This is a genomic window from Nonomuraea sp. NPDC004580 (genome assembly GCF_040609855.1).
In the GTDB taxonomy this organism is placed as follows: domain Bacteria; phylum Actinomycetota; class Actinomycetes; order Streptosporangiales; family Streptosporangiaceae; genus Nonomuraea; species Nonomuraea salmonea.
This window is the reverse complement of the sequence record NZ_JBEXLH010000003.1, coordinates 1-113,275: the sequence shown is the minus strand read 5'-3', so window position 1 is coordinate 113,275 and position 113,275 is coordinate 1. Positions and strand designations below refer to the sequence as shown.

The 113,275-nt window shown below is 70.8% G+C and carries 103 protein-coding genes, 3 tRNA genes, 1 rRNA gene and 1 pseudogene (1 of these 108 cut by a window edge); 26 read left to right on the top strand and 82 right to left on the bottom strand.

Features of this window, described 5'->3' with window-relative positions; genetic code table 11:
• Positions 1-2,149, bottom strand: the 5' portion of a protein-coding gene (locus tag ABZW11_RS05780) for a PDZ domain-containing protein (protein ID WP_355413043.1). It extends 1,001 nt beyond the left edge of the window; the window shows 2,149 of its 3,150 coding nt (coding positions 1-2,149); its start codon is at positions 2,147-2,149; its stop codon lies off the left edge, out of view.
• A 288-nt stretch (positions 2,150-2,437) separates the two neighbouring features.
• Between ABZW11_RS05780 and ABZW11_RS05775 the strand changes: the two genes are divergently transcribed.
• Positions 2,438-3,403 (top strand): LLM class F420-dependent oxidoreductase, encoded by a 966-nt coding sequence (locus ABZW11_RS05775; RefSeq protein ID WP_355413041.1) that lies wholly within the window; start codon positions 2,438-2,440, stop codon positions 3,401-3,403.
• Between the two features lie 4 nt (positions 3,404-3,407).
• Here the strand turns inward: ABZW11_RS05775 and leuS are convergent, their stop codons facing one another.
• A complete protein-coding gene (gene leuS / locus ABZW11_RS05770) occupies positions 3,408-5,888 on the bottom strand; it encodes a leucine--tRNA ligase (RefSeq protein WP_355413040.1) in 2,481 nt (826 codons plus the stop codon).
• A gap of 463 nt (positions 5,889-6,351) precedes the next feature.
• Here leuS and ABZW11_RS05765 point away from each other — a divergent pair, with 463 nt between their 5' ends.
• Positions 6,352-8,175, top strand: a complete 1,824-nt coding sequence (locus ABZW11_RS05765) for a hypothetical protein (protein WP_355413038.1) — start codon at positions 6,352-6,354, stop codon at positions 8,173-8,175.
• 9 nt (positions 8,176-8,184) lie between these two features.
• Here the strand turns inward: ABZW11_RS05765 and ABZW11_RS05760 are convergent, their stop codons facing one another.
• From ABZW11_RS05760 to ABZW11_RS05745, 4 genes are all read right to left on the bottom strand, one after another.
• The gene (locus tag ABZW11_RS05760; RefSeq protein ID WP_355413036.1) at positions 8,185-9,426 is read right to left on the bottom strand and encodes a cytochrome P450; all 1,242 of its coding nucleotides are present in this window, start codon (positions 9,424-9,426) and stop codon (positions 8,185-8,187) included.
• A gap of 97 nt (positions 9,427-9,523) precedes the next feature.
• A complete protein-coding gene (locus tag ABZW11_RS05755) occupies positions 9,524-10,363 on the bottom strand; it encodes an alpha/beta hydrolase (protein ID WP_355413034.1) in 840 nt (279 codons plus the stop codon).
• A 53-nt stretch (positions 10,364-10,416) separates the two neighbouring features.
• Entirely contained in the window at positions 10,417-11,670 is a 1,254-nt protein-coding gene (locus tag ABZW11_RS05750) for a cytochrome P450 (RefSeq protein ID WP_355413032.1), read from the bottom strand.
• A 31-nt stretch (positions 11,671-11,701) separates the two neighbouring features.
• Positions 11,702-13,249 carry a GMC family oxidoreductase N-terminal domain-containing protein gene (locus ABZW11_RS05745; RefSeq protein WP_355413030.1) on the bottom strand — a complete coding sequence of 516 codons (1,548 nt, stop codon included), beginning with the start codon at positions 13,247-13,249 and terminating at the stop codon, positions 11,702-11,704.
• Positions 13,250-13,397: 148 nt separating this feature from the next.
• Here ABZW11_RS05745 and ABZW11_RS05740 point away from each other — a divergent pair, with 148 nt between their 5' ends.
• From ABZW11_RS05740 to ABZW11_RS05725, 4 genes are all read left to right on the top strand, one after another.
• Positions 13,398-14,936 carry a long-chain fatty acid--CoA ligase gene (locus tag ABZW11_RS05740; protein ID WP_355413028.1) on the top strand — a complete coding sequence of 513 codons (1,539 nt, stop codon included), beginning with the start codon at positions 13,398-13,400 and terminating at the stop codon, positions 14,934-14,936.
• 221 nt (positions 14,937-15,157) lie between these two features.
• Positions 15,158-15,499 (top strand): hypothetical protein, encoded by a 342-nt coding sequence (locus ABZW11_RS05735; RefSeq protein ID WP_355413026.1) that lies wholly within the window; start codon positions 15,158-15,160, stop codon positions 15,497-15,499.
• Between the two features lie 151 nt (positions 15,500-15,650).
• The gene (locus ABZW11_RS05730; RefSeq protein WP_355413024.1) at positions 15,651-16,931 is read left to right on the top strand and encodes a PHB depolymerase family esterase; all 1,281 of its coding nucleotides are present in this window, start codon (positions 15,651-15,653) and stop codon (positions 16,929-16,931) included.
• Between the two features lie 118 nt (positions 16,932-17,049).
• Positions 17,050-17,214, top strand: coding sequence for a hypothetical protein (locus ABZW11_RS05725; protein ID WP_355413022.1), 165 nt, complete (start codon positions 17,050-17,052; stop codon positions 17,212-17,214).
• A 75-nt stretch (positions 17,215-17,289) separates the two neighbouring features.
• On the opposite strand, the gene ABZW11_RS05720 is transcribed toward ABZW11_RS05725, so the two are convergent.
• The 4 genes from ABZW11_RS05720 to ABZW11_RS05705 all read right to left on the bottom strand — a co-directional run bounded on the left by ABZW11_RS05720 (position 17,290) and on the right by ABZW11_RS05705 (position 22,610).
• A complete protein-coding gene (locus ABZW11_RS05720) occupies positions 17,290-18,549 on the bottom strand; it encodes a cyclopropane-fatty-acyl-phospholipid synthase family protein (protein ID WP_355413020.1) in 1,260 nt (419 codons plus the stop codon).
• A gap of 4 nt (positions 18,550-18,553) precedes the next feature.
• Positions 18,554-19,903: an FAD-binding oxidoreductase gene (locus ABZW11_RS05715; RefSeq protein WP_355413531.1), complete on the bottom strand. Its 1,350-nt coding sequence runs from the start codon at positions 19,901-19,903 to the stop codon at positions 18,554-18,556.
• A 191-nt stretch (positions 19,904-20,094) separates the two neighbouring features.
• Positions 20,095-21,078, bottom strand: a complete 984-nt coding sequence (locus tag ABZW11_RS05710) for an NAD(P)-dependent oxidoreductase (RefSeq protein ID WP_355413018.1) — start codon at positions 21,076-21,078, stop codon at positions 20,095-20,097.
• Positions 21,075-22,610: a serine/threonine-protein kinase gene (locus ABZW11_RS05705; RefSeq protein ID WP_355413016.1), complete on the bottom strand. Its 1,536-nt coding sequence runs from the start codon at positions 22,608-22,610 to the stop codon at positions 21,075-21,077. Before ABZW11_RS05705 ends, ABZW11_RS05710 begins: the two co-directional genes overlap by 4 nt.
• A gap of 188 nt (positions 22,611-22,798) precedes the next feature.
• On the opposite strand from ABZW11_RS05705, the gene ABZW11_RS05700 reads away from it, so the two are divergent.
• Positions 22,799-23,929 (top strand): CaiB/BaiF CoA-transferase family protein, encoded by a 1,131-nt coding sequence (locus ABZW11_RS05700; RefSeq protein ID WP_355413014.1) that lies wholly within the window; start codon positions 22,799-22,801, stop codon positions 23,927-23,929.
• Here the strand turns inward: ABZW11_RS05700 and ABZW11_RS05695 are convergent.
• Positions 23,911-25,146 carry an FAD-dependent monooxygenase gene (locus tag ABZW11_RS05695; RefSeq protein WP_355413012.1) on the bottom strand — a complete coding sequence of 412 codons (1,236 nt, stop codon included), beginning with the start codon at positions 25,144-25,146 and terminating at the stop codon, positions 23,911-23,913. The genes ABZW11_RS05700 and ABZW11_RS05695 overlap by 19 nt on opposite strands.
• A gap of 73 nt (positions 25,147-25,219) precedes the next feature.
• Here ABZW11_RS05695 and ABZW11_RS05690 point away from each other — a divergent pair, with 73 nt between their 5' ends.
• On the top strand, positions 25,220-25,741 hold the full coding sequence (locus tag ABZW11_RS05690) for a helix-turn-helix domain-containing protein (protein WP_355413010.1): 522 nt from the start codon (positions 25,220-25,222) through the stop codon (positions 25,739-25,741).
• Positions 25,742-25,756: 15 nt separating this feature from the next.
• Here ABZW11_RS05690 and ABZW11_RS05685 read toward each other — a convergent pair whose 3' ends face one another.
• Entirely contained in the window at positions 25,757-26,209 is a 453-nt protein-coding gene (locus ABZW11_RS05685; protein WP_355413008.1) for an effector binding domain-containing protein, read from the bottom strand.
• A gap of 96 nt (positions 26,210-26,305) precedes the next feature.
• Between ABZW11_RS05685 and ABZW11_RS05680 the strand changes: the two genes are divergently transcribed.
• Positions 26,306-27,745, top strand: a complete 1,440-nt coding sequence (locus tag ABZW11_RS05680; protein ID WP_355413006.1) for a GuaB1 family IMP dehydrogenase-related protein — start codon at positions 26,306-26,308, stop codon at positions 27,743-27,745.
• 156 nt (positions 27,746-27,901) lie between these two features.
• Here ABZW11_RS05680 and ABZW11_RS05675 read toward each other — a convergent pair whose 3' ends face one another.
• Positions 27,902-28,672, bottom strand: a complete 771-nt coding sequence (locus ABZW11_RS05675) for an SDR family oxidoreductase (protein WP_355413004.1) — start codon at positions 28,670-28,672, stop codon at positions 27,902-27,904.
• A 67-nt stretch (positions 28,673-28,739) separates the two neighbouring features.
• Here ABZW11_RS05675 and ABZW11_RS05670 point away from each other — a divergent pair, with 67 nt between their 5' ends.
• The 3 genes from ABZW11_RS05670 (at position 28,740) to ABZW11_RS05660 (ending at position 31,434) form a co-directional block, all read left to right on the top strand.
• Positions 28,740-29,114, top strand: a complete 375-nt coding sequence (locus ABZW11_RS05670; protein ID WP_345387806.1) for an FKBP-type peptidyl-prolyl cis-trans isomerase — start codon at positions 28,740-28,742, stop codon at positions 29,112-29,114.
• A gap of 169 nt (positions 29,115-29,283) precedes the next feature.
• Entirely contained in the window at positions 29,284-30,807 is a 1,524-nt protein-coding gene (locus ABZW11_RS05665; RefSeq protein ID WP_355413002.1) for an ATP-dependent DNA ligase, read from the top strand.
• Between the two features lie 99 nt (positions 30,808-30,906).
• Positions 30,907-31,434 carry a septal ring lytic transglycosylase RlpA family protein gene (locus tag ABZW11_RS05660; protein ID WP_355413000.1) on the top strand — a complete coding sequence of 176 codons (528 nt, stop codon included), beginning with the start codon at positions 30,907-30,909 and terminating at the stop codon, positions 31,432-31,434.
• Positions 31,435-31,695: 261 nt separating this feature from the next.
• On the opposite strand, the gene ABZW11_RS05655 is transcribed toward ABZW11_RS05660, so the two are convergent.
• Positions 31,696-32,292 (bottom strand): DUF1707 and DUF4870 domain-containing protein, encoded by a 597-nt coding sequence (locus tag ABZW11_RS05655; RefSeq protein ID WP_355412998.1) that lies wholly within the window; start codon positions 32,290-32,292, stop codon positions 31,696-31,698.
• Positions 32,293-32,429: 137 nt separating this feature from the next.
• Here ABZW11_RS05655 and ABZW11_RS05650 point away from each other — a divergent pair, with 137 nt between their 5' ends.
• Complete coding sequence (locus ABZW11_RS05650) at positions 32,430-32,774, top strand: hypothetical protein (protein ID WP_345387812.1); 345 nt, start codon at positions 32,430-32,432, stop codon at positions 32,772-32,774.
• 266 nt (positions 32,775-33,040) lie between these two features.
• Here ABZW11_RS05650 and ABZW11_RS05645 read toward each other — a convergent pair whose 3' ends face one another.
• The 8 genes from ABZW11_RS05645 to ABZW11_RS05610 form a co-directional block, all read right to left on the bottom strand.
• Complete coding sequence (locus tag ABZW11_RS05645) at positions 33,041-34,402, bottom strand: DUF4192 domain-containing protein (RefSeq protein ID WP_355412996.1); 1,362 nt, start codon at positions 34,400-34,402, stop codon at positions 33,041-33,043.
• Positions 34,403-34,899: 497 nt separating this feature from the next.
• On the bottom strand, positions 34,900-35,670 hold the full coding sequence (locus ABZW11_RS05640) for an EI24 domain-containing protein (RefSeq protein WP_355412994.1): 771 nt from the start codon (positions 35,668-35,670) through the stop codon (positions 34,900-34,902).
• 10 nt (positions 35,671-35,680) lie between these two features.
• Positions 35,681-36,262: a nucleoside triphosphate pyrophosphatase gene (locus ABZW11_RS05635; protein WP_355412992.1), complete on the bottom strand. Its 582-nt coding sequence runs from the start codon at positions 36,260-36,262 to the stop codon at positions 35,681-35,683.
• Positions 36,263-36,703: 441 nt separating this feature from the next.
• Positions 36,704-37,303 carry a DUF937 domain-containing protein gene (locus tag ABZW11_RS05630; protein ID WP_355412990.1) on the bottom strand — a complete coding sequence of 200 codons (600 nt, stop codon included), beginning with the start codon at positions 37,301-37,303 and terminating at the stop codon, positions 36,704-36,706.
• Between the two features lie 71 nt (positions 37,304-37,374).
• Positions 37,375-39,363: an ATP-dependent zinc metalloprotease FtsH gene (gene ftsH / locus ABZW11_RS05625; RefSeq protein ID WP_355412988.1), complete on the bottom strand. Its 1,989-nt coding sequence runs from the start codon at positions 39,361-39,363 to the stop codon at positions 37,375-37,377.
• 37 nt (positions 39,364-39,400) lie between these two features.
• A complete protein-coding gene (locus ABZW11_RS05620) occupies positions 39,401-40,171 on the bottom strand; it encodes a hypothetical protein (RefSeq protein WP_355412985.1) in 771 nt (256 codons plus the stop codon).
• A gap of 186 nt (positions 40,172-40,357) precedes the next feature.
• The gene (locus tag ABZW11_RS05615; protein WP_355412983.1) at positions 40,358-41,017 is read right to left on the bottom strand and encodes a peptidyl-tRNA hydrolase; all 660 of its coding nucleotides are present in this window, start codon (positions 41,015-41,017) and stop codon (positions 40,358-40,360) included.
• Complete coding sequence (locus ABZW11_RS05610; protein ID WP_355412981.1) at positions 41,014-42,282, bottom strand: MFS transporter; 1,269 nt, start codon at positions 42,280-42,282, stop codon at positions 41,014-41,016. Before ABZW11_RS05610 ends, ABZW11_RS05615 begins: the two co-directional genes overlap by 4 nt.
• A 71-nt stretch (positions 42,283-42,353) precedes the next feature.
• Between ABZW11_RS05610 and ABZW11_RS05605 the strand changes: the two genes are divergently transcribed.
• Positions 42,354-43,304: a helix-turn-helix domain-containing protein gene (locus ABZW11_RS05605; RefSeq protein WP_355412979.1), complete on the top strand. Its 951-nt coding sequence runs from the start codon at positions 42,354-42,356 to the stop codon at positions 43,302-43,304.
• A gap of 97 nt (positions 43,305-43,401) precedes the next feature.
• Here ABZW11_RS05605 and ABZW11_RS05600 read toward each other — a convergent pair whose 3' ends face one another.
• The 22 genes from ABZW11_RS05600 to ABZW11_RS05495 all read right to left on the bottom strand — a co-directional run bounded on the left by ABZW11_RS05600 (position 43,402) and on the right by ABZW11_RS05495 (position 65,744).
• Positions 43,402-43,584 carry a hypothetical protein gene (locus ABZW11_RS05600; protein ID WP_355412977.1) on the bottom strand — a complete coding sequence of 61 codons (183 nt, stop codon included), beginning with the start codon at positions 43,582-43,584 and terminating at the stop codon, positions 43,402-43,404.
• A 185-nt stretch (positions 43,585-43,769) separates the two neighbouring features.
• A tRNA-Ala gene (locus ABZW11_RS05595) sits at positions 43,770-43,842 on the bottom strand.
• An 89-nt stretch (positions 43,843-43,931) separates the two neighbouring features.
• Entirely contained in the window at positions 43,932-45,413 is a 1,482-nt protein-coding gene (locus tag ABZW11_RS05590; RefSeq protein WP_355412975.1) for a von Willebrand factor type A domain-containing protein, read from the bottom strand.
• Between the two features lie 120 nt (positions 45,414-45,533).
• Entirely contained in the window at positions 45,534-46,079 is a 546-nt protein-coding gene (locus ABZW11_RS05585) for a TIGR03086 family metal-binding protein (protein WP_355412973.1), read from the bottom strand.
• Between the two features lie 5 nt (positions 46,080-46,084).
• Positions 46,085-46,588 carry an isoprenylcysteine carboxylmethyltransferase family protein gene (locus tag ABZW11_RS05580; RefSeq protein WP_355412971.1) on the bottom strand — a complete coding sequence of 168 codons (504 nt, stop codon included), beginning with the start codon at positions 46,586-46,588 and terminating at the stop codon, positions 46,085-46,087.
• Positions 46,585-47,604, bottom strand: a complete 1,020-nt coding sequence (locus ABZW11_RS05575; RefSeq protein ID WP_355412969.1) for a 3-oxoacyl-[acyl-carrier-protein] synthase III C-terminal domain-containing protein — start codon at positions 47,602-47,604, stop codon at positions 46,585-46,587. The genes ABZW11_RS05580 and ABZW11_RS05575 overlap by 4 nt, the downstream gene beginning before the upstream one ends.
• Before the next feature lie 74 nt (positions 47,605-47,678).
• Entirely contained in the window at positions 47,679-48,764 is a 1,086-nt protein-coding gene (locus tag ABZW11_RS05570; RefSeq protein ID WP_355412967.1) for a class I SAM-dependent methyltransferase, read from the bottom strand.
• Between the two features lie 51 nt (positions 48,765-48,815).
• Positions 48,816-49,208 carry a DUF3224 domain-containing protein gene (locus ABZW11_RS05565; RefSeq protein WP_355412964.1) on the bottom strand — a complete coding sequence of 131 codons (393 nt, stop codon included), beginning with the start codon at positions 49,206-49,208 and terminating at the stop codon, positions 48,816-48,818.
• A gap of 36 nt (positions 49,209-49,244) precedes the next feature.
• Positions 49,245-49,541: an LLM class flavin-dependent oxidoreductase gene (locus ABZW11_RS05560; RefSeq protein ID WP_355412962.1), complete on the bottom strand. Its 297-nt coding sequence runs from the start codon at positions 49,539-49,541 to the stop codon at positions 49,245-49,247.
• Between the two features lie 89 nt (positions 49,542-49,630).
• Entirely contained in the window at positions 49,631-50,839 is a 1,209-nt protein-coding gene (locus ABZW11_RS05555; protein WP_355412960.1) for an FAD-binding protein, read from the bottom strand.
• Between the two features lie 92 nt (positions 50,840-50,931).
• Positions 50,932-52,392 carry an L-arabinose isomerase gene (araA, locus tag ABZW11_RS05550; RefSeq protein WP_355412957.1) on the bottom strand — a complete coding sequence of 487 codons (1,461 nt, stop codon included), beginning with the start codon at positions 52,390-52,392 and terminating at the stop codon, positions 50,932-50,934.
• Complete coding sequence (locus ABZW11_RS05545) at positions 52,389-53,060, bottom strand: L-ribulose-5-phosphate 4-epimerase (protein WP_345387859.1); 672 nt, start codon at positions 53,058-53,060, stop codon at positions 52,389-52,391. The genes araA and ABZW11_RS05545 overlap by 4 nt, the downstream gene beginning before the upstream one ends.
• The gene (gene araB / locus ABZW11_RS05540; RefSeq protein ID WP_355412955.1) at positions 53,057-54,694 is read right to left on the bottom strand and encodes a ribulokinase; all 1,638 of its coding nucleotides are present in this window, start codon (positions 54,692-54,694) and stop codon (positions 53,057-53,059) included. Before araB ends, ABZW11_RS05545 begins: the two co-directional genes overlap by 4 nt.
• Positions 54,695-54,731: 37 nt before the next feature.
• Positions 54,732-55,745, bottom strand: a complete 1,014-nt coding sequence (locus ABZW11_RS05535; protein ID WP_355412953.1) for a LacI family DNA-binding transcriptional regulator — start codon at positions 55,743-55,745, stop codon at positions 54,732-54,734.
• Positions 55,746-55,825: 80 nt separating this feature from the next.
• Positions 55,826-57,088 (bottom strand): multiple monosaccharide ABC transporter permease, encoded by a 1,263-nt coding sequence (gene mmsB, locus ABZW11_RS05530; RefSeq protein WP_355412951.1) that lies wholly within the window; start codon positions 57,086-57,088, stop codon positions 55,826-55,828.
• 5 nt (positions 57,089-57,093) lie between these two features.
• A complete protein-coding gene (gene mmsA / locus ABZW11_RS05525; protein WP_355412949.1) occupies positions 57,094-58,623 on the bottom strand; it encodes a multiple monosaccharide ABC transporter ATP-binding protein in 1,530 nt (509 codons plus the stop codon).
• A gap of 60 nt (positions 58,624-58,683) precedes the next feature.
• Positions 58,684-59,793, bottom strand: coding sequence for a multiple monosaccharide ABC transporter substrate-binding protein (gene chvE / locus ABZW11_RS05520; protein WP_355412947.1), 1,110 nt, complete (start codon positions 59,791-59,793; stop codon positions 58,684-58,686).
• A 274-nt stretch (positions 59,794-60,067) separates the two neighbouring features.
• On the bottom strand, positions 60,068-61,054 hold the full coding sequence (gene yjfF, locus ABZW11_RS05515; protein ID WP_355413529.1) for a galactofuranose ABC transporter, permease protein YjfF: 987 nt from the start codon (positions 61,052-61,054) through the stop codon (positions 60,068-60,070).
• 5 nt (positions 61,055-61,059) lie between these two features.
• A complete protein-coding gene (locus ABZW11_RS05510; RefSeq protein ID WP_355412945.1) occupies positions 61,060-62,100 on the bottom strand; it encodes an ABC transporter permease in 1,041 nt (346 codons plus the stop codon).
• Positions 62,097-63,608 (bottom strand): sugar ABC transporter ATP-binding protein, encoded by a 1,512-nt coding sequence (locus ABZW11_RS05505; protein WP_355412943.1) that lies wholly within the window; start codon positions 63,606-63,608, stop codon positions 62,097-62,099. The genes ABZW11_RS05510 and ABZW11_RS05505 overlap by 4 nt, the downstream gene beginning before the upstream one ends.
• Positions 63,609-63,686: 78 nt before the next feature.
• Complete coding sequence (locus tag ABZW11_RS05500) at positions 63,687-64,685, bottom strand: ABC transporter substrate-binding protein (protein WP_355412941.1); 999 nt, start codon at positions 64,683-64,685, stop codon at positions 63,687-63,689.
• A 75-nt stretch (positions 64,686-64,760) separates the two neighbouring features.
• Positions 64,761-65,744 (bottom strand): LacI family DNA-binding transcriptional regulator, encoded by a 984-nt coding sequence (locus ABZW11_RS05495; protein ID WP_355413527.1) that lies wholly within the window; start codon positions 65,742-65,744, stop codon positions 64,761-64,763.
• Positions 65,745-65,973: 229 nt separating this feature from the next.
• Here ABZW11_RS05495 and ABZW11_RS05490 point away from each other — a divergent pair, with 229 nt between their 5' ends.
• Positions 65,974-67,620: a carbohydrate binding domain-containing protein gene (locus tag ABZW11_RS05490; protein ID WP_355412939.1), complete on the top strand. Its 1,647-nt coding sequence runs from the start codon at positions 65,974-65,976 to the stop codon at positions 67,618-67,620.
• On the opposite strand, the gene ABZW11_RS05485 is transcribed toward ABZW11_RS05490, so the two are convergent.
• Positions 67,602-68,348: a metallophosphoesterase gene (locus tag ABZW11_RS05485; protein ID WP_355412937.1), complete on the bottom strand. Its 747-nt coding sequence runs from the start codon at positions 68,346-68,348 to the stop codon at positions 67,602-67,604. The genes ABZW11_RS05490 and ABZW11_RS05485 overlap by 19 nt on opposite strands.
• A 156-nt stretch (positions 68,349-68,504) precedes the next feature.
• Here ABZW11_RS05485 and ABZW11_RS05480 point away from each other — a divergent pair, with 156 nt between their 5' ends.
• A complete protein-coding gene (locus ABZW11_RS05480; protein WP_355413525.1) occupies positions 68,505-68,705 on the top strand; it encodes a DUF4236 domain-containing protein in 201 nt (66 codons plus the stop codon).
• Positions 68,706-68,825: 120 nt separating this feature from the next.
• On the opposite strand, the pseudogene ABZW11_RS05475 reads toward ABZW11_RS05480, so the two are convergent.
• Positions 68,826-69,236: pseudogene (locus ABZW11_RS05475) on the bottom strand (WYL domain-containing protein); the annotation flags it as partial.
• An 85-nt stretch (positions 69,237-69,321) separates the two neighbouring features.
• Positions 69,322-69,394: transfer RNA gene (locus ABZW11_RS05470), tRNA-Ala, on the bottom strand.
• Positions 69,395-69,468: 74 nt separating this feature from the next.
• Between ABZW11_RS05470 and sigJ the strand changes: the two genes are divergently transcribed.
• The gene (gene sigJ / locus ABZW11_RS05465; protein WP_355412935.1) at positions 69,469-70,362 is read left to right on the top strand and encodes an RNA polymerase sigma factor SigJ; all 894 of its coding nucleotides are present in this window, start codon (positions 69,469-69,471) and stop codon (positions 70,360-70,362) included.
• A 13-nt stretch (positions 70,363-70,375) separates the two neighbouring features.
• Here sigJ and ABZW11_RS05460 read toward each other — a convergent pair whose 3' ends face one another.
• From ABZW11_RS05460 to ABZW11_RS05425, 8 genes are all read right to left on the bottom strand, one after another.
• Complete coding sequence (locus ABZW11_RS05460; RefSeq protein ID WP_355412933.1) at positions 70,376-70,909, bottom strand: Clp protease N-terminal domain-containing protein; 534 nt, start codon at positions 70,907-70,909, stop codon at positions 70,376-70,378.
• Positions 70,909-71,127, bottom strand: coding sequence for a helix-turn-helix domain-containing protein (locus ABZW11_RS05455; protein WP_355412931.1), 219 nt, complete (start codon positions 71,125-71,127; stop codon positions 70,909-70,911). The genes ABZW11_RS05460 and ABZW11_RS05455 overlap by 1 nt, the downstream gene beginning before the upstream one ends.
• A gap of 32 nt (positions 71,128-71,159) precedes the next feature.
• Positions 71,160-71,891 carry a metal-dependent hydrolase gene (locus ABZW11_RS05450; protein WP_355412929.1) on the bottom strand — a complete coding sequence of 244 codons (732 nt, stop codon included), beginning with the start codon at positions 71,889-71,891 and terminating at the stop codon, positions 71,160-71,162.
• A 95-nt stretch (positions 71,892-71,986) separates the two neighbouring features.
• Entirely contained in the window at positions 71,987-73,228 is a 1,242-nt protein-coding gene (locus ABZW11_RS05445; RefSeq protein WP_355412927.1) for an MFS transporter, read from the bottom strand.
• Between the two features lie 124 nt (positions 73,229-73,352).
• Complete coding sequence (locus tag ABZW11_RS05440; protein ID WP_355412925.1) at positions 73,353-73,958, bottom strand: SRPBCC family protein; 606 nt, start codon at positions 73,956-73,958, stop codon at positions 73,353-73,355.
• A gap of 31 nt (positions 73,959-73,989) precedes the next feature.
• Positions 73,990-74,367: a hypothetical protein gene (locus tag ABZW11_RS05435; protein WP_355412923.1), complete on the bottom strand. Its 378-nt coding sequence runs from the start codon at positions 74,365-74,367 to the stop codon at positions 73,990-73,992.
• The gene (locus ABZW11_RS05430; protein WP_355412921.1) at positions 74,364-74,726 is read right to left on the bottom strand and encodes a hypothetical protein; all 363 of its coding nucleotides are present in this window, start codon (positions 74,724-74,726) and stop codon (positions 74,364-74,366) included. The genes ABZW11_RS05435 and ABZW11_RS05430 overlap by 4 nt, the downstream gene beginning before the upstream one ends.
• A 109-nt stretch (positions 74,727-74,835) precedes the next feature.
• Positions 74,836-75,543 carry a TetR/AcrR family transcriptional regulator C-terminal domain-containing protein gene (locus ABZW11_RS05425; protein ID WP_355412919.1) on the bottom strand — a complete coding sequence of 236 codons (708 nt, stop codon included), beginning with the start codon at positions 75,541-75,543 and terminating at the stop codon, positions 74,836-74,838.
• A 35-nt stretch (positions 75,544-75,578) separates the two neighbouring features.
• Here ABZW11_RS05425 and ABZW11_RS05420 point away from each other — a divergent pair, with 35 nt between their 5' ends.
• Positions 75,579-76,952, top strand: a complete 1,374-nt coding sequence (locus tag ABZW11_RS05420) for a DHA2 family efflux MFS transporter permease subunit (RefSeq protein WP_355413524.1) — start codon at positions 75,579-75,581, stop codon at positions 76,950-76,952.
• Positions 76,922-77,416 carry a DUF523 domain-containing protein gene (locus ABZW11_RS05415; RefSeq protein WP_355412917.1) on the top strand — a complete coding sequence of 165 codons (495 nt, stop codon included), beginning with the start codon at positions 76,922-76,924 and terminating at the stop codon, positions 77,414-77,416. Before ABZW11_RS05420 ends, ABZW11_RS05415 begins: the two co-directional genes overlap by 31 nt.
• 42 nt (positions 77,417-77,458) lie before the next feature.
• Here ABZW11_RS05415 and ABZW11_RS05410 read toward each other — a convergent pair whose 3' ends face one another.
• Together ABZW11_RS05410 and ABZW11_RS05405 are read right to left on the bottom strand one after the other, a co-directional pair.
• Entirely contained in the window at positions 77,459-77,842 is a 384-nt protein-coding gene (locus ABZW11_RS05410; protein ID WP_355412915.1) for a hypothetical protein, read from the bottom strand.
• Between the two features lie 41 nt (positions 77,843-77,883).
• A complete protein-coding gene (locus ABZW11_RS05405; protein WP_355412913.1) occupies positions 77,884-78,480 on the bottom strand; it encodes a helix-turn-helix domain-containing protein in 597 nt (198 codons plus the stop codon).
• 252 nt (positions 78,481-78,732) lie between these two features.
• Between ABZW11_RS05405 and ABZW11_RS05400 the strand changes: the two genes are divergently transcribed.
• The 4 genes from ABZW11_RS05400 (at position 78,733) to ABZW11_RS05385 (ending at position 83,519) form a co-directional block, all read left to right on the top strand.
• A complete protein-coding gene (locus tag ABZW11_RS05400; protein ID WP_355412911.1) occupies positions 78,733-80,103 on the top strand; it encodes a Dyp-type peroxidase in 1,371 nt (456 codons plus the stop codon).
• A gap of 101 nt (positions 80,104-80,204) precedes the next feature.
• Positions 80,205-80,894 carry a GAP family protein gene (locus ABZW11_RS05395; protein WP_355412909.1) on the top strand — a complete coding sequence of 230 codons (690 nt, stop codon included), beginning with the start codon at positions 80,205-80,207 and terminating at the stop codon, positions 80,892-80,894.
• A 66-nt stretch (positions 80,895-80,960) separates the two neighbouring features.
• The gene (gene nhaA / locus ABZW11_RS05390) at positions 80,961-82,757 is read left to right on the top strand and encodes a Na+/H+ antiporter NhaA (RefSeq protein ID WP_355413522.1); all 1,797 of its coding nucleotides are present in this window, start codon (positions 80,961-80,963) and stop codon (positions 82,755-82,757) included.
• A 42-nt stretch (positions 82,758-82,799) separates the two neighbouring features.
• On the top strand, positions 82,800-83,519 hold the full coding sequence (locus tag ABZW11_RS05385; protein ID WP_355412907.1) for a hypothetical protein: 720 nt from the start codon (positions 82,800-82,802) through the stop codon (positions 83,517-83,519).
• A gap of 39 nt (positions 83,520-83,558) precedes the next feature.
• Here the strand turns inward: ABZW11_RS05385 and ABZW11_RS05380 are convergent, their stop codons facing one another.
• Entirely contained in the window at positions 83,559-84,338 is a 780-nt protein-coding gene (locus ABZW11_RS05380; RefSeq protein ID WP_355412905.1) for an NAD(P)H-binding protein, read from the bottom strand.
• Between the two features lie 79 nt (positions 84,339-84,417).
• Between ABZW11_RS05380 and ABZW11_RS05375 the strand changes: the two genes are divergently transcribed.
• Together ABZW11_RS05375 and ABZW11_RS05370 are read left to right on the top strand one after the other, a co-directional pair.
• Positions 84,418-84,828 carry a hypothetical protein gene (locus ABZW11_RS05375; protein ID WP_355412903.1) on the top strand — a complete coding sequence of 137 codons (411 nt, stop codon included), beginning with the start codon at positions 84,418-84,420 and terminating at the stop codon, positions 84,826-84,828.
• 266 nt (positions 84,829-85,094) lie between these two features.
• The gene (locus tag ABZW11_RS05370; protein WP_355412901.1) at positions 85,095-86,072 is read left to right on the top strand and encodes a YafY family protein; all 978 of its coding nucleotides are present in this window, start codon (positions 85,095-85,097) and stop codon (positions 86,070-86,072) included.
• A gap of 121 nt (positions 86,073-86,193) precedes the next feature.
• Here ABZW11_RS05370 and ABZW11_RS05365 read toward each other — a convergent pair.
• The 4 genes from ABZW11_RS05365 to nadD form a co-directional block, all read right to left on the bottom strand.
• A tRNA-Ala gene (locus ABZW11_RS05365) sits at positions 86,194-86,266 on the bottom strand.
• A 302-nt stretch (positions 86,267-86,568) separates the two neighbouring features.
• Entirely contained in the window at positions 86,569-87,198 is a 630-nt protein-coding gene (locus tag ABZW11_RS05360) for a histidine phosphatase family protein (RefSeq protein WP_355412899.1), read from the bottom strand.
• A 46-nt stretch (positions 87,199-87,244) separates the two neighbouring features.
• Positions 87,245-87,640, bottom strand: a complete 396-nt coding sequence (gene rsfS, locus ABZW11_RS05355) for a ribosome silencing factor (protein WP_355412897.1) — start codon at positions 87,638-87,640, stop codon at positions 87,245-87,247.
• A gap of 102 nt (positions 87,641-87,742) precedes the next feature.
• Complete coding sequence (gene nadD, locus ABZW11_RS05350) at positions 87,743-88,360, bottom strand: nicotinate-nucleotide adenylyltransferase (protein WP_355412895.1); 618 nt, start codon at positions 88,358-88,360, stop codon at positions 87,743-87,745.
• 96 nt (positions 88,361-88,456) lie between these two features.
• Here nadD and ABZW11_RS05345 point away from each other — a divergent pair, with 96 nt between their 5' ends.
• Entirely contained in the window at positions 88,457-89,479 is a 1,023-nt protein-coding gene (locus ABZW11_RS05345) for a M48 family metallopeptidase (protein WP_355412893.1), read from the top strand.
• Between the two features lie 89 nt (positions 89,480-89,568).
• Here the strand turns inward: ABZW11_RS05345 and ABZW11_RS05340 are convergent, their stop codons facing one another.
• The 20 genes from ABZW11_RS05340 to rrf form a co-directional block, all read right to left on the bottom strand.
• Entirely contained in the window at positions 89,569-91,464 is a 1,896-nt protein-coding gene (locus ABZW11_RS05340) for a protein kinase (RefSeq protein ID WP_355412891.1), read from the bottom strand.
• Between the two features lie 82 nt (positions 91,465-91,546).
• Positions 91,547-91,723: a hypothetical protein gene (locus ABZW11_RS05335; protein WP_345387938.1), complete on the bottom strand. Its 177-nt coding sequence runs from the start codon at positions 91,721-91,723 to the stop codon at positions 91,547-91,549.
• Positions 91,724-91,773: 50 nt separating this feature from the next.
• A complete protein-coding gene (locus ABZW11_RS05330) occupies positions 91,774-93,048 on the bottom strand; it encodes a glutamate-5-semialdehyde dehydrogenase (protein WP_355412889.1) in 1,275 nt (424 codons plus the stop codon).
• Between the two features lie 22 nt (positions 93,049-93,070).
• Complete coding sequence (proB, locus tag ABZW11_RS05325) at positions 93,071-94,198, bottom strand: glutamate 5-kinase (protein WP_355413520.1); 1,128 nt, start codon at positions 94,196-94,198, stop codon at positions 93,071-93,073.
• A 155-nt stretch (positions 94,199-94,353) separates the two neighbouring features.
• On the bottom strand, positions 94,354-95,706 hold the full coding sequence (obgE, locus tag ABZW11_RS05320; RefSeq protein ID WP_355412887.1) for a GTPase ObgE: 1,353 nt from the start codon (positions 95,704-95,706) through the stop codon (positions 94,354-94,356).
• 132 nt (positions 95,707-95,838) lie between these two features.
• The gene (rpmA, locus tag ABZW11_RS05315; RefSeq protein WP_012893687.1) at positions 95,839-96,096 is read right to left on the bottom strand and encodes a 50S ribosomal protein L27; all 258 of its coding nucleotides are present in this window, start codon (positions 96,094-96,096) and stop codon (positions 95,839-95,841) included.
• Between the two features lie 14 nt (positions 96,097-96,110).
• Positions 96,111-96,413: a 50S ribosomal protein L21 gene (rplU, locus tag ABZW11_RS05310; protein ID WP_355412885.1), complete on the bottom strand. Its 303-nt coding sequence runs from the start codon at positions 96,411-96,413 to the stop codon at positions 96,111-96,113.
• A gap of 217 nt (positions 96,414-96,630) precedes the next feature.
• Positions 96,631-99,891 (bottom strand): Rne/Rng family ribonuclease, encoded by a 3,261-nt coding sequence (locus ABZW11_RS05305; RefSeq protein WP_355412883.1) that lies wholly within the window; start codon positions 99,889-99,891, stop codon positions 96,631-96,633.
• Between the two features lie 144 nt (positions 99,892-100,035).
• Positions 100,036-100,803: a TIGR03936 family radical SAM-associated protein gene (locus ABZW11_RS05300; RefSeq protein ID WP_355412881.1), complete on the bottom strand. Its 768-nt coding sequence runs from the start codon at positions 100,801-100,803 to the stop codon at positions 100,036-100,038.
• Positions 100,804-100,941: 138 nt separating this feature from the next.
• Complete coding sequence (locus ABZW11_RS05295; RefSeq protein ID WP_355412879.1) at positions 100,942-102,852, bottom strand: TIGR03960 family B12-binding radical SAM protein; 1,911 nt, start codon at positions 102,850-102,852, stop codon at positions 100,942-100,944.
• Between the two features lie 66 nt (positions 102,853-102,918).
• Complete coding sequence (gene rodA / locus ABZW11_RS05290; RefSeq protein ID WP_355412877.1) at positions 102,919-104,037, bottom strand: rod shape-determining protein RodA; 1,119 nt, start codon at positions 104,035-104,037, stop codon at positions 102,919-102,921.
• Positions 104,038-104,116: 79 nt separating this feature from the next.
• Complete coding sequence (mrdA, locus tag ABZW11_RS05285) at positions 104,117-106,162, bottom strand: penicillin-binding protein 2 (protein ID WP_355412875.1); 2,046 nt, start codon at positions 106,160-106,162, stop codon at positions 104,117-104,119.
• A complete protein-coding gene (gene mreD / locus ABZW11_RS05280; RefSeq protein WP_345387952.1) occupies positions 106,159-106,623 on the bottom strand; it encodes a rod shape-determining protein MreD in 465 nt (154 codons plus the stop codon). Before mreD ends, mrdA begins: the two co-directional genes overlap by 4 nt.
• Before the next feature lie 109 nt (positions 106,624-106,732).
• On the bottom strand, positions 106,733-107,611 hold the full coding sequence (gene mreC, locus ABZW11_RS05275; RefSeq protein ID WP_355412873.1) for a rod shape-determining protein MreC: 879 nt from the start codon (positions 107,609-107,611) through the stop codon (positions 106,733-106,735).
• Entirely contained in the window at positions 107,611-108,642 is a 1,032-nt protein-coding gene (locus tag ABZW11_RS05270) for a rod shape-determining protein (RefSeq protein WP_345387961.1), read from the bottom strand. Before ABZW11_RS05270 ends, mreC begins: the two co-directional genes overlap by 1 nt.
• A 332-nt stretch (positions 108,643-108,974) precedes the next feature.
• Positions 108,975-109,406, bottom strand: coding sequence for a nucleoside-diphosphate kinase (gene ndk, locus ABZW11_RS05265; protein ID WP_355412871.1), 432 nt, complete (start codon positions 109,404-109,406; stop codon positions 108,975-108,977).
• A 131-nt stretch (positions 109,407-109,537) separates the two neighbouring features.
• Positions 109,538-111,109 carry a hypothetical protein gene (locus tag ABZW11_RS05260; RefSeq protein ID WP_355412869.1) on the bottom strand — a complete coding sequence of 524 codons (1,572 nt, stop codon included), beginning with the start codon at positions 111,107-111,109 and terminating at the stop codon, positions 109,538-109,540.
• A gap of 11 nt (positions 111,110-111,120) precedes the next feature.
• Positions 111,121-111,459, bottom strand: a complete 339-nt coding sequence (locus ABZW11_RS05255; RefSeq protein ID WP_345387969.1) for a DUF4233 domain-containing protein — start codon at positions 111,457-111,459, stop codon at positions 111,121-111,123.
• Positions 111,456-112,748, bottom strand: coding sequence for a folylpolyglutamate synthase/dihydrofolate synthase family protein (locus ABZW11_RS05250; protein ID WP_355412866.1), 1,293 nt, complete (start codon positions 112,746-112,748; stop codon positions 111,456-111,458). The genes ABZW11_RS05255 and ABZW11_RS05250 overlap by 4 nt, the downstream gene beginning before the upstream one ends.
• Positions 112,749-113,060: 312 nt before the next feature.
• Positions 113,061-113,177: ribosomal RNA gene (gene rrf, locus ABZW11_RS05245) — 5S ribosomal RNA — on the bottom strand.
• Between the last annotated feature and the right edge of the window lie 98 nt (positions 113,178-113,275).

The window sequence follows — 113,275 nt, the reverse complement described above, 5'->3', positions numbered from 1 at the left end:
GGGAGGTGCCCAGCTCGCCCTGCGTCTCCCAGAGCAGGTCGATCAGCTCGGAGTGGCAGCCGATGCGCTCGACGAGCGGCTCGTAGCGGTCGAGCACGCCCTGCCAGTCGACGCCGTTCATGTCGGCCCGCCAGAAGTGGTCGCGCATGAGCCGGCCGGCCTCGCGGAAGCCCTGCCGCCACTCGGCGACGGGGTCGATCCGCACGCTGATCCGGTCGAGGTCGATGGTGACGGGGTCGTCGCCCTCGGTCGCGGCGCGGGTCTGCAGGCCGTTCTTGCCGTGGGTGACGAGCCGGGAGCCGTCGCCGCTGACCTCGAACGAGCGCACCTCCCTGCTCAGCTCGGCCTTGGCGCGCTTCTTGAGGTCGTAGCGTTCGAGCACGACCTCGTGGTTCTGCTCGGAGCCGTCGCCGAGCCGGCCGGTGACCGGGTGGCGCAGCCAGAGCAGCGCGTCCTTGGCGGCGCGCAGATTGCCGTAGCGGGCGGCCGGCACGGGCAGGGGCACCGCGCGGTCGAAGAGGCCGTCGGTGTCCACCTCCGTACGCGGCGGCTCGTCGTCCTTCTTGTCGCCCTTGGCGGGCTTGTCGTCCTCGCCGTTGAAGCCGCGGCCCTGCAGGGAGGGGTCGAACGGGGAGGGCGTGGTGGCCTGAAGGGGCACGATGTACGGCTTGCACCCGTACGGGAAGGACAGGTCGAAGACGTGCGTGTCGTAGACGGGGTCGAAGGTGCGTACGGACAGGAACGCCAGGTGCTTGCCGTCCTTGGTGAAGACGGGGTCGTAGTCGGCGAACCTGGCCGGGGTGACCTCGATGACCGAGGAACCGTCCACGCGGCCCATCTTGATCTGCGTCAGCCGCTCGTCGTGCGGGAACTCCCAGGCCAGCCAGCCGGAGTCGGGCGAGAACGTGAGGCCGGAGACGTCGCCCTGGTCGGTGCGGTCCAGCTCCCTGACGTTCCCGCTCTCCACGTCCACGACGAGCAGCCGCCCGTCGTGGCAGCCGACGGCCACGTGCTTGCCGTCGGGGGCGGCGGCCAGCTCCAGCACGCGGCCGAGCTGCCCGGCCGCCAGCGTGCTGATCTCACCGCCGGGGGTGCCGATCTCCAGGGCGTCCTCGCCGGTGGCGTCGGAGACCCACACGGCTCTGCCGTCGGCGTCGAGCACGCGCGGCAGGCGGACGCGGACGCCGGGCTCGGCGCGCAGCACGCCCGCGGGGCCGTCGCGGTGGGTCACCCAGTGGGCGGTGCCGCGGATCTCGACGGTGCTCGCCCGTCCGGTGGCGTCCGGCGCGTACGAGCCCACCCGCAGCGGCGCCGGCCGCCTGGCCCGTCCAGGGCGCGGCCCACCGAGGCGCACGTCCAGCCGGCGAGGCTCGGCGTCCAGGCTCTCCAGCAGCCACAGGTCACCGGCGTGGGAGTAGATCACCCGGCGGCCGTCGCTGGTGGCGTGACGAGCGTAGAACTTCTCGTGGGAGGTGTGCTTGCGCAGGTCGGAGCCGTCGGGCAGGGCGGAGTGGACGTTGCCGGTGCCGTCGGCGTCGGACAGGAACACCAGGCGGTCCCCCACCCAGCTCACCGACCAGTACTGCGCCGTGCTGTCGGCGAACAGCCGGGCGAACTCGCCGGTCCCCTCGGCGTCCACCCAGATCTTGCCGGCGGTGCCGCCCCGGTAGCGCTTCCACTGCGACGGCTCACGCCAGATCGACGACACGGTGGCGACCCGCGGCCCGTCGACGGCCACCTCGCTGATCCACCCGTACGGCAACCGCGTGGCCTGCCCGCCGTCGAGCGGCACCGCGTACGCCCAGCGCCGCACGCGCGAGCTCTGCCCGGCCTCGCTGACCGCCAGCACGTCACCGTCCGCCGTCCAGCCGCGCACGGTGGTGCCGTTACCGCCCCAGTGGGTCAGCCGCTCTCCCTCCGCCCCGTCGAGCTCGGCGGCGAACACCTCGGCGGCGCCCTCCTTGGTGCTGGTCCACGCGATGCGGCCGCCGTCGGGGGAGAAACGCGGATTGCTCACCGGTACGCGGTCGGCGGTGAAGCGCCAGGCCCGCCCTCCCTCCAGCGGCGCGAGCCAGACGTCGTCGTCGGCGACGAAGGTGACCAGGTCACCGTGTAGGTGCGGGTATCTCAGGTATGCGCCATTTGTCACCCCTGCACACTAATCGGCGACGTCAAGCCAAGCCCAAGAATTCATCCACCGGCGGACGCGACCGGCCATGGAAAACCCCAAGTCCGGGCTGCCGCAGGCCCGCACGGGCAGGGAGGGGCACGGAGCCGAAGGCGTTCGTCCGGCTGCTGTCCCGCTCGGAGATCGCGCTCGGCGCGGCGCTGCTGGGCATCGGGCTGAGCCTGGTGATCGAGGAGCCGTGCGACCGCGACCATCATTGATCTCCGCGCTGGGGCCACTAAGGTGCACAAAGCGGGGTAGCCGGGACACATGGTACAGATCGGCTACACCTTGATGTCCGAGCAGACCCCGGCCCGCGAGCTGGTCGACTACGCCGCCGCGGCCGAACGGACCGGCTTCGACTACGCCGTCATCTCCGACCACTATTTCCCTTGGCTGGAGGAGATGGGGCACTCGCCCTACTGCTGGTCGGTGCTCGGCGCCGCCGCCCAGGTGACCGAGCGGCTGCCGCTCATGACGTACGTCACCTGCCCCATCATGCGCTACCACCCGGCCGTGGTCGCGCAGAAGGCGGCCACGATGGGCGTGCTGAGCAAGGGCCGCTTCACCCTCGGCCTGGGCGCCGGCGAGAACCTCAACGAGCACGTCATCGGCGAGGGCTGGCCGCCCGTGGACACCCGGCACCGCATGTTCGCCGAGGCCGTGCAGATCATCAGAAAGCTGTTCAGCGGCGAGTACATCACCCACCAGGGCGAGTTCTACGACGTGGACTCGGCCAAGCTGTACGACCTGCCGGAGCAACCCGTCCCCATCGGCATCGCCGCGTCCGGCGGCCAGTCGGCCGAGCTCGCCGCCCAGTACGGCGACGTGCTGGTCATCAACGAGCCGATGCCCGAGGTCGTGCAGCAGTTCAACGCGGCCGGCGGGCAGGGCAAGCCGGTCTACGGCCAGCTCGCCATCTCCTACGACACCGACCGCGAGGCCGCGCTCCAGCGGGCCCACGAGCTGTGGCGCTGGAGCGTCAGCGGCTGGAAGGTCATGGCCGAGCTGCCAGGACCGGTGAACTTCGCCGCCGCCGCCGGCACCGTACGCCCCGAGGACGTCGCGAAGAGCGTGCCGTGCGGCGACGACGTGAACGCAGTGGTGGAGAGCGTCAGGAAGTTCGCCGACGCGGGGTTCACCCACGTGGCGCTCGTGCAGATCGGGCACGACCGGCAGCAGCAGTTCTTCGACTGGGCCGAGAAGGAGCTGCTGCCGGCCCTGCGCGAGGTGTGAGCCCCTAGGGGACGATGTTGACCAGCTTGGGCGCCCGGACGATCACCTTGCGCGGCACCCCCTGCAGATAGGGGGTGATCTTGCCGGAGGCCAGGGCCAGCTCGCGCAGCTCGGCCTCGGTGATGTCGGGCGAGACCTCCAGCCGGTCGCGCACCTTGCCCGCCACCTGCACGACGCACGTGACCGACTCCTGCACCAGCAGCGCGGGGTCGGCCACCGGCCACCCGGCGAACGCCACCGACCCGGTGCGGCCCAGCCGCTCCCAGCCCTCTTCCGCGGTGTAGGGGGCGACCAGCGACAGCATGACCGCCAGCGCCTCGGCCGCCTCGCGCACCGCCGGGTCGGCGGCGCCGGGGCCGGAGTCGATGGCCTTGCGGGCGGCCGAGGTCAGCTCCATCATGCGCGCCACCGCGACATTGAAGCGCTGGCCCTCGACGAGCTTGGTGACCTCGTCGATCGTGTGGTGGGTGACCTTGCGCAGCTCGGCGTCACCGCCGTCGAACGCGACGCCGGGCTCGCCGGCGACCTCGGACATCACGCGCAGCGCGCGGGCCAGGAACTTCTGTGAGGCCGCCGGGGAGACGTCGGCCCAGTCGATGTCGTCCTCCGGCGGACCGGCGAAGATCATCGTCAGGCGTACGGCGTCGACGCCGAACTCGTCGATCTGCTGGCCCAGGTCGACGCCGTTGCCCAGCGACTTCGACATGGCCTTGCCGCCGTTGATCACCTGGCCCTGGTTCAGCATGCGCAGGAACGGCTCGGTGAAGTCGACCATGCCCATGTCGTGCAGGACCTTGGTGAAGAAGCGGGAGTACAGCAGGTGCAGCACCGCGTGCTCGATGCCGCCGACGTATTGGTCGATCGGCCCCCACTTGCGCACCTGCTCGGGGTCGAACGGGCCCTCGGTGTAGCCGGGCGAGCAGTAACGCAGGAAGTACCACGACGAGTCGACGAACGTGTCCATCGTGTCGGTGTCGCGCTTGGCCGGGCCCGAGCACTTGGGGCACTCGACGTTGACCCACTCGGTGGCGCTGGCCAGCGGGGAGACGCCCTTGGGCGCCAGTGCCTCGCCGCGCATGTCGGGCAGCGTGACCGGCAGCTGCTCGTCGGGGACGGGCACCTCGCCGCAGTCGGGGCAGTGGATGATCGGGATCGGCGTGCCCCAGAAACGCTGACGCGACAGCAGCCAGTCGCGCAGCCGGTAGTTGACCGCGCCGGCGCCCCTGCCCTCGGACTCCAGGATCTCGATGATCTTCCTGATGCCCTCGGCCTTGGTCAGGCCGTCGAGCGGGCCCGAGTTGACCAGTGTGCCCTCGCCCGGCGTGGCCTCGCCGGTCTCGCCGGGGTCGGCCAGGCCGGTGTGCACGACGACCTTGACCGGCAGGTCGAACTTGCGGGCGAAGTCGAGGTCGCGCTGGTCATGGGCGGGCACCGCCATGATGGCGCCGTGGCCGTAGTCGGACAGCACGTAGTCGGCCGCCCAGATCGGGATGCGCTCGCCGTTGACCGGGTTGATCGCGTAGCGGCCCAGAAAGACGCCGGTCTTCTCCTTGTCGGTGGCCAGGCGCTCGATGTCGCTCAGCCGGGCGACCTCGGCGCGGTAGGCCTCGAACGCCGGGCGCTGCTCGTCGGTGACGATCTCGTCGGCCAGCGCGGCGTCGGGGGCGACCACGAAGAACGTGGCGCCGAACAGGGTGTCAGGACGCGTGGTGTAGACCTGGACCGGCTCGTCGCGGCCCTCGATCTCGAACAAGACGTCGGCGCCCTCGGAGCGGCCGATCCAGTTGCGCTGCATGGTCAGCAGCCGCTCGGGCCAGCCGGTCAGCTGCTCCATGTCGTCCAGCAGGCGCTGGGCGTAGTCAGTGATCTTGAAGTACCACTGCGTCAGCTCGCGCCTGATGACGTCGGCGCCGCAGCGCTCGCACCTGCCGGCCACGACCTGCTCGTTGGCCAGCACGGTCTGGTCGTTGGGGCACCAGTTGACCAGGCCGCCCTTGCGGTAGGCCAGGCCGCGCTCGAAGAAGCGGATGAACAGCCACTGGTTCCAGCGGTAGTAGTCGGGGTCGCTCGTGTGCAGGCGGCGCGACCAGTCGAAGGAGATGCCGTAGCGGCGGAAGGAGTTGGCCTGCGTCTCGATGTTGGCGTAGGTCCACTCCGCCGGGTGGGCGTTGCGCTTGATCGCGGCGTTCTCGGCGGGCAGCCCGAAGGAGTCCCAGCCGATGGGATGCAGGACGTTGTAGCCCTTCTGCATCCAGTAGCGGGCGACGACGTCGCCGATGGCGAACACCTCACCGTGGCCCATGTGGAGGTCGCCCGACGGGTAGGGGAACATGTCGAGCATGTAGCGGCGCTCGCGGGTGTCCGCGAGGTCCTCGCTCGCCCGATAGGTGTCCTGCTCCTCCCATCGCTGCTGCCACTTGGCCTGCAGCGCCTGCGGGTCATACTCACTCACGGCTACTGTCCTTCTGGCTTGATTCGGACCCATAAGAAAACCCCCCGTGCACACAACGAGGGGTGGAGCCGCGACGGCGAGATCTTCAGGGCCGTCGCGGCCCGCTAAGAAGCAGGGTCGCGGAACGCATGTGTCAAGCCTAGCGCACCTCTTCGGCTGAATGCAGGCACTCGAAGCGGGTCCGCGGGCACAATGGATCCTTCAGGTCCGGTGAGACCTGATGGTGATGTATCCGTTGTGACCTCATTCGTCCCAGAAGAATAGCCTTGACGCCGTGGTGTACCCAGCTGAGCCAGATCGACCGGAGGACGACCTGCCGCTGCAGGATCCGCCGACCGATCCGCATGGCTTCGCTCGTTTCGCTGCGGAACCACCTGGGTCTCCTGGAAAATCCCATGAGATCATGCGTGGAACGTCAAATCCGGATATAACGGGACATCCGGACACAACCTCGGGAGGACCGGCGGCAATGGCAACGGAGAACTCCGGACCTCATATGCCCTCCTCCTGGCCCGAACCGCCACGACGCGAGACGCCGCCCGCGCCCCACTCCTGGCCCGAGGCGCCCGCCGCCGACGCTCCCACGTCCTGGCCCGAGCCGCCGCGTCAGGCGCCCGAGCCGTCCTGGCCCGAGCCGCCGCGCAAGGACCCCTCGTGGCCCGAGCCGCCCGGCGCCACCCGCCAGGCCCCCGCCCGCCCCGACGCCGCCGCCTACAACAGCGGCCCGCGCGACGCGGGCTCGTACAACAGCGGCCCGCACGACGCCGGCCGGCACGGCGCCGAGCCGTCGTGGCCGGATCAGTCTCGGCCGGAGCCGGCGCGGCCCGGGCAGCAGCGCGGCGCCGGATGGCCGGAGTCGTCCCCGCAGAACGGGCCCATCTCCTCATGGCCCGAGCCGAACTCGCAGGACGTGCCGATGTCGTGGCCCGACGCGACACCGCCCCCGCAGAGCGCCGCGGGCCCCGGCGCCTGGCCCGAGGTCTCCTCGAAGGGCGCCCCGCCTCCCGGTCAGGCTCCCAACCAGGCGCCCGCCCAGCAGCCGGGCCAGCAACCGGGCCAGCCCGCCGACCCGGTGCCCGCGTGGGCGCTGCCGCCCACCCCGACGCCCGGCGCCTGGTCCAACCTGTCCAACCCCGCCCCTTGGCCGCCCGCCGACCAGCAGGCGAGCACGCCGCCGGCGGAACGCACGGTCATGTACGGCAACCAGAGCACCCCGCGGCAGGACATGCCGCCACCTCCGCAGCAGCAAAGTCCCCCTCACGACCAGCCCCCGATTCAGCCACAGAGCCAGAATCACCCGGCCGACGAGCGTACGGTCACCTACACCCAGCACACCGAGAACCTCCTCAACGAACGCGCGGTCCCTTCCACCTCCATGGATTCCCCACACACCGGCACACCCCCCGCCGAAGACCAGTCCAACCGCCCCGGTTCCCAGCTGAGCCGCGACCCGTCCGACCCGGAGCACCGGTTCGTCACCGCGGGCCAGATCAGCGGCTCGCGCACGCCCCCGCCCGAGCGCCAGCAGGAGCTCTGGAACACCGTCTTCGGCGACAACTACCAGGCCATGGGCGAGCAGGACGACCTCGACGAGGGCTCCGGCAAGCCGGTCTGGGTCTACGCGCTCGGCGGCTCCGTCGCCGTGGCGCTGGTCGCGGCGCTGCTGTGGGCTTTCCTGTGGGGCCCGCTCGCCCCCGACGACGCGGCGAGCGCCGGTGAGGCGGCGGCGACGGCCAGCGAGCCGAAGGAGCCGCCGCCCACCAAGACCGCCACCTCGATCGGCCCGCTGCCGCGCTACCCGGGCAAGGCCTCCCCCGTCACCGGCCGGCTGCCGGTCGCCAACGCCGGCATCTCCGTGCCGCGCCTGGGCGGCGAGTGGCAGCTCGACCAGCGCCCGGCCGTCACCATCAAGGGCACGTACAACTTCATGCACCGCCAGTACGTGCAGGTCGCGCCCGAGCGGTACGCCGTGCTCATGGCGGGCCCGCTGCAGGAGAAGATGGCGTCCTACTACGAGCAGGACAACCTGGAGCCGGTGATCAAGCAGGTCGTGCTGGACGCGCGCAAGCGTTTCTTCCCCACCGGCAACAAGGTCCGCAAGGTCGCCCAGCAGGCCATCAAGGTGGGCGACCAGACCGGGCGGCTGATCGCGTACTCGCTGACCTCCGACACGGAGAAGGCGACGATCGTGACGATGGCCGTGAACACCGGCGCCGACGTGCCGGCCATCGTCTTCATGTCGATCCCGGCGGACAAGAAGCAGCTGCTGCCGGACATCCGTACGGTGATGAACCAGATCAGGCTCACCAACGCCGGCTAGCGGCGCCCGTCAGAACCGGCACTCCATGTGCTTGATGCCGTTGATGAAGCTGGAGTGCAGGCGGTCGGGCTCGCCGCCCTCGATGCCGGGAACCCGGCGCAGCAGCTCGCGGAACATCACCGTGATCTCGCGCCGGGCCAGGTGAGCCCCCAGGCAGAAGTGCGGGCCAGGGCCGCCGAAGCCGACGTGCGGGTTGGGCCGGCGGGTGATGTCGAAGCGCAGCGGGTCGTCGAAGACGGAGGCGTCACGGTTGGCCGACCAGTAGAACAGCACGACCTTGCGGCCCTTCTCGTAGAGGTGGCCGTTCATCTCGACGTCCCTGGTGAGCTTGCGGCGCATGAAGTTCACCGGGGAGGCGAGCCGGACGATCTCCTCGACCGCGCCGGGCGCGCGGCCGTCGACGTCCTCCAGCCACAGGGCGCGCTGGGCGGGGTTGGTGGTGAGCAGGTGCAGGCCGTGGGAGATGGCGTTGCGGGTGGTCTCGTTGCCCGCGACGACCAGCAGGATGAAGAACGAGCCCAGCTCCTGCATGGTGAGCCGCTCGCCGTCGATGTTGGCGTTCACCAGTGACGAGGTGAGGTCGCCGGTCGGGTGCTCGGCGCGGTGGGCGGCGAGGTCCTGGACGAGCTGCTGCAGCTCCATTCCGGCGGTGAGCAGCCGCTCGGCGATCTGGGTGAGGTCGCCGCCGGTGTACTCGGGGTCGAAGCCGCCGAGGATGACGTTGGAGCGGTCGAAGACGTACTGGTAGTCGCGCTCGGGGATGCCCATCATGTCGCAGATGATCTTCAGCGGCAGGCGGGCGGCCACCTCGGTGACGAAGTCGCAGCCGGGGCCCTTGGCCAGCAGGTCGTCCACGATGCCCGTGGCGGCGGTCTCCACGTCGGCCTCGAACTGTTTGATCATCTTGGGGGTGAAGGCGCGCGAGACGATCCTGCGCAGGCGGGCGTGACGGGGGTCGTCCATGTTGATCATCGAGCCGAAGTACTCGGCGAACTCCGCCGGCATGTCGGGGATGTTCGTCGCGCCTCCGTCGCCCGAGCAGAACACCTCGGGGTTGCGGCTGGCCTCCAGGATGTCGGCGTGCTTGACCAGGGCGTAGTAGCCGGGGCCTTGGGGGGCGTAGGAGATCTCCATCTCCTCGAAGAAGGCGGGGCTCTCCATGCGGCGCAGCCGCTCGAACGCCTCCTCACGCTCGCTCATGGGCCGGGCCCAGAAGTCTCGGTCCGACAGGTCGAAGTCCAGGACGCTCATGTGGCAATCATGGGAAAAGCGGCCACTTACGTCAATGGTTCTTACGTACGGCGTACGTACGGCGGCCCGCCCGAAGGCCGCCACGTACGCGCCCGGGTCAGGCGGCGGGGCCGAGCCAGTCCAGGATGAGGCGGTTGACCTCGGCCGGACGTTCGAGGTGCAGGAAGTGCCCCGCGCCGGCCACCTGCTCGGCCCGCGACCCCTCGGGCAGGCGGCTGATCGCGTCCTTGGCGAGGTGGGCGGCCAGGCAGCCGTCCTGGACGCCGTGCAGGTAGAGGACGGGGCCGGTGACCCCGTTGTCGACCTCCGGGTAGCGGCCCGACGGCGGCACGGTGCCGAGCATGGCGCGGTAGTAACCGATGGCGGCCGACAGGTTGGCGGGCTCGCCGATGCTGCGGCGCAGGAAGGCGAGGTCCTCGCTCGCGTCGTAGCCGGGCGACCAGTCGTGCCACAGGTTCTCGAAGAAGCCGGGCGCGGCGGCGGCCGGCTCGGCCAGGGGCGTCTGGAAGAGGAAGATGTAGAACGAGCGCTTGAGCTGCTCGTACTCCAGGAAGGCGGCGCCGAGCGCGCCGGGCGGCGGCACGGCGAGCGTGACGGCGCGGCGGAAGCGGCCGGCGGTGGCGTAGGCGGGGAAGGCGCCCCAGTCGTGGCCGATGACGACGGCGTCGTCACCGCCGCCGAGCTCCTCCTGCAGCGCGCGTACGTCGGCGACCAGCGCGGCGGTCTCGTAGGCGGCGTCGGCGGGGACTTCGGTGGGCGCGTAGCCGCGCATGAAGGGGGCGACCGCGCGGTAGCCGCGTTCGGCCAGCGCGGGCATCAGGTGCCGCCAGGTGTGCGCGGTGTCGGGGAAGCCGTGCAGGCACAGCGCCAGCGGCCCCTCCCCCAGTGTCAGATACGCGAACTCCACACCGTTGGCGTGGATAGTCCTGATCTCCATGACTGCGAAACCTAGCACGCCGCCGCTCGCCCGACCGGGGTTCCCCGTTTCGCTCAGAACGTGTAGCGCAGGTGCTTGACCCCGTTGATGAAGTTGGACAGCAGGAAGTCGGGCTCGCCCACCGCCTTGATCCCGGGCAGGCGGGTGAACAGCTCGCGGAACATCACGGTCATCTCCCTGCGCGCGAGGTGCGCGCCCAGGCAGTAGTGCGGTCCTGGACCGCCGAAGCCGACGTGGGGGTTGGGGTCGCGGGTGATGTCGAAGGCGTCGGGGTCGGCGAACACGGTCTCGTCGCGGTTGGCCGAGGTGTAGAAGAGCAGCACCTTGTCGCCCTTGCGGTAGGGGGTGCCGTTCAGCTCGTGGTCGCGGGTCAGCGTGCGGCGGAACTGGATCACGGGCGTCGCGTACCGGACGATCTCGTCGCACGCGCCTGCGATGCGGCCGTCGAAGTCGGCCAGCAGCAGCTCACGCTGCTCCGGGTGGTCGGTGAAGAGCTTCAGCCCGTACGCGATGGCGTTGCGGGTCGTCTCGCTGCCCGCCACCACGAGCAGGATGAAGAACGAGCCCAGCTCCTGCGAGCTGAGCCGCTCGTCGCCGTTGACCAGCAGGCTGACCAGGTCGCCCGTGGGCCGCCTGCGCCGCTCGTCGCCGAGGCGGGCGGCCAGCCGGTTGAGCGCGTGGCCGGCGCGCAGCAGCTTGGCCAGGCCCCGGGCCACCCTGACCCGGCTGAAGCCCGGGTCGATGCCGGTGTACTCGGGGTCGGCGTTGCCGAGGATGACGTTCGTACGCCGCAGCACCGCGTCGTGGTGGCTCGCGGGGATGCCCATCATGTCGCAGATGACGCGTACCGGAAGGCGGGCCGCCACCTGCGCGACGAAGTCGCCAGGGCCTTCCGCGACGGCCTGGTCCACGATCTCGGCGGCGGCCCGCGCGAGGTCCTCTTCCATCTTGGCCAGCACGCGCGGCGTGAACGCCCGTGAGACGATGCGGCGCAGCCTGGCGTGCCGCGGGTCGTCCATGTTGATCATGGAGCCGAAGTAGACGCTCAGCCAGCGCGGCATGTCGGGGATGCTGTTGGAGCACGGCTCGCTGCTGAAGACGGCCGCCTCGCGGCTGGCCGCGGTCACGTCGGCGTGGCGGACCAGGGCGTAGTAGCCGGGCCCGCCGCCGACGAACGGCACCGCCTGCTCGGGCACGAATACCGGGCGGTCGAGCTCGCGCAGCCGCCGGAACGCCTCCATGCGCTCGGCCTGCGGGCGTGCCCAGAACGGGATCTGTGACAGGTCGAGCTCCGCGGGCAGCGTCATACCGACGAGCCTACGCAAGTGGCCACTTACGTCAAGCCTTGTGCCCCCTGATCAGGTCCGCTGCCTTCTCCCCGATCATGATCGCGGGGGCGTGGGTGTGGCCCCTGTTGAGCGTCGGCATGATCGACACGTCCGCCACCCGCAGGCCCTCCACACCGCGCACGCGCAGCGCCGGGTCCACCACCGAGGCGTCGTCGGCGCCCATCCGGCAGGTGCCGACGGGGTGGTAGAGGGTCTCGCCGCGCTCGCGTACCCACTGGGCCAGCTCCTCGTCGGTCTCCGGCCCCCAGTACGGCGCCATCGGCCCGCCCGCGTACGGCTTCATCGCCGCCGTCGCGAACACCTCCTTGGCCCGCTTCAGCCCCGCGACCAGCCGCCTGACGTCGGGCTCCGCCGACAGGTAGGCGGGGTCGATGACGACGTCGCGCCCGTTCAGCCCGATCCTGCCGCGGCTCTCCGGCTGCAGCAGCACCACGCCGACGGTCAGGCCGTGCCCGGTCGGCGGGGTGAGCCCGTGGTCCTGGAACGGCACCGGCGCGAACACCAGCTCGACGTCCGGCGCCGGCTCCGCCTCCGAGGTCCTGATGAACGCGACCGCCTCGCCCACGTTCGTGGTGAGCATGCCCGAGCGCAGCACGATGTAGCGCAGCAGGTTGGGGATCGACTCGGCCTTGGTCAGCGTCACCGGCTGCAGGCACTCGACGAACACGCCGGTCGAGAGGTGGTCCTGGAGGTTCTTGCCGACCTCGGGCAGCTCGTGCACGACCGGCACCCCGGCGTCGCGCAGCTCGTCGGCCGCGCCGATGCCCGAGCGCATCAGCAGGTAAGGCGACCCGATGGCGCCGGCCGCCAGCACCACCTCCAGCCGGGCCTTGATGTGGGCGCCGCCGCTGTGCTCGACGCCGGTCGCCCGCCTGCCGTCGAACGTCACCCGCGTCACCGTGGCGTCGGTGACGACGTGCAGGTTGGGGCGGTTCGCGGCCGGGCGCAGGTAGGCGTCGGCCGAGCTCCACCGCCTGCCCCTGTTCTGGGTGACGGGGGTCGGGCTGTAGCCCTCGTTGGAGCGGCCGTTCAGCTCGGCGAGCCGGGTCATGCCCAGCTCCTCGCACGCTGCGAGGAACGCCGCCGTCGTCACGTTCGGGCTGCGCAGCTCGGAGATGTAGAGGGGACCTGAGGTGCCGTAGACGCCGCCGCGGTTGCTGCCGACGCGGTGCTCGGCCCGATGGAAGTACGGCAGCACGTCGTCGTACGCCCAGCCGGGGATGCCCCACTGGTCGTAGTCCTGCTGGCAGCCGCGCACCCACATCTGCGCGTTCATCGAGGACGAGCCGCCCAGCACCCGGCCGCGCGGCCAGTAGAGCTCGCGGCCCCACATCTCGCCCTGCTTGGCGGTGGTGAAGTTCCAGTCGTAGCCGGTCCTGAAGAGCTTGGGAAAGCCCGCCGGCATGCGGATCTCCAGCTTGTCGTCCTTGCCCCCCGCCTCGACCAGCGCCACGGACAGCCCCGGGTCCTCCGAGAGCCGGTTGGCCAGCACGCACCCCGCAGAGCCGGCCCCGACGATGACGTAGTCGTACTCCATTGGTCTCCTCCACGGGGCTGAATGATGTGCTCCCTGCTTACTCCACGCCTCGGGAACGCGTCCATATCCACTTGTGACCTGCTCTACCTACCAGCCGGTATGGCGGCCCTGCGAAGATGACCGCGAAGCCGTTCTATAGGGAGGCGTCATGCTCAACCTGTCGATCGTCCTGGAGGACAGCGCCAGGAACACCCCCGACGGCACCGCGATCGTCTTCGGCGACATGCGGCTGCCGTACTCCATGATCGACACAGTGGCCAACCAGGTCGCGAACCTGCTGGTGGCGCGCGGTATCACCAAGGGCGACAAGGTCGCGCTGGCCTGCCCGAACCTGCCGTACTTCCCGTTCGTCTACTTCGGCATCCTGAAGGCCGGCGCGACCGTCGTGCCGCTCAACGTGCTGCTGCAGTCGCGCGAGATCGCCTACCACCTCGACGACAGCGACGCCAAGGCGCTGTTCTGCTTCGAGGGCACGCCGGAACTGCCGCTCGGCGAGCGCGGCAAGGCGGGGTTCGAGGCGTCCGAGGGGTGCGAGCACTTCTTCGTCCTGCCCGCGACCCCGCTCGCCACGGAGTCCCCCTACGGGGAGTCGATCTGGGCCGCGCTCGGCGGGATGGCCTCCGAGTTCGAGACCGTGCAGACCGCCCCCGACGACACGGCGGTGATCCTCTACACCTCCGGCACCACCGGCCAGCCCAAGGGCGCCGAGCTCAGCCACCAGAACATGCTGATGAACGCCATGGTCAGCGACAAGATGTTCCCCGCGCCCGAGGAGGGCAGCGACACCTACCTGGCGGTGCTGCCGCTGTTCCACTCCTTCGGCCAGACGGTGGTGATGAACACCGGCTTCCTGCGCGGCGCGACCGTCGTGCTGATGCCGCGGTTCGAGCCGGGCGAGGCGCTGGCGCTGATGGTGAAGGAGAACGTGACGTTCTTCGCCGGCGTGCCCACGATGTACTGGGGCATGCTGACGAAGGTCCACGCCGAGGGGCTGGAGGTGCCGCGCTCGCTGCGGGTCGCCGTCGCGGGCGGCGCGGCCTCGCCCGTCGAGGTGCTGAACGACTTCGAGCGCACGTTCGGCGTCGGCATCCTCGAGGGGTACGGCCTGTCCGAGACGGCCCCCGTCGCCAGCTTCAACCAGCCGGGCCGGCCCACCAAGCCCGGCACGATCGGCACCCCCATCTGGGGCGTGGAGATGAAGCTGGTCGACGGCGACTGGAAGACGGTCGAGGGCGAGGGTCCGGGCGAGATCGCCATCCGCGGCCACAACATCATGAAGGGCTACTACGGCAGGCCCGAGGCGACGGCCGAGGTGATGCGGGACGGCTGGTTCCGTACGGGCGACATCGCGACCCGCGACGCCGACGGCTACTACTCGATCATCGACCGCGCCAAGGACATGATCATCCGGGGCGGCTTCAACGTCTACCCGCGCGAGCTCGAAGAGGTGCTCGTCACGCACGAGGCCGTCTCGCTGGCCGCCGTCGTCGGCGTCCCGCACGAGTCGCACGGCGAGGAGATCAAGGCGTACGTCATCCGCACGCCGGGCGCCACGATCACCGAGGACGAGCTGATCGCCTGGTGCAAGGAGAACATGGCGGCCTACAAGTACCCCCGCATCGTCGAGTTCCGCGACTCGTTGCCGATGACCGCCACCGGCAAGATCCTCAAGCGCGAACTACGCTGACCGGCTCGGGCGCCGCTCCTCGGGTGCGGCGCCCCCTCCGCGCGGAACCGCCCCCCGAACGCGGCCCCCGACAACCAAACCGGCAAGATCCGGTGCAGCGGCCTGGCCGAGCAGGTGGACGGGTGGGCGATCTCGGGCGCGGAGGGCGTGCGGAAGCCGGACGTCCGGCTGTTCCGTTATCCAGGTGATGCCCGGGCCATGAGGCCGGTAGCTTGCTGGGCATGCGGGAGCGGCCGGAGGACTTCGACGAGGGGCTGTTGCGGCCCGCGCTCAAGGCGTGGGGGATCGAGGCCCCCGCGCTGACCTACGCGCCGGTGGGGTTCGGGGACTTCCACTGGGTGGCGGGTGATCGGTTCGTGACCGTGGCCGACGTGCGGCGGCGGTCGTACGACTCCTTGCGGGCGGCGCTCGACACGGCGGCGGCGCTGCGGGGCGAGGCGGGGCTGGAGTTCGTGGTGGCGCCGTGGCTCGGCGGGCCGTACTCCGAGCCGGCCAGGGACCTGGTCGCCGGGCACGCGCGGACGGTGCGCAGGGCGCTGGAGGAGTTCGCTCACGACGGCTGAACGCCGAAAGTTTCACGCCCGGCCGCGCTCGGCCGGGCTCTCGCGGCAGCTCACGACCTCCTGGTCAGGGCGGGCGCACGAGGCCCATTGCGGTGCCGAAATTTTCTCTGGACACTCGCAATATTTCGGCTGCCGATGCGAGAGGATCTCGATGAAGCTGAAAGCTCGACTGGCCGGAGCCGTGATCGCCGCCCTGGCGCTCGTGGTCGCCGGTCTCATCACCGCGCCCCCGGCCTCCTCGGCGCAACTCACCGAGGTGACCGGGTTCGGGACGAACCCCACCAACCTCCGCATGCACCTGTACGTCCCCGACGGCGTCCCCGCCCGCCCCGCGCTGCTGGTGGCCGTGCACTACTGCACCGGCTCAGGCCCCGCCTTCTACTCGGGCACGGAGTTCGCCCGGCTCGCCGACCAGCACAAGTTCGTCGTCATCTACCCATCGGCGACCAGGAGCGGCTCCTGCTTCGACGTCTCCTCGCCGCAGGCGCTGCGGCACGACGGCGGCAGCGATCCGGTCGGGATCATCTCCATGGTCAGGTACGTCCAGCAGCGCCACAACACCGACCCCGACCGCACGTTCGTCACCGGCGCCTCGTCCGGCGCCATGATGACCAACGTCCTGCTCGGCGACTACCCCGACGTGTTCAAGGCCGGGGCGGCGTTCAGCGGCGTGCCGTTCGCCTGCTTCGCCACCACCGACGGGTCGAGCTGGAACAGCGCCTGCGCCAACGGCCAGATCAGCAGGACTCCGCAGCAGTGGGGCGACCTCGTACGCGCGGCGTACCCCGCCTACAGCGGCCCCCGCCCGCGCATGCAGATCTGGCACGGCACCGAGGACGGCACGCTGCGCTACCCCAACTTCCAGGAGCAGATCAAGCAGTGGACCAACGTGCACGGCCTGAGCCAGACCCCGAGCCTGACCGACCAGCCGCGCTCCGGCTGGACCAGGACCCGCTACGGCGGCACCGGCACGCAGGCCCCCGTCGAGGCGATCAGCCTGCAGGGCGTCGGTCACAGCCTGCCCCAAGGCGGGATGGCGGCCATGGTCATCGACTTCTTCGGCCTGTCGGACGGCGGCCAGGACCCGGACCCGACCACCACGCCCACTCCCCCGCCGCCGGGCGCCTGCCAGGTGACGTACACGATGAACACCTGGAACACCGGCTTCACCGCCGAGGTGAAGATCGCGAACACCAGCCAGTCGCCGGTCTCGTCGTGGACGCTCGGCTTCGCGCTGCCCGCCGGCCAGACGGTCACCTCCGCGTGGAACGCCACGATCACGCCCAACAGCGGCCAGGTGAGCGCGCGCAACGTCTCCTACAACGGGACGATCGCGCCGGGCGGCTCGGCGTCGTTCGGCTTCCAGGGCGCGCACAACGGCGACACCGGCAAACCCCCCGCATTCACCCTGAACGGCGCCGCCTGCTCCTGAGCAACCGGTCGCTTGTCGGTAACGACTTCTCCTTTACCGGGTAACCGCTTGCCCCAGCGCCGAGGGTAGCCATACGGTCACTTTAAGCAGTTGGGGGACGACGAAGGAGAACGAGCACGTGGGCAGGCACGCGAAGCCCCACAATCCGAAGGAGCAGCCGCAGGAGACGCGGGAGGACGTCCAGAACGACCATCCTCCGAGCCGGGGGCGGCACGCGAAGCACACGAAGGACAGGCACCGCTGCACGGCGACGACGGGCGAGCAGGCCGCCGTCTCCTCCTGACGTCACAGGGTCATGACACGGCTCCCGGGCCTTCAAGCTCGGGAGCCGTGTCATGAACGGGATCAGCGCCGGCTGTCAGGGCCAGTCGCGAGAGGGCCGCAGCGGCACGCCGGAGCGGCCGTTCTCGTCGAGCTTGACGCCGAGCACCTGGTGCAGCTGCACCTTGTTGCGCTCGAAGCCCACGATGCAGCCGGCCATGTAGAGGGCCCACACGCGGGCGGTGCCCATGCCGACCTCCTCGACCGCGGCCTCCCAGTTGTCGTCGAGGTTGTCGCACCAGTGGCGCAGCGTCTTGGCGTAGTGCTCGCGCAGGTTCTCCTGGTGGCGGATCTCGAAGCCGAGGTCCTCCATCTGCCTGATGAGCCAGCCCACCGACTCGAGCTCCCCGTCGGGGAAGACGTAGCGGTTGATGAAGCCGCCCTTGTTGAACGTCTTCTCCTTGCCGGTCGGCCGGGTGATGCAGTGGTTGAGCAGGCGGCCGCCGGTCTTGAGCTTGCTGTAGAGGAACTCGAAGTAGCCGGGCACGTTGGCCTTGCCGATGTGCTCGGTCAGGCCGATCGAGCTGACGGCGTCGAAGCCCGACTCCTTGACGTCGCGGTAGTCCATGAAGCGGACCTCGGCGAGGTCCTGCAGCCCGGCGTCGGCGATGGCCTTCTGGGCCCACTCGGCCTGCTGGCGGCTCAGCGTGACGCCGAGCCCCTTGACGCCGTAGTGCTTGGCGGCGTGCATGACCATGCCGCCCCAGCCGCAGCCGACGTCGAGCAGCCGCATGCCGGGCTGGAGCCCGAGCTTGCGCGCCACCAGGTCGAACTTCGCGAACTGGGCCTCTTCGAGCGAGGAGTCCTCGCTGGGGAAGCAGGCGCAGGTGTAGGCCATCGACGGGCCCAGCACCCACTCGTAGAAGCGGTTGGAGACGTCGTAGTGGTGATGGATGGCCTCCGCGTCACGCTGCTTGGCGTGCCGCGATCCGAGCTTGGCCAGGGCACTCTGGCGCATCTCCTGCGGGGGCGGCGGCACCCGCATGAGCAGCGGCTTGACGCCCAGCGACTTGACGGCGGCGATCTTCTCGGACGTCGTCAGGTCGTTGGTCGTGATGTTCCACATGCGGTCCAGCAGCGTGTACATGTCGCCGTGGACGTCGAGGTGTCCCGAGATGTACGCCCGGGCCAGGCCCAGCTCGCCCGGTGCGTGGGCCAGGTGCGCGACCGCGATCGGGGACTTGACCTCGATGGCCAGGTCGGCGCCGTCGGGCCCCGCCTTGCTGCCGTCGTAGGCCATGAACGCGATGTTCGCATCGGAGCCGACGATCTTCTCAAAGATGGATGCCAGAGCCATCAACTCACCTTCCCCGTACACACTTTTCGTACAGGTCGAGCAGGCGTCCGTTGGGGTCGTATTCCTGCTTGACCGGCCAATAGGCATCGCCGTTGTAGAGCTGCCAAAACTGCTCACGCACGTAGAACGAGGTCGAGTAGAGCGACTTGTGGCCGTCGAGATCGTGTACGGAATGCTCGATGAGCCGGTTGTAGTAACCGTCGAACTGGCCGCGCGGCAGCGGCACCATTCCCCAGAATCCGAAGTTGACGTAGAGCTTGCCCGGCTCGAGCGGGTAGAGCGGCCACCGTGTCTCTGCGCGCAGCGGGCACATCCACACCGGAGTCATGCCCACCTTCTCGTGGAAGAACTCCAGGAATTCGGCCCCGCGCTCGACGGGCGTCTCGACGTCCTGGATGACCGATTCGCTCACGGGCTGGCCGCGCCACCGGTCGACGCGGGCGGTCAGGCCGTATTTCCGGTCGAGCGCGACCAGGCGGCGGTAGACGTCGGAGCGCATCCAGCGGCGCGGCATGAGCGAGCGCACCACCGGCTGCTGCACGCCGAACGCGCGCGAGCACCAGAACCAGTCGGTGTCCCAGCGCCACAGGTAGTCGCGGATGGTCAGCCAGTCGCGGCTGCGCTGCTGGATCGACTGGTAGTAGATCCGCATGCCGGTGTAGTCGGAGACGTAGGGGGCGCGCTCGGCGAAGCGGCCGAGCGTGATGTACATCTCGCCGGGGCCGAAGAAGACGCCGTCGACGAAGTCGACGCTTTCGCCCTCGTGCACCATGCTGTCGCAGATCTCCTGCATGGCCAGCATGCACTTGCCCGCGTCGGTGAACTTGACGTGGGTCAGGTGGACGTAGGGCTGGACCTTGCGCAGCTTGATGCGGATGCGCAGCGCGTAGCCGAGCGTGCCGTAGGAGTTGGGGAAGGCGCGGAACAGCTCGTGGTGCTCGTTGTCGTCGCGGGCCACGATGACGCGGCCGTCGCCGGTGAGGATCTCGAGCTCCTCGACCGACTCGTGCGGCAGGCCGTCCCTGAAGCTGGTGGACTCGATGCCGAGCCCGGTCACGGCGCCGCCCAGCGTGATGGTCTTGAGCTGCGGCACGACGTACGGCATGAGCCCGTACGGCAGCGTGGCGTCCACGAGGTGCTCGTAGGTCGTCATGCCCTGCACCTCGGCGGTCATCGTCTCGGGGTCGACGCTGATGACCTCGTCGAGATCGCGAGCCGAGAGCTTGGCCGTCTTGGCGCCGTCGCGGAACCTGAACAGGTTGGACGTGGCCTTGGCCAGCCGGGGCGCGGCGTCACCCGGGATCTCGGCGTAGGACTGCCGGATCTGCTCTACTGCCCGTCGGTGTGTCGACATCGTCGTCGTCACGGCCCCTCCTCCGTCGGTGCCGTGACCGCTCGGCGCCCCTCGGGCACGCATGGCTCGTTCACGTAGCACCCCCTTGAGCTGGTAGAGATCGTCCGTAGCACGTTATCTCCATGCGACCGAACGGAACAGACCGGGGTCGTTAAAGACACGAAAACTGTTTATCGTGCCAGGTCGATCGCCTATTTGGTAGGTGATTGGGCAAACTTCCGGGAGATCACCGGTTCGATGCCGTTCAGCACCCCGTCAACCTCGCGGCCCTCGACGGCGGCGGCGAGGTTGTCGAGGGTGACGGTCAGCAGCCGCCCTGTCGACTCCGCGGTGACGCCGGCGACGTGCGGCGAGAGCAGCACGTTCGGCAGGTCGCGCAGCGGATCGCCGGCCGGCAGCGGCTCCACGTCGAACACGTCGAGCGCGGCGCCCCCGAGCCGGCCCTCGTTCAGCGCGGCCACCAGCGCCTTCTGGTCGACCACGCCGCCCCTCGCGCCGTTGACCAGCAGCGCGCCCTGCTTCATGCGGCCGGGATCGATGAGGCCGCGGGTCTGCGCGGACAGCGCGATGACGACGACCACGACGTCGGAGGTGGACACGAGCGTGTCGAGGTCGGTGAAGCCGGGGTCGGAGCGAGGCGTGCGCGTCCAGTAGGACACCTCGCAGCCGAGCGCGCGGAACATCTCGGCGCAGCCGGAACCGATCGGGCCGTAGCCGACCACGCCGACCCGGCGGCCGCGCAGCTCGTGGGGCTGCAGGCGCTGCTGCGGCCACTCGCCCGCGCGTACGGCGGCGTCGGCCGCGGCCAGCCTGCGCAGCAGCGCCAGCGTGGCGGCCAGGCACCACTCGGCGACCGCCACGGCGCTGACGCCCGGCGTGTTGGCCAGCGGCACCCCGGCCGCCGCCAGCGCGTCGCGGTCATGGCCGTCGACGCCGACCGACGGCTGCTGTACGAACGCCAGCCGGGGCGCGGCCCTGACCGCCTCGGCGTCCATGACGAGCGTGCCCGTCCAGTCACCGAGCACGATCTCCGCCTCGGGCAGCGCCGCGAGCAGCCCCGCGCGGTCGCGCGAGCCGGGCACCCTGACGGTCACCCGGTCGCCGAGCGGCGCCAGCAGGCCGCGGACGAACTCTTCGGGAAGGGGCGGCAGGGCCAGCAGGTTCCAGGGGGTCATGCCCCCACAGTAAAGCTGCCGATCACCTGTCGCATCAGTGCTCTGTTACGCAGCCACTGCTCCTCGGCGACCGTCCAGGACAGCACGTACGCGGCGTCGTCCGTGGCCACGGCCCGGCGGATCTCGTGGTAGCGGGCGCCCGGTCGCACCCAGGGGGCGTCGTTGTCCTGCCCCGCGATCCAGGTGAACTCCCACTCCACGGCCTTGACGCCCTTGTGGTTGACCGTGCGCTGGCCCCGGTTGACCACCGTGCGGGCGTTCTGCCGGAACGTCTCCTGCGAGTCGCGCATGAGCTGGTGGGGGTCGAGCTGCCCGTAAACCGCCTCCACGCCGAGGTGGGCGTTGCGGTCGCGGCGCGTCCACTCCGTGTACGCCTCGCCGAGCGCGCCCCGCCAGCCGGTCGGCCGCAGGATCGCCCAGCCGTCGCGGGACTTCCACACCCGCACCAGCGGCGCCCGCCTGGTCGCGCTGGGCGTCGGGGTCGGCGTCGCGCTCGGCGTCGCCGTGGGCGTGGCCGTCGGGGTGATGGGCTTGGTCGCGGCGGCCGGCTGCGCGGTGGCCCGCGGCGTGCCCTCGGCGGGCGAGGCCGTCCTGAAGTACGCGACCGCGCCGCCCGTCAGCACCAGCACCACCGTGGCCGCGGCGGCGAGCAGGGCCCGGCCTGGACCCTGGCCCTTGCGCTCGGGCGGGTCGAGGTCCGTGGTCGCCGGCTTGGCCGCGATGATGGCGGCGAGCAGCCGGTCGGCCTCCTCGGCGTCCACCCGGTCGTGGGGCTCCTTCTGCAGCAGGCCCTTCAGGATCGGATGCATGATCGGCGGGATGCGGCGGTAGTCGGGCTCCTCGCTGAGCAGCGCGTTGAGCGTGGCCATGGGGTCGCCGCGCTCGAACGGCGAGCGGCCGACCATGCAGGCGTACAGCGTGGCGCCCAGCGACCACAGGTCGGAGGCGGGGCCCGCGTTCTCGGCGCGCACCCGCTCGGGGGCGAGGAAGCTCGGCGAGCCCGTCACCATGCCGGTGCTGGTCAGCGAGACGTCGCCCTCGACGGTCGCGATGCCGAAGTCCATCAGCACCGCGCGGCCGTCGTCGGCCAGCAGGATGTTGCTGGGCTTGACGTCGCGATGCAGGATGCCGGCCTCGTGGGCGGCCCGCAGCGCCGACAGCACCTGCCGGCCCAGATCGGCCGCCTCGCGCACCGGCAGCGCGCCCGTGGTGAGCACGACCTGCTCCACCGACGGGTGGCTGACCAGCTCCATCACGATCCAGGGCCGGCCGCCCTCCTCGACGACGTCGTAGATCGCGACGACGGAGGGATGGTTGAGCTTGGCCGCCGTACGGGCCTCGCGAGCGGTCCGCAGGAGCTGGCGCTCCTTGTCGCCCGGCGACAGGTTGTCGGGCAGCAGCACTTCTTTGATGGCCACCTGCCGGTTGAGCAGTGTGTCGCGGCCTTCCCAGACCACGCCCATCCCGCCGCGGCCCAGTTCGCGCAGCAACTGGTAGCGCCCTGCGATGAGCCGGTTGCTCTCCGAAACCATGTCCAACCCCTGTAGCGGCGCGCGTGCGCCTGCTGCAGACGACCGCCGTACGGCCGCCTGTAGACCACCCGAACAGTGGGCAAGTTTCCCATACCTGCCCGGACTTCGCGGGAAGGTCGGCAAGGCCGCTTGCACGAGATCACCGAATGTTGTTCTACTTGGGCGGGATCCCTACCGAGGAGAGGCCGATGCCCGAGACTAGCCGAGGTCCGCTGTCCGGCGTGCGCGTGCTGGAGCTCGCCGGGCTCGCACCCGGGCCGTTCGCCGGGATGATGCTCGCCGACCATGGCGCTGACGTGCTGCGCGTCGCCCGGGTCGGCGCCGTGCGCGACGCTCCCCGCCGGGACGTCATGGACCGCGGCAAGCACACGATCGGGCTCGACCTCAAGTCGCCCGAGGGTGTGGCCGCGTTCAAGGAACTGGTCGCGAACGCCGACGTGGTGATCGAGGTGTTCCGGCCCGGAGTGGCGGAACGGCTCGGCATCGGGCCCGACGACCTGCACGCCGTCAACGAGCGACTCGTCTACGGCCGGATGACCGGCTGGGGACAGGACGGGCCGCTCGCCCCGACCGCCGGGCACGACATCGACTACATCGCGATCTCCGGCGTGCTGTCGATGCTCGGCCGCGCGGGCGACAAGCCGACCCCGCCGATGAACATCCTCGGCGACTTCGCCGGCGGCGGGCTCATGCTGGCCTACGGCGTGCTGCTGGCCCTGTACGAGCGCGAGCGCACCGGCAGGGGCCGGGTGATCGACGCGGCCATGGTGGACGGCTCCGCCGCCCTGTTCGCGATGTTCTACCAGGCCGTCCAGAGCGGCGGCTGGGGACCGCGCGGCACCAACCTGCTCGACACCGGGGCGCCGCAGTACGACACGTACGAGACCGCCGACGGCCGATACGTCGCCGTGGGAGCCTTGGAGCCGAAGTTCTGGGCCGAGCTGCTGCGCCTCATGGGCCTCGACGGCGACCCCGATCTCCCCGACAGGAACGACCCCGCCCAGTGGCCCGCGCTCCGGGCCCGGCTGGCCGGGGTGTTCCGCACGCGGACGCGCGCCGAGTGGGAGGAGATCTTCGACGGGTCCGACGCCTGCGTCTCGCCTGTGCTGTCCATGTCCGAGGCCGCCACGCATCCGCACAACGTGGCGCGCGGCTCGTTCGTCGAGGTCGGTGGCGTCACCCAGCCCGCGCCCGCCCCGCGCCTGCTGGGCACCCCCGCGCCCGACCTCTCCCCCGCCACCCGGCTGGAGGACCTGTCGGAGTGGGGCCTGTCAGCCGAACAGGCGGCCAAGCTGCGCGATCAAGGGGTGCTCGCCTGACCTTCGGCGGGCGCATACTCCTTGAGCGCGACCGACTCGTGCAGCCGCGCGCCCTTGCCGCCCAGCTTGGCCGCGGCCCTGGTGACGGCTCTGGTGACGGCCCTGGGCAGCAGGTTGATGAGGTTCGCGGCGCGGGCGAGCGTCCACAGGTCGAAGCGGCCGGCCGGGACCAGCCGCTTGGCCGCGCCGACCGCGAACGTGCGGCTCTGGAGCACATAAGGGGCGATCTCGGCCTCGTACGCGGGGTAGGCCCGCGTGTGGTCGCCCCCGTACGCGGCCAGCTCCCCCGCCAGCACGTACGCCCCCACGACGGCCAGGCTGGTGCTGCCCCCGACGGCCGGCCCCGGGCAGTAGCCGGCGTCGCCCACGAGCGTCACCCGCCCGCGTGACCAGGTGCCGAGGCGCAGCTGGGTGATCGAGTCGAAGTAGAAGGCGGGCGCGCGCTCCGCCTCGTCCAGCAGCCGCGGCACCTCCCATCCCGCGCCGGCGAAGCGGGCCCGCAGCAGCTCCTTCTGCCGGGCGACGTCCCGGTGGTGGTAGTCGAGCGGCTCCGGCGTCCTGAACAGGAACACCGCCCGCGCGTCCGGCAGGCGCGCGGCGCCGTACACGGCGGCCATCCTGCCCACCCCCGCGAGGCCCTCCATGCGCCCGTCGAGCCCCAGGTAGTTGGGGATCGAGGCGACGGCCAGGTAGGCGCCGATCCAGCTCGTGCAGCGCTCCTCGGGGCCGAAGACGAGGCGGCGCACGTTGGAGTGCAGGCCGTCGGCGCCGATCACCAGGTCGTACCTGGCCGGCCTGCCGCGCTCGAACGTCACCTCTCCGCTGTCGGAGATCGCGGTGATGGAGTCGCCGAAGACGTACTCGGCGTCGTGGCGGGTGGCGTCGTAGAAGATCTCGCTCAGGTCGTCGCGCATGATCTCGACGTGCCGGTCGGAGAAGGCGCCCATGACACGGCCGACCTCCACGTCGACCGGGCGCCCACCGCCCTCGACGTGCATGGTGAGCCGTTCCGTGCCGGTCTTGGCCGCGACCACCCGCTCCAGCACGCCCATCCGTTCCACGATCTCCATGGCGGGCCTGAACAGGTCGACCGCGTGACCGCCCGCCTTGCGCAGCGCGGGCGCGCGCTCGACGACCGTCACCTCGAAACCATGACGGACCAGCCAGTACGCAAGGACGGGCCCCGCGACGCCGGCCCCCGAGATGAGAACCCTCATGACGCCTCCTTACCTATCGTTAAGTAAGCAGACTAGCATCTGACTTAACGGTTGGTAAGGGTAATCTTGGTTCATGCCCAGTGACACCAAGGCGCGCATCCAGGCGGTGGCCCGCGAACTGTTCGTCGAGCAGGGCGTCCAGAACACCAGCCTGCGCCAGATCTCCGAACGCCTGGGCATCACCAAGCCCGCGCTCTACTACCACTTCTCCTCACGCGACGACCTGGTCCGCAGCATCGTGGCGCCGATGATCGAGGACATGGAGCGGTTCGTCCGCGACCGGGCGCCTGGGCTCGCGCCGCGCGAGCTGCTCGACGCCTACTTCGCGATGGTCTGGCGGCACCGCGACGTGATCGTGATGATGGTCCGCGAGCTGGCCACGCTCGGCCAGCTCGACCTGGGCACGCGCATGTTCGAATGGCGGCGCGAGCTGATCGTCATGCTGATGGGGGCGGACCTCACGCAGGCCCAGCACATCAGGGCGACGGTGGCGCTGGGCGGGCTGTCGGACTGCGCGGTCGAATACGCGCACCTGCCGCTGGAGGAGGTCAAGCCGGCGGCCGTCGAAGCGGCGGCCGCCGTGCTCGGTCTCTGATCGGACGGTCTCTGATCAGACGGCGAGGTACAGGTCCACGCCGTCGGGGTGATGCACCTCCAGATCCGTGGTGAAGGCGCGTGCCGGGGCGCCGCCCGACTCGGTGTGCTTCCACACCTGCTGCCAGGTGTCGATCAGCGCCTGCGGCATCGGGCCGCGTACTTCGAGCTTCATCGCCGGCCCGGCCGGCACGCGCACCGCCACCATGCCCTCCGGCACGCGCGGCACCGTGCGCACGCCCGTGCCGACGATCTGCGTGAAGGCTCCGTGGTGGTCGCTCTCGTAGTCGGTGAGCACCGCGTACAGGTTCTCATCGACGCGGCCGGGCACGTGGGCGAAAGCGCCCGGCGCGCCCGCCCGCTGCCACAGCCCCGGTAGTTTCGCGCGAGCCGGATCCATTTCGTCGGCATTGGTCGTGCGGACGACGAAGCCGACGACGATCAGCTCGGCTCTTTCCGTGACGTTCACAGACCCTCCCTCCCCCAAAAGTGTCCGCGCCGATCATAAGGCCCCTGGAAAGGGGGAAATCCCTAGTTGACCTGTCAGCACATAAGATGGATGAACGTGAGATTTCTCAACGACCTCGAGCCCCGTTACGACCTGACCTATAGCGACGTGTTCATGGTGCCGTCGCGTTCCGCGGTCGGTTCGCGGCTCGCAGTCGACCTCTCGACGAACGACGGCACGGGCACCACCATTCCTGTCGTCGTGGCGAACATGACCGCGGTCGCCGGCCGGCGTATGGCCGAGACCGTGGCACGGCGGGGCGGCATCGTCGTCATCCCGCAGGACATTCCGCTCGACGTCGTCGCCAACGTCGTCGACTGGGTCAAGAAACGCGACCTCGTCCACGACACCCCGCTCACCCTGACCCCGCACGAGACCGTCGGCGAGGCCCTGCAACTGCTGCCCAAGCGCGCCCACAACGCGGTCATCGTGGTCGACTGGGAGAACCGTCCCGTCGGCGTCGTGACCGAGGCCGACTGCCAGGGCGTCGACATGTTCACCCAGCTGTCCCAGGTCATGTCGAGTGAGCTGCTCACGCTGCCCGCCGGGCTCGACCCGCGCACCGCCTTCGAGCGGCTGCACGAGGGCCGTCACCGCCTCGCGCCCATCGTGGACGAGGACGGGCGCCTGGTCGGCATACTCACCCGTACGGGCGCCCTGCGCGCCACCCTCTACCAGCCGGCCGTCGACGCCCAGAACCGGCTGCGCATCGCCGCCGCCGTCGGCGTCAACGGCGACGTGGCCGCCAGGGCCGAAGAGCTCCTCGAAGCGGGCATCGACTGCCTGGTCGTCGACACCGCGCACGGCCACCAGGACAAGATGATCGCCGCCCTGCGCGCCGTCAAAGCGCTCGACCCCGGCGTGCCGGTCGCGGCCGGCAACGTGGTCACCGCCGGCGGCGTGCGCGACCTGGTCGAGGCCGGGGCCGACATCCTCAAGGTCGGCGTCGGGCCCGGCGCCATGTGCACCACCCGGATGATGACCGGCGTCGGACGTCCCCAGTTCTCCGCCGTGCTCGAATGCTCCGCCGAGGCGCGCAGGCTCGGGCGGCACGTCTGGGCCGACGGCGGTGTGCGGCACCCCCGTGACGTGGCACTGGCCCTGGCCGCCGGAGCCTCGAACGTGATGATCGGGTCCTGGTTCGCGGGCACCTACGAGTCGCCCGGCGACACCCATACCGACGCGAACGGGCGCAAGTACAAGGAGAACTTCGGCATGGCCTCCGCGCGTGCCGTCCGGCTGCGGACCGCGGACGACTCGGCGTTCGAGCGGGCCAGGAAGGCGCTGTTCGAGGAGGGGATCTCGACGTCGCGCATGTACCTCGACCCCAAGCGGCCGAGCGTCGAGGACCAGATCGACGCCATCGTGGCCGGGCTGCGGTCGGCCTGCACCTATGCGGGGGCGTCGAACCTGGAGGAGTTCCACGAGCAGGCCGTCGTGGGGATCCAGAGCACGTCGGGCTACGCGGAAGGCATGCCCCTGCACCAAAGCTGGTGACCCTTCGGGGCCGCTGGGCCGCCTGGGCCCGAGCGAGCGCCCTGGCCCAGCCGACCACCGTGCCCAGCCGACCACCTTGACCTGCGCGATCGCCCGTTCTTTCGGGATTTGGGCGATCGCCTGTACTCCCTGTGGGGGCGGCCACCAGCGGTGCCGTCAGGTCGTACGACGCCAGCCGCCGGCGGCGGTGATGCCTCCGTCCACGTGCACCGTCGTCCCCGTCACGAATCTCGCCAGGTCACCGGCCAGGAACACGGCCGCCCCCGCGGCGTCACCCGGCTCGCCCAGGTGGCCGAGCGGCGGGATGCGGGCGGGGTCGTACGGGAGGGGCCGGGCGAGCATGCGGTCGCGCACGCCCGACTCCCCCTCGGTACGCAGCGCGTCGGGGGCGATGGCGTTCACCCTGACGCCCTTGGGGGCGAGTTCGAGCGCCAGCGACTTCGTCAGGCTCTCCAGGGCGGCCTTCATCGCCGCGTACACCGCGAACCCCGGCGCCGCCTGATGCGCCTCGCTGGAGGTCACGTTGATGATCGAGGCGCCCTCCGGCATCAGTGGGAGCATGTGCCTGATGACGCTGGTGACCTGGGTGAAGTTCTCGGCGATGAGGGCCTGCTCGCCCCGGGGAGAGGTGTCGGCGAAGGCGGCGTGGAAGGTGCCGCCGGCGTTGTTGACCAGGATGTCGACGCGGCCCCAGCGTTCGCGTACGGCCTGGGTGAAGACCGCTACGGCGGGCTGGTCGCGTACGTCGAGGGTCATCGACGGCGACCAGCCGTCACAGGCGGGCGGCTTGTCCCGATCGCAGACCGCCACATGAGCCCCGAAAGCCGCTAATGCCTCCGCGATCGCCCGTCCGATCCCCCGCGCCGCCCCCGTGACGACGGCCACGCGGCCGGTGAGCAAGAACGCGTCGGGTGAAAGGGCGGCCATGAACGACGACGATATCCCGACGGCATAGAGTCGTCGGGTCCGTTAACAACCAAACAGGAGCTCATTCGTGGCACTCGAGAAGCCCGAGATCGACTTCCCGGGGGGCAACCCGCCCGCCGACCTCGAGATCGAGGACATCACCGTCGGCGACGGCCCGGAGGCCAAGTCCGGCCAGCAGGTACAGGTCCACTACGTGGGCGTGTCGTTCTCGTCCGGGGAGGAGTTCGACGCGTCGTGGAACCGCGGCCAGCCGTTCGAGTTCCCGCTGGGCGCCGGTCGCGTCATCGGCGGCTGGGACAAGGGCGTCGTGGGCATGAAGGTGGGCGGCCGGCGCAAGCTCGTCATCCCGCCGCACCTCGGCTACGGCACCCGCGGCGCCCCGCCCCGCATCAAGCCGAACGAAACGCTCATCTTCGTCGTCGACCTGCTGGCCGTGAACTAACGGCGGTTTGAGCCGGGGCGCCGACAAAAGGACGCCCCGGCCCCTCCCCGCCCCGGAGGTGGGACGGGGAATCGCCCATCCCGCGCCGTTCGCCCGCTTTACCGACACACTCTGCAGATATGCCGATATCAGGTGGGGAAATGTCGTTCCCGTGAGGCACCATAGGCGTGTGCTTCTGATCGACGTGGTCCGGGTTTCCGAGGCGGTGACGCGCACGTCCGCCCGGCTGGGCAAGATCGGCCATCTGGCGGAGCTGCTGGGCCGGGTGGGCCCGGACGAGGCGGAGATCGCCATCTCCTACCTGTCGGGCGAGCTGCCCCAGCGCCAGGTGGGGGTGGGCTGGCGCACGCTGGAGGACGTCCCGCAGCCCAAGCTGGCCGCCACGGCCACGCTGGCCTCGGTCGACGAGCTGCTGAGCCGCATCAAGGCCGTCTCGGGCCAGGGCTCGCAGGCGGCACGCAAGGCGCTGGTGGCCGAGCTGTTCGCGGGCCTGACGAGCCAGGAGCAGCAGTTCATGCGCCGGCTGCTGTTCGGCGAGCTGCGCCAGGGGGCACTCGACGGCGTCATGATCGAGGCGGTCGCCAAGGCGTCGGGAGCGCCGCCGGCCGACGTACGCCGGGCGCTGACCCTGCGCGGCTCACTGCCGGCCGTAGGGGCGGCGGCGCTGACCGGCGGGGTGGAGGCGCTGCGCGCGTTCCGGCTGGAGGTGGGGCGGGCGGTCGCGCCGATGCTGGCGGGCAGCGCCCAGAACGTCGCCGCCGCGCTCGACAAGGCGGGCGCCCCGGCCGCGCTGGAGTGGAAGCTCGACGGCATACGCGTCCAGGCCCACCGTTCCGGCGAGGAGGTGCGGGTCTTCACCCGTACGCTCGACGACATCACACCCCAGGTGCCCGAGCTGGTCGAGGCGGTGCTGGAGATGCCGTCCGGCGACCTCGTCCTCGACGGCGAGGTCATCGCCCTGCGGCCCGACGGCCGCCCGCACCCGTTCCAGGTGACCGCCGCCCGCGTCTCCACCAAGACGAACGTCGAGCGGCTGCGCGAGCAGACGCCGCTGAGCGCGTTCTTCTTCGACGCCCTGCGCGTCGACGGCGCCGATCTGCTCGACCTGCCCTATTCGCAACGCCAGGAGGCCCTGGCCCGTACGGTCCCGCCCGCCCTGCTCACCCCGCGCCTGGTGACGGGTGACGTGGCGGAGGCGGAGAAGTTCTTCACGGACGTGGTGAAGGCGGGCCACGAGGGCCTGGTGGTCAAGTCACTCACCTCGCCCTATGCGGCCGGCCGGCGCGGGGCGGGCTGGATCAAGGTCAAGCCCCGCCACACGCTCGACCTGGTGGTCCTGGCCGCCGAATGGGGCCACGGCCGCCGCGAGGGCAAGCTCTCCAACCTTCACCTGGGAGCCCGTGACCCGGAGGGCGGGTTCGTGATGCTCGGCAAGACGTTCAAGGGCCTCACGGACGAACTGCTGGCCTGGCAGACCCAACGCTTTCTGGAGCTCGCCGACGGCCCCACCGACACGTGGACCGTCCGCCTGCGCCCTGAGCTGGTCGTGGAGATCGCCTTCGACGGCGTCCAGCGCTCACCCCGCTATCCGGGCGGCATGGCCCTCCGCTTCGCCCGCGTCCTCCGTTACCGCCCGGACAAACGAGTCGAGGACGCCGACACCGTCGACACCGTACGCTCCCTGATGCTCTGACCCACCCACCCACCCTCGCCCGCCGCGAGGACCACGCGTTCACCCGAGGCCACCTCCGCGCGAACCGCTGAGAAGCCACCGGCATCCGCCACCCGGCCGATGCCCGCCACCTCGGCCGGCAGCACCCCCACCCACCGGAACTCCCCGGATCACCCGGGGACGGCAACCTCCGCAAAGCCAACGACCACCCCACGAGCCCAGGCGGAGGGACCATCCTCCACGGACCGGCCCTCCCCTGCCGGCCAGGACAGCTCCACCGGCGACCGATCCTCTTCCGCCGAGCAGCAGTCCAAGAGCCGCCCGGCGAAGTCGAAGCCCACCAAGCCGAAGCTCCGCGTCCTCTCCTCCGGCACCTGCGGCGCCTCCTACTACGGCGAATCCCAGATGACGGCCGGCGGCGAACGCTTCGGCCCCAACGCGCTGACGGCCGCCCACAAGACCCTCCCCCTGGGCAGCCGGGTCCGCGTCACCAACCCGAGGACCGGCGAATCGGTGACGGTCCGCATCAACGACCGCGGCCCGTACATCGGAGGCCGCTGCCTGGACCTGTCCACAGCCGCCTTCGCCGCCATCGGCAACACCGGCGCCGGCGTCATGCGCGTCAGGTACGAGGTCCTCGCCCGCTGACCCGCGCCGCGCCGCGCCGCCACCCGAGCCCACGCACCCCCACCGCTCCTGGAAAGCGCTCGGCACAACCCACCCCAGGGCCATCGACGTCACCACAGGCGCCTGAGCAGCGCATCCAACTGAATGCACCCCCGCCCTCAAAAGGGGGACGCAGGCCCCGCCGCCTCTCAAACCGCGCGAAAATCTCACGCCCCGCCGAGGCGCATGAACCTCGGCGGGTGTAACAATTCGAAAACGACGAGTACGGCCAGTACGGCCCGATCACTTCACCAGACGAAGCGTCAGCGGATAACGGAAATCTCCCTCCGTCAGCGCCGAGATGCCACCGACCACGGAAAGCACGACTGCCGCGACCCAGATGAACGGTACGAGCACGATCCCGACCAAGGTAAGCGGCAGCAATACGGTGGCCCCGACCACGGTGATCTGGAAATTGAGCGCTTCGAGGGCGTGTTTGCGCATGTAGGGCGACGTTTTCGCGCCGGTGAGCAGCAGGAGCAGCGGACCGACGATCGGGAACCCGATGAGCGGCACCAGATGGGCGATCGCGCCGCCGAGGCGTTCGTTGCTCTCGGCCGGCGCCTCCTGGCGCACCGGAGCCGACGGCACGGAAGCGAGCCGAGGCACCGCGTTCGCACCGTAGAGCTCGTTCATGATGGGCACGAGGTCGCCGTGCGTACGCGCGGTCATCGCACGTTCCAAACGGTCGTCGAACTCGAGCTTGTCGAATCGCCCCTCCGCGTAAGCGGCTTTGACGTGCTCGACGACGTGTTCGCGGTCCTGGTTGGTGACGCGCAGATGAGCTGGCGGCACCTGTCCCGGCCCGGGGGTTTTCGGTACCCCAGCCATAATCGCCATACCTCTCCCTCAGAGAATCGAGCTGACACCTCACATACTGCGTCGCCCCGAACCGATCGTGCCATCGGGAGAATCCCGGATACGTCCCCGAGATCTTCCCCGACGCGCGCGGGCTCGAGACGGTATAAAAAGGATCCATGAGATGGCGAGACCGCTACGGCATTCGTCGACTGCGCGGCCGCAAGATCGCGAAGTTCGACCGAGAGGCGACAGACGCCGACATCGAGGCGCTCATCGCCTTTGCCCGTTCGCGGCGAGGCGTCGAGTTCTACGTCGAACCCGAGACTTTCGCCACCGACACGACCGCCGTGGCGGTGGCCGACGACGGCGAGTGGACTCGGCGCAGGGTCGGCTCCCCCGCCGTGATCCACAAGGTCGCCCGCGATCTCGCCTTGCCGGTGTACGACGTGCAGCTGACCGGCTACCCACCGCGCATGCGTGCCTACAACGAACGCCGCAAGCGAGAAGAAGGCTCCCTCTAACCTCCTCTCGTTCGCACGCCGCCCCTGCCACGCGGGCAGCGGCGCAAGGCACGCCATCGCTCCGGAATCGCGTTGCCCACCCGCAACCCCCTATGCGGCAGCGCGAACGCCGGTTGCCGGCCTGAGAATCGCGTTGGCGGCGCGGTAGGCAGGTTGGTGGCATGGGCTCCGGTTGCGTGGTGAAGGGTGGGCCGGCGTTGAGGGTTCTCGCTGTGTCACGCGCACGCAGCCAGGCCGAAGAGGGTGCGGGGCGGCCGGTGGTGGACCTATTCCAGGGTGGGGTGGAGGTCTTCTTCGTCGAGGAGGTTGATCAGGGGGAGGAGCCAGGCGGGGCTGGCGGGGCCCATGGTGGCGTCCAGCTCGTCGGGGGTGGGGAGGCGGCCTCGGAGGATGGACGGGGAGAGCAGGTTCTGGAGGGCGTGCATGAGGAGGTTGGCCATCGAGTAGCCGGGGTCGGTCGTCAGGGCGCGTTCGAGGGCGACCGTGGCCAGGACGCTGTCGCCCGAGCGCCAGGCGGCCATGGCCAGCAGGGACGCGACCGGGGGCACGAAGCGCGGCTCCAGTCGGCGGGTCAGGTCCTTCCAGAGCGCCGCGTGGGATGCGTGCATGAGGGTCCACGCCTCGTCACGGACTCTCATGACCGTCAGTGCCATGCCCAGTTTCGCCGCCTCCGCGTCGTCGAGGCGGCCGCCTTCGATGTGGGTCTCCAGCGCCGAGCGGACTCTGGCCAGGCCGTCGGCGACGAAGTGCCGGGCGAAGGTGTCGAGGTCGGGGGCGGCCATGAGGTCCGCTCTGAAGGCGGCGATCGCCTCGGACGTGGCCCGCCGCATCGCCATTCGTACAGGACCCGTCACGGGGGCGACGGTGCGTTCGAGGGCTTCGCGGTTGGGGAGGGCCACCAGTCCGTGTACGGTCGCCTCGGCCGCTATCGGGCTCGTGGAGAGGTCGTAGGGAGTGCCTTCGGCGGGGCAGCAGGTGGCCACGTTGCAGATGTAGGACCAGTAGCGGCCCTCATGGGCGCGCAGCGCCTCCCCTACCTGGATGCCGGTCGTCAGGGCGAGCGTCCTCGCCTCATCGACCGCCGGGGTGACCAGGTCGCCGGGGCCATAGCCGACGATCACGACATCCGTGATGCCCTCACGGTCGATGAGTGGGGTCATGGCGTCGAGAGTGCCGGGCGGGAAGGGCAGGCCCCACCTGGCCACCATCTTGGCTCGCCCCTCGGCCAGGCCCACGACGACGAGACTGGCGGTGGGGTGAAAGCCGACCAGGTAGGGAACGGCGGCCAGGACGTCGGTGGGGCTGGTGAGGGTCAGGCAGGGCTCGGACGAGAACTCGAAGGGGTCCGATACACCGGACTCCGGCCTGTCGGCGTCCGATGCACTCCACGCAGCAACGTCCGGGACATCGGTACTCCGGGCGCCGTCATGTGAGCCGTCGGCATGGGGGGCGTCGCCCCCCGAGGCGTCGGTACGCGCGGCCGTGGCCTCCGCAGCGCCGGTACGCACCGCAGAGGTCCCCGAGGCGTCGGTACGGACGGTGGAGGCGCCCGAGGCATCGGCCCTCAGGGTGAAGGTTGCTTCGGAGTCGGCCCTGAGCGTGTTGGCGCCTGAGGGAACGGCGTCCACGGTGCCGGAAGCTGACGCGACATGGGGATCTGGGCTCTCCGGGCTTGAGGTCTTGGGGGTTGATGTGCCGGGGACTGAGGCGCGGGGATTTGGCTCGGCGCATTGTGACGTGTCGGTGGTGGGAGCGTCGCTGATGGCGCTTGCGCCGAACGGCGCCTGAGGTGCGATGAGCAAGCGCGCGGAGTCGGGGACGACGGGCTGGCGAGGTGCGGGGACGAACGGTGGGCCGGGGGTGAAGGGAGAACGGGAGGCGGGGCGGGGCGAGCGGTTGATCGTCATGGGTCCATAGGGTGGCGGGCGCGGAGGGCCCCCGGGCGGCCGAACGCGGTTCTGTGGATGACGGGCTCAACGCGGGACTGGCTGTGGACAACCCGCGGGGTAAGGCTCTCAGTTGCGTCAGCGCAGCTCAGGACGAGCAGCAGCCTGGGCGACACCGCTGCTTGATCAAGGGGCGCCGCGTGGCAAGGGCCACGACGCGGGCAGGGCCGCTAGATGGGTCAGGGGGCGGGGCTGGGTGGGTTCGGGGTGGGGGTGGGCGGGGTGGGGGCCAGGCGGGTGCGTACGAGCAGGGCGGCGCCCGCCACCGCCGCCGGCATCGCGATGACCGCCACGAACGGCACCAGGAACAGCAGGAAGACCACCACCCCGAACCCCAGCGCACTGGCCTTGTTGGCCCGAAGCAGCGCGAAGCGGTCCTTACGCGCCATCCCGCGACGTTCCATGGCCAGGGTGGTGAGCTCGACGGTCAGGAAGAAGCCGGAGACGAGCGCCCCCACGACGGGCACCACCGTCTGGCCGACCACCGGCACGAACCCCAGGAAGAACAGCGGGACCGTGAAGAGCAGCACGTAGAAGAGGGTCACCAGGCTGTCGCGGATGGAGCGGGGCAGCGTACGCCACCACGGCTGGTCGTCGTCCGTCTCCAGCGGGTCCACCTCGCCCGACAGCCGCTCGTAGAACGGGTCCCCGATGGCCAGCGTCAGCGCCGTGAACGTGATCACCGCCACCGCCAGCCCTCCGAGGACCAGCGCGACGGCCACCACCGTACGGAACGCCTCGCGCCAGCTCCACGTGTCGGCGAAGGGGGTGAGGAACGCGGCCAGGTCGGAGGCGTTCGTCCCCAGGAAGATCAGGGCGACCACGTAGACCGCGAACGCGATCAGCGCGGGGATGAGCCCGAACAGCCACCACCGGCCGTTCCTGGCGACCCATCCGAGTCCTTGGAAGAAGAAGCCCACCCCGCCGGTGAAGTCACGCAGTGCTCGCATGCCCGGCAGGCTAGCGCCAGAACGACGTGATCGAGTAGCCGAGTTCGGCGAACAGGTCGCGCAGCAGCGGCAGGGAGATGCCGAGCACGTTGCCGTGGTCGCCCTCGATGCTCTCGACGAACCAGCCGCCGCGCCCCTCGATGCTGAACCCCCCGGCCAGGCTGAGCGGCTCGTCGGTGTCGACGTAGGCGGCGACCTCGTCCTCGGACGGCTGCCCGAACCGGATCACCGTGGTGCCGATCTCGGCGGCCTGGCGGCCGGCGGCGACGTCGATGACGCAGTGACCGGTGACGAGCCGGCCGGTGCGGCCGCGCATGAGACGCCAGCGCTCGACGGCCTCCTCGCGGCTGGCCGGCTTGCCGTAAGGGCGGCCGTCGAGCTCGAGGATCGAGTCGCAGCCGATGACCAGCCCCTCTTCGAGCCCGCTCGCCACGGCCTCCGCCTTCGCCTTGGCCAGCACGAGGCTGAGCGCGGCGGGTGAGTAGGCGGAGTAGGAGTCCTCGTCGACGCCGCTGACGATCACTTTCGGGTCGAGGCCCGCGCTGCGCAGGAGTGCCAGGCGGGTGGAGGAGGCTGAGGCGAGAACGATCACCACATCAGGGTACCGGTCACCGAGCAGCCTCCTTGACATCCCCTGCCCTCGATGTCAAGGAGGCACCACCGCGACTACGAGGGACTGGCCTCGTCGACCAGACAGGAACTCCAGGGGCACCACACATGTACCCGGGCAGGAAGGCGCCGCCGGCCTCGTCCAGATGGTCCTCGAGGTATCGGATGGTGGAGTCGCAGACCTCGATCGCGATCTCGAAGAAGCCGATCGTACGGAGATCGAGGTGATAGCTCCACGGGCTGTCGTAGAAGGCGGGGGACTTGCGGATCCGGCCCAGGACGTGGACCCGCGAGGTCTCCTCGTCACTGAGGATGCGGCGGGCGTGGGCGATCTTGTCCGCGTCGCGGAGCCGGATGGTGAAGCGGTGACATCCATGGCCGTCGGTGAAGCAGTTAAGAGACGGTTACCCGGCCGCTGCGCCAGTCACCAGTCGGCGTTGGACGTGCTCCCCGGCGTCACTTCCCGTTCCGTCCGGTACGGCGAGAACGGCCCCGGTTGCCGCGGCACGCTCCCCCCGAGGACGTCCCCCAGCAGCCCGTCGACCACGTCCCCCAGCTCGGCCGGCACGGCCGCCTGCTCCCGGTCGAGGTCGTCGGCGAGGGTGGCGGCGTCCAGGCCGCGCTCGGTGGCCCGGTTCGCGAGCAGGGACATGATCATGGGGGCGATCAGGGGCAACAGCTTCATGATCGCCGAGGAGCCGACCCCGGCGAGCCTGGCGAGGGTGGTAGCGGCCTGCTCGGTGCCCTGGGCGCCGAGCACGTGCCCGAGGATGCTGTGCCCGTCGCGGGTCAGCGAGGCCACGTCGCCGTTGAAGGGGTCGGCGTCCATGTGGTCGTCGAGCGCCCCGCGCAGGGCGTCGGCGCCGTCCGGGTGGGCGGCGTTGCGGGCCAGGCCGCCCACGATCGTCGCGGACACGGCTTCGATGACGTGGCGTGCCGTGAGCTGGTCGGTGCCGAGCATCCCGGCGATCTGCTCCAGCCCTGGGGCTCCGAGTCCGGCGAGAAGCTCGTCATTAAGTGTCACGACGGTCCCCCGATCCACGCGTGTCTCGGGAGACGTTCCCGAGCAGGACTCGAAGCAACGTCCGGAATGTCCTAATTCTTGGGAAAGGACCCGTCCTCTACGGCTGCCGAGCGGTGCACCTCGGCCGGCGGGCGCTGCGTCACGGCGGGCGGCTGGCCCTCGGCGGGCCGCGGCAGCCCGGCCGCGGCGTACGCCCCGGCCTCGTCCAGCGTCTCGTGCTCCAGCAGCGCCGCCACGATGGCGTCGAGCTTGTCGCGGTTGTCGCTGAGCACCTGGACCGCGCGCTCGTAGCACTCGTCCACGATCCGCCGCGCCTCCTCGTCCACCATGGCGAGCGTGACGGGCGAGGCCTGCGGCTGCTGGCCGTCGTTGGGCAGGATGGTCAGCGGACCGACCTTCTCCGACATGCCCCACCGGCCGACCATGCCGCGGGCGATCATGGTGACCTGCTCCAGGTCGTTCTCGGCGCCGGTGGTGATGACGCCGAACACCACCTGCTCGGCCGCCATGCCCCCGAGCGCGCCGGTGATGCGCCCGCGCAGATATTGCTCGTCGTAGGCGTAGCGGTCGGAGTCGGGGGTGGAGAGGGTGACGCCGAGCGCCCGGCCGCGCGGGATGATGGAGATCTTCCTGACCGGGTCGGCCCCGGGCTGGAGCATGCCGAGCAGCGCGTGACCGGCCTCGTGGAAGGCGGTGCGGGTGCGCTCCTCCTCCGGCATGACGATGCTGCGGGCCGCACCGAGCTGCAGCTTCTCCAGCGCGTCGGCGAAGTCGGCCATGGTGACCTTCTCGCGCCCGCGCTTGGCCGCGAGAAGGGCGGCCTCGTTGACCAGGTTGGCGAGGTCGGCGCCGGTCATGCCGGGCGTGGTCTTGGCGATCTGGTCGAGGCTGATCTCGCCGTCGAGCGGCACGCCGCGCGTGTGGACGGCCAGGATCGCGGTGCGGCCGGCCGCGTCGGGCAGGCCCACCTGCACCGTACGGTCGAAGCGCCCGGGACGCAGCAGCGCGGGGTCGAGGATCTCGGGACGGTTGGTGGCCCCGATGACGATCACGCCTTCTGCGCCGGAGAAGCCGTCCATCTCGGTGAGGATCTGGTTGAGCGTCTGCTCGCGCTCGTCGTGACCGCCGATGCCGCCGGCGCCGCCCCTGGCGCGGCCGATGGCGTCGATCTCGTCGATGAACACGATGGACGGCGCCACCTTGCGCGCCTCCTCGAACAGGTCGCGCACCCGTGATGCGCCCACGCCGACGATCATCTCGATGAACTCGGAGGCGCTGGCGGAGAAGTACGGCACCTTGGCCTCACCGGCGACCGCCCTGGCCAGCAGCGTCTTGCCGGTGCCGGGAGGACCGGCGAGCAGCACGCCCTTGGGCAGCTTGGCGCCCAGCCTGCGGTATTTGCCGGGGTCCTTGAGGTAGTCGACGATCTCGACGAGCTCGTTCTCGACCTCGTCGATGCCCGCGACGTCCTCGAATGTGACCCGCACCTGCCCCGCGTCGACGGGCTTGGCCGCCTTCGACTTGCCGAGCCCGCCCAGGCCGCCGCCCATCATGCTCGCCCCGCGCCGCATGATCCAGATCCACAGGCCGGCCAGCAGCAGCACGGGCAGCAGCGACAGCAGCAGGTTGGAGAAGAAGCCGCGGGTGATGGGCTTGGAGGTGATCACGACCTGGCCGGTGGCCAGCTGCTGGTCGAGCTGGTCGGTGTTGGCGAAGGCCGGGATCTCGGTGGCGAAGCGGGTGTAGGAGGAGCCGCCGTCGGGGTTCTTCGCCGGCGATCTCAGGTCGCCCTCGACCGACAGGCCCTGGGCGTAGATGTCCTTGACGTTCTTCGCGTTCACCTGGTTGGTGAACTCGGTGTAGGAGATCGTCTCGACCGAACCGCTGTCGACGAACGACGACACGATGAAGAAGCCCGCGTAGACGACGAGCAGGGTGACGATGAACCGCCACCAGTTGATCTTGGGCCGGCCTCCGGGCGTGCCTGGCAGGCCCTCCGAACGCCAGGGCGGCTTGCCCTTGCCCTTGTCCGGCGCCTGCGGCGGTCCAGAGCGTTCCACGGCGTCACTCCCCAACATCGCCGCTTTCATGATCTTTCTAGCCTAGAACACGCACCCCTGAGGCCACGCGGCCGATGTCACGCCACTGCTTGCGCTGTGAGTCCGGCACTGTGACGAACGCAAGTCCCGGCTTGCTCATTCCCCCGTCCAGCACGACGACGGCCGCGCGGGAGGTGCGCTTGCCGTACGTGACGCGGTAGACGAGCATCCAGCCGCGCTTGACCGGCTGGGAGGCCAGCCAGGTGATGCGGGAGCCCTCGGGGTGGTGGTTGAGCGTCCAGCGGGCGGCCAGCAGCGCCGTGTCGCGCGCGGACTTCTGCCTCATGATCGGCAGCGGGCAGGTGACGAAGATGCCGCGCAGCGCGGTGCCGCGCCGCTTGGGCAGCACCTGCTTGGTGGTGAACGGCGCCGCCCCGTACGCCTTCCACGGCCGGGGCAGCCTGGGCACCGCGAGCCCCGAGCGCCGGTCCTTGACGAAGCGGCGGCCCGGGGAGCGCAGGGCCATGCGCTTGACGGAGCGGGTGAGCTTGGGCACGCGCGGGTCGGCGTACAGGGCCTCCATGGCGGTGTAGCCGGGTGCGAGCGAGCCTTCGGGACGCGGCGTCACCCGTTGCTGCGCCGCCACGGGGGTGGGTGCGGCAGTAGGTGGGGAGGAAGGTGCGGAGCCGGACGAGGGCGGTGCGGCCGGCGGCGCGGTTACCGGCCCCGCCGCGACCTCGCCCGGCTCGGACGGGAGCACCACGGCCAGCGTCGCGGCCGCGGCCACGACGGCGGCGGCCACGGCCAGCCCCCGGTACACCACCCGCATCCGAATATCACCGATGCGGGAGCGTTTGGGGGGAGATGTCGGGATCCCGCGACGCGCGGGCGTAACCACTTGGGACCCCTTGATCTCATCTTCCCCATGGAGCACGACGGGAGCGTACGACATATCCCGGCATGGCGTCCTCGAAGCTACCGAAGTGCAATCTTGGAGCCCCGGAACGGCTCCCCATCAGGGGCGGGCGACCCGTCCGGCGAGCCAGGGCGCGTCCGCCACGAACGTGCACGATCCAGGCTCGATCTCCGTGAACCCCGCGTCGCGCACCACGGGCAGCCCTGCCGCGACCATCGACGAGAAGTCGGAGGAACCGGCCGCCGTGCGGACGGTCACCGCGAGCCCCCGCTCCCGCCAGGCCGCCCGCTCACCGGCGTCGCCGGCCCACCAGGCGAGCTGCGCGGCGTGCCCGGCCTGCGCCATGGCCTTGCCCGCGGACATCTCCAGCGCCGGGTTCTCCCACAGCGTCGGCGGCTCGGCGGGGCCGGGCGCGGCGGTGTCGGTCAGGTCCGTGCCGGAGACCTGGAGCCTGGCCAGGTCGCGCGGCCAGTCGTCGAGAGGCACGGGCGGGTGGAGGCGTACTTCGGCGGTGCGGTGCTCGATCGTACGGCCGGGCAGCGCGACGGCCCTGCGCCACTCGGCGCCCCTGGCCCTGCGCACCACCTTGCGGATCTTCCCGGTGGACTGCCAGGCGTGCAGCTCGGCGGCCCACTCCCCGGGATCGGCCAGCAGGCTCAGCACGGCCATGGCGGCGGCCTCCAGGGCGTCGGTGCGCTCGGGCGGTGTGGTCCGCTCGATGCGGACGACCAGCGGCAGGACGTACAGCTCGGCGTTCATCGCCCTCTAGCATGCCCGATGGCCAGGGACATGCCGGCGGCGAGGAGGCAGAGGGCGCCTGCGGCGTACCAGGCGAGGTCGTAGGCGCCCAGGTGGTCGCGGGTCAGTCCGGCGCCGACGGCGGCGATGGCGGCGCCCACCTGGTGCGAGCCGAACACCCAGCCGAACACGACGGCGCCGTCCGCCCCGTAGACGCGCCGGCACAGGGCGACGGTCGGCGGCACGGTCGCCACCCAGTCCAGGCCGTAGAAGACGATGAAGATGAGCATGCTGGGCTCGGTCGTGGCCGCGAACAGGCCGGGCAGCACCATCAGCGACAGGCCGCGCAGCGCGTAGTAGACGCCGAGCAGCACCTTGGGATCGACCCTGTCGCTGAGCCAGCCGGAGGCGACGGTGCCGACGATGTCGAAGATGCCGATGACGGCGAGCAGGCTCGCGGCGACGGGCTCGGCCATGCCGTGGTCGTGCGCGGCGGGGATGAAGTGGGTGCCGACCAGGCCGTTCGTACTGGCGCCGCAGATCGCGAAGCCGCCGGCGAGGAACCAGAACGGGCGCGTCCGCGCCGCCGCCGCGAGCACGGAGACGGCGCGCACGGCCGCGTTGGCGGTGGCGGGCGGCACGGGACGCGGGGCGGCGGGGTCCGCGCCGAGCGCGGTGGTGCCGACGTCCTCGGGACGGTCGCGCAGCAGCCACCACACGAACGGCACCACGGCCAGCGCCGCCCCCGCCACGGTCAGCGAGGCGAAGCGCCAGCCAGGACCCTCGGCGAGCCACGCGAGCACGGGCAGGAAGACGAGCTGCCCGGTCGCGCCGGCGGCCGTGAGTATGCCGGTGACCAGCCCTCGATGGCGGACGAACCAGCGATCCACGACCGTCGCGGCGAACACCAGCGCCATCGACCCCGTGCCGAGCCCCACCAGCACGCCCCAGAAGAGCAGGAGCTGCCACGTCGCCGTCATGAACACGGTCAGCCCGCTGCCCGCGGCGATCAGCACCAGGGCGGCGGCGACCACGCGGCGCATGCCGAAGCGGTCCATGAGGGCGGCGGCGAACGGGGCCATCAGCCCGTAGAGCACCAGGTTGATCGAGACGGCCAGCGAGATCGTGCCCGCCGACCAGCCGAACTCCTCCTGCAGCGGGGTGATCAGCACACCGGGCGTGGCGCGGAAGCCGGCGGCCCCGAGGATGGCCACGAACGCGACGGCCGCGACGAACCAGGCCCGGTGCAACCGCCGGCCGCTCGCGGGGGTGGTGCTCACAGTCATGCGCACATCCTGAGCGATCCCGGCACATGGCGACGAGTGGCCCGAAAGCCAATATGTGCAAGAATCCGGCCATGCCCCATCGGATCGTCGTCGTCGCGCTCGACCACTTCGCCCCGCTCGACCTCGGCGTGCCCGGCCAGGTCTTCCGCGCGGCCCGCACACCGTCGGGCGAGCGCCTGTACGAGGTGGTCACCTGCTCGGAAGGGCGCAGGCCGGTACGCTGCGAGGCCGGCTACGCCGTCCTGCCCGACCACGACCTCGACGTGCTCGGCACCGCCGACACCGTCGTGGTGCCGGGCATCCACGGCGGCCCGGCGCTGCTCGACGGCACGATCTCCGGCGCGCTCCACAAGGCCCTGCAGGGCCGTCCCCGCGTCATGTCGATCTGCACGGGCGCGTTCGTGATCGCGGCGGCCGGGCTGCTCGACGGCCGTCCCGCCACCACGCACTGGCGCGACGCGCCCCGGTTCGCCCGATTCTTCCCGCAGGTCAAGCTGGACCCCGACGTCCTGTTCGTGGACGACGGCGACGTGCTGACCTCGGCGGGCGTGGCAGCCGGTCTCGACCTGGCGCTGCACGTGATCAGGCGCGACCACGGCAGCGAGGTGGCCAACACCGCGGCCCGGAGGTGCGTGATGCCGCCGTGGCGGGACGGCGGCCAGGCGCAGTACATCGACCGGCCGCTCCCCGACGGTCCCGGCGGCGGCACGGCGGCCACCCGCGACTACATGCTCGCCCACCTCGACGCCCCGCTCGACCTGGCCGCGCTGGCCGGGCACGCCAGGATGAGCGTGCGCACGTTCACCAGGCGCTTCCGCGAGGAGACCGGGCAGAGCCCGGCCAAGTGGCTGACCGGCCAGCGGGTCCGCCACGCCAGGCACCTGCTGGAGACGACCGACCTCGGCGTGGAGGAGGTGGCCAGGCGGGCGGGGTTCGGCACGGCGGTGTCGCTGCGCCAGCACCTGCACGCGGCCGTCGGCGTCGCGCCCCTGGCCTACCGCCGCACCTTCCGCCGTACCTGACCGCCCGCTCACCGCAGGGCCCGCGCGGGCCGCACCATCGCCGGGTCGGGCATGCGGCAGCTCATCGACATCGGCGCCTGGCTGCCCACCCAGAAGCTCAGGCCGCCTCGAGCGACTCGCCGAACCAGGTCTCCAGCGCCTCCTCCAGCGTCCCGTCGGGGACGCCCGCCCACGCCACATAGCCGTCGGGCCGCACGAGCACCGAGTCGGGCCCGTCGCTCGGCCGCACGTCCACTCGGCCGTGGCGGGTGCGCGCCGTGCCCGTCGCGTCGAGGAGCACGGGCCGCGCGGCTCGGGCAGTCCCCCGGCCAGCTCGCGCAGGCAGGAGCACAGCAGCGGCACCAGCGGGACCGGTGGGTCGGCGCGCAGCCACTGCGCGACGCCGGCCTGCAGGGCGGCGGTCACGGTGGCGCGGCATGAAAAAAGGCCGCTCCCGAACCCCGGGAGCGGCCTTGTCGCGAAGTGTGGAGCTATGGGGATTCGAACCCCAGACCTCCTCCATGCCATGGAGGCGCGCTACCAACTGCGCCATAGCCCCGCGTGCCTGTACGAGTGTATCCGACTTTGGGACCCCCTCTGCACGCCTTTTCCGGGGCCCGGGCCGCGAGGCGCGGGCCCCGGGAAGGGTCAGGCGACCGACCTGGCCTTCTCGATGAGCGTGGCCAGCTCGGACACCATCGGATCCTCGGTCGCGGGCGCGAGACGGCCCGCCTGCTCGGCGAGCTCCGGCAGGTCCATGCCGAACGCCTCCTTGTCGCGCAGGTAGACCGCGAACGCCGCCACCAGCACGTCCACCTGCAGCCGCGGCGGCGCGTCCGCCCACAGGCCCTCGGCCAGGTCGCCGGAGCGCAGCGTCCCGCTCGCCTCGGACGCCTCCCTGGTGTCGGGGTCCTGCCAGCGCACGGTGGCCTGGGCGAGCTGGCCGCGGGCGCCGGGCTTGAGCTCGACCGCGTACAGGGCGGTGACGGAGTGGCCCGGGCCGATCTCGCCGCCGTCGCGGGCGTCGTCGCGGAAGTCCTCCGCCGCCAGCTCCCGGTTCTCGTAGCCGATCAGGCGGTGGCGCTCGACGACCGACGGGTTGAAGACGACCTGGGCCTTGGCGTCGCGGGCGCGCAGCTCGATGGTGGCGGGCAGCTGCGTGGTGAACAGCTTGTCGGCCTCCTCCTGGGTGCTGACGTACACGGCCATGCCGTCGCCGTTGTCGGCGAGCTGCTCCATCAGCTCGTCGCCGTACTCGCGGCCCACGCCGACCGTGAGCAGCGTGACCTGCTTGCCCGCGTAGTCCTTGACCTGGTCGAGCAGCGACTGCCAGCGCGTGTCGCCCTGGTTGGCCAGGCCGTCGGAGAGCACGATGACGCGGTTGGTGGCGGCGGGGCGGAACGCCTTGGCCGCCTCCTGGTAGCCGGCGACCAGGCCCGCCTCCAGGTTGGTGCCGCCGCCGATCTCCAGCTCGTCCACGGCGGCGCGCAGCTCGTCCCTGGCGGTCAGCGGCGTCATCGTGGCCAGCACGTCGGCGCCGTCGCTGAACGACACGATGGAGACCTGGTCACCGGGCGCGAGCTGGTCGAGCAGCTTGTGCAAGGCCGCCTTCACCAGGTCGAGCCGGCCGGGCTCGGCCATCGAGCCGGACACGTCCACGACGAACGTGAGGTTCGCGGGCCGGCGCGCGGCGGGGTCGGAGGCGCGGGTCTGCAGGCCCACCCGCATCACGGCCTCGTCGCGGCCGGGCCGCCTGGCACCGTCGACGTGCACGGTGAAGCCGTCGTCCGGCGGTTGCGCGTAGTCCTGCCTGAAGGCGTTGACCCACTCCTCCGGCCGGATCTCGCCGGGCGCCGGCCAGCGGCCCTCCTGGAGGGCGCGGCGGGCGTAGCCGTACGAGGCGGTGTCCACATCGAGGGCGAACGTGGAGATCTGCGCCGTCGTGGTCTCCTCGTCTTCCTCGCCTGCGCTGGGCGCGGGCGAGGCGGAGCGCTGCGATTCCGGTACGGCGGGCTGCCGGGCCGGGGCGGGCCTGTCCGCGCTCGTGGCGTTGCCGCCGCCACCGCCACAGGCCGCCAGACCGAGGAGCGCGATCAGGCCGATGCTCGCCGCCATAGGACGAAATTTCATCTCCAACACCTCCGAGCCGTACGACGAAATGTCGTTCGTCCCGGCCGGGTCGGTGATGCAAGCGAGCACAAACCGCGATCATCACGTGATGCGCTGTGAAGGGTGAGACCGGTGAGGCGCTCACGCCTTCCAGGCGGGGTCCCGTCCAATGAGGCCCAGGAACCGGTCGAGCGCGGGAGCGTCGCCTGGCACCGGCACCTCCGCCCCGAACACGCCACGCTCGCGCCCGAAGGGCGCCTGCCGCGCGGCGAACTCCAGCAGCACCTCCACAGTCGCCTCCGGCGCCTCGAAGTCGCGGCCGGTGGCCCTGGCGAGGTCCCAGCCGTGCGCCACGAGGTCGGTCAGCGCCATGTTGGCCGGCACCGGCTTGGGCAGCCCGCCCAGGGTCTGGCTCACGCCCTCCCAGGTCTCGGGACGCTCCCAGACGGCCAGCATGCGCTCGGCCCGCGCGCGGAAGTCGCCGGTGTACTCCTTCTGCGCCGGGAACCCGCCGCCTGCGCCCACCGACTCGAACAGGGCGGCGACCCACTCCAGGTGGTTGATCAGCTCCCTGACGTCGTAGTCGGAGCAGGGCGTGGGCAGGGCGAGCTCGTCGCCGGACAGGCTCTCCACGAGGTCCGCGGTACGTCCGGCGGCCTCGCGCATCATGATCAGCAGTTCGTTCATGGCGTTCAGCTCGCCAGAGCACGGTTCTCCACGCGGACCCGTACTGCGAGCAGCGCCGCGTTCACCGCCGTGAACGCCACGGCGGTCACCCAGGCGCTGTGCACCAGGGGCAGCGCGATCCCCTCCGCGACCACGGCCACGTAATTGGGGTGGGGAAAGAACCGGTACGGTCCCCGGTCCACGAGCGGCAGCCCGGGCACCACGACGACGCGGGTGTTCCACTGCCGGCCGAGCGTGCGGATGCACCACCAGCGCAGCCCCTGGGCCAGGACGACGACGGCCAGCATGGGCCAGCCGAGCGCGGGCACGAAGGGCCGGTGCGCCAGCCACGCCTCGGCGGGCGCGGCGGCCAGCAGCGCCACGTGGGCGAGCACGATGAACGGGTAGTGCCCCCTGCCGTACTCGACGCCGCCCTGCGCCCGGGCCCAGGCGAGGTTGCGCTTGGCCACGACCAGTTCGGCCAGCCGTTCGAGGACGACCAGCCCGATCAGCACGAGATAGGCGATCACCAGTGCAGCAGCAGCAACTCGGCGGAGAAGCCGGGTCCGAGCGCCATCAGCACGGCGGGCGTGCCTGGACGGCCGCGGGTCTCCTGGAGGACGTGGAGCACGGAGACCGACGAGAGGTTGCCGTTCTCGCGCAGGGACCGCCAGGTGACGTCGAGCGCCTTGGGCTGCAGGCCGAGCGTCTGGACGATCCTGTCGATGACCTTGGGGCCGCCGGGGTGGCAGATCCAGGTGGCGACCTGCTCGGGAGTCAGGCCGTAGTCGGCGAGGAACGCCTTGATGTCGGCCGCGAGCACCTGCTCCACGAATTCGGTCAGGTCGGCGTCCAGGACGATGCGGAAGCCGTGGTCGCCGACGTCCCAGCCCATAAGGTGCTCGGTGTCGGGGTAGAGGCGGCTGCGGGTGGCGACCACCTCGGGCCCCGGCCCGCGCCCCGTCGCGACGACGGCGGCGGCGCCGTCACCGAAGAGGCCGCTCGCGACCAGGTTCGCGATCGAGGTGTCGTCGCGCTGGATGGTCAGTGAGCACAGCTCCACGCAGACCAGCACGGCGACGTGGCCGGGCCAGCCGCGCAGATAGTCGTGCATGCGGGACAGCCCGGACGCGCCCGCCGCGCAGCCGAGCCCGAAGATCGGCACGCGTTTCACGTCGGGACGCAGCCCCATGCGCTGGGCGAGCTTGGCGTCGAGCGACGGTGTGGACACCCCCGTGGTCGAGCAGAACAGCAAGTGATCGACCTTTTCAGGAGGGATGTCGGCCTTGCGCAGCGCGCCGGCGAGTGCCTGCTCGCCGAGGTCGAGCGCGCGCTCGACGTAGGCGTCGTTGGCGCGCGCGAAGGAGTCGAGCTTGGCGTAATCGGCGAGGGGCAGGGCGAGGTTGCGGCCCTCGACGCCGGTGGCCGTGTGGAACCGGCGGAGCAGTTCCTCGTCGCAGTCGGTCAGCCGGGAGAACGCCTCGGTGATCTCCGCTTGCCCGTAGCGATGCTCGGGCAAAACGGTCTGTACTCCCGCAATATGCATATATCTCTCCTGCCGCGGAGAGGCCCCGCCTAACATGCCGCCACGTCCTGCCGGCTGCCAGGTCGGCACGGCCGTCAGCGGGTGAGCCGCCAGAGCGAGGTCACCTCGGCGGCGCGGGCGGCGTGCAGCGGATCGCCGGGGTCGCGGGAGCGGGAGTGGCGGGGCGTCACGTCGAGCCGGCCGGCCACCCGCAGGCCCGCCCGCTCGAACGCCTCCAGCAGCTCCGCCCTGCTGCGCAGCCCCAGATGCTCGGCCAGGTCAGACAGCACGAGCCAGCCCTCCCCCTCGGGCTCCAGGTGCTCGGCCAGCCCGTCGAGGAACCCCTGCAGCATGCGCCCGCCCGGGTCGTAGACGGCGTGGTCGAGCGGCGAGACCGGCTTGGCGGGCAGCCACGGCGGGTTGCAGACGATCAGCGGCGCCCGCCCCGGCGGGAACAGGTCGGTCCGCACCACCTCGACCCGCTCGGACAGCCCCAGCCTGGCGACGTTCTCACCGGCGCAGGCGACGGCCCGCTCGTCGAGGTCGGTGGCCACCACCCGGCGCACCCCGCGCCTGGCCAGCACGGCCGCGAGCACGCCCGTGCCGGTGCCGACGTCGAAGGCCAGCCGGTCGGCGGGCAGCGGCGCCTCGGCCACCAGATCCACGTACTCGCCCCTGATCGGGGAGAAGACGCCGTGGTGCGGGTGGATGCGGGCGTCGAGCGCGGGCACGTGCACGCCCTTGACCCGCCACTCGTGGGCGCCGATCAGGCCGAGCAGCTCGCGCAGCGGGCCCACCGCGGGCGGCGCGTGCGGGCCGTGCACCGCGGCGCACGCCTCGCGTACGTCGGGGGCGCGCCGCAGCGGCACCACGTGGTCGGCGTCGTAGGGGATGAGCAGCATGCCGAGCGTACGGGCGCGCTGCGTCTGGGCCTGCCGGTGACGGTGGAAGCCGCTGCCGGGAGCGGCGGGCTTGCAGCGCCGCCCCATGGCCGTCAGCAGCTGCCGCGCGTTGTGGAAGTCGCCCTGCCACAGCAGCGCGGTGCCCTCACAGGCCAGCTTGTACGCGGTGTCCGCCTTGGTACGGTCGTCGGCGACCACCACCCGGGCGGGCGGCGGCGCACCCAGCACGGATCGCCACGGCGCCGATCGTCGGAGTCCTGCCTCGGTCCATTGGATCATCAGAACTCGACCGTTTCACGGGCGGCACCCGCACGGCCACCGTTTTACCGCTCAGAGGGTGTGGTCGAACGTGTAGGAGTGGGTGCCGTCGGGGGCGATGGAGATGGCGATCTCGCCCCTGAGGCCGCGCAGCTCGCCCGTCGCCGAGTCCGGCACCACCCGGCAGCGCAGCGACTGGGCGCCGGCGTCGCTCACGGCGTCGTGCTGCACCACGAACGAGCCCGGCCGGCCGTGCAGGGCGCCCTCGATGCGTTCCATCGCCACGTACGAGCGCGACTCCTCGACCGGCGTGCCGGTCACCAGCATGGTGACGACGCTGGTGCCGGTCAGGTCGCCGTGCCAGGTCTTGTCGAGGGTCACGAGCCCGATCGTGACGCCGTCGCGGTCGTGAAGGGGCGGCTGCGGGGTCCAGTTGGCGGTGTCGAAGGTGCCTTCGGCTGTCATGAGAGCCATCGTGGCGGACGTACCTGTCAGGGTGTGTCAGGTACCGGCGAGACGTTCCACGACCGGGGCGAAGGCGTCCATGAACTGGGCGTTCACCGTGACGTACGAGACGCCGAGGGCGTCGCGGCTCAGCACGTACGTGCCGACGCGCAGGCTGGTCGTGGCCGCGGCCGCCGCGGCGAGGGCCGGGAACGGCGAGAACGTCCCCAGCGTGTCGGGCGCCAGCAGGGTCGCGTAGCCCAGGCTCTCGGCCCGGCGGGCGAGGCCGGTCCACACGCCGGCGTCAGGAGCTCGTCCGGCTACCGTGCCGAACCTGAACGGGTGATCGGTCATGCCTCACGATCGCCGAAGGGCGGGCCCCGGCACATCCTCTGCGGGACCCGCGCCCGGCTACGTCAGGGAGCGCAGCTCCCGCCGCCGCACTACTCCCCCAGCAGTACGCGGGTGAACGCGTTGCCGAACTTGCCCGCGGGGTCGAGCCGGTGCACCAGCGACCGGAACCGCTCTGGGCACTCGGGGAACCGGGTGAACAGCTTGCCCCAGTGCGGCCGCGGGTCGAACGGCGCCAGCGTCTCCTCCACCAGCTCCAGCACGGGCATGACGGTGGCGACGTCCCTGACCCAGGTGAAGTGGATGCCGACGGTGTCGCGGCCGCTGAAGGGGCTCAGCCACAGGTCGTCGGCGGCGATCGTGCGGATCTCGGAGATCTGCAGGGCCGGGCGGATGCGCTCGCCGATCGCGAACAGCTCGCGCAGCGCCTTGACCGCGTGCTCCCTGGGCAGCAGCAGCTCCGACTGCAGCTCGTCGCCCGCGCCGCTGGGCGGGGAGTCGGCGCGGAAGTGCGGCAGCCGGTCGTACCAGGGGCCCGGGACGCCGAGCTGGCCGGTGCAGGTGTCGGCCGGCATCATGGGCAGCGGGTGGCGGGGGCCGTCGGCGGGGGTGGTGCCGTACCAGTCGGGGCTGGTCAGCTCGTCCTCGCGCTTGAGCCAGACGCGGGTGTCGCGGAAGTCGGTGAACAGGCTCACGCTGTAGCCGCTCGCCATGATGGCCTCGAAGTCGGCGAGCGCGTCCTGGGTCAGGCCCTCGCGGACGTACTGGCGCAGCTCGAAGGCGGGCACCAGGTCGAGCGTGAGCGAGGTGACGACGCCGAGCGCGCCGAGCGAGACCACGGCGCCGGCGAAGTCGGCGTCGCCGCGCGAGAGCGTCAGCGCGGAGCCGTCGGCGGTGACCAGGTCGATCGAGGAGACGGCGGCGGCCAGGCCCGGCTGGGTGACGCCGGAGCCGTGGGTGCCGGTCGCGACCGAGCCCGCGACGGAGATGTGCGGCAGCGAGGCCATGTTCGCCAGCGCGAACCCGGCCTGGTGCAGCAGCGGCGCGAGCCTGGCGTAGGTGGTGCGGGCGCCGACGCGCACCTTGGCGGCGGCGCTGTCGATCTCCACGAGCTCGGGCATGCGGTCCAGCACGACCAGGTCGCCGGCGGTGTCGGCGACGTGGTTGAAGGAGTGGCCGCTGCCGAGCGCCCGTACGCTGCTGCTGCCCGCGACGAGCCGCCGCAGCTCGTCGAGGGACGTCGGATGATGGACTTCTTTAGCGTGGAATGTGGTGTTTCCCGCCCAATTGGTCAGCGTCACGCGCTTCACCTTCCCACAACCCTTCCCACCAGGTCACGGCGGGTGCCGCGAGTTCCCGCGCGGCCGCTCGCGGCACGGGAACTCGCGGACGATCAGAGACCCTGAGCCAGCCGGTAGTACGCCTGGTTCCAGCGCAGCTCCTTGGCGAAGCGCTCGGTCGTGGTGCCGGCGTCGATGATCACCAGCTCCACGCCCAGCATCTCGGCCAGGTCCGTCAGCTCCTCACGGCCCACCGCCTGCGACAGCACGGTGTGGTGCGGAGCGCCGGCGGTCAGCCACGACTCGGTGGAGGTGCGCAGGTTCGGCCGCGGGCGCCACACGGCGCGCGCCACCGGCAGCTTGGGCAGCGGCTGCGGCGGCGCCACCACGTCGATCTCGTTGGCCACCAGCCGGAACCTGTCGCCCATGTCGGCCAGGCCCACCACGATGCCGGGGCCGGGCTCGGCGTCGAACACCAGCCGCACCGGGTCCTCACGGTCGCCGATGCCGAGCGGGTGGATCTCGCACGACGGCGTGCCTGACGCGATCGACGGGCACACCTCCAGCATGTGGGCGCCGAGGATGAGCTCCTCGCCCGGCGTCATGTCGTAGGTGTAGTCCTCCATGAAGGACGTGCCGCCCTGGCCGCCGGTCATCGCCTTCAGCGTACGCAGCAGCACCGAGGTCTTCCAGTCGCCCTCACCGCCGAAGCCGTAGCCGTCGGCCATCAGCCGCTGCACGGCCAGGCCGGGGAGCTGGCGCAGGCCGCCGAGGTCCTCGAAGTTCGTGGTGAACGCCCTGAAGCCGCCCGCCTCCAGGAAGCCGCGCAGGCCCAGCTCGATCCTGGCCGCGTAGCGCAGCGAGTCGTTGCGCTCGCCGAGCAGCTCGGGAGCGACGCGGTACTGCTCCTCGTACTCCTTGACCAGCGCCGTCACGTCCGCCTCGGAGGCGGCGTCCACGGCCTCGACCAGGTCGTTGACCCCGTAGGTGTTGACCGAGACGCCGAAGCGCAGCTGCGCCTCCACCTTGTCGCCCTCGGTCACCGCCACGTCGCGCATGTTGTCGCCGAAGCGGGCCAGCCTGAGCGTGCGCAGCTCGGCCAGGCCCGTCGCCGCCCGGTGCCAGGCGAGGATGCGCTGCCCCACGGCCGGGTCGCTGACGTGCCCCGCCACGGTCTTGCGCGGCACGCCCAGCCGCGTCTGGATGAACCCGAACTCCCGGTCGCCGTGCGCGGCCTGGTTGAGGTTCATGAAGTCCATGTCGATGCTCGCCCACGGCAGCTCGACGTTGGCCTGCGTGTGCAGGTGCAGCAGCGGCTTGCGCAGCGCGTCCAGCCCGGCGATCCACATCTTGGCCGGGGAGAACGTGTGCATCCACGCGATCACGCCGGCGCACTCGTCGTCGGCGTTGGCCTCAAGCATCACGCGCCGGATGGCCGCCGCGTCGGTCAGGACGGGCTTCCACTCCACCGGCAGGGGCAGCTGCTCGGCGATGCGCCGCGACTGCTCGGCCACCTGGTGCAGCGTGTCCTCGCCGTACAGTCCCTGGCTGCCGGTCAGAAACCAGATCTTCAACGCGGGCTCCTCTGTCCGTAGACGTTCTGATAGCGGTCGTACAGGCGGTCGATGTCGTCCTGCGCGATGGGCAGCGGGTCGCCGAGCTGGCGGGCCACGTGCACCGTACGCGCCACGTCCTCGCACATCACGGCGGCCTTGACGGCGGCCTTGGCGTCCTTGCCGATGCTGAACACCCCGTGGTTCTGCATCAGCACCGCCTTGGAGCGGTGGCCCTTGAGCGTCTCGACGATGCCCTGGCCGATCGAGTCGTCGCCGATGAGCGCGAACGGCCCCACCGGGATCTCGCCGCCGAACTCGTCGGCCATCGCGGTCAGCACGCACGGGATCGCCTCGCCGCGGGCGGCCCAGGCCGAGGCGTACGTGGAGTGGGTGTGCACGACGCCGCCCACGTCCGGCATGTTGCGGTAGACGTACGCGTGCGCGGCGGTGTCGCTGGACGGCGAGTGCTCGCCCTCGACCAGGTTGCCGTCGAGGTCGCAGACGACCATGTTCTCCGGCGTCAGCTCGTCGTAGGAGACCCCCGACGGCTTGATGACGAACAGGTCCTCGCCGGGGACGCGGCCCGACACGTTGCCGGCCGTCCACACCACGAGGTCGTAACGGACCAGCTCGGCGTGCAGGTCCGCGACGGTCCTGCGGAGGGTGGTCAGATCGGGGGTGGTCATGCGCTTGCCTCGTTCCTGATCGCGCGCAGCGTGTGCAGCATCCGTCCGTCGGCGAAGAAGTCGTGCAGCCTGCGGTATTCGGCGTAGAGCCGGTCGTAGGCGTCGGCGCGGGCCGGGTCGGGCTCGTACGCCCGCTCGGTGCGCTTACCCATCGCCGCGGCGGCCTCCTCGATGGAGGGGTAGGCGCCGGCGGCGACGGCGGCGTGGATGGCCGAGCCGAGCGCGGGCCCCTGGTCGGAGCCGATGACCGACAGCGGGCGGCGCAGCACGTCGGCGTAGACCTGCATGAGGAAGGGGTTCTTGAGCAGCCCGCCGGCCACCACGAACTCCTCGACCGGCACGCCCGACCGCTCGAACGTCTCGACGATCATCCTGGCCCCGTACGCGGTGGACTCGATGAGCGCCCGGTAGACGTCCTCGGGCCGGGTGGCCAGGGTCTGGCCGACGATGACGCCGGACAGGTTGTGGTCGACCAGCACCGAGCGGTTGCCGCCGAACCAGTCGAGCGCGACCAGCCCGTGCTGGCCGACGGCCTGCTTCTCGGCGAGCGCGGTGAGCTCGTCGTGGCCCTCGGTCCCGAAGGAGTCCACGAACCAGCCGAAGATGTCGCCGACCGCGGACTGCCCGGCCTCGTAGCCCCACAGCCCCGGCACGATGCCGTCCTGGACGACGCCGCACATGCCGGGCACCTCGGCCAGCCGGTCGCTGGGCATGATGTGGCAGGTGGAGGTGCCCATGATGGCGACCATCTGGCCGGGCCGCACGGCGTCGGCGGCGGCTGCGGTGACGTGGGCGTCCACGTTGCCGACGGCCACGGCGGCGCCCTCGGGGAGGCCGGTCCACTCGGCGGCCCGCGCGGTCAGCCGGCCGGCCAGGCCGCCCAGCGGAGCCAGCGTGACGCCGCCCACGTCGTCGCCGACCCGCCCGGTGGCGAGCTTGGCGGTGAAGTCGGCGAAGCCGGGGTTCAGCTCGGCCAAGAACTCCCGCGACGGGTAGCTGCCGTCCTGGAAGACGCCCTTGTAGCCGACGGTGCAGATGTTGCGGCTCTCGACGCCGGTCAGCTGCCAGATGATCCAGTCGGCGGCCTCGATCCAGCGCTCGGTCCTGGCGTAGACCTCGGGGGCCTCCTCCAGCAGCTGCAGCGCCTTGGCGAACTCCCACTCGGAGGAGATCTTGCCGCCGTAGCGGGGCAGCCAGCTCTCGCCGCGGCGCGCGGCCAGCTCGTTGATGCGGTCGGCGTGCGGCTGGGCGGCGTGGTGCTTCCACAGCTTGGGCCAGGCGTGCGGCTCGTCCGGCGTCTCGACGCACAGCGGCGTGCCGTCGGCCGTGGTCGGCAGGACGGTGCAGGCGGTGAAGTCGGTGCCGATGCCGACGACGTCGGCGGCCGGCACGCCCGCCGCGGCGATGGCCCGCGGGACCGCGATCTTGATGACGTCGATCCAGTCCTGCGGCGACTGCAGCGCCCAGTCGGGGCCGAGGCGCACGTCGGTGCCGGGCAGGGTGTGCTCGATGACGCGGTGGGCGTACTCGTGGACGGCGCTGCCCAGCTCGGCGCCGTCGCTCACGCGTACGACGACGGCGCGCCCTGAGAGCGTGCCGAAGTCGACTCCGACGACGTACTTGTTAGCGTTCACATTGAACTCCAGGGGTTTCCGGGGGCATGCCCATCATCTACCGGACAGGGGCGGTGCTGGCCCGCACCACGAAGCTCGGCCGCACGACCAGGCGCTCGAACGCGGTCGGGCCCACGTCGATCTGCCGCAGCAGCACCTCGATGCAGTGCCGGCCCACCACGTCGAAGTCCTGCCTGACCGTGGTGAGCGGCGGCGAGAAGAACTCCGACTCGGGGATGTCGTCGAAGCCGACCACGCTCATCTGGTCGGGCACCCGCACTCCCTTCTCGGACAGGGCGCGCAGCACGCCGAGCGCCATCTGGTCGTTGGCCGCGAAGACGGCGGTGACACCGTCCATCGCGGCCAGGCTCTTGCCCGCCTCGTAGCCGGCGCGCGGGCTCCAGTCGCCGGCCAGCGGCTCGGGCACCGGCCTGCCCGCCTCCTCCAGCGCCGAGCGCCAGCCCTCGAGGCGGCCCTCGGTCTCCAGCCAGTCGTGCGGGCCGCTGACGTGCCAGACCGTCTCATGACCCTGGTCGAGCAGGTGACGGGTGGCGAGCCTGGCCCCCTCCGCCTGGTCGATGCAGACCACCGACACGTCGGCGCTGTGGGTGCCTTCGACCGCGACGGCCGGCATGCCAGGGGGCAGGCTCTCCAGGGCGCGGCCGGCCGAGCGCTGCGGCGCCACCACCACGACGCCGTCCACGCCCTGCTCGGCCAGGTAGCCGATGGCGTCGCGGACGCTGGCGGTGTCGAGCGACTTCAGGCTGACGATGCTGACGAAGTAGCCGGCCGTCCGCGCCGCCTGCTCGATGCCGTAGATCGTGCTGGCCGGGCCGTACAGGGTGGTGTCGAAGCTGACCACGCCCAGGGTGCGCGAGCGCTTGGTGACCAGGGCGCGGGCGACGAGGTTACGGCGGTAGCCGAGCCGGCTGATCGCCTCCTCCACCCGCGCGCGGGTGTCGGGCCTGACGTTGGGGTGGTCGTTGAGCACCCGGGAGACCGTCTGATGCGACACCCCCGCCTCCTTGGCCACGTCGGCCATGACCGGCAGGCGACGCTTCGGTGTCGTCACGGTCTCTCCTTTCGCTCTGGGGGATCTTACTCAGGGGAGCCCGGGTACCGGATCTTGGTGCCACGGGCTCCCCCGAGCCGTCAGCGGCCGGCGCCCGCCCTGCGCTTGGTCCACACGTCGAACGCGACGGCGGCCAGCAGCACCGCACCCTTGACGAGCATGACCCGCTCGCTCGGGGAGCCGATCAGCGACATGCCGTTGTTGATGACGGCCATGATGAGACCGCCGGTGATCGCGCCGACCACCTTGCCGACGCCGCCCTGCACGGCCGCGCCGCCGATGAACGCCGCGGCGATCGCGTCCAGCTCGAAGCTGTTGCCCGCGGTCGGGCCCGCCTGGTTGAGCCGGCCGGCGAAGATGATGCCGGCGATGGCCGACAGCACGCCCATGTTCACGAAGATCCAGAACACGACCGACTTGACCTTCACGCCGGACATGATCGCGGCCTGCAGGTTGCCGCCGATGGCGTAGATCTGCCGGCCGAAGACCGTGCGGTTGGCCATCAGCGAGTACGCCAGCACGAGGATCGCCAGCAGCACCAGCACCCACGGCAGGTTCTTGAACCTGGCCAGCTGCACGACCAGGAACAGGATCAGCGCGGTCCCGGCCGCCAGCTTCAGCGCGAACAGCGCCATGGGCTCGACCGACTGGCCGTACCCCTTGCGCGCCGCGCGGGCCCGCCACTGGGCGGTGAACATGCCGGCGATCGCGACGACGCCGATGAGCAGGCTGAACAGGTCGGCGCCGCCGAGCGGGCCGAGGCCGATGTTGCCGAGGTAGCCGTCGGTGAAGCCGTTGGCCAGCGTACGGACCTGGTCGGGGAACGGCCCGATGCCCTGGTTGCCGAGCACGGTCAGCGTCAGCGCGCGGAACAGCAGCATGCCGGCCAGCGTCACGATGAACGCCGGGATGCCGAAGTACGCGATCCAGTAGCCCTGCCACGCGCCGATCAGCGCGCCCGCCACCAGCGTGGCGAGCAGGGCCAGCGGCCACGGCCAGCCCATGTTGACCATCAGCACCGCGGCCAGCGCTCCCGTGACCGCCACCACCGAGCCGACCGACAGGTCGATGTGCCCGGCGATGATGATCAGGATCATCCCGATCGCGAGGATCAGGACGTAGGAGTTCTGGACGATGATGTTGGAGATGTTCTGCGGCGTGAGCAGCGCGCCGTCGGTGAGCACCGAGAACAGCACGACGATCAGTGCGAAGGCGATGTAGATGCCGCTGGAGCGCAGGTTGAGCGATATGCCGCCGAGCGACACCCGGCCCGGCTGCTTGGGCGCTCCTCCGTCGCCCGCGGCGCCGGCCTCACGCAGGCCGGTGGGCGTGATGCTGCTCATGGGAGCTACTCCTGTCCCTTGGTCATGAGATACATGAGGCTTTCCTGGGTGGCCTCCTGGCGGGGTACCTCGCCGGTGATGCGTCCTTCGGAGAGTGCGTAGATGCGGTCGCACAGGCCGAGCAGCTCGGGCAGCTCAGAGGAGATCACGAGCACGGCCTTGCCCTCGTCGGCGAGCCGGTTGATGATCGTGTAGATCTCGTACTTGGCGCCGACGTCGATGCCCCGGGTGGGCTCGTCGAGGATGAGCACGTCCGGCTCGGTCATGATCCACTTGGACAGCACGACCTTCTGCTGGTTGCCGCCGCTGAGCTGGCCCACGATGCTGCCGACGCTCGGGGCCTTGATGTTCATGCTCTTGTGGAACTCCTCGGCGACCCGGTACTCCTCGTTCTCGTTCACCCAGCCGCGCTTGGCCAGGCCCTTGAGCCCGGCGGCGCTGATGTTGGTCTTGATGTCCTGGATGAGGTTGAGCCCGTAGCGCTTGCGGTCCTCGGAGGCGTACGCGATGCCGTGGTTGATCGCATCCTGCACGTTGCGGATCTCGATCGGCTTGCCGTCCTTGAAGACCTTGCCGGAGATGTGCACTCCGTACGTGCGCCCGAACAGGCTCATCGCCAGCTCGGTGCGGCCGGCGCCCATGAGCCCGGCCAGCCCGACGATCTCGCCGCGCCGCAGCATCAGGGAGGCGCCGTCGACGACCTTGCGGTCCGGCTGGCTCGGGCTGAACACCGTCCAGTCCTCGATGCGCAGCGCCTCGTCGCCGATCGTCGGCTCGTGCGGCGGGAAGCGGTTGTCCAGCGCCCGGCCGACCATGCCCGCGATGATGCGGTCCTCGGTGACGGCGTCGGTGGCCATGTTCAGCGTCTCGATCGTGCGGCCGTCGCGGATGATCGTGACGGCGTCGGCGATCGCGGTCACCTCGTTCAGCTTGTGCGAGATGATCACGCAGGTGATGCCCTCGTCGCGCAGCCCGCGCAGCAGGTCGAGCAGGTGCGCGGAGTCGTCGTCGTTGAGCGCCGCGGTGGGCTCGTCGAGGATGAGCAGCTTCACCTTCTTCGACAGCGCCTTGGCGATCTCGACGAGCTGCTGCTTGCCCACGCCGATGTCGGAGATCGGCGTCGTCGGGTTCTCCCGCAGGCCGACCCGCTTCATCAGCTCGGCGGCCTCGTAGTTGGTGCGGTTCCAGTCGATGAAGCCGCGGCTGGCGCGCTCGTTGCCGAGGAAGATGTTCTCGGCGATCGACAGCTGCGGGCTGAGCGCCAGCTCCTGGTGGATGATGACGATGCCGGCGTGCTCGCTGTCGCGGATGCCGCCGAACTCGCAGCGCCGCCCCTCGAAGAAGATCTCGCCCTCGTAGTCCCCGTGCGGGTAGACCCCGGACAGGACCTTCATCAGCGTCGACTTCCCTGCGCCGTTCTCGCCGCAGATGGCGTGGATCTCGCCGTGCCGCACCGACAGGTTGACGTCCTGGAGCGCTTTGACGCCGGGGAACGTCTTGGTGATCCCGCTCATCCGCAAGATGTGCTCGGTCATATGCCCCTCGCGTTCAGGGAGAGCCCCTGGGAACGGTCGTCCCCCCAGGGGCACGGTCCCTTACTTGAGCTGGTCCTCGGTGTAGTAGTTGCCGCCGACGATGACGTCCTTGTAGTTGCTCTTGTCGACGATCACCGGGTCGAGCAGGTACGAGGGCACGACCTTGTTGCCGTTGTCGTAGTCCTTGGTGTTGTTCACCTCGGGCTGCTGGCCCTTGAGCACGGCGTCGGCCATCTTCACCGTCTGCTCGGCGAGCTTACGGGTGTCCTTGAAGATCGTGGAGTACTGCTCGTCGGCGATGATCGACTTCACCGACTGGAGCTCGGCGTCCTGGCCGGTCACGATCGGGTACGGCTTGCCGTAGCCGGAGCTCTTCAGCGCCGACAGGATGCCGATGGACAGGCCGTCGTAGGGGGACAGCACGCCGTCGACCTTGGTGGAGCCGGTGTAGGTCTTGGTGATGATGTCCTCCATGCGCTTCTGCGCCGTGGCGGGGTCCCACCGCAGGATGGCGGCCTGCTTGAAGTCGGTCTGGCCGCTCTTGATCACCAGGGTGCCGTCGTCGATCTTCGGCTGGAGCACCGACATGGCGCCGTTCCAGAAGAACGTGGCGTTGTTGTCGTCGGGCGAGCCGCCGAACAGCTCGACGTTGAACGGGCCCTTCTTGCCGTCCTCGACGCCGAGGCCCTTGAGCAGGGACGTCGCCTGCTGCACGCCGACCTTGAAGTTGTCGAAGGTGGCGTAGTAGTCGACGTTGGGGCTGTTGCGGATCAGCCGGTCGTAGGCGATGACCGGGATCTTCGCGTCGGCGGCCTGCTGCAGCTGGGAGGTGATGGCGGTGCCGTCGATCGAGGCGATGATCAGAAGCTTGGCGCCCTTGGTGATCTGGTTCTCGATCTGGTTGGCCTGCGTCGGGATGTCGTTCTCGGCGTACTGGAGGTCGACCTTGTAGCCGAGCTGCTCGAGCTGCTTCTTGACGTTGTCGCCGTCATGGATCCAGCGCTCGGAGGACTTGGTGGGCATCGTGACGCCGATCAGGGCGCCGGCGTTGCCTGCCGCGGCCGATGCGGAGGCTTCGGCGTCGACGGTCTTCGTGCTTGATCCGCACGCCGTCATGGTCGCGGCGAGCGCGATGGCCGACACCACGCCCCCGATTCGTCCCAACCTCATGAGTGTCCCTTTCCATAGGGGTCGCGGCAGCGCTGGAACGCGGCTGCTGCCGGGTAAAGTGAGGAGATTCAGCCACCGAACGTGACGAATCAGAACAAAGTTCACACCTGCTTCGCCCCGATTGTTATCGCTAACAACGACTATGTCAACGCCGGAGCATAACCTGTCGGTAACTTTCCAGTCGGATGCTCGGGCTTCCCGATCTTCAGCCTGACCAGGCACGACGCCTGTCCGGCCAGCCGATTGGGCAGGTTTCTTTACGGTTACCCCCTCCTCACCTCCGTGTTCGTACGGAGAACAGCCGCTGCAGGAGGATGAAGACGAAGAGCAACATGCCGATGACGATCTTCGTCCACCACGACGACAGCGTCCCCTCGAAGCTGAGGATGGTCTGGATCAGGCCGAGCACGAGCACGCCGAGCACGGTCCCCAGCAGGAACCCGGTGCCGCCGGTCAGCAGCGTCCCGCCGATGACCACCGCCGCGATCGCGTCCAGCTCCATGCCCACCGCGTGCAGGCCGTAACCGGAGAGCATGTAGAACGACAGCAGCACCCCGCCGAGCGCCGAGCAGAACCCGCTGATCGTGTAGACCATGATCTTCGTCCGGCCCACCGGCAGCCCCATGAGCAGCGCCGACTGCGCGTTGCCGCCCGTCGCGTAGACCGACCGGCCGAAGCGGGTGTAGTGCAGCACGTACGCCGCCACCGCGACCACCACGACCGCGATCACCACGCTCGGCGAGATCCACAGATCGGCGAACAGGTCGACCCTGGTCTGCGCGAACGCCGTGAACGTGGCGTCCCTGATCGGGATCGAGTCGGTGCCGATCGTGTAGCAGAGCCCGCGCGCCAGGAACATGCCCGCCAAGGTCACGATGAACGGCTGGATGTCGAAGGCGTGCACGATATACCCCATCACCAGCCCGAGCCCGGCCCCGATGGCCAGCACCAGCGGCACCACGAGGTACGGCGGCCACCCAGGCCCCGACATGAGGCTGGCCGCGATCATCGTCGACAGCGCCACCACCGACCCCACCGACAGGTCGATGCCCCCCGTCAGGATCACGAACGTCATCCCTACCGCCACCACCAGCAGGAACGCGTTGTCGATGAAGACGTTCAGGATGACCTGCCCGTGCGCGAACCCTTCGTAGCGGATCCCGCCCGCCACGAACATGGCCACGAACAGGCAGCCGGTCACCAGGACCGGCAGATACTTCGCCGGCACCGGCACCCGCCCGAGCGCCGCCGTCCCGCTCATCGTGCTCATGACCTCACTCCGTCCGGCGTGCTCGCCGCCTCACTGGGTGCCGCCGCCGTGGCCGGCGGGCCCGGCGGCGCGGCCCGCCCGCGCCGCCGCATCACCTTGGCCCGGAACGCCGGCGACTGGATCAGGCAGACCGCGGTCACGACCAGCGCCTTGAACAGCAGCGTCGTCTCCGGCGGCACGCCGATCGAGTAGATGGTGGTGGTCAGCGTCTGGATGATGAGCGCGCCCAGCACGGTGCCGCCGAGCGAGAAGCGCCCGCCGGCCAGCGACGTGCCGCCGATCACCACGGCCAGGATCGCGTCCAGCTCGATCCACAGGCCGGCGTTGTTGCCGTCGGCGCTGGAGACGTTCGAGCTGATCATCAGGCCCGCGACGCCCGCGCACAGGGCGGCGAAGGCGTAGACCATGACGATGATGCCGCGCGACCTGATGCCCGCCAGCCTGCTCGCCTCGGCGTTGCCGCCGACCGACTCGATCAGCATGCCGAGCGCCAGCCGCCTGGTCAGGAACGCGGTGATCGCGAGCACCGCCACCACGATGAGGATGCCGAACGGCACGGTCAGGAAGTAGCCGCCGCCGATCACCTTGTACGCCGGGCTGTTGACGGTGATGATCTGCCCGTCGGTGATGAGCTGGGCCAGCCCGCGCCCGGCCACCATGAGGATCAGCGTGGCGATGATCGGCTGGATGCCGATGCCGGCGACCAGGAACCCGTTCCACACCCCGAGCACCAGGCACAGCCCGAGCGCCAGCGCCACCGCGGTGAACAGGCTCGCCTCCTCGCTGATGAGCAGGCAGGCCAGCGCGCCCGAGATCGCCACCACCGAGCCGACCGACAGGTCGATGCCGCCGGTCGCGATGACCAGCGTCATGCCCAGCGAGACCAGGATGAGCGGCGCGCCGAAGCGCAGGATGTCGATCAGGCTGCCGTACAGGTGGCCGTCCTTGACCTCGATCGAGAAGAAGCCGGGCGTGAAGAACACGTTCAGCACCAGGAGCAGGACCAGCACCACGACCGGCCACATCAGGCGTCTCATGAGGCCCGGCCTCCGCTCGCGATCGTCTCCATCAGCACGTCGGTCGTCAGCTCGGCGTCGTTGGGCAGCTCGGCCACCAGCCGCCGGTCACGCAGCACCTCGACCTTGTGGCTGAGCCGCAGCACCTCCTCCAGCTCCGCCGAGATGAACAGCACCGCCATCCCGCCGTCCGACAGCTCCGCCACCAGACGCTGGATCTCGGTCTTCGCGCCGACGTCGATGCCGCGGGTCGGCTCGTCGAGGATGAGCAGCCTGGGCTCCAGGATCAGCCACCTCGCCAGCACCACCTTCTGCTGGTTGCCGCCGCTGAGGTCGCGGACCAGGTGCTCGGGGTTGGGCGGGCTGATGTTGAGCGCCTTGATGTACCTGCCGACCAGCTCGTCCTGCTGGTCGCGGGGCACCGGCCTGGTCCAGCCCCTGGTGGCCTGCAGGGCCAGGATGATGTTCTCGCGCACGGTGAGGTCGGGGATCAGGCCGTCGGTCTTGCGGTTCTCCGAGCAGAACGCGATCTTGTGGGCCATCGCCGTACGCGGCGTGCGCAAGGACGCCGGTGCGCCGCCGACCGCGATCTCGCCCGTGCTCGCGTGGTCGGCGCCGAACAGCAGCCGGGCGATCTCCGTACGGCCGGAGCCGAGCAGCCCGGCCAGCCCCACCACCTCCCCTTCGTGGATGGTCAGGCTGAACGGCTCGATCGCCCCGGTACGCCCCAGCTCGCGCGCCTCGACCAGCGGCGTGTCGGACACCGTGGCCGTGCCGTGCAGCCGCTCCAGCGCGGCCAGCTCCTTGCCGATCATCTTCGCGACCAGCTCGACCTGCGGCAGCTCGCGGGTGGCGTACTCGCCGACCAGCCGGCCGTTGCGCAGGATCGTCATGCGGTCGGAGATCTCGTAGATCTGGTCGAGGAAGTGCGAGACGAACAGGATCGCGATGCCCTCCTCCTTCAGCCGCCGCATCACCCTGAACAGCTGGCGCACCTCGTCGGCGTCGAGGCTGGAGGTCGGCTCGTCCAGGATCAGCACCCTGGCGTCGATGTCGATCGCCCGCGCGATCGCCACCATCTGCTGGACGGCCAGCGAGTAGGACGACAGCGGCGCCGCCACGTCCAGCTCCAGCTCCAGCCGGGCCAGCAGCTCACCCGCGCGGGCCCGCATGCGCCGCCAGTCGACGCGGCCGAGGCGGCGCGGCTCCCTGCCGAGCAGGATGTTCTCGGCCACGGACAGATTCGTGCAGAGGTTGACCTCCTGGTAGACCGTGCTGATGCCGGCCTGCTGCGCCTCCAGCGGGCTGGCGAACGCCACGGGTGCCCCGCCCAGCTCGATCGTGCCGGCGTCGGCGGCGTACACGCCGGTGAGCACCTTGATCAGAGTGGACTTGCCCGCCCCGTTCTCGCCCATCAGCGCGTGCACCTCGCCGGGCAGCAGCCGCAGGTTCACGCCGTCCAGGGCCGTCACCCCCGGAAACCTCTTGCCGATCCCGCTCATCGTCAGGACCGGCGCGGGTACGGCCATGTGCCTTTCCCCTTCCGTTGGGGCGGCGGCCCGGGCGCCTGCTCCGGGCCGCCGCTCGTCGTCGTCACGCCCTGCGGGTCAGTACTGGCGGGAGGGCAGCGCCTCCTTGGCCTGCTCCTGGGTGAACGTGGTCTCCTCGGTCACCACCCGGGTCGGCACCTCCTCGCCCGCGACGACCTTCTTGGCGAGGTCCATCAGCTGCGGGCCGAGCAGCGGCGAGCACTCGACGATGTAGTTGATCTTGCCGTCGGCGAGCGCCTGCATGCCGTCCTTCACGGCGTCCACGGTGATGATCTTGATGTCCTTGCCGGGCACCTTGCCCGCGCCCTCGATCGCCTCGATGGCGCCGAGTCCCATGTCGTCGTTGTGGGCGTAGAGGACGTCGATGTCGGGGTTGGACTTCAGGAACGCCTCCATGACCTCCTTGCCCTTGGCCCTGGTGAAGTCGCCGGTCTGCGAGGCGATGATCTTGAACTTCGCGTCGGCCTGGATGACCTCGGCGAAGCCGGCCTTGCGGTCGTTGGCCGGGGCCGAGCCGGTCGTGCCCTGCAGCTCGACGATGTTCACGGTGTCGGAGGAGTCCTTGTACTCCTCGACCAGCCACTGGCCGGCCTTCTTGCCCTCCTCGATGAAGTCGGAGCCGAGGAAGGTCTTGTAGAGGGAGGTGTCCTGGGAGTCGACCGCGCGGTCGGTCAGGATGACCGGGATCTTCGCGTTCCTGGCCTCGTTGAGCACCGGGTCCCAGCCCGACTCCACCACCGGCGAGAAGGCGATCACGTCCACCCGCTGCTGGATGAACGAGCGGATCGCCTTGATCTGGTTCTCCTGCTTCTGCTGCGCGTCGGAGAACTTGAGCTCGATGCCCGCCGCCTTCGCCGACTCCTGTACGGACTTGGTGTTGGCGGTGCGCCAGCCGCTTTCCGCGCCGACCTGGGAGAAGCCCATGACGATCGTGTCGTCCGTCCCGCCACCGGCACCCGCGTCGCCACCGGTGCCGCCGCCGCCCTCGCTGCCGCACGACGCCACCGCGAACGCGGTGAGTCCGGCGAGCACCAGCGCCGAAATCCTTCTTAACACGTGGGGGGTTCCTTTCGATGTGAGCGCTAACAAGCCCAGTTGGGCGCCAGCGCGTCCTGCCTTTCCACAGCTCGCTCAGGCCGGGGGGGCCGTACTGGCCCTGGCCACGAACGAGGGCGGCACCACGAGCCGCTCCCGCTCGTCGAGGCCGCCTTTGAGCTGCCGTACCAGCACCTCGATGCTGTGCCTTCCCACCGCGCCGAAGTCCTGTCTGATGGTCGTGAGCGGCGGGGAGAAGTACGCCGACTCGGGCACGTCGTCGAAGCCGACCACGCTCACCTGCTCGGGCACTCTCACCCCCTGCTCGCTGAACGCCCGCAGCACGCCGAGCGCCATCTGGTCGTTGGCGACGAAGACCGCCGTGACGTTCCTCATGCTCGCCAGGCTGCGGCCCGCCTCGTAGCCCGATCGCGGGCTCCAGTCACCGGCGAGCGGCCGCGTGACCGCGCGGCCCGCCTCCTCCAGCGCGGCCCGCCACCCGGCCACCCGCCCTTCCGCCTCCAGCCAGTCGGAGGGACCTCCGACGTGCCAGACCGTCTCGTGGCCGAGCGCGAGCAGATGCTCGGTGGCGAGCCTGCCACCCGCGACCTGGTCGACGCAGACCACCGACACCTCGCCGGCCTGCCCGCCCTCGACGGCGACCGTGGGGATGCCGGACGGCAGATCGGCCAGCGCCTGGGCGGCCGAGCGCTGCGGCGCGACCACCACGGCGCCGTCCACGCCCTGGTCGGCCAGGTAGTCGAGGGCGTCGCGGACGCCGGCCCTGTCGATCGAGGTGAGGCTGACGATGCTGACGAAGTAGCCGGCCGCCCTGGCCGCCTGCTCGATGCCGTAGACGGTGCTGGCCGGGCCGTACAGGGTGGTGTCGAAGCTGACCACGCCGAGCGTCCTGGAGTGCTTGGTGACCAGGGCGCGGGCGACGAGGTTACGGCGGTAGCCGAGCTTGTCGATGGCCTGGAGCACCCGCGTACGGGTCTCGCTGCGGACGTTCGGATGGTCGTTGAGCACGCGTGAGACGGTCTGATGCGACACGCCGGCCTCTCTGGCCACGTCGGCCATGACCGGTAGGCGGCGCCCCAGGGTGGATCTCACGGCCGTGCTCCTTTCCTGGCTTGGCCCCGACTGTGAACGCTCACAATCACTTCCGTCAAGGGCTCGCCGGATTACGGTCGGGTTACACAGCCGCCTCTTGACGCCCCTGGTCGGCCGTCCCTAACGTGGCGCTGATCGCGCTTGTTAACGCTCACTTATGTGTTAACGCTAACAACCCGTGAGGAGCCCCCCGCTCATGTCGCGCATCATCCTGTCGGCCCTGCTCGTGGCCGCTTCCCTGGTGGCGCCGGCCCGCGCGCCCGCCGAACCCGCGCCCTTACCCGACGGCGCCGTCGTGGACGAGTTCGACGGCACCACGCTCGGCCCCGACTGGAGCGTGCTGTCCCCCGACGACTCCCGCTGGAGCCTGTCCGGCGGCGCCCTGCACCTCGGCACCTCCACCGGCGACACCCACCAGGCCACCAACAACGCGCGCAACCTCTTCCTCGCGGACGTCCCCGACGGCGACTTCGAGGTGGTCACGAGGCTCAGCGCCCCCGTGGCGCTCGACTACCAGAGCGCGGGCCTGCTGGCCTGGCAGGACTGGGACAACTACGTGCGCGCCGGGCTCGCCCACGTCGGCTTCGAAGGCGGCCCGGTCATCGAGACGGCCACCGAGGTCGGCGCCGCCTTCACCGCCGCCTTCTCGGCCCGGCCAGGCTCCACCGCCGAGGTGCTCAAACTGGCGCGCACCGGCGACGAGTTCGTCTCCTCCTACTGGGACGGCGCCGCGTGGGTGGAGGCGTCCAGGATGACCGCCCGGCTCGCGGTCGGGCAGGTCGGGCTGTTCGGGCTCTCGGCCCAGAACGGCACCTCCATGCGGGTGGACTTCGACTACTTCGCGATCAAGGCGGCTCCCGGCCGGGCGGTGGTGCCCGAGGGGACGTTCACGCTGCGGGCGGCGGAGCGGCCGTACCTGACGGCCGAGCGCTCGGGCGCCGTGCGCGCCTCGGCGTCGGCGGGCATGACGAGCCTGGCCTTCACCGCCGAGCCGAGCGGCGACGGCGTCAGGCTCAAGGAGGTGGCCGGCGGGAAGTACCTGGAGGCGGCGGCCAAGGTGCGCCTGTCCGCCCTGGGCTCGGTCTGCAAGCTCACCGACGCGGGCGGCGGCAAGGTCACGCTCACCTCGGGCGATCGGGCCGTCGCCGTCAGCGGCGGCGCGCTCGTCATGGGCACGCCGCCCGCCAGGTTCCGCGTCGAGGGGTACACCACCGGTGAGCTGACCGTGGACACCCGGGCCAAGGGCACGAAGGTCGGCCCCGACCTGTACGGCGTCTTCTACGAGGACATCAACCACGCCGCCGACGGCGGCCTGTACGCCGAACTGGTGCAGAACCGCTCGTTCGAGTTCAACGCGACCGACGAGCCCACCTACACGGGGCTGACCGCCTGGAGCACGGCCGAGCGCGGCGCCACCGCCACTCCGGCCGTCACCGGCGACCGCCCGCTCAACGCGAACAACCGCAACTACCTGCGCCTCGACGTGACCGGCGCGGGCACGGCCGGGGTGAGCAACGCCGGCTTCAACCGCGGCCTGCCGCTGCGCAAGGGCGAGCGCTACGAGCTGTCGCTGTGGGCCAGGCGCAGCGAGCCTGGCACGCTCACGGTGACCGCCGAGGACGGCACGACGGTGCTGGGCCGGGCCACCGTGCGGGTGAAGGCGGGCGGCTGGGAGAAGTACCGGGCCGCGGCGGCAGCGGGTGAACGGCTTCTCCTCGGCCTTCACCTACGACTTCCCGGCGTACTCGGTGACGTTCATCGAGCTCACCGAACGGTGACCGTAAGGGGACGGGCCCACCTGGCCCGGGGTGGGCCCGTCCCCGCTCACGGCACGACGCGGTAGTGCGTGGTCATCCTGGCCCCGTCGAACACGTGGAAGGCGATCAGCGGCGGCAGGGCGTAGTCGATGGCCTCGGCCAAGCTGACGCCGCCCTCCCAGGGCAGCTTCAGCGTGGACACCACGCCGCCGCCCACCAGCAGCGGCCGGCCCGCGAACGTGGTGGCGGCGGCCGTGTGCGCGTGGCCCACCAGCACGGCGGGCACGTTCGGGTGCTCGGCGAGCAGCGCTTCCAGGCGTTCCGTCCTGTGCATCCTGATGCCGTCGATGCCAGGGCCGTGCAGCATGACCGGCGGGTGGTGGAAGGCCACGAACACCGGCAGCCCGCCGCTGCCCGCCAGCACGCCCGCGAGCCAGTCGAGCGTCTCGTCCTCGAGGTGGCCCGCGTCCTCGCCGGGAATGGAGGAGTCGCACATCGCGTAGATCGCGTTCGGGGTGCGCAGCACCTGGTTGACCGGCCGGTCATCGGCCGGCCGGCCCAGCAGGACGCGGCGGAACCCGGCGCGCACGTCGTGGTTGCCCGGGCCGATCAGGACGGGGTGGCGGGAGGTGAGCAGCTTGGCGGCGCTCTCGTACTCCTCGGCCGTCCCGTGGTCGGCGATGTCGCCGGTGACCAATACGGCGTCGAGGTCGGCGGGCAGCGCGTCGAGGTAACGCATGACCGCCGCCGTACGGGTGACGCTCTCGGCCGTGGCGCCGATGTGGACGTCACTCAGATGCGCGATCACGATCATGTCGGGAGCCCCTTCCCTAGGTCCTGCTCATAACGTAGACCGAGCCCGCGGGCGGACTCAGAGCCACTTCCGCGTGCGTACGCCCGACCACTCCGGGAACCCGGCCGCCGTTCCGGACGTTCTTTCCACTGAGCGCATGACGGTGGAGGAGGGACAGTGGGCTGGCACTACAGCAAGTCGGTCAAAGTGGGTCCGTTCCGGATCAACCTCTCGCGGCACGGCATCGGCCACAGCTTCGGCGGGCGCCGCTTCCACGTCTCGACCACCCCCGACGGCCGCCGTCACGTGTCGGTGCACCTGCCCGGCGGCTTCCACCTCGGCAAGACGTTCGGCGGCCGTCGCCGCCACCACTACTGACCCTCGGCGGTCCTCGTGACCGCTTGTCATAGAAACGGGCCGGAGGCTCATACCTCCGGCCCGCCCCTTTCCACACAGGTCAGGGGCGTGGCGGGCGACGAGTTCGGCGCCGATGCGGGCCGGCTCCGTCCTGACCTCCTCGGGCTCCACCACCTCGGCCCGCGCGCCCCACCCGGAGAGCCGCCCGGCGAGCGTCACGGCCATCGGGGCCGCCACCCGCACCCTGGCCCGCCCGTCCTCCTCCTCGCCGACGACCTCCCAGTGCCGCCCGAACCTGTCCCGCAGGATCGGGACGAACCGGGCCGCGATGAGCACGGTGGCCGCGACCGTCGAGCGCCGCCGTTCCATCTCCTCGACGACCTCCTGCCAGGCGGATCCCGCCTCGAAGTCCTCCGGCCGCCCGAACTCCTCCTCCGCCGGCTCGGCCCCGGCGATCCGATCCACCCGGAAGGTCCGCCGGCCGCGCTCGGTGCCGGCCAGCAGGAGGCCGCGCAGGCGTGATACACCGAGTTCCTCGGCGTCCAGCCGCACTACCTGGCCGTGCTCGACGCCGGCTGAGCAGCCCCCGGAAACGTGGAACGCCCCGCCATCAGGCGGGGCGCTGCTCGGAATCTTGTGGAGCTATGGGGATTCGAACCCCAGACCTCCTCCATGCCATGGAGGCGCGCTACCAACTGCGCCATAGCCCCTTGCGATCAACAAGTGTAACGGAGGTTCGGAGCCCTCGTGTCACGTCGCGGCTCTGTGGTACGTCTTAGGGTTCATGCCGACCTTCGAGGAGCACCGCAGTCTGCTGACCGCCGTCGCCTACCGCATCCTGGGCAGCGTGACCGACGCGGAAGACGTCGTCCAGGAGGCGTGGCTGCGCTGGTCGGCGGCCGATCGCGCGGACGTCGCCGACCCCAAGGCGTATCTCGTCAGGGTGACCTCGCGGCTGGCCATCGACCGGTTGCGGCAGCTGAAGGCGCGGCGGGAGTCGTACGTCGGGCCGTGGCTGCCCGAGCCGATCTCCACCGGGCCCGACATCGCCGAGCACGCCGTGCTGGCCGACTCCGTCGAGCTGGCGCTGCTGGTCGTGCTGGAGACGCTGACGCCGCTGGAGCGGGCCGTGTTCGTGCTGCGAGAGGCGTTCGACCTGCCGTTCGCGGAGATCGGGGAGATCGTCGGACGCAACGAGCCGGCCGTCAGGCAGCTCGCCAGGCGGGCGCGTGAGCGCGTACGCGAGCGGCGGCCGCGCTTCGACGTGGACCGCGACGAGCGCCGCCGGATCACCGAGCGGTTCTTCGGCGCGGCGGCGGAAGGCGACCTCGACGGGCTGATCACGCTGCTGTCCGACAAGGTGCAGCTGGTCAGCGACGGCGGCGGCAAGGCCAGGGCGGCGCTGCGGGCCATCACCGGCTCCGCGAACGTCGGCCGCTTTCTCGCCTCCATCACCACGCGGGAGAACATCGCCAAGTTCATGGCCTCGATCGGCCTGCCGGACGTGCCGGACTGGTCGTTCACCATGGACACGATCAACGGCGCCCCCGGCATCGTCATGTCGGCCGGCGAGCGGGTCGTCGGCGTCCTGTCCCTCGTGATCGTGGACGGCCGCGTCGAGACGATCTACTTGATGGCCAACCCCGACAAGATCGCCCACCTCCACCCCACCGGCTGATCCGGAGGTGCGGTCAGGCGGCGTGGCGGGTGGGGATGGCGGCCTCACGGACCAGGGCCGGTATGTCCACGCCCGACGCGCGCAGAATCCGTCCCGCGCCGTTGGCGGCGTCGGCGAGCAGGCCCCACAGCAGGCATTCTCCTGTGACGGGGCCGGGGCGCCACTGCGCCACCTCCACGGCCTTTCTCGCGTGCATGGTCAGCGGCAGCTCGCCGAGCGGCCCGTACAGGGTGACGCGGAGCGGGCGCAGGCGGGAGCGGCGCAACGACCACCGCCGGGGGTCGGCGGCGCCGGCCCTGGTGCGGCGGTGCACCTCGTCGAGGTCGATGCCCAGCGTGGCCAGCAGGGCGCGGGGGTCGGGCAGCGCGGCGTGCCGGCGTACGTCGGCGGGGGCGGCGGTGAAGTGCTCCAGCCGGAACGGCCGCACCTCCGCGAGCCCGAGCAGGAGCGGCCCGGTGTCGAGCGCGGGCAGTCCCGCGTCCAGCGCGTGAATCCCGCCCGCGACCACGGCCGCGCGAGCACCCTCGGTGAACCTGGCGAACATCATCAGCCCCTTCCCGTCCTGCGTGCGTGCTTGCGGTGCGCCGACTGCCGCCGGACCCCCAGCGCGTCGGCGATCTGCTCCCAGGACCAGCCCTGCGCGCGGGCGGTGGACACGTGGACCGCCTCCAGCTCCTCCAGCAGCGCCCTGAGCGCGGCCACGGCCCGCAGCCCGTCATGCGGGTCGCGTCCTGCGGCCGTCTCGGCCAGTTCCGTCACGTCCATGGTGTCAGCATGTGCTGACACGGGGCCATCTGTCAACACATGCTGACAGTCGTCCTCATGGTGAGCGCCGCGTCGTCCAGCGTGAGCACGACCGAGACACGGCCCAGCTCCGACGTACGGGTGAGGTGGGTGCCGCCGCACGGGATCGACGCCTCCCCATCCGGCAGCGAGCAGTGCCACGTGCGCCGGGCGGTCAGCTCGGGCCCCGGCACCTGCACGTGTACGGGCGCATCGGCGGCCACCCACCCCGCCAGCAGCTCGTTCACCTGCGCGGCGACCTGCGCGGGGTCGAGGTTCTCGGCCGAGAAGCCCTTCTTGCGCAGGGACTTGCCGAGCCGGTAGACGTCCACGCTGCCGTGGGGCTCGATGCGGGAGGAGGTGATCGCGGCCTGGTCGAAGTCGGGATTGCCGAGCGAGTCCGGCCGCGCCTCCTTGCGCCACCGATCGGCCAGCACGGCGTTGAGCGCGAGCGCGGCGAGGTGGCAGGCGGTGTGACCGGCGGACAGCGCCGTACGGTGCTCGCGATCGACTTCGAGGTCCACCTCCTCGCCCACGGGCAGCGGCGACGCGGTCACGTGGACCACCAGCCACTCCCACCCCTCGGCGCCCCGCCGCACGGGGATGGCGGGGCCCAGCAGGATCTCGCCGGAGTCGTCGACGGCCCCCGTCACGCAGTCGAGCACCGGCCGGCCGCCGAGCGTGCCCCGGTCGGCCGGCTGGTCGGGCCAGGTGTGATCGAGGGGATGGAAGGGAGTCTCGGACACGACGAGACCGTGCCTGCCCCCCTCAACCGGCACGGTCCCGACGATCTTTGAGCGGCCGCTGGTCAGGCCGCTGGGAAAGGTGACGACAGTGGATTTCACCCGGTCATTCTGGCAGTGGGGCGCTCGTCCTCCAGATAGCGGGCGCGGCCGGCGTACAGGCCGGTGAGGAGCTGGACGACGAGCACGACGAAGATCATCCCGAACGGCAGCGACCACCCGCCGGTCGTCTCCCGCAGCACGCCGACCAGCAGCGGGCCCGCGCCGGCGATGAGGTAGCCGGCGCTCTGGCCGAAGGCCGACAGGGCGGCCGTGCTCTCCGGCGTACGGGTGCGCAACCCCAGCATCATCAGCGCCAGCGGGAAGGAGCCCATGCCGACGGCCACGAACACCACCCACACCATGGCCGTCGAGGCCGGCGCGAACCACAGGCCGAGGAAGCCGACCACGTAGAACGCCACGAGCCCGACGACGGGCGGGCGCTGGTCGCGGAAGCGCGAGGCGACCATGGGGACGACGATCGAGACGGGGATGTTCAGCGCGGTGAAGACGCCGAGGACCAGCCCCGCCTCGGGGGTGGTGTAGCCGTTGTCGGTGAGCATCGCGGCGAGCCAGCCGAACATGATGTAGGCGATCATCGACTGGGTGCCGAAGTAGATCGCGATCATCCAGGCGAGCCTGCTGCGGAGCAGGGCGCGGATGCCCGCGTCCCGGCTCCCGGTGCCCCGCTCCGGCTCACTGCGCAGCAGCGCGAGCCACGGAATGGCGGCGACGAGAGCGAGGGCCGCCCACACGCCGAGCGCGACGTGCCAGTCCCCCGCCGCGCGCTCGATCGGCACGGTCGCGGCGGCGGCGAGCATGGTGCCGACCGCCAGGGCCGTGGTGTAGACGGTGGTCATGATCCCGGTACGCGCCGGGAAGTGCCGCTTGATCAGCGTCGGGATGAGCACGTTGCCGACCGCGCCACCGGACAGCGCGACCGCGCTGCTCACCAGGAACACAGGGGCGGAGCCGACCAGCGACCTGACCAGCAACCCCGTGCCGAGCGTGATGAGGGCGAGCAGCAGCAGCCGGTGCTCGCCGATCCGCCTGGCCAGGGTCGGGGTGATCGCGCCGACGCTGGCGAAGGCCAGCACGGGCAGCGTGGTCAGCAGGCCGGTGCCGACGCTGGACATGCCGAGCCCGGCGGCGAGCTGGTCGAGCAGCGGGCCGACGCTGGTGACCCCGGTGCGCAGGTTGAGTGCGGCCAGGACGATCCCCAGGACGAGGAGCCAGGCGAGGCGGGTGCTGCTGCCACGGGACTCTTGTGCGAGCACGGTCATGCTGGGGAGGTCCTCCACTCATCAAATCATGGGATGAATCACCACCTTAACAGGAGCGAAATGCCGCTTTATTCCTGGCACCACAGAACCCCCGGACAGGTCCGGGGGTTCTGTGCGTTCTCGGGGTACGACGCCTGACCGGTCAGAGCACCGGCCTGGGCGGCGTCGCGGGGGGCTCGTTCGGCGGAATGGGGCCGGGAGGAGGCAGGGTGCCTCCAGGCTCCTGGCCGCCGCCGCCGACCGTGCCGGGGGGAACGGGCTGGCCGCTGCCGCCGTACGTGGAGCCCTCCTGATGCGGCCCAGGGACGTCGCCGCGCCAGGCGCCGGTCTCGCCGCCGCGCGACTCGATGAACGTCTTGAACCGCTTGAGGTCGCCGACCACGCGCATCCTGACGAGCTGCAGCCAGTCGCCGGCCGTCTCCACGAACCCCTCGGGGTCGTACTCCATCTGGAGGGTGACCCTGGTGGCGTTCTCGTCGATGCGGTGGAAGGTCACCACACCGGCGTGGTGGGGGCGCTCGACGCTGCGCCAGGCGACGCGCTCGTCCGGGTGCTGCTCGGTGATCTCGGCCTCGAACTCGCGCCGGACACCGGCGATGTCGGCCACCCAGGCCGTACGCGTGTCACTGAGCTGTTTGACCGATTCCACGCCCTCCATGAACTCGGGGAAGCTTTCGAACTGCGTCCACTGGTCGTACGCGACGCGTACGGGGACCCTGACGTCTTCGGAGTGTTCGATCGTGCTCATGGTGTCAGCCACTGCCCAGACACGTCCGGCGTTAACGCCGGCGCCACAGCCAGAAGAGGCCGACGAGGGGCAGCACGAGGGGGATGAACAGGTAACCCTTGCCGTAGGCGGACCACACGGTTTCGTCGGGGAAGGCGGCCGGGTCGAGCATGCTGAGCGTGCCGATGACGAGCACCCCGGCCAGCTCGATGCCGAGCGAGACGAGCGCCAGCCGGCGGGCGCCGCGCCACAGCGCGACGGTGAGCAGGATGTAGACCGCCGCCGCGAACGCCGACAGGCTGTAGGCCAGCGGCGCCTCGCCGAACCTGGTGGCGATCTGCACGCCCGCCCGCGCCCCCGCGGCCAGCGCGAACAACCCGTAGACGGCGATCAGCGCACGTCCTGGCCCGGTGCCGATCGAGCCGGTCACGCCACGCCCTGCCAGATCTGCAGCAACCTGGCCGTCATCACCGCGATCGCGAACCCGGCCACGGCCAGGATCGCCGAGCCCCACCTGCTGCGCTCGGCCAGCGCGAGGAACACCGCGGCCGGCGGGATCAGCACCTCGCCGCCGACGTAGCCGAACAGCGTGGCCTTGTCGTCGGGCCCCGCGCCGCCCGCCACCCCGGCGATCACGAACCCGGCCTGCACCAGCACCGCCACCTCCAGCAGGGCGAAGCCGACCAGCAGCACCATGCCCATCGGGCGGTTGCGGATCGCGACGATCAGGCTCATCAGCATCAGCAGCAGCGAGCCGGAGATGACGATCGTGGAGACGGTGGTGTTCATCGGGGGTAAGGCTATCGCCCGGATGCCCCGCCCCCGCTGACGACCGGCCTGGTGATGTCGTCGCCGACGCCCGGCCCCACCGGCCTTCCGACGCCGCCGCCTACCCGCCTCACCGGCCGTCCGACGAGGCCCGCCCTCGCAGGTGCGCCTCGATGCCGTCGAGCACCCAGCCGAGCCCGCGCTCGAAGTTGTCGTCGACTCCCTGCACGCCCTGCTCGATCATCGGCCCCAGCAGGGGGAACTCGCCGCCCGCGATCAGCTCCCTGACGTGCGGCTCGGCCAGCGCGGCCCGCTCGGCCTCGCTGATGCCCGCCTCGCGCGGCGTCGCGCGCTCCAGCGCCTCCCTGATCACGAAGCCGGTCATGTAGTCGTTGAACGCCGCCAGGATCCGCCAGGCCGTCAGCCGGTCGACGCCCAGCCTGCCGATGGCCGCCAGCTTCTGCTCGACGTGCCGCAGCCCGTTGGGGCCGACCGCGACCCGCTGCGAGATGAGATCGACCCGCCAGGGGTGGCGGCGTACGAGGTCGCGTTCCAGGCGGGCGAGCAGCAGCAGCGCCTCGCGCCAGTCGTCAGGGAGCGGCTCATCGGCGTGCGCCTCGGCGGCGATCTCGTCGGCCATCAGCGCGAGGAGGTCCTCCTTGCGCTCGATGTAGGAGTACAGCGTCATCGTGCGGGCGCCGAGCTCGGCGGCCACGCGCCTGATGGAGACCGCGTCCAGCCCTTCGGCGTCGGCGAGCGCGATGGCGGCGGCCACGATCACCTCTCTGGTCAGCGCCGGGCGGCGGGGCGGTGCTGGCTTCGACCATGGAGACGTCACGAGGTACAGCGTACGAGGGTGATACGGTGTACGACATGCGATACGCCGTACGAACTCCCCTCTGGGCCACCGGCACCGCCGTCCTGCTCGGCGTGATCATGACGATGCTCGACACCACGATCGTCAACGTCGCGCTCGGCACCCTGGCCCGCGACTTCGGCTCGTCCCTGCCTGAGATCCAGTGGACGGTCACCGGTTACCTGCTCGCGCTGTCCATGACGGTGCCGGTCACCGGCTGGGCGACCGGGAGATTCGGCGCGCGCCGCGTCTGGCTGACCGCTCTGGTGCTGTTCGTGGCCGGGTCGGCGCTCAGCGCCGCCGCCTGGTCGGTCTGGAGCTTGGTCGCCTTCCGCGCCGTCCAGGGGATCGGCGGCGGCCTGCTCATGCCGGTCGGCCAGGCGATGCTGGCGCAGGCGGCGGGCAAGGAGCGCATGGGCCGGGCGATGGCCGCGCTGTCCGTGCCGGCCATGCTGGCGCCGGTGCTCGGGCCGCCGCTCGGGGGCGTGATCGTGGAGGGGCTCGGCTGGCGGTGGCTGTTCCTGGTCAACGTGCCGATCTGCGCGCTCGCGCTCGTGGCCGCGCTCGTCCTGCTGCCCGGCGGCCCTGGCGAGCGTCCGCAGCCGCTCGACGTGGCCGGGCTCGCGCTGCTCTCCACCGGGCTCGCGGCCGTCGTCTACGGGCTGTCGGAGCAGGGCGGCGCCGCGCTCCCCGTGCTGCTCGCGGGCGTGGCGCTGGTGGCGGCGTTCACGGTACGAGCGCTGCGCCGTCAGGGGACGCTGCTCGACCTGCGGCTGTTCGGCGACAGGACGTTCACCGCGGCGGTCGGCGCGCTGGTCTGCTACTCGGCCGCGCTGTTCGGGTTCACCGTGCTCGTGCCGCTGCACGCCCAGCTCGCCGCCGGGGGCACCGCGCTGGAGGCGGGCCTGCTGCTCGCGCCCATGGGCGTCGGGGCGGCGATCACGATGCCGCTGGCGGGCCGGCTCACCAACAGCAAGGGGGCGCGCGGCGTCGGCGCGGCAGGGGTGGTCGTCGCGGTGGCCGGCATCGCGGCGTTCACGCTGCTCGGCGGCGGCCTGGCGCCGATGTTCCTGCTGGGGCTCGGGCACGGGCTGGTGTCCACGTCGGTGATGGCGGCGGCGTTCACGACGCTGGAGCGGGCCGCGATCCCGGCGGCGACCACGCTGAGCACCATCGCCGTACGCCTGGCCGCGCCGTTCGGCGTCGCCGTGCTGACCGTGGTGCTGCAGGCGTTCACCCGGGCGGGCACCCAGGCGGGCACCCGGGCGGACATGGCGCAGCCGTTCACGTACGCGTTCTGGGTGGTGGCGGCCCTGACCGCGGTCTCGCTGGTGCCGATCGCGCTCATAGGATCGAAGGCGTGGAGAGGATCCTCGTCAGCGCCTGCCTGATGGGCCGCAAGGTGCGCTACGACGGCGGCGCCAAGACCAGCTCCGACGCGCTGCTCGCCGTGTGGCGGAAGGAGGGGCGGCTGGTGCCGTTCTGCCCCGAGGTGGCGGGCGGGCTGCCCGTCCCGCGCCCGGCGGCCGAGATCGAGGGCGGCCTGGGCGGCGCCGCCGTGCTCGACGGCACGGCCCGCGTGCTCGCGACCGACGGCGCCGACGTGACCGTCGCGTTCGTGGCGGGCGCGCGGGGCGCGCTCGCGGTCGCGCGCTCCCAGGGGATCCGCATGGCGATGCTCAAGGAGGGCAGCCCCTCCTGCGGGGTCCTCACCGTCTACGACGGCTCCTTCTCCGGACGCCGCGCACCGGGCCAGGGCGTCACGACGGCCCTGCTGGAGTCACACGGCATCCGCGTCTTCTGCGAGGACCAGGTGGCCGAGGCCGCCGACTACCTGCGCGGCCTGGAGGCGTGACCAGACCGCCGTAGGCCGGCGGCCGGCGCGCCCTCGCGCCGGTCATCCGCGCACGCGGGAGGCGTGGAACGCGACCGCCAGGCCGGCGGTCAGCGCGGCGGCCATCACGCCGTGGTACCAGAGCAGCACCACGGTCGTCCCGCCGCCCGGGCTCAGGGTGGTCGCCGCGATGCCGAGCAGCACGCCGCCCAGCGCGGCCGCGTGGCCGTAGAGGAGGCCGTCCCAGGCCCACGCCCGGCGGGCCGCCGCGCCGTACGCGCCGATGGCGGCGGCCACGGCGCACAACGTCTCGACGACGACGGCGGGCACGATCACCGGCTCACGGAGCGGGCCGATCGCGACCCCGGCGTGCGCCAGCGCGAACGTCAGGAAGACGAGCGCGTACACCGCCGAAGAAGCGGCGAGCACCCGGCGGAGCAGATCCATGCGACCCACACTCCCACCCGGCGGCCCCGCGGCCGTCGTCCCTAGGGAGACCGCTCCGCTACGCCGTGCGGTGTAGGCAGCAGCCGCCTCACCAGCCCGATCACCTCGGCGATCGTCGCCGCGGCGTCGTCGTCGGTCTCGCACGCGGCCACCTCGCGACCCGCCTCGCCCATCATCGTGGTCAGCAGCACCACCAGCACGTGGCTCTCCCGCGTGTCCGCGAGGCCGAGCACCCGCTTGTTGCCGCCGATCCAGCCCCACCCGCGCTGCCGGCGCAGCGTGGTGAACTCCGCGGGCCCGTCGCTCTCCAGGAAGAGCCTGGCCACTTCGCGCTGCTCCCACGTCCCTTCGAGATAGGCGCGGGCGCCCGCGAGAAAACGTTCTGAGGCGCCGTCGGCCGCCTTGGCCGCCCGCGCGGTGCGTTCCTCCTGCCCGCGCGTGAACTGCTCCCACAACGCCAGGAACAAACCGGGCTTACCGCCGAAGTGGTGGTAAAGGCTGCCGACGCTGACGCCCGACGCCGCCACGATGTCGGCCACCGTGGCGTCCGCGTACCCCTTGGCCAGGAAGACGTCGCGAGCCGCGCGTAACAGCGTGTCACGGGTGGCTCCGGAACGGCTCCACTGCCGGCTCCTCATGGCCGCCTCCGGGCACTCCACGACACACCGCTTTTCACCATCACCACCCTAAAGGAGCGCTGAATGGGCATTCCCCGTCTCCGCCCATCGGGAAATCCACCGATCCCGTTATGGCCGAAACCTTCGCGGGCGTTCGCGAGTCGAAGGGATGGGACGCGTTGAAAGGCGAGAGATTCTTGCGAACCTTTCTCCCTCAACGCGTAGGGGGTCCGATTCTCACATAATCGGGAAACGGGGAAAGGGACACGCACGATGCCTGTCGACCTGATCAACGAACGACCTCTCGCCTGGGACTCGGCCGCGCTCGACGCCGACACCAAGGCGATGCTCGACAATCTGCAGCCGAACATCCTGCGCGCCCACGTACGCGAGCACCTGTCCGTGCTGTTCGTCCGGTTCAACGACGTGGCCGAGGGCCGGGCGTTCCTGCGCCGCCTCGCCACCACGACGATGAAGTCGGCCCGGCAGCACCTGCAGGAGATCCGCGACTTCGCGGCAGGACGCAAGCCGGGCACCCCGTACGTCGGGGTCGGCATCAGCAAGGCCGGCTACCGCGACCTCGGCCATTCCGTCGAGGACGTCCGCAAGTTCGGCGACCCGGTCTTCCGCGACGGCATGAAACGCCGCACCGCCGTCGTCAACGACCCGCCCGTCGAGGAGTGGCAGCGCACCTACCAGCGGGAGATCCACGCCGTCATCCTGATCGGCGACGCCGAGCGCGGGCCCGTCGACCGGCTGCGCGGGGAGATACTCGACGACCTGCCCGAGAGCGCCAGGCTGCTGGGCGAGGAGCGCGGCCAGGGCATGCGCAACCCGGCCGGCGACGGCATCGAGCACTTCGGCTACGTCGACGGGCGCAGCCAGCCGCTGTTCGTCAAGGACGAGGTGGACAAGGAGCCGAGGAAGCACTGGGACCCGGCGTTCCCGCTGTCCAACGTCCTGGTGCCGGACCCCTTCGCCCCGGACCCCGAGCGCCACCACGGCAGCTACCTGGTCTTCAGGAAGCTGGAGCAGAACGTACGGGCGTTCAAGGAGATCGAGCGCGACCTCGCCGACGGCCTCGGCCTGAAGGGCGCCGACCGCGAGCGGGCGGGAGCCATGCTGGTCGGCCGGTTCAAGGACGGCACCCCGCTGACGCTCAAGTCGAGGCCGGCCGGCGGCCCCGTCGTCAACGACTTCACCTTCGACGCCGACGACGGCTCCAAGTGCCCGTTCTCCGGGCATGTCAGGAAGACCAACCCGCGCTCGTTCGGCCGCGAGGTGGTCATGGCGCGGCGCGGGCAGACGTACGGCGAGCGCGCCGACGACCCATGGGACGACTCCCCGCCGGAGCGGCGCCCGAGCGGCGAGGTGGGCCTGCTGTTCATGGCGTTCAACGCCAGCCTGCTCGGCCAGTTCGAGTTCATGCAGCAGACCTGGGCGAACAACCCCGACTTCGAGATGCCGGCCACCGGGCACGACCCGGTCATCGGTCAGGGTGACCGCGACATCAAAGTGCGCTTCCCCAAGGTGTGGGGCAAGCCGGAGATGTCGGTCCCGCAGCCTCAGGTGCCGCAGACGGTCACCATGAAGGGCGGCGAGTACTTCTTCGCGCCCTCCCTGGCCTACCTGCGTGCTCTCTGACGATCACGGCGCTCCTCCGGCGGCATGAGCACAAGGATGTACGCCGGGTTCACTCCGCCGGAGGAGGCAGGCCGGGGGACGCGTTCCGCACACTTGTCCCCATGACCATCGCACTGCTGCTCACCCTCGCGGCCCTGGCGGTGATCGACAGCACGAGCTTGGGCACCCTCGGCATCCCCGTCTTCCTGCTGCTGAGCACCGACCGCGACCGGGGTCGCCGGCTGCTGATCTACCTGGCCACCGTGGCCGGCTTCTACTTCCTGGTCGGCGTGGCGCTCATGCTGGGCGCGAGCGCCTTCATGGAGGCGTTCGGCGACGCGCTGCAGAGCAGGACCGCCTCCATCGTGCAGCTCGCGGCCGGCGTCGGGCTGTTCGCGCTCAGCTTCAGGTTCGATGCGAAGCGGCGGGCCAAGCGGGGCCGGCCCGAGCGCACGTTCGTCCCCAGGACGGGCGGGCCGCGCACGATGGTGCTGCTGGGGCTGACGGCCGGGGCCCTGGAGGTGGCCACGATGGTGCCGTACCTCGCGGCGGTCGGGATGATGACGAGCGCCGGCCTGGCGGCCGGGCAGTGGCTGCCGGTGCTGGGGGCGTACGTGCTGGTGATGATCGTGCCCGCGCTGGCGCTCATGGCGCTGCGCGCGGCGGCGGGCGGCTGGCTGGAGCCCAAGCTGGAACGGCTGCGCGCCTGGCTCGCCAAGCACTCCGCGTCGATGGTGGGCTGGGCGCTGGCGATCATCGGGTTCCTGCTCGCCCGCGACGCCGCCTTCTCCCTGTTCTTCCAGCCCTCCTAGCCTCCCCAGGGGGCGCGCTCCATCTGCTGCTCGGGCCCGCCTAAGATCGGGCTTCGGGGGGTGAAGATGCTGCGGGCGTTCTTCCGTACGGAAGCGGGCAGCACCACCGTGCTGCTCGTCGCCACGGTGGTGGCCCTGCTGTGGGCCAACTCCCCCTGGGGCGACAGCTACGAGGCGTTCTGGCACATCAACACCGGCCTGTCGTTCGGCGACGCCCACTTCATGCTCGACCTGCGCCACTGGGTCAACGACGGCCTCATGGCCGTCTTCTTCTTCCTCATCGGCCTCGAGGTCTCCTACGAGGTGCGGCTCGGGCAGCTCAGAGACCGGCGGCTGCTCGCGGTGCCGGCGGTGGCGGCGTTCGGCGGCATGCTCTTCCCCGCCGCCGTCTACCTGGCGCTCAATTTCGGCGGGCCCGGCGCGTCCGGCTGGGGCGTGCCGATCGCCACCGACACCGCGTTCGTGCTGGGCGTGCTGGCCGTGGTCGGGGCCCGGTGTCCCGAGCCGCTGCGCGCCTTCCTGCTGACGCTGGCCATCGTGGACGACGTGCTCGCGATCATGATCATCGCGATCTTCTACACCGACTCCCTGTCCCTGCCCGCCCTGCTCTCCGCCGTGGTGCTGCTCGCGGCCATCCTCACGCTGCGGTGGCTGAAGATCTGGCGGGCGCCGGCGTACATCGTGCTGGGGTTCGCACTGTGGGTGGCCACGCTGGAGAGCGGCATCCACCCCACGCTGGTCGGCATCGCGCTGGGCATCCTCGTCTTCGTCTACGCCCCCACCGACCACAAGCTGCTGCTGGCCGGTGAAGCCGTTCAGGGGTTCACCAGCTCGCCCACCGCCGAGGCCGCCAGAGAGGCCACGCGGCGGGTCCAGCGTGCCGTGTCGGTGAACGAGCGGCTGCAACTGCGTCTGCACCCCTGGAGCAGCTACGTCATCGTGCCGATCTTCGCGCTGGCCAACGCCGGGGTGCGGCTCGACGGAGAGACCCTGAGCGCGGCCATGACCTCGCCGATCGCCATCGGCGTGGCGCTGGGGCTGGTGCTCGGCAAGTTCGTCGGCATCGCGCTCGGCACCTGGCTGCCGCTGCGCCTCAAATGGGGCATCCTGCCCGGCAACCTCGTGTGGGGCCAGTTGCTCGGCGGGGCCGCGGTGTCCGGCATCGGGTTCACCGTCTCGCTGTTCATCGTGGACCTCGCCTTCGACGACTCGGCCCTGCACGACCAGGCGAAGATCGGCATCCTGGCCGGGTCGCTGCTGTCGGCCGTCCTGGGCTGGGTGATCTTCCGCCTCGCGTGGGACCGCGGTGGCGTGTGCGCGCCGCCCGACGCCGAGCCGTCAGAAGACCTCCCCAAGACGCTCGCCGTGCCCGTGGGGCCCGCCGACCACGTGCGCGGGCCCGCCGAAGCCAACGTCACGATCGTCGAGTACGGCGACTTCGAATGCCCCTACTGCGGCCGCCTCCAGCCCATCCTTGAGGAGGTCCGCAGGAGCAACCCCGACGTGCGGATGGTCTTCCGTCACTTCCCGATCCGCACCCTGCACCCGCGCGCCGCCCCGGCCGCCATCGTCGCCGAGGCCGCCGCCGACCAGGGCCGCTTCTGGGAGATGCACGACATCCTCTACGCCAACCAGCGCTTCCTCACCGACGCCGACCTGGAGCACTACGCCGCCCAGCTCGACGTCGACCCCTGGGCGGACGTGCCGCGCCACGTCGCCAGGGTCGCCGTGGACGAGGAGTCGGGACAGGCGAGCGGGGTGCGCGGCACGCCCACGCTCTTCCTGAACGGCGTACGGTACGAAGGCGGCCACGACCTCGACTCGATCACACGTGCGGTGGAAGATCTCCGCCAGTCCGCGTAGCGTCGTCGGGTCACTTTCGTCCCCTTTTGGAGATCTCACCGGATGACCGAGCTGAACGTCATCATCAACCTCGCGAATCTGCTCCTCATGGTCATCGTTCTGGGCGGTGGCATCGTCATGATGGCGATGCGCAGGAAGGATCACGGACGGGGGGCCGGTCTCGGCATCGCCGGATGTGTCGTGCTCCTCATCGGAGCCGTCATCCAGGCCGCCATCCTGTTCTCCGTCACCACGCTGGTACGCACGATGGGGGCCAGCGCGTACGAGGTCCTCCTGCCGCTCAGCAACCTGCTCGTGGTCGTGCTCCAGGTGGCCGGCACGGCCCTGCTGGTCTTCGGCGTGGTCGCCCGCCGCACCCCGCAGCCCACCGGCGCGCCCGCCCAGTCCTCGCCCGCTCAGCCCTGGCCCACCCACGCCGGCCAGCACCAGCAGCCGGGCCACCACCCGGAATGGCAGCCCACCCACCCAGGCCACCACCCGGAATGGCAGCCCACCCACCCGGGCCAGCAGCCCGCCTGGCAGCCCCAGCCCGGCCGGCAAGGCTCGTGGCCGTCCGAGCCCGCCTCCCAGCCTGGCGCCCAGGCTCCGTGGCAGCCCGAGCCCGGCCAGCAGGGGCAGCCTGGTCAGCCGCAGGGTGGGCAGCCGCAGCCCGGCTGGGCGCCGCAGCAGCCCGGCCAAGCACCCGATCAGCAGCCCGGCGGATCGTCGCCTCAGCAGGGCTGGCAGCCACCGGCCCAGGGCTACCAGCAGCCCCCGTCCTGACGGGCAGCCGCCATCCTGAACAGCGCCTGAGGCGGTCGTTCAGGGGTGTGTGGGTGTGCCCAGGTAGTCGTCCCAGGTGATCGTGCCTCTGGGATGTGCCTCGGTGGTGAGGTGACCGGCGCGGAAGGCGCGCCCCGAGGTGCCGGGCAGCCGTAGGCGGAGCACCGGCCGCCGCTGCCCGCGCGCCCGCTGCCACCGCCGTACGGCGTCCTCCATGGTGAGCACCTCGGGCCCGCCGAACTCCTCGATCGTGCCACCGGGCCCGCGAGCGACGAGCGCGAGGAGGTGCCCGGCGACGTCCCGGACGTCCACGGTCTGCATGGGGACGCCCTGGTCAGCGACCATGAAACCGAACCTGGCCATCCCCTGCAGCCCGGCCGCCACGAACTCGTGGAACTGGGTGGCCCGCAGGATGGTCCACGGCACTCCACCGTCACGGACGAGCCGCTCAGCCTGCACCTTCGTCCGGAAATATCCCCACGGCACCCGATCCACGCCCACGATCGAGACGTAGACCAGATGCCGCACCCCGGCCGCCCGAGCCGCCCCCAGCAGCGCCGCCGTGCCGTCGAGCTCCACCCGCCGGGTGTACCTCCCCTTGTACGGGGCCGACGCCAGATGCAGCACCACGTCGGCCCCCGACACGGCCTCGGCCACGCCGGCCCCGGTGGTCAGATCCGCCACCACCCACCGCACGCCCCCGGCCGCGGCCCTGGGCACCCGGCTGGCGGCCCGTACGTCGTACCCCGCCTCTACCAGCTTCTCCAGCACGACCCGGCCGAGCCGCCCGCTGCCTCCGGTCACCAGAACAGTTTTCATGCAGGCTGGACGACGCAGCCAGGAGAAGTGTGACAATGTGGGCGTAAATCCCTACTGCGCACGATCGTCCGAGGGGATCATGACGCGAGAGCAACCCGGCCCGCACGAGCCCGACCCCAACCAGACGATCAGGCACCGCTTCCCGCATCCGCCCCCACCCCCGCAGGGCCCGCCGGAGTCGCCCTACACACAGCGCCTCCCCTACACGCCCGACATGCTCCCCGACGTCCCCGTCTACGAGACCAAGCCGCCCAGGTCCGCCTGGTGGTGGGTGATCGTGGCGGGCGGGCTCGTCCTGCTGATCGCCGCCGTGGCCGTCGCCGTCGTCCTGTGGATCCGCAGCAACGCCGACACCATGTCAGGAGCCCTCCCCCACCCGGCCGCCGCGAACGCCACGCTCTCCTCACCATGGAACTCCCCACGATCCCCCTCGAACCCGCCCACCATGGCCGAGGTGTCCAGCCGGCCTGTGGCGCCGTTCGCCCAGTAGATGGCCCACTGCCCGGCCCGCTCGTCGTACACCCGCACGGTCATCCCGCTGAACCCCCTTGGTCGGGCACGCGATCTCATCCACGCCGGCCGCGCCATCGAAGTGCCGCGTCACCACAGCGAACCCGGGGAACTCCTCCCATTCGTCGCTTCCCGACAGGGGCTTGATGAGGCGGCGGCGGGTGACGTTCCAGCGACCGGCGAGAAAGTCGAAGTCGTTCATGCGGGCGCGGTAGGCCCGGGTCACTGACAGGTAGTGTCAGCGATGTGCGCGCCTCCCGCCTCGTGTCCATCCTCCTGCTGCTGCAGACGCGCGGCCGGATGACCGCTCAGGAGCTGGCCGACCGGCTGGAGGTGTCCGTACGCACGATCTACCGCGACGTCGAGTCCCTCCACGCGGCGGGCATCCCGTTGTACGGCGACGCGGGCCCCAAAGGCGGATATCAACTCCTCGACGGCTACCGCACCCGCCTGACCGGCCTGACGGCCGACGAGGCGGAGTCCCTGTTCCTCGCCGGCCTGCCCGGCCCGGCCGCTGAGCTGGGCCTCGGGGCGGTGGTGACGGCCGCACAGCTCAAGCTGATGGCCGCGCTGCCGGTCGAGCTGCGCGACCGCGCAGGACGCATCCAGGAACGCTTCCATCTCGACGCCCCCACCTGGTACCGCGACCGGGAGCCGGTGGCCCATCTGCCGGCCGTGGCCGACGCCGTCTGGAACGAGCGTCCGATCCGGGTGCGCTACCGGCGCTGGCGGGCGCCGCAGGAGGTGGAGCGGCGGCTGGAGCCGTACGGGCTGGTCGTCAAGGCCGGGCGCTGGTACCTGGTGGCACGGGCGGGCGAGCACGTACGCACGTACCGCGTCTCGCAGATCCTCGACCTGCGTCAGCTGCCCGGCACGTTCACCCGGCCTCCGGCGTTCGACCTGGCGGCGTACTGGCAGGGCTACCTCGCCGAGTTCGAGTCCCGGCTGCGCTGGGGCGAGGCGGTCGTACGCCTGTCACCGCGCGGCGTGGAGCGCCTGGCCGACCTGATGACGCCGGGCGTGGTGGCGGCGGCCAGGGAGAGCGCGTCGCCGCCCGACGAGGAGGGCTGGACGCGGGTGACGGTGCCGATCGAGTCGATCGAGCACGCTGTGGGCGAGTTCCTGCGCCTGGGCACCGACGCGGAAGTGCTGTCACCGCCCGAGTTGCGCGACCGCCTGGCCGAGACGACGTACGAACTGTCCGCCCGCTACAACCCGCCCTGACGCGTGCGCGATGTCACACTTCTGGACGGAATCTCGGCGCAGCATCCCAGGTTTCGCGGATCGACCCCGACCGTATACGAAAAGGGCCGCTGAAAACTCAGCGACCCTGACGCGAAAGGGGTGGAGCTATGGGGATTCGAACCCCAGACCTCCTCCATGCCATGGAGGCGCGCTACCAACTGCGCCATAGCCCCTGGTCACCGCTCCGAGTCCACCCGTTGCGGCGCTCCGAGAGCATATAGCCATCCGCCCCCATTCACCTAATCGCCACCCACCCCACACCCGCACCTCAACCACACACCAACCCATGCCGGACATCAACCCATGCCGGACACCGACCCGCGCCGGACACCCACCATGAACCGGACACCGACCACAGCCGGACATCGTCCGATGACCCGGCATCAAAAGCTGCCCGGGCATGATGTGGCCGGGTCCGGCCGTCGCTCCGGCCGGACCCTGCGGGTCAGCCGCCCAGGAACCACTCCCAGGCGGGTCATACCTCCGCATCCGGTTTGTCATCGCTGCGTACCGGCTCAGGCAGAGTGCCGGCGTTGTGTTCGAGCAGCCGCCACCCCCGACGCCCTTCCTGCAGCATGGACCACGAGCAGTTCCCCAGCCCGCCCAAGGCTGGCCAGAGCTGTTCGGGAAGCCCCAGCAGCTCGCAGATGCCGAGCCGCAGGGCGGCCCCGTGCGAGGCCACGACGAGCAGCCCGTCGTCGTCCAGTCGGGCCGCCCAGCGCCGCATGGCTCCGGCGACCCGGGTGGCGACGTCGGTGACGGGTTCGCCGTCAGGCGCCTCCCAGGCGGCGTACTCCTCGGGCCACCGTGCGGCGATCTCCTCCCGGGTGAGGCCTTCCCACTGACCACCGCCACGTTCGCGGAAGTCCTTGTCGATCGCCACGTCGAGCCCGACGATCCGGCCGAGGGCGAGCGCGGTGTCGTTGGCCCGCTGGAGGTCGGAAGAGACGATCATGGTCGGCCGCAGCGAGGCCAGCAGCGAGGCAGCGCGTGCGGCCTGCGCGACACCGGTCTCGTCGAGGGGGATGTCGGAGTGGCCCTGGAAACGCTGCTCGACGTTCCACAGAGTCTGCCCGTGACGCAGACACACGATCCTTTTGCTCATGCAGATTGCTCGCAATCGGCACGAGACTCCACGTTGTGTCGGTCGGTCACGCGCGCGCCCGCTGGAGGTTGGCCTGCATGACGCTCTCCGGCAGGGTGATGGCCGGGCAGTCCTTCCACAAGCGCTCAAGCGCGTAGAACGTACGGTCCTCTTCGTGCTGTACGTGCACGACGATGTCGATGTAGTCGAGCAGCACCCACCGCCCTTCACGCTCGCCTTCACGGCGCACGGGCTTGGCGTCGGCCTCGGTGCGCAGCCGCTCCTCGATCTCGTCGACGATGGCGCGGACCTGACGGTCGTTGGTGGCGGAGCAGAGCAGGAAGGCGTCGGTGATGACGAGCTGTTCGCTCACGTCGTAGGCCAGGATGTCATCGGCCAGCTTGTCGGCCGCGGCCTCCGCGGCGATGCGCACGAGCTGGACGGATCTGTCAGATGCGGTCACGATGCGGGTCTGTCCTCCTGTGTCGGCAGCATGCCCTTATGTTGAGGGTACCCTTCCAGGCCGAAACCCCTCACCTACGCCACGAGGACGCCCTGAGAAGGCTCATCCGGCCGCGTGATACAGCCCTCGCTTGTTGATGTACTGAACGATTCCGTCGGGCACCAGATACCAAATGGGCTCGCCCTTTGCGACCCGCTGGCGGCATTCGGACGAAGAGATGGCCAGGGCGGGGATTTCCAGCAAGGTCACGCGGCCTTCCGGCAGGCCGGGGTCGTGCAGGGTGTGCCCCGGCCGGGTGCAGCCGACGAAATGGGCGAGTTCGAAGAGTTCGTCGGCGCTCTGCCAGTCGAGGATGGCCCCGAGCGCGTCGGCGCCGGTGATGAAGAACAAATCAGCCTCAGGACCGTAAATTTCCGCAATATCGCGCAATGTGTCGATCGTGAACGTCGGTCCCGGCCGGTCGACGTCCACCCGGCTGACGGAGAAGCGCGGATTCGAGGCGGTCGCGATGACCGTCATCAGATAGCGGTCCTCGGGCGCCGACACCTCGCGCTCCGACTTCTGGTACGGCCGCCCCGTCGGGACGAAGACCACCTCGTCGAGCTGGAAGTGGTGAGCCACCTCGCTGGCGGCTACGAGGTGGCCGTGGTGGATGGGATCGAACGTCCCACCCATCACACCTACTCGCCGCTTCCCCTGCACACCAGGCGCGTTCATCATGAAACGGACCTTACGCGGACGCTCCCGGACAACATGACAGCACCCCCCTGCGCGATGACCGCGCATCACTTCCGTTGCGGACGTAGCATGCCGGGCATGACGACCACCCCGGACCGCAGCCGCGTCCAACTGCCAGGCATCTCGTCCCGAGCCTACGAACACCCCGCAGACCGGTCCGCCCTGGTCGCTCTGCGTAAGTTGAGTGGGTTCGACACCGTTCTCAAGCAGATGTCCGGCCTCGTCAGCGAGCGCCGGCTCCGCCTGATGTACCTCGCGTCGGCCGTACGCGTGAGCGAGACCCAGTTCCGCTCCCTCTACGACATGGGCCGCGACGCCGCCTACACCCTCGACCTGCACCGCATCCCGGAGATCTACGTCCAGCAGGACCCGCAGGTCCAGGCCAAGGCCATCGGCTTCGACGACCCGTTCATCGTCGTGACCACCGGTCTGCTCAACCTCATGAACGAGGAGGAGCAGCGCTTCGTCATCGGCCACGAGACCTCGCACATCCTGTCGGGGCACGCGGTCTACCGGACGATGCTCGACATCCTCACCCGCCTCGCCACCCGCGTCGCCTGGATCCCGCTCGGCTACATCGGCCTGCGGGCGATCGTCGCGGGCCTCGAGGAGTGGTACCGCAAGTCCGAGCTGTCCTCCGACCGCGGCGGCCTGCTCGTCGGGCAGAACCCCGAGGCGGCCAAACGCGCGCTGATGAAGCTGGCGGGCGGCGACTACACCCACGAGATGAACATCGAGGCGTTCCTGGAGCAATACCAGGAATACGACACCGCGGGCGACCTTCGCGACGGCTTCCTCAAGGTGCTCAACCTGCTCGGCACCACCCACCCGTTCGCGGTGGTGCGCGTTGCGGAGCTGGACAAGTGGCAGCGCAGCGGCGAATACGACCGGATCATCGGCGGCGACTACCCCCGCAGGGAGGACGACGCCAATGCCAGGGTCACCGACGAGATCAAGGCGGCGGCCGAGTCCTACCGCGCGTCGTGGCAGCAGTCGCAGGACCCGTTCATCGGCGTCCTCCGCGACGTGGCCGAGGGCGCGGTCAACGCGGGCGAGCGCATCTTCAACCGCTTCTCCCGCCGCGACGGCGGCCAGGGCTGAGCACCGCCTCGCCGCCGCGCGGCGGATCCGCTTGATCGGCCGCGCCGGCCCGCCGCACCACGGCGGCGGGCCACCACCGGCCCAGCCGATCAGAGCAGCAGCGCGATCGCGCGGACGGCCGCCGCGCACAGCGCGACGAAACCGCCCAGCACGGCCAGCGCCCGCAGCCCTTCCCTGCGCAGATCGGGCAACCGCTGACCGATGCGCTCGATCTCGCGCCCGGTGATCCCGCCGCAGAGCATCCCGAACACCACGCCTGCCACGGTCACGGGCGCGGCCTGCTGCCACCAGTCGGGGGTGATCTCCCCGCCGCCGACGGCCCACAGCGCCCCGCCCGCCGCCACCGCGACGGGCACGCCGGGCCACACGACGGCGGTCGAGGCCGCCCCGGTCAGCGCGATCGGGAAGGACAGCACGCGCAGCGCCACCCGCGTACGCCGCGAGCTGCGCTTCCTGACCATCCAGTGCCCCATCCACAGGGTCCTGGTCAGCACCACGAACGCGGTCGTGATGGCGATCGAGGCGATCGGCCAGATCACCGACACCACCACGCACGGCACGGCCAGCACCGCGAGCAGCAGCAACGCCCCGTTGCCCGCGGGCAGCGTGGTGTGCGACTCGCCGCGCAGCCCGGCGGCCTTTCGCCGGTCCTGCGTGGCCGTCCTGCTCCTGACGGCCGCCGCCGTACGCTGCCGCGACGCGGTGACCTTGGCCCGTGGCCCGGTGTTCTTGCCGTCACCTCCGGTACGCCCGCGCGGCGCCGGCACCTTGCCCTCGGCCCGGCTCCGCGCGAGCGCCGACCCTCCGCCGTCGGGCACGGCCCGGTTCCCGGACCGCCCGCTGTCAGGCACGGTCCGCCCGGACCGCCCGTTCTCGGGCGTGGCCCGCCCGGAACGCTCCGGCACGGCCCGCCCGGTACGCCCGTTCTCAGGCGCGGCACGTCCGGTACGCCCGCCATCGGCACGCCCGGTACGCCCGCTCTCAGGCAGCGCCCGGCTGCCGCGCCCGCGCGGCGGCGGCACCTTGCCCTCGGCGGGCACCGCGTTGGGCCGGCTTCTGGCCCTGGCCTCGCCGCGCGGCGTGGCCGCCTCCTCGGCCGTCCTGCTGCGCACGGCCGTGCCTTTGGGAGGAGTGTCCTCCGCGGAGTCGGCGGCACGCCCGGCGGCGGCCTGCGGCTCGGGCTCGGCCGCGCTCGTGGCCTTGGCCAGCCGCGACAGCCGGTCGGCCAGCAGCGCCGCCGTGGGCCGCTTGCCCGGCTCCCTGTTGAGCGCCGCGCGCACCAGCGGCAGCAGCTCGACCGGCACGCCCTTGAGATCGGCCTGCCCGTTGAGCACCGCGTACATCTGCGCCTCGGCCGTGCCCCGCCCGAACGCCGGCCGCCCGGTCGCCGCGAACGCCACCGTCGCGGCCCAGGCGTGGATGTCGGCCGGCGAGTCCACCTGCTCGTCGGCGAAGATCTCGGGAGCGGTGTAGCCGGGGGTGCCGAGGAACGTACCGGTCATGGTGAGCCGCGTCGCGTCGAGCACCTGCGCGATGCCGAAGTCGATGAGCACGGGCCCCCGCGCGCCCATGATGATGTTGCCCGGCTTGAGGTCGCGGTGCACGACGCCGGCCGCGTGGATGATCGCCAGCGCGGCGGCGATGCCCTGGGCGAGATCGACCAGGTCGGACACGTCGAGCGGCCCGTTCTGGCGGACCCGCTCGAGCAGCGTGACGCCCTCGATGTGCTCCATCACGAGGTACGGCCGCGCGCCGTCGAGATCCGCGTCGAGCACCTTGGCGACGTACGGGCTCTCGACCCTGCGCAGCGCTCGCACCTCGCGCTCCAGGCGGATGCGCGAGGTCTCGTCTTCGGCTAGGTCGTGCAGGACCTTGAGCGCGACTCGCTCACCGCGGCGGGTGGTCGCGAGGTAGACCTCGCCCATGCCACCCCGGCCGAGCCGCTCGACCAGGCTGTACGGCCCGACCTTGCCGAGCTTGCTCACCGTCCCTCCCCGCCCGGCGCGCCCATAAGGGACACAACCCTAGCGCCGGTGAGCGTGTCGCCGCGTGCGGCACGCCGAAGGTTTATCGGCGTGTGTGGTCGGAGAGCATGCTGTCGAGCCGCGCGGTGGGCTCGTCCGACAGCTGCCGACGTCCTTTCCTGCGCCAGTTGACGTGGCCGCGGCTCTCCAGCCACAGCATCAGCCGGTCGGCGCCGAACAGCACGGCGGCGGAGAAGACGAGGGCGACGACGATTTCCATGTGCCCCAGTCAAGCGACGCCACCCGGCGCCGGTCAGGCCGACACGCCGACTAACCGGCCACCACCGTGCCCTCTGACGTGCGCAAATGCCCCTCACCCGTATAGATCCACTTGGTGGAGGTGAGCTCGGGCAGCCCCATCGGGCCGCGCGCGTGCAGCTTCTGGGTGGAGATGCCGATCTCCGCCCCGAACCCGAACTCCCCGCCGTCGGTGAACCGCGTCGAGGCGTTGACCGCCACCGCGGCCGAGTCGACGAGCGCGACGAACCGCCTGGCGGCCCCCTGCGACCGGGTGACGATGGCGTCGGTGTGGCCGGAGCCGTAGCGCCTGATGTGGGCCACGGCCTCCTCCAGCGAGCCGACGACGGCGGCGGCGATGTCGAGTGAGAGGTATTCGGCGTAGAAGTCGTCCTCGGTGACGGGCACGACCTGCTCGTCGTAGCCGGCGATGCGCTCGTCGCCGTGCACGGTCACGCCGGCCTCGCGCAGCGCGGCCAGCGCCTTGGGCACGAACGCGTCGGCGACGTCCTGGTGAACGAGGAACGTCTCGGCGGCGTTGCACACCGACGGCCGCTGCGCCTTGGCGTTGACCAGGATCTGCACGGCCAGGTCGACGTCGGCCTCCGCGTCGACGTAGACGTGGCAGTTGCCGACGCCGGTCTCGATGACCGGCACCGTGGACTCCTCGACCACCGAGTTGATCAGGGACGCGCCGCCGCGCGGGATCAGCACGTCGACCAGGCCGCGGGCGCGCATCAGCTCCTTGACCGAGTCGCGGCTCTGGCCCGGCACGAGCTGGACGGCCCCGGCCGGCACTTCGGTGCCCGCCAGCGCGTCCTGCATGACGCGGACGAGCGCGGTGTTGGAGGAGTAGGCGCTGGAGGAGCCGCGCAGCAGCACCGCGTTGCCGCTCTTGAGGCAGAGCGCGGCGGCGTCGACCGTGACGTTGGGGCGGCCCTCGTAGATGATGCCGATCACGCCCAGCGGCACCCTGAGCTGGCGCAGCTCGAGCCCATTGGGCAGGGTGGTGCCGCGCACCACCTCGCCGACCGGGTCGGGCAGGTCGGCCACCTGGCGTACGGCCTCGGCGATGGCGCCGATCCTCGCCTCGTCGAGCCGCAGCCGGTCGATCATCGCCTCCGACGTGCCCTGGGCCCTGGCCCGCTCGACGTCCTCGGCGTTGGCCGTGACCAGCTCCGCCGCGTGGGCGACCAGGGCGTCGGCGACGGCGCGCAACGCCCGGTCCTTGGGCGCCCGCGGCAGCGGGGCCAGCTCGGCGGCGGCCTCTCGTGCCGCGCGGGCGACCTTCAGGAACTCTTCGGACATCGCGTGCTCCTCGATGGAACGTTCAGTTGTGGGATTCCAGTATGACGATGTCGTCGCGGTGGATGAGCTCGCGTTCGTATTCTGGACCGAGCGTGCTCGCCAGCTCCTTCGTCGAACGCCCGAGCAGGCCGGGGATCTCCACGGCGTCGAAGTTCACCAGCCCGCGCGCCACCACGGCGCCCCGAGGGGCGCACAGGTCCACCGGATCGCCCGCCGCGAAGTCGCCCTCCACCGACGTCACTCCGGCGGGCAGCAGCGACTTGCGGCGCCCCACGATGGCCTCCACCGCGCCGTCGTCGAGGTGGAGCCGGCCGCGCCCGGTGGTGGCGTGGGCGAGCCACAGCAGCCGCGTGCCGGGGTGGCGGCCGCCGGGGTGGAAGTAGGTGCCGACGTCGGCGCCGGCCAGCGCCTGGGCCGCGTGGGCGGCCGCGGTGAGCACCACAGGCACGCCCGCGCCGGTCGCGATCCTGGCCGCCTGCACCTTGGTCACCATGCCGCCGGTGCCGACGGACGCGCCGTTCTTGCCCAGCTCGACCCCGGCGAGGTCTTCGGGCCCGCGGATCTCGGCCAGCCGGCGCGAGCCGCTGCGGCTCGGCGGGCCGTCGTAGAGCGCGTCGACGTCGGACAGCAGCACCAGCGCGTCGGCGTGGATGAGGTGCGTCACCAGCGCGGCCAGCCGGTCGTTGTCACCGAAGCGGATCTCGTCGGTCGCCACCGTGTCGTTCTCGTTGATGATGGGGACGATGCCCAGCTCCAGCAGCCGGTTGAGGGTGCGCTGGGCGTTGGCGTGGTGGGCGCGGCGCATCATGTCGTCGGCCGTCAGCAGCACCTGGCCCACGCGCAGCGAGTAGCGGGCGAAGGAGGAGGTGTAGCGGGCCACCAGCACGCCCTGGCCGACGGAGGCGGCGGCCTGCTGGGTGGCGAGGTCGCGCGGTCGCGCGCTCAGCCCGAGCGGGCCGAGACCCGCCGCGATCGCTCCGGAGGAGACCAGGACGATCTGCGTCCCGGCCCGGCGCCGCGCCGCCAGCACGTCCACCAGGGCGTCGACGCGATCGACGTCGATCATGCCCTGGGGGGTGGTGAGCGAGGAGGAGCCGACCTTGACAACGACCTTCGACGCTGAGCTGATCTGTTCCCGCACGTCTGGCAGCCTATCCGCTCACACCAGGACGGACCGCATCGAGCACCACGTCCAAGAACACACTCCACCCCCGCGCCCAGCCCCTGAACGATCTCCCGAGAACCGGCTCCATCTCCGGGAGATCACCTCGGAGCATCAGCCCGGCCGCGCGCCTGTGGCGCGGGTCAGCCCAGGCGGTTGTCGGTGCCGCGTGGCCCCTGCCGTACGGACTCCGCCCGCATCGTCGGCTGCCAGTCGAAGATGTAGCCGCCCTCCATGGGCCCGATGACCACCTCGGCCCCCGCCTGGGCACCGGCCTTGGCCAGCTCCTCCTCGACCCCAAGCCGCTCCAGCCGGTCGGCGAGGTAGCCGACGGCCTCGTCGTTGGTGAAGTCGGTCTGCCTGATCCATCGCTCCGGTTTCTCACCGGTGATCTGGAACAGGTTCTCGTTGACCCGCCGCACCCGGAACCCGGCGTCCCCGAGCTGCTTGGGCCTGATGACGAGCCGCGTGGGCTCCTCGACCGGCTTGGCGGCCCTGGCCGCCGCGACCCACTCGCCCATCTCGTACGCGAGCTCCCGCAACCCGTCGTGCGTGGCCGCCGAGATCGTGAAGACCTTGAGCCCCCGCTCCTCGAACTCGGGCCTGACCATCTCGGCCAGCTCCCGCGCGTCGGGCACGTCGGCCTTGTTGAGCACGACCAGCCGCGGCCGGTCCGCAAGCTTCCCGTAGGCCCGCAGCTCGGCCTCGATGACCTCGTAGTCGGTGACCGGGTCGCGCCCGGGCTCCATGGTGGCGCAGTCGATGACGTGCACGAGCATGTCGCACCGCTCGACGTGCCGCAGGAACTCGTGCCCGAGCCCTTTGCCCTCCGACGCTCCGGGGATCAGCCCGGGCACGTCCGCGACGGTGAACACGTTCTCCCCCGCGGTCACGACGCCCAGGTTGGGGATCAGCGTGGTGAACGGGTAGTCGGCGATCTTCGGCTTGGCCGCGCTCAGCGCCGCGATGAGCGAGCTCTTGCCCGCGCTCGGGAACCCGACCAGCGCCACGTCCGCGACGCTCTTCAGCTCCAGCATCACGTCGAGCGCGTCACCCGGCTCGCCGAGCAGCGCGAACCCGGGCGCCTTCCGCTTGGTGGTGGCCAGGGCCGCGTTGCCGAGCCCGCCGTGGCCGCCCTGCGCGATGACGTACCGGGTGCCGGCCCCCACGAGGTCGACCAGCACCTCACCGGTGGCCGCGTCCTTGACCACGGTGCCGTTGGGCACGGAGAGGATCACGTCCTCGCCGTTGGCGCCGTCGCGGTTGGAGCCCTGACCCTGCCTGCCGTTGGGCGCCTTGCGATGGGGGCGCCGGTGGTAGTCGAGCAGGGTCGCCGTGTTGGGATCGACCTCCAGGATGACATCGCCGCCACGCCCGCCGTTGCCCCCGTCGGGGCCGCCGAGCGGCTTGAACTTCTCCCGGTGGATGGAGGCGCACCCGTTCCCTCCGTCACCGGCCTTGACGTGCAGGACCACCTGGTCCACGAAGTCCGGCATGCCTTATCCCTCCATCGCCCCCCAAGGAGGCATCTCATACCCACACAACCCGGCCGCACGGCCGTACCAACACCAAAGGGGTGGATCGACGTGTCGATCCACCCCTGAAAGGTCGAAGGAGAAGGAGGAACCTTACTCCGCGACGGGAACGATGCTCACGGCCCGCCGGCCGCGCTTGACGCCGAACTGCACGTGGCCGGCGGCCAGCGCGAACAGCGTGTCATCGCCACCACGGCCGACGTTGTCGCCGGGGTGGAAGTGGGTGCCGCGCTGACGGACGATGATCTCGCCCGCGTTGACCAGCTGCCCACCGAAGCGCTTGACGCCCAGGCGCTGGGCGTTGGAGTCACGACCGTTCCGGGTGGACGACGCGCCCTTCTTGTGTGCCATCTCTCAAACTCCCGTCAGGCCTGCTCGATACCGGTGATCTTCACCTGGGTGTACCGCTGGCGGTGACCCTGGCGCTTCTTGTAACCGGTCTTGTTCTTGTACTTGAGAATGCGGATCTTCGGGCCCTTGGTCTCGCCGAGAATCTCGGCGTTGACCGTGAACTTGCCCGCCTCGGTGGTCACGTCGCCATCGTTGACGACGAGCACCGTCGGCAGCGCTACCGAAGAGCCGACCTCGCCGGCGACCTTGTCCACCTCGAGGACGTCACCGACGGAGACCTTCTGCTGCCTGCCGCCGCAACGAACGATCGCGTACACCGCGGAACCCTTCTACTGACTCACTGTTGCTTTCGATCATCAGCCGCCTCACGGAGAAGCGGCCGCCGAATGCTGCGCCCGTCATTCGGCCGGTCTGAAACCGACGAACCGAGTAAGCGCGCCAACAGGGCACGTCACCTGACGCACCGGTTCACCAGGGTACCGGATTAACGGGCCCCTAGGCGAACCGGACGGATCGTCGGAAGCTCGCCGAGTGCTACTCGGCGGACTTGGCTCGGCGCGAGCGTCGCCGCCCCCTGCCGGAAGTCTGGTTTGCCTGGTCGTCCTCAGCCGGGACGTCTTCAAGCGCACCGGTCACGGTATCACGGCCAGAGGTGTCCTTGGCCGCGGAAACCTTGTCCGAGACCGCCTTCTCGACCGCCATCTTGCCCTGCGTGCCGCGCGGCTCCGGCTTGCTCTCGACCGGCTCGGTCGAGACCAGCAGACCACGCCCGTTGCAGCACTCGCACGGCGTCGAGAACGCCTCCAGGAGCCCCTGCCCGACCCGCTTACGGGTCATCTGGACCAAGCCCAGCGACGTCACCTCGGCCACCTGGTGCTTGGTCCTGTCGCGGGCCAGGCACTCGAGCATCCGCCGCAGCACCAGGTCGCGGTTGGACTCCAGCACCATGTCGATGAAGTCGATGACGATGATGCCGCCGATGTCGCGCAGCCTGAGCTGGCGCACGATCTCTTCGGCCGCCTCCAGGTTGTTCCTGGTGACGGTCTCCTCCAGGTTGCCGCCCTGGCCGGTGAACTTGCCGGTGTTGACGTCGACGACGGTCATCGCCTCGGTGCGGTCGATCACCAGCGAGCCGCCGCTCGGCAGCCACACCTTGCGCTCCAGCGCCTTGCCGAGCTGCTCGTCGATCCGGTACGACTCGAACACGTCGCCCTGCTCGGCGTCCCACTTCGACAGCCGCTCGCCCAGGTGGGGCGCGACGTACTTGACGTACTCGTCCACCGTCTCCCAGGCGTCGTCGCCCTGCACGACCAGGTTCGTGAAGTCCTCGTTGAAGACGTCGCGAACGACCCGGATCGTCAGGTCGGGCTCGGCCGACAGCAGCTCGGGCGGGCTGGCCGACTTGGCCTTCTTCTGGATGTTCTCCCACTGCGCCGACAGCCTGGCCACGTCGCGGGCCAGCTCCTCCTCGGAGGCGCCCTCGGCCGCCGTACGCACGATCACGCCCGCGTTCTCCGGCATGACCTTCTTCAGGATGCTCTTGAGCCGGCTGCGCTCCTTGTCGGGCAGCTTGCGGCTGATGCCGGTCATCGACCCGTCGGGGACGTAGACGAGGTATCGCCCAGGAAGGCTGATCTGCGAGGTCAGCCGCGCGCCCTTGTGGCCGATCGGGTCCTTGGTGACCTGCACCAGCACCGACTGGCCCGACTTCAGCGCCGACTCGATCCGCTTCGGCTGGCCCTCCATGCCGACGGTGTCGAAGTTCACCTCGCCGGCGTACAGGACCGCGTTCCTGCCCTTGCCGATGTCCACGAACGCCGCCTCCATCGACGGCAGCACGTTCTGCACCTTGCCGAGGTAGACGTTGCCCACGTAGGACTGGCCGGCCTCGCGGTTGACGTAGTGCTCGACGAGCACGCCGTCCTCCAGCACCGCGATCTGCGTACGGTCGCCCTGGCGGCGCACCACCATCATCCGGTCGACCGACTCGCGGCGGGCGAGGAACTCCGACTCGGTGATGATCGGCGGACGCCTGCGGCCCAGCTCGCGGCCCTCGCGGCGGCGCTGCTTCTTGGCCTCGAGCCGGGTGGAGCCGCGCACGCTCTGCACGCCGTCGGTGGCGGTGTCGAGCGTCGTCGTACGTCCGGAGCGCGGCGCGCGGATGCGCACCACCGTGTTCGGCGGGTCGTCGCCGGCCGGCTCGGTGCCCTCCTCGGTGCCCCTGCGGCGGCGCCGGCGACGGCGGCGCGAGCTGGACTGCTCCTCCTCCTGCGCCTCTTCGGCCGGCTCCTCGTCGGTCTCCTCCTCGGACTCCTCGGCGTCCTCGGACTCGTCGCGCTCACGCGTCTTGCCGCGGCCCCTGCCGCCCCTGCGGCGGCGGCGGCGCCGGCTGCCGCCCTCTTCCTCCTGCTCGTCGGAGGTGTCGAGGTCGGTCTCCTCCTCGGTCGCCGTCTCGTCGACGACCTCCTCGACCTCTTCCTGCTCGGGCTCGGGCTCCGGCTCGGGCTTGCGCGTCACGGCCGGCTTGGCCCTGCTGGGGTCGGGCGCCTGGAACAGCGGCTCGAAGATCGCCGCAGGCCGCCGGAAAGCGGTGCCTCCCGGCTCGGTCTCCCTGCGCACGGTCAGCCCGAAGGGGTCGGCGAGCAGGCTCGGCCGCACGTTGTCCTCGTCGAGGTCCTCACCGGCGGGCTCGTCGTCGAGCGGCTCGTCCTCGGGCAGGATCTCGATGATGTCCTCATCCCGCTCGTCGACGTCCGCACTCTCCGCAACCGGCTCGGCCGCACCGGCCGCGTCGCCCGCACCGGCCGCCTGAGCGTCCCCGCTCGGCGCCGGCTCTCCGGCCTGGCCGCCGACGCCCTGAGCGGCCTCTTCAGCCTGCGTACCGGCCGCCTGGGTGCCTGCCGCCGCCTGCGCCCCCGCGACGGGCTCTGCGCCCGCCTCAGGCCCGCCCTCGGCGGTCTCATCGGCGGCGCGGGTCCTGCTGCGGCGCGTCGAGGTGGTGCTCCTGGTACGGGTCCGCGCCGTCCGCGTACGCCCGGCCGGAGCCGCCTCAGCGTCACCTCCACCTTCACCGGCCACGACGGTCGCCTCACCGGCACCCACCGCGGCACCGGCATCCTGACCACTCACCACAGCACCGGCATCCTGGCCGACGCCACCCTGGGCACCCGCCTCATCACCGGCGGACGCGGCCGCACCGGCGTCCACGGCGGACTCCCCTGCCGCCGGCGCCTCGGCAGCGGCCTCCGCCTTCTTACGCGTCCTGGTCCGCTTCACCGGCGCAGGAGCCTCACCCTCGGGCGGCTCCCCCTCGGCCTCCGCCTCGGCGGCCTTCTTCGTGACCCGCCGCCGCGTCGTCGTGGCGGTGGACCGCGTCCTCGTCGTCTTCTTCGGCTTCTCCTCAGCCGCCTGAACGTTCTCGGCCACGCTCTCGGCCAGGGCGGCCTCGACCGGGCTCTCCCCGGCGGCGCCATTGGCTTCGGCAGGCGTGACGACGGCAGCCGTACCGGCAGGACCGGTGGTCACCGCCGGCGTGTCGCTTGCGGAGGCGAGCAGCTCAGGCGCCGGCTCACCCGCCGCACGCTGGACGGCCTTGACCTGCACCGGTTGCACCTCGGCCACCGAAGGCGCCGCCTGGGCGGCGACGACGGTGACCGGCACGGACGCCGGCTCCTCCGGCAGCTCCGGCGGAGGACCCGCGGGCCTGCTGGAGCGGCGACGCTTGGTCACCTGCGGCTGTTCATTTGTCTCCCCGTCAGGGCCAGTGGCCCCGGCGTTGGGCTCGTTGTCGAGCATGCGGGCGCTCTCCCGTCAGCTCCCGGGCGCGTCGCCGCGCCGCGCAGGAGCCCTCGTGTCTCGTTGTCCGCCGGCGCGCTCATCGCGAGCGCGCCGGCGCCAAGTCCTGTCAGCGGTCGTGCTCGGCTCGCGCCGGGCACATCCTTAACCGGCGACGTGCTCACCCGCCGACGCCGCCTCGCCGCCGCGCGTGTCGTCGCGGTCCAGGCCGAGCGGATCGGCAAGCGCACCAGTAGTCGCGTCGAGCGGCCCCTGCGCCAGCCTGGTCACCTCGGGGGGAACCGGCGGCGCGAAGTCGGCCACAAGGCGCAGCCCTGTGAGCACATCGTCGGGTCGAACGGCAGGCGTCATGTGCCGAACAACCATGCGCAGTATGACACACGGCTCCTCGCGCACCTGAGCTGCGGTTCTGGCTGTTCCCTCGGACACCGTGAGCCCCAGGACGGCCTCCCGCGCGTCGAAGCGGCGGGGGCCCTTCTTGGTGAGGCGCTCGACTTCCACCGTGCCTGCCGCGAGGAACTTCTGCGCCGCCACCTCGGCGAGCTCGCGATCGGCACCGTAGAGCCGCACCTCCCAGTCGGAGACCTCCAAGCGGTCGGCCAGCCCCCCCGGACCCGCCTCCACAACGTCGAGCACATCGAGCCCAGGCGGCAACGACGCGTCCAGGTCCTGTCTGACCTGTACGGGGTCGCACGGCGCGGTAACACCGATCTCGAGGTATTCGGCTTCGCTGGCGACGCCGGTCGGCGCCGCGCCCGCGTAGGAGATCTTCGGGCGGGGCGAGAAGCCCGCGCTGTAGGCCACCGGAATGCCGGCACGGCGGACCGCTCTCTCGACGGCCCGCGAGATGTCGCGGTGGCTGGTGAAGCGCAGGCGACCGCGCTTGGCGTAACGCACACGCAGGCGCTGCACCGTGGGCGCGGGCGGAGGCCCTTCGGGAACAGGTTTCAGAGCTTGTCGTCCTTCCCTTGTAAGAGTTCCTACGTCTCAGGATAAGCCGCCCCGGCGCGTGAATGTGTACGCCGAGACACGGCTCGCCCACTGAGCGCGCTAGACCACCGTCAGAGGAAGGAGTTTCCGCCCTGTGGGGCCGATCTGGATCTCGGTGCCCATGGTGGGACAGACACCGCAGTCGTAGCACGGGGTCCAGCGGCAGTCCTCGACCTCGGCGCCGGAGACGGCCTCCTGCCAGTCCTGCCAGAGCCACTCGCGGTCGAGCCCCGCGTCGAGGTGGTCCCACGGAAGGACCTCGTTCTCCTCGCGCTCGCGGGTGGTGTACCAGTCGACGTCGACGCCCACCTGCTCGGCGGCCGTCATCCAGCGCTCGTACGAGAAGTGCTCGCTCCACCCGTCGAAACGGCCGCCGTCCTCCCAGACGGCCCTGATGACGGCCCCGACCCTGCGGTCGCCCCGCGACAGCAGCCCCTCCACGATGGACGGCTTGCCGTCGTGGTAGCGGTAGCCGATCGCGCGGCCGTATTCCTTGTCGCTCCGCAGCGCCTCGCGCAGTGCCTTGAGCCGCCGGTCGACGGTCTCGTGGTCGGCCTGACCGGCCCACTGGAACGGGGTGTGCGGCTTGGGGACGAACCCGCCGATGGAGACCGTGCAGCGGATGTCGCGGCTGCCGGTCGTCTCGCGGCCCGCCTTGATGACCTTTTTGGCCAGGTCGGCGATGCCGAGCACGTCTTCGTCCTGCTCGGTGGGCAGCCCGCACATGAAGTAGAGCTTGACCTGCCGCCACCCCTGCGAATAGGCCGTGGTGACGGTGCGGATCAGGTCTTCTTCTGTGACCATCTTGTTGATCACCTTGCGCATGCGCTCCGAGCCGCCCTCGGGCGCGAACGTCAGGCCCGAGCGCCTGCCGTTCCTGGAGAACTCGTTGGCGAGATCGATGTTGAACGCGTCGACCCTGGTCGAGGGCAGCGACAACGACGTGTTGCTGCCTTCGTAGCGGTCGGCCAGGCCCTTGGCGATGTCGCCGATCTCGGAGTGGTCGGCCGACGACAGCGACAGCAGGCCGACCTCGTTGAAGCCGGACTGCTTGATGCCGTTGTCGACCATCGCGCCGATCGTGGTGATCGAGCGCTCGCGTACGGGACGCGTGATCATGCCCGCCTGGCAGAACCGGCACCCGCGCGTGCAGCCGCGGAAGATCTCCACGCTGAACCGCTCGTGCACCGTCTCGGCCAGCGGCACGAGCGGCTTCTTCGGGTAGGGCCACTCGTCGAGGTCCATCACCGTGTGCTTGTGCACCCGCCAGGGCACGTCGGGCCGGTTGGGCGCGACGCGCTTGATGCGGCCGTCGGCGTGGTATTCGACGTCGTAGAACTTCGGCACGTAGACCCCGCCCGACTCGGCGAGCCGCATGAGCAGCTCGTCACGGCCGCCGGGCCGGCCCTCCGCCTTCCACTCGCGGATGACCTCGGAGATGGCGATGGAGATCTGCTCACCGTCGCCGAGCACGGCCGCGTCGAGGAAGTCGGCGATCGGCTCGGGGTTGAAGGCCGCGTGGCCGCCCGCGAGCACGATCGGGTCGTCCTCGCCGCGGTCGACGGCCCGCAGCGGAATGCCGGCCAGGTCGAGCGCGGTCAGCATGTTGGTGTAGCCGAGCTCGGTCGAGAACGACACGCCGAGCACGTCGAAGGCCCGCACGGGGCGGTGCGCGTCGACGGTGAACTGCGGCACGCCCTCGGCGCGCATGAGCGCCTCGAGGTCGGGCCAGACCGCGTACGTGCGCTCGGCCAGCGTGCCCGGCAACTCGTTGAGGATCTCGTAGAGGATGGCCACGCCCTGGTTGGGCAGCCCGACCTCGTAGGCGTCCGGGTACATCAACGCCCACCGCACGTCGGCGGAGTCCCAGTCCTTGACGGTCGAGTTGAGCTCACCCCCGACGTACTGGATGGGCTTCTGCACCTTGGGCAGCAGCGCTTCCAGGCGGTGGAAAATCGACTCGACAGGCATACGTCAAGCGTAGCGGCGCTCGAGCCCTGCCGTGTCCGCCCACCGGCCGCCACGCCGTCACGGGCGCTATTCGAACGACTGTCTGCGCACCTTGATGGCCTGCAGCAGCCCCACCGCGATGAGATTCGCGAAAGTGGCGGTGCCACCGTAGGAGACGAACGGCAGCGGCAGCCCTGTGATCGGCATGATCCCGATCGTCATGCCCACGTTGATGAACGCCTGGAACGCGAACCAGCACACGATCGTGCCCGCGACCAGCGTCCCGAAGCGGTCCTCGCACTGCCTGGCGATCTTCAGCCCGCGCAGCAGCACCACCCCGAGCAGCAGCACCACCGTGACGGACCCGAGGAACCCGAACTCCTCCCCCGCCACCGTGAAGATGAAGTCGGTGTGCTGCTCGGGCACGAACCGCCCGGTCGTCTGCCCGCCGCCGAGCAGCCCCTTGCCCAGAAGCTGCCCCGACCCGATGGCGATCATCGACTGCGTGCTGTTGTAGCCGACCCCGCGCGGATCCACGCTCGGATCGACGAACGCCGTGAACCGCGCCACTTGGTACGGCTCCAGCATCTGGAAGTAGAACACCGCGAACACCGCGCCACCGGCGGCCAGCACCATCAGCGCGATGACCCGTTTCCGCACGCCCCCGATGATCAGCCCGGCCGCCGTGATGACCGCGAGCACCATCGCCGTGCCCAGGTCGGGCTGGAGCATGACCAGCCCCATCGTGATGCCGGCCGCGACGAGCGCCAGCACGACGTCGAGCCCGCGCGGCCGGTCGGTGCCCTCGGCCGGTTGCGCCAGCAGCATCGCGATGATGAGCAGCAGCCCGACCTTCGCGAACTCCGACGGCTGCACCGCGAACCCGCCGCCCAGCAGGATCCACGAGTGCGACCCGTTGATCGTCGCTCCCAGCGGAGTGATCACCAGCCCCAGCCCGACCAGCGACAGCAGGAACACCAGCGGCGCGTACGCCCGCATCGCACGATGGTCGATGGTCGCGACCAGTCCGCACATCACCATGCCGATGGCCTCGTTGAGCAGGTGCTTCTTCACCAGTCCCGTGGACCCGGGCGCCCACGTCCTGGTGGACGACCACACCAGCAGCGTGCCGATGATGGACAGCCCGGCGACGGCGACCAGCATCAGCCCGTCGAGGCGCCGCACGGTCGAGTTCTCGCGAGCCATCCGCCGCAGGAGCGAGGGCCGCCGAATCGCCACCGTACGCGCGTTCACCCCGCCCCCCTCTCCCCACCGCCGGCCCCGCTCATCCCCCGGTCACCGTCCCGTCGGGCAGGAACCCGGGCAGCCGCGTCGTCAGCCGCCCGCCCGGCACCGCGGCCTTGCGCTTGATGCCGTAGATGCCCTCGTAGATCTCCCTGGCCGCCGGCGCCGCCGTCTGCGCGCCCATGCCGCCCTGGGAGACCATGACGACGACTACGAACTGCGGGTTCTTCGTGGGCGCGAAGGACGCGAACCACGAGGTGTCCTGCTTGCCCCAGACCTCCGCGGTGCCGGTCTTGCCGCCCACGCGCACCTTGTTCATCGGGAACCCGGCGAAGGCTCCCGCCGCAGTGCCGTCTTGGGCGACCTGGCTGAGCGCGTTCTTGATGTAGAGCCGTTCCTTCTCGCTCAGCGGCAGCTTGCCGACGACCGGCACCGGGATCGTACGGACGACCTTGCCGTCGGGCCGCACCTGCGCCCACCCGATGCGCGGGCTGCGCACCCTGCCGTCGCTCACCAGCGCCGCGTACGCCCTGGCCAGCTGCATCGGCGTGACGAGCACGTCGCCCTGACCGATGGAGAAGTTGGCCGAGTCACCCGGCCGCAGCAGGAAGCCCTCGGTGCAGTTCTCCAGCGCCAGCCGCTTGAGGAACTCCGCCCGCGCCTTGTCCTTGACCTCCGGATAGCCCCTGCGCGACCGCTCGCAGTTGATCGCGCTCGTCTGGTTCCACAGGTTCTTCTTCCACGTGCGGTCCGGGATGCGGCCCGACGATTCGCCAGGCAGGTCGACCCCGGTCGGCGAGCCGAACCCGAAGGCCCTGGCCGTGTTCGCGAAGATCTCCTTCGGCTTCTTCTTCGGATGGCGCCCGCCGTCCTTGAGGTATTGCTCGTAGGCCGCCTTGTAGAAGATCGTGTCGCACGACTTGACCAGCGCCGTGTGCATGCTGAGCGTGCCCAGCGGAATGCCGCGGAAGTTGTTGAAGGCTCGCCCGCCCACGTTGACGGAGCCGGGGCAGCCGTAGGTGCCGTTGATCGGGTAGCCGGCCCGCAACATCGACGCCACAGAAGTGATCTTGAACGTCGAGCCAGGCGCGAACTGCCCGTTGATCGCCCGCGACACGAGCGGCTTGCCCGACTTCTCCGACATCAGCCACTGGTAACCGCGTGCCGAAATGCCGCCCGCCCAGATCTCCGGGTCGTAGTTGGGCGCGCTGGCCAGCGCCACCACCCGGCCGGTGCGGGCGTCGAGCACCACGGCCGCCCCGCCGTCCGCCGACGGCGCCGACTTCATGGCCTTGCTCAGCGCCTTCTCGGTGACGTCCTGCACCCGCGCGTCGATGCTGGTCACCAGATGATCGCCGGGGATCGGCGTGACCTGCTCCTCGACCCCGAGCGCCTTGCCCATGCGATCGACCTGGACCCTGCGCAGCCCGGCCTTGCCGCGCAGCTCGTCGTCGTAGACGTATTCGAGCCCGTCACGCCCCGCCAGGTCGACCCCCGAGAAGGCGGCCTTGAGCCCCTCCCGCTTCTCCAGCTCGGCCTCGGTGACGGGCTGCAGGTAGCCGAGCATCTGCGCGCCCGCCCTGCCCAGCGGATATTGCCGCACGGGGTGGATCTCCGCCGTCACCCCGGGGAACTCCTCCTGCCGCTCCAGGATCTGCAGCGCCTCGCGGGTGTCGACCTTCTCATCCAGCGGAACCGGCTGGTACGGCGACCCCGTCCAGCACGGCTTGCCCACCCCTGGACCGCACGGCGTGATGCGCTGCTGCAGGTCGGAGACCGGCTTGCCGAGCACCTGCGACAGCTTGCGCAGCACGTGCACGCCGCCGTCCTTCATCCGCAGCAGCCGGGTCCTGTCGACCGAGACGACGAGCGCGGTCTTGTTGCGCACCAGCGGTCGGCCCCTGGCGTCGAGGATCTGCCCGCGCACGGCCGGCACGATCACCGCCCGCGTCCTGGTCTCGGTCGCCCGCGTCACGAACTCCTGCCCGCGTACGACCTGCACCTGCCACAGCCGCATCGCCAGCACGACCAGCAACGTCAGCACGATCACATGCAGCACCAGCAGCCGGGCCCGCATCCTGGTCATGTCGAGAACCTCGCCTGTCTGCCTCTCGTCGTCAGCCAGATCACGATCGGCGAGACCAGCAGCGTGTAGACGATCGTGACCGGCACCTGCTCGGTCAGCGTGGCCATCGTCACCCGGGGGTCGGAGATCAGGCCGCCCACGGCCGCCGCCAGCAGCGGCGCCATGAGCACGCACAGCACGACGGTGGTGACCGGCCCGCCCGCGCCGCGCCCGGCGACGTAGCCGACCAGGGCCAGCACGAACGCGTACTGCCCCACGAGGTGCGCGGTCGGCGGCATGACATCGACGAGCAACCCGGTGCAGAACCCGAGCACAGCGCCTGGCGCGGCCCCCCTGGTCAAAGCGATGCCGATGACGGCGAGCAGCACCAGATCAGGCGCGCCACCACCGGGCAACGCCACCCGATTGACCAGCATCACCTGCGCCAGCAACGCCAGCACCACCGAGAACCCGCCGATCACCACGCCCCCTTCCCATGACCACGCACCCCGCCACCGCCGGACGCGAACGGCTCACGCCCCGCCGCCAAGCCGCCTCCTCCGCAGGTCCCGTGACCGTGCAGGCGCCCCGTCATCGGGCCGTCTCCTTCGCCGGCAGCACCGCGTCACGCGGGTCCCGCTTCGGCGCCTCCACCACCACACCGACCACGTCGAGCGCCGTCAGGTCGGCATACGGCCGCGCGTAGGCGATGCGGGTCAGCTCGCCGGGCGTGGACTCCACCCGCTCGATCACCCCGATCGGCACCCCCGGCACGTACGGCCGCCAGTTCTGTGACCCGAAGCTGACGATCCGCCCGCCCCTGCTCATCGGCGCCGTCGAGTCGAGCAGCCGGAACTGCACCAGCCGCCCATGCTCCCCCACGCCGTGCACGACGCCGATCTCCTTGCCGCCCTCGAGCCGCGCGCCCACCGACGAGGCGGGATCGCTGAGCAGCACGACTGTCGACGTACGCGAGGTGGCGTGCACCACCCGCCCCACCAGCCCGTCGCCGTTGATGACGGTCATCTCCGGCCGGACCCCGTCACTGGTGCCCACATCGATCTGCACGGCGTCCTCGAACCCCGGCAGCCCGCGCCGCGCGATCACGCTGCCGGTGACCATCTTGTAGCCCCCGGTGCCGGCCAGCCCGATCAGCTTCTTCAACTCCTTGGACCGATCGGCGTCGAGCTTGCCCGCCACCAGCCCGGCCCGCAGCTTCGCGTTCTCCTCCTTGAGCGTCTCGATGCGCTCCTGAGCGGCCGGCGCGGTGACGATCGCGTGCAGGAACGCTCCTACAGGCCGCACCACCACGTTGCCGAACTGCTCCGCCGTGCCGAACAGATAGGCGCCGGCCGCCCGCAGCGGGCGCAGCGGTGAGCTGTCACCCGTGCGGTGGTCGACGGTCAGGATGACGAGTGCCGCCGCCAGCAGCACTCCCAGGATCAGCCGGGCACGGCGCGAATCTCTCATCAGTGCCGCGACTCCGGAACCAAGACCTGCTGCAGGGCCTCGAATTCCTCCGCGCACTTGCCCGACCCGATGGCCACTGAGTCGAGCGCGTTGTCGACCAGGTGGACCGGCATGCCCGTCTCCGCCTTGACCCGCTCGTCGAGCCCCTTGAGCAGGGCGCCGCCGCCGGTGAGCGCGATGCCGCGGTCCATGATGTCGCCGGACAGCTCGGGCGGGCACTTGTCGAGCGTGGTCTTGACCGCGTCGACGATCGCGTTGACCGGCTCCTCGGTGGCCTTCCTGATCTCTTCGCTGGACACGATGACGGTCTTCGGCAGCCCGCTGACCAGGTCGCGCCCGCGCACCTCCGCGTGCGACTCCTCGCCGATCGGGCAGGCGGAGCCGATGGCGATCTTGATCTCCTCGGCGGTGCGCTCGCCCAGCATCAGCGAGAACTCCTTCTTCGCGAAGGCGATCACCGCCTGGTCGAGCTCGTCGCCGCCGATCCTGATCGACTGGCTGGTGACCACGCCGCCCATCGAGATGATGGCCACCTCGGTGGTGCCACCGCCGATGTCGACGACCATGTTGCCGGTCGGTTCGTGCACCGGCAGCCCGGCGCCGATGGCCGCGGCCATGGGCTCTTCGACGATGTAGACCTTCCTGGCCCCCGCCTGGTAGCCGGCCTCCTTCACCGCCCGCTGCTCCACGCTCGTGATGCCGCTCGGCACCGCGATGATGATGCGCGGCTTGGCGAAATGGCGTCGCCGATGAACCCGCTGGATGAAATATCGCAGCATCCGTTCGGTGACGTCGAAGTCTGCGATCACGCCGTCCTTGAGCGGACGGACCGCGATGATGTTGCCTGGCGTGCGGCCGATCATCCGCTTCGCCTCGATGCCGACCGCCACGATCTTGCTGGTTGCCGTGTTGATCGCGACGACTGACGGCTCGTTGAGCACGATGCCGCGGCCACGCACGTAGACCAACGTGTTGGCGGTGCCCAGGTCGACCGCCATGTCACGGCCGAGGAACGCGAGCTTGCTGCCCATGGGGAACGGAGCCCTCCGTAACGTCGTTCGCGAGTGACTACGGAATGAATTCGAATCGTAACGTGACGTACCCACCGATGCGCGCAATGAGCCATCGCGCCCGTCAAAAATCTCCAGCCCCTACCTCAACCGCAGCTTTGCCCGGATTGCACCACAACATCCGATCGCAACCTGGAGCGGTCCACCCCGTGATCTCTCCGCACCCTACGGCAACCCGCCGGCAAAATCCCCGTCACCAACACCCCGCGCTCGCGATGTCAGAACCATACGCCGCCCCGCCGACAGAAAAGCCCGCGCAGCCGGAACTGCGCGGGCTCGAAGATGCGGATCGGTCAGAACCGGTCCGGGAAGAAGATCTTGATCTCCCTCGCGGCCGACTCGGGCGAGTCGGAGCCGTGGACGACGTTCTCGCCGATCTCGAGGGCGTGGTCGCCGCGGATCGTGCCGGGAGCGGACTTGACCGGGTCGGTGGCGCCGGCCAGCGCGCGGAAGGCCTCGATGGCCCGCGGGCCTTCCAGGACCATGGCGACGAGCGGCCCGGAGGTGATGAACTCGACCAGCTCACCGAAGAACGGCCGCTCGGAGTGCTCGGCGTAGTGCGCCTTGGCGGTGTCGGCGTCGAGGGTGCGCAGGTCCATCGCCACGACCTTGAGGCCCTTGCGCTCCACACGGGCGATCACGTCACCGATGAGGCCGCGCTTAACCCCGTCGGGCTTGATCAGGACAAGAGTGCGCTCGGACACGTGAGGTTCTCCTTCGAACATGGGTGTGGTCGCGGCTGCAGGCACCCGCCTGGCCGCGAGGTCGCGTCGCGGGGCACGCGCCCACGCGCCGCCGTAGCAGGGCCCTCAGCTTACCGTTACCGCGGCCCTGCCCTCGTTTCCGCGGCAGGCGCTCATCCTGACCCGGCATCCTCGGGCGACTGCCCAGGAGGAGGCACCGCCGGCTTGCCCGCCCCACCGAACGCCCCCCACTTCACGACGGGCGCCGCCACCTGCGGCGCATCGCCGTCAGCGCGGTCATCGTCGACCGGCGTACTGACGAGCAGCACGTCGCCCGGCTCGGACGGCCCCGCACAGGGCCCCTGCGGCACCGCAGGCTCCTTGCCGGGCCGCCGCGCCATCAGCGAGGCCAGCACGATGATCGCCACCACCAGGAACCCGCTGATCAGCGCCCACCAGTGCAACGCCCCCACGAACCCGTCGACCAGTTCCTGCGGCGACCGTACGCCGTCCAGCATCGCCATCTGCACGCCCGCGCCGAGCAGGAACCCGGTCAGCACGCCCGTGCAGCACAGCGTCAGCCCGTAGACGGCCGCACCGAGCCCGCCGTCCTGCAGCGCCGCCGTGATCGCGACCGCCGCCCCCACGGCGAGCAGAGTGAACGGCACCGCCAGCACCATCCCGTCGGCCGACGGCACCACCAGCCGTACCGAGCAGAGCCCGCCCACCACGGCGAGCAGCCCCAGCGGCGCGAGCCACCGCCCGCCACCCAGCCCGTGCAGCCGCACCGCCACCGCGGCCGCGATCGCGAGCACCCCGGCCACCGCGTAGGGCACCCACAACCCGCGCAGCCCCGGCCCGCCGAGCCCGCCCATCTCGACCAGCGTGATTTGAGCCGCACTCGGCAGCAGCACCACGCCGACGGCCACCATCGTGTACGCCGACACCCGCCGCACCGCGCCCCCGACGGACGCCAACGCCAGCAGCCCCGCCACCGCGAGCGCCGCCAGCAGGACGACGGCTCCGGACCGCCACCCCGCGCTCGCCGTGCTGACGGCCGCAGTCGCGACCACCGCGACCGGCGCCACGGCCAGCAGCAACCGCTTCAGCTCGCCGTTCTCGAGAGGGTCGCCGTCGGGCCTGCCGAGCACCAGCCACACGACCAGGTGCACCGCCGCCAGCGCCAGCGCGATGCCGGTGACCAGCGGATACGGTTGCAACGTCACCCGCCAGCTGGTCACCTCGTCGAGCGGCCACAGCGCGAGCGCCTGCGCAGTGAGCAGGCTGAGCGCGAACATGCCCGCCCACAACCCGCGCAGGACCGGCGCCCGGTGCCAGGCGGCGGCGAGCGTGACGGCGATGACGGCGCCGGAACCGGCGCCGCGCAGCACCCGCACCACGCCGACGACGAGCTCCGACGCCGCGTAACCGCCCGCCGCGTCGGACAGCGCCACCAGCGCGAGCGCGCCGACCAGCAGCGGCGCCGCCGGCACCCGCCGCATCAGCACCACCGCGAGCGGCACCGCCAGCATCAGCGCAGGCAGGGCGAGCCCGTGCGTACGCATGAGCCCGGCCTGGTCGAGATCGTCCGGCAGCAGCCCGGCGACGACCGAGAGCGTGTTGGGCACCGCGACCACCGCCAGGGGCAGCGACGTCACGATGAGGAGCCCGAGCAGGATGTCGAGCGACCAGGGTCGACTGAGGCGCGCCTGAAGCGGCGGCCGCGTGTCTGGGGGGACGGCCATACCGGCCGACTTTAGCGGGAAGTAGCGCCCTCGACACGGCGAGCGACGATAATCGCCGTGATCCACAGTGCGGCGAAGATCGCGCCGAGGAAGAACATGGTCGGTACGAGGAAGCCCGTGCAGATCGCCAGCACCTGCACGACGGTTCCCGCGACATAGCCGAACGGCCACTTGAGCAGGCCCGCGATGACCACGCACAGCACCGCGAGCCCAATGCCGACCGTCACCGCGAGCCCGGTCGCGACCCCGCCGCTGATCGCCACCGGCGTAAGAAGCCCGACCACGATCGCCTCCATGCCGAGCACGGTGCCGCCGAGCCTGCGCATGCCTGGGGTGACCTCGAACTTCATGACTTTCCGTCCGCTTTGAGCAGCAGCCGCGCATCGCCTGCCGTGACGACGGACCCGGTGATGAACACGCCGGTGCCGCTGAACTCGCCCTCGGCGTCAGCGATGCCGATGGCTTGGTCGATGGCGTCGTCGAGCCGCTCGACGACGTGGACGCGGTCTTCGCCGAAGAGCGGCACGGCCAGCGCCGCGAGCTCATCCACCGGCATGGACCTGGGCGAGGAGTTACGCGTGAGCATCACCTCGTCGAGGATCGGCTCGAGCAGCTCCAGCAGCGCCTCGACGTCCTTGTCGCGCATGACGCCGACCACGCCGATCACCTTGGCGAAGTCGAACGCCTCATGCAGCCCCTCCAGCGTCGCCTGCATGCCGCCGGGGTTGTGCGCCGCGTCGATCACCACCGTCGGCGTACGCCGCACGACCTCCATCCGCCCCGGTGACGACGCCTGAGCGAACGCCTGGCGTACCAGATCGACGTCCAGCGGATCGTCACCTCCGGTCAGCGCCTCGACGGCGGCCAGCGCGCACGCCGCGTTGCTCGCCTGGTGAGCCCCGTAGAGCGGGAGGTAGACGTCGTCATAGACGCCCTTGAGCCCGCGCAGGGTGATCAGCTGCCCGCCGATCGCCACCTCGCGGCCCATCACCCCGAACTCCAAGCCCTCACGCGCCACCACCGCGCCCACCTCGGCCGCCCGCCGCATCAGCACCTCGGCCGCCGCCAGCTCCTGCTGCGCGAGCACCGTGGTCTGCCCCGGCTTGATGATGCCCGCCTTCTCGGCGGCGATGCTGGGGATGTCGGGCCCGAGCCGGTCGGTGTGGTCGAGCGAGATGGGTGTGATGACGGACACCATGCCGTCCGCGACGTTCGTCGCGTCCCACGACCCGCCCATGCCGGCCTCGATCACCGCGACGTCGACGGGCGTGTCGGCGAACGCCGCGAACGCCATCGCCGTCAGGAGCTCGAAGAACTGGATACGCCGCCCCTGGGTGTCGGTCAGCTCGACGTACGGGATGATCTCCTCATAGACCTGCGCGAACCGCTCCTCACTGAGCGGTTCTCCGTCCACCGTGATCCGCTCGCGCATCGACACGAGATGCGGGCTGGTGAACCGCCCCACCCGCAGGTTGCGCTCCCGCAACAGCGCCTCGGTGAGCCGCGCCGTACTCGTCTTGCCGTTGGTGCCGGCGATGTGTATGACCGGATACGCCCGCTGCGGCGAGCCGAGAAGGTCAAGAAGGGCCGCGATCCGATCGAGCGTCGGCTCGAAATCCCACTCGACGCCACGATCCATGATCGCGCGTTCTACCGCACGATAGTCCACCCCTCAACCCTACTGACCCTCCACAGCAGTCCGTACGCCCCCACCCCACGCGCCCGGTCCCCGAAAAGCAAAAGGCCCGAACCCCTACCTCGGCCCGAGCCTTCATCCTCACAGCAACCACCGCACCACCCAGGACATCGCCTAACCGCCGACTGCCCCGAATACGAAACACCCCGGAGAACCTTCGCCAGCCCTCAAGCGCCGGCACCACCCGAAACGACCCCGGACATGCGGAAAGGGCCCCAACACCCCGTAAGGCGTTGAGACCCTTCCCCAAAGATTGTCCGGCGGTGACCTACTCTCCCACACCCTCCCGAGTGCAGTACCATCGGCGCAGGGAAGCTTAACTTCCGGGTTCGGAATGTAACCGGGTGTTTCCTTCCCGCCATAACCGCCGCAACTCTACGAAACAGCAACCGTTTGCTGTCTCAGAATTGCCTAGTGGACGCGAGCAAGACACCCTCCCACAGGAGGGTTTGCTTTGTGGTCAAGTCCTC

Excerpts from the sequence above, each read along its gene's own strand:
- ABZW11_RS05775 (WP_355413041.1), top strand. The coding sequence starts at position 2,438 with ATGGTACAGATCGGCTACACCTTGATGTCCGAGCAGACCCCGGCCCGC.
- leuS (WP_355413040.1), bottom strand. The coding sequence starts at position 5,888 with ATGGGTCCGAATCAAGCCAGAAGGACAGTAGCCGTGAGTGAGTATGAC.
- ABZW11_RS05765 (WP_355413038.1), top strand. The coding sequence starts at position 6,352 with ATGCCCTCCTCCTGGCCCGAACCGCCACGACGCGAGACGCCGCCCGCG.
- ABZW11_RS05760 (WP_355413036.1), bottom strand. The coding sequence starts at position 9,426 with ATGAGCGTCCTGGACTTCGACCTGTCGGACCGAGACTTCTGGGCCCGG.
- ABZW11_RS05755 (WP_355413034.1), bottom strand. The coding sequence starts at position 10,363 with ATGGAGATCAGGACTATCCACGCCAACGGTGTGGAGTTCGCGTATCTG.
- ABZW11_RS05750 (WP_355413032.1), bottom strand. The coding sequence starts at position 11,670 with ATGACGCTGCCCGCGGAGCTCGACCTGTCACAGATCCCGTTCTGGGCA.
- ABZW11_RS05745 (WP_355413030.1), bottom strand. The coding sequence starts at position 13,249 with ATGGAGTACGACTACGTCATCGTCGGGGCCGGCTCTGCGGGGTGCGTG.
- ABZW11_RS05740 (WP_355413028.1), top strand. The coding sequence starts at position 13,398 with ATGCTCAACCTGTCGATCGTCCTGGAGGACAGCGCCAGGAACACCCCC.
- ABZW11_RS05735 (WP_355413026.1), top strand. The coding sequence starts at position 15,158 with ATGCGGGAGCGGCCGGAGGACTTCGACGAGGGGCTGTTGCGGCCCGCG.
- ABZW11_RS05730 (WP_355413024.1), top strand. The coding sequence starts at position 15,651 with ATGAAGCTGAAAGCTCGACTGGCCGGAGCCGTGATCGCCGCCCTGGCG.
- ABZW11_RS05720 (WP_355413020.1), bottom strand. The coding sequence starts at position 18,549 with ATGGCTCTGGCATCCATCTTTGAGAAGATCGTCGGCTCCGATGCGAAC.
- ABZW11_RS05715 (WP_355413531.1), bottom strand. The coding sequence starts at position 19,903 with ATGTCGACACACCGACGGGCAGTAGAGCAGATCCGGCAGTCCTACGCC.
- ABZW11_RS05710 (WP_355413018.1), bottom strand. The coding sequence starts at position 21,078 with ATGACCCCCTGGAACCTGCTGGCCCTGCCGCCCCTTCCCGAAGAGTTC.
- ABZW11_RS05705 (WP_355413016.1), bottom strand. The coding sequence starts at position 22,610 with ATGGTTTCGGAGAGCAACCGGCTCATCGCAGGGCGCTACCAGTTGCTG.
- ABZW11_RS05700 (WP_355413014.1), top strand. The coding sequence starts at position 22,799 with ATGCCCGAGACTAGCCGAGGTCCGCTGTCCGGCGTGCGCGTGCTGGAG.
- ABZW11_RS05695 (WP_355413012.1), bottom strand. The coding sequence starts at position 25,146 with ATGAGGGTTCTCATCTCGGGGGCCGGCGTCGCGGGGCCCGTCCTTGCG.
- ABZW11_RS05690 (WP_355413010.1), top strand. The coding sequence starts at position 25,220 with ATGCCCAGTGACACCAAGGCGCGCATCCAGGCGGTGGCCCGCGAACTG.
- ABZW11_RS05675 (WP_355413004.1), bottom strand. The coding sequence starts at position 28,672 with ATGGCCGCCCTTTCACCCGACGCGTTCTTGCTCACCGGCCGCGTGGCC.
- ABZW11_RS05660 (WP_355413000.1), top strand. The coding sequence starts at position 30,907 with ATGCCCGCCACCTCGGCCGGCAGCACCCCCACCCACCGGAACTCCCCG.
- ABZW11_RS05655 (WP_355412998.1), bottom strand. The coding sequence starts at position 32,292 with ATGGCGATTATGGCTGGGGTACCGAAAACCCCCGGGCCGGGACAGGTG.
- ABZW11_RS05650 (WP_345387812.1), top strand. The coding sequence starts at position 32,430 with ATGAGATGGCGAGACCGCTACGGCATTCGTCGACTGCGCGGCCGCAAG.
- ABZW11_RS05640 (WP_355412994.1), bottom strand. The coding sequence starts at position 35,670 with ATGCGAGCACTGCGTGACTTCACCGGCGGGGTGGGCTTCTTCTTCCAA.
- ABZW11_RS05620 (WP_355412985.1), bottom strand. The coding sequence starts at position 40,171 with ATGCGGGTGGTGTACCGGGGGCTGGCCGTGGCCGCCGCCGTCGTGGCC.
- ABZW11_RS05615 (WP_355412983.1), bottom strand. The coding sequence starts at position 41,017 with ATGAACGCCGAGCTGTACGTCCTGCCGCTGGTCGTCCGCATCGAGCGG.
- ABZW11_RS05610 (WP_355412981.1), bottom strand. The coding sequence starts at position 42,282 with ATGACTGTGAGCACCACCCCCGCGAGCGGCCGGCGGTTGCACCGGGCC.
- ABZW11_RS05605 (WP_355412979.1), top strand. The coding sequence starts at position 42,354 with ATGCCCCATCGGATCGTCGTCGTCGCGCTCGACCACTTCGCCCCGCTC.
- ABZW11_RS05590 (WP_355412975.1), bottom strand. The coding sequence starts at position 45,413 with ATGAAATTTCGTCCTATGGCGGCGAGCATCGGCCTGATCGCGCTCCTC.
- ABZW11_RS05585 (WP_355412973.1), bottom strand. The coding sequence starts at position 46,079 with ATGAACGAACTGCTGATCATGATGCGCGAGGCCGCCGGACGTACCGCG.
- ABZW11_RS05575 (WP_355412969.1), bottom strand. The coding sequence starts at position 47,604 with ATGCATATTGCGGGAGTACAGACCGTTTTGCCCGAGCATCGCTACGGG.
- ABZW11_RS05570 (WP_355412967.1), bottom strand. The coding sequence starts at position 48,764 with ATGATCCAATGGACCGAGGCAGGACTCCGACGATCGGCGCCGTGGCGA.
- ABZW11_RS05565 (WP_355412964.1), bottom strand. The coding sequence starts at position 49,208 with ATGACAGCCGAAGGCACCTTCGACACCGCCAACTGGACCCCGCAGCCG.
- ABZW11_RS05560 (WP_355412962.1), bottom strand. The coding sequence starts at position 49,541 with ATGACCGATCACCCGTTCAGGTTCGGCACGGTAGCCGGACGAGCTCCT.
- ABZW11_RS05545 (WP_345387859.1), bottom strand. The coding sequence starts at position 53,060 with ATGACCACCCCCGATCTGACCACCCTCCGCAGGACCGTCGCGGACCTG.
- mmsB (WP_355412951.1), bottom strand. The coding sequence starts at position 57,088 with ATGAGCAGCATCACGCCCACCGGCCTGCGTGAGGCCGGCGCCGCGGGC.
- mmsA (WP_355412949.1), bottom strand. The coding sequence starts at position 58,623 with ATGACCGAGCACATCTTGCGGATGAGCGGGATCACCAAGACGTTCCCC.
- chvE (WP_355412947.1), bottom strand. The coding sequence starts at position 59,793 with ATGAGGTTGGGACGAATCGGGGGCGTGGTGTCGGCCATCGCGCTCGCC.
- yjfF (WP_355413529.1), bottom strand. The coding sequence starts at position 61,054 with ATGAGCGGGACGGCGGCGCTCGGGCGGGTGCCGGTGCCGGCGAAGTAT.
- ABZW11_RS05510 (WP_355412945.1), bottom strand. The coding sequence starts at position 62,100 with ATGAGACGCCTGATGTGGCCGGTCGTGGTGCTGGTCCTGCTCCTGGTG.
- ABZW11_RS05505 (WP_355412943.1), bottom strand. The coding sequence starts at position 63,608 with ATGGCCGTACCCGCGCCGGTCCTGACGATGAGCGGGATCGGCAAGAGG.
- ABZW11_RS05495 (WP_355413527.1), bottom strand. The coding sequence starts at position 65,744 with ATGGCCGACGTGGCCAGAGAGGCCGGCGTGTCGCATCAGACCGTCTCA.
- ABZW11_RS05490 (WP_355412939.1), top strand. The coding sequence starts at position 65,974 with ATGTCGCGCATCATCCTGTCGGCCCTGCTCGTGGCCGCTTCCCTGGTG.
- ABZW11_RS05485 (WP_355412937.1), bottom strand. The coding sequence starts at position 68,348 with ATGATCGTGATCGCGCATCTGAGTGACGTCCACATCGGCGCCACGGCC.
- sigJ (WP_355412935.1), top strand. The coding sequence starts at position 69,469 with ATGCCGACCTTCGAGGAGCACCGCAGTCTGCTGACCGCCGTCGCCTAC.
- ABZW11_RS05460 (WP_355412933.1), bottom strand. The coding sequence starts at position 70,909 with ATGATGTTCGCCAGGTTCACCGAGGGTGCTCGCGCGGCCGTGGTCGCG.
- ABZW11_RS05455 (WP_355412931.1), bottom strand. The coding sequence starts at position 71,127 with ATGGACGTGACGGAACTGGCCGAGACGGCCGCAGGACGCGACCCGCAT.
- ABZW11_RS05440 (WP_355412925.1), bottom strand. The coding sequence starts at position 73,958 with ATGAGCACGATCGAACACTCCGAAGACGTCAGGGTCCCCGTACGCGTC.
- ABZW11_RS05430 (WP_355412921.1), bottom strand. The coding sequence starts at position 74,726 with ATGAACACCACCGTCTCCACGATCGTCATCTCCGGCTCGCTGCTGCTG.
- ABZW11_RS05420 (WP_355413524.1), top strand. The coding sequence starts at position 75,579 with ATGCGATACGCCGTACGAACTCCCCTCTGGGCCACCGGCACCGCCGTC.
- ABZW11_RS05410 (WP_355412915.1), bottom strand. The coding sequence starts at position 77,842 with ATGGATCTGCTCCGCCGGGTGCTCGCCGCTTCTTCGGCGGTGTACGCG.
- ABZW11_RS05405 (WP_355412913.1), bottom strand. The coding sequence starts at position 78,480 with ATGAGGAGCCGGCAGTGGAGCCGTTCCGGAGCCACCCGTGACACGCTG.
- ABZW11_RS05400 (WP_355412911.1), top strand. The coding sequence starts at position 78,733 with ATGCCTGTCGACCTGATCAACGAACGACCTCTCGCCTGGGACTCGGCC.
- ABZW11_RS05395 (WP_355412909.1), top strand. The coding sequence starts at position 80,205 with ATGACCATCGCACTGCTGCTCACCCTCGCGGCCCTGGCGGTGATCGAC.
- nhaA (WP_355413522.1), top strand. The coding sequence starts at position 80,961 with ATGCTGCGGGCGTTCTTCCGTACGGAAGCGGGCAGCACCACCGTGCTG.
- ABZW11_RS05385 (WP_355412907.1), top strand. The coding sequence starts at position 82,800 with ATGACCGAGCTGAACGTCATCATCAACCTCGCGAATCTGCTCCTCATG.
- ABZW11_RS05380 (WP_355412905.1), bottom strand. The coding sequence starts at position 84,338 with ATGAAAACTGTTCTGGTGACCGGAGGCAGCGGGCGGCTCGGCCGGGTC.
- ABZW11_RS05375 (WP_355412903.1), top strand. The coding sequence starts at position 84,418 with ATGACGCGAGAGCAACCCGGCCCGCACGAGCCCGACCCCAACCAGACG.
- ABZW11_RS05360 (WP_355412899.1), bottom strand. The coding sequence starts at position 87,198 with ATGAGCAAAAGGATCGTGTGTCTGCGTCACGGGCAGACTCTGTGGAAC.
- nadD (WP_355412895.1), bottom strand. The coding sequence starts at position 88,360 with ATGATGAACGCGCCTGGTGTGCAGGGGAAGCGGCGAGTAGGTGTGATG.
- ABZW11_RS05345 (WP_355412893.1), top strand. The coding sequence starts at position 88,457 with ATGACGACCACCCCGGACCGCAGCCGCGTCCAACTGCCAGGCATCTCG.
- ABZW11_RS05335 (WP_345387938.1), bottom strand. The coding sequence starts at position 91,723 with ATGGAAATCGTCGTCGCCCTCGTCTTCTCCGCCGCCGTGCTGTTCGGC.
- ABZW11_RS05330 (WP_355412889.1), bottom strand. The coding sequence starts at position 93,048 with ATGTCCGAAGAGTTCCTGAAGGTCGCCCGCGCGGCACGAGAGGCCGCC.
- obgE (WP_355412887.1), bottom strand. The coding sequence starts at position 95,706 with ATGCCGGACTTCGTGGACCAGGTGGTCCTGCACGTCAAGGCCGGTGAC.
- rpmA (WP_012893687.1), bottom strand. The coding sequence starts at position 96,096 with ATGGCACACAAGAAGGGCGCGTCGTCCACCCGGAACGGTCGTGACTCC.
- ABZW11_RS05305 (WP_355412883.1), bottom strand. The coding sequence starts at position 99,891 with ATGCTCGACAACGAGCCCAACGCCGGGGCCACTGGCCCTGACGGGGAG.
- ABZW11_RS05295 (WP_355412879.1), bottom strand. The coding sequence starts at position 102,852 with ATGCCTGTCGAGTCGATTTTCCACCGCCTGGAAGCGCTGCTGCCCAAG.
- rodA (WP_355412877.1), bottom strand. The coding sequence starts at position 104,037 with ATGGCTCGCGAGAACTCGACCGTGCGGCGCCTCGACGGGCTGATGCTG.
- mrdA (WP_355412875.1), bottom strand. The coding sequence starts at position 106,162 with ATGACCAGGATGCGGGCCCGGCTGCTGGTGCTGCATGTGATCGTGCTG.
- mreC (WP_355412873.1), bottom strand. The coding sequence starts at position 107,611 with ATGAGAGATTCGCGCCGTGCCCGGCTGATCCTGGGAGTGCTGCTGGCG.
- ABZW11_RS05270 (WP_345387961.1), bottom strand. The coding sequence starts at position 108,642 with ATGGGCAGCAAGCTCGCGTTCCTCGGCCGTGACATGGCGGTCGACCTG.
- ndk (WP_355412871.1), bottom strand. The coding sequence starts at position 109,406 with ATGTTCGAAGGAGAACCTCACGTGTCCGAGCGCACTCTTGTCCTGATC.
- ABZW11_RS05260 (WP_355412869.1), bottom strand. The coding sequence starts at position 111,109 with ATGGCCGTCCCCCCAGACACGCGGCCGCCGCTTCAGGCGCGCCTCAGT.
- ABZW11_RS05255 (WP_345387969.1), bottom strand. The coding sequence starts at position 111,459 with ATGAAGTTCGAGGTCACCCCAGGCATGCGCAGGCTCGGCGGCACCGTG.
- ABZW11_RS05250 (WP_355412866.1), bottom strand. The coding sequence starts at position 112,748 with ATGGATCGTGGCGTCGAGTGGGATTTCGAGCCGACGCTCGATCGGATC.